Origin of the sequence: Polyangium sp. 15x6, assembly GCF_029960785.1 — a bacterium.
In the GTDB taxonomy this organism is placed as follows: domain Bacteria; phylum Myxococcota_A; class Polyangia; order Polyangiales; family Polyangiaceae; genus Polyangium.
This window is the reverse complement of sequence record NZ_JASBQE010000022.1, coordinates 1-115343: the sequence shown is the minus strand read 5'-3', so window position 1 is coordinate 115343 and position 115343 is coordinate 1. Positions and strand designations below refer to the sequence as shown.

Genomic DNA, 115343 nt, shown 5'->3' with positions numbered 1-115343 from the left:
GTTCCGCGTGCACGGGACCGCCGTCTTCATGGCCTCGAACCCGCACGGGACGCCGCCCGTCCTGCTCCACCATTTCAAGCACAACCAGGTCCTGCACGAGCAGGTCGTCTTGCTCTCGGTGACGAACGAGCGCGTCCCCGAGATCCCGCCCGAGGAGCGCATCAGCATCATCGACAAAGGGAACGGTTTTTATCGGGTGCGGGCGCGTTACGGCTTCATGCAGACGCCCCACGTGCCGAGCGTGCTGCTCGCCTGCAAGGCGCACGGGCTCGTCATCGACCTGAAACGCACGAGTTATTACCTCGGCCGCGAGACGCTCCTGCCCACGGGCCGGTCGAAGATGATGCGATGGCGAAAAGGCCTCTTCGCCTTCATTTCCCGGAACGCGCGGCCCGCGACCATGTACTTCGGGCTGCCGCCGGGGCGCGTGGTGGAGTTCGGGATGCAGATCAACCTGTGAAGCCAGGAAGGCGCGCCCCCTCCCCAGGGTCCGAGCTCTGCGCTAGAACGACGCCCCCATGCCGTCCACCCACGATTTCGTCGACACCTACCTGCGCGAGACGGCCGAGATCGCCCTCGGCACGAGCCGGGAAGACCTCACGGCCGTCATCGACATCCTCTTCGACGCCTGGAAAAACGACCGCACCATCTACACCTGCGGCAACGGCGGCAGCGCCGCGAACGCGAGCCACCTCGCCTGCGACATCGCGAAGTTCACCTGGGCGGAAGGGAAAAAGCGCTTCAAGTGCCGCTCGCTCTGCGACAACGCGGCCCTCATCAGCGCGCTCACGAACGACGTGGGCTTCAACCGGATTTTCCTCGAGCAGCTCGATGGCTCGATGGGCCCGGGCGACGTGCTCGTTTGCCTGAGCGTCCACGGCGGCTCGGGCGCGGACAAGGCCGGGCCCTGGTCGCAGAACCTGGTCGCCGCGGCCGACTTCGTGAAGAAGCACGGCGGCAAGGTGGTCGCGCTCGTCGGCTACGACGGCGGCGCGCTCAGGCAGATGGCCGACGCGTCGATCATCGTGCCGCGGACCTCCGGCGGGCACACGTCGACGCCGCACGTCGAGGGCTTCCACGAGGTCTACCACCACCTGATCTGCGAGCGGCTGCGGCAGATGGTGGCCGAGGCATGAACGGGCCCGCGCGCCCCGGCGTGATCCTCGACCGCGACGGGACGCTCATCGACTTCGTCCGCGACCCCGAGCTCGGCGCCGTGGTGAGCGCCTTCCATCCCGATCACGTCCGCCTCCTGCCCGGCGTCGTGCAAGGGCTCGCGCTCCTGCAAAACGCCGGGTTCGTCCTGGCGATCGCCACGAACCAGCCCGGCGCGGCGAAGGGCCAGATCCCCGAGAGCGCCATCACCCGGACGAACGATGCGCTCGTCGACGCGCTCGCCCGCGAGGGCATCCGCATCGAGGCGGTGCGCGCATGCCTGCATCACCCCGAAGGCGGGCCGGGCGGCGACCCGACGCTCGCCACGGACTGCGCATGCCGCAAGCCGAAGCCGGGGATGCTGCTGTCGCTCGTGGAGGCGCTCGGGCTCGATCCGGCGCGCTCGTGGATGGTCGGCGACGCGGCGGTGGACGTGCTGGCGGCGCGCGGGGCGGGCCTTCGCGCGGGGCTCCTCTTCGAGTGGGGGCGCTGCGAGATGTGCCCGGTGCGCGGGGGCTTCGACGACATCCCGCTCCTCCGGCCGGACGCGTCGGCGAGCCGCTTCGACGAGCTCGCCCGGCGCCTCCGAGATTCGCTCGCCACGGCGCCGGGCTGATCTATGCTCCGCGGCCCCCGGCGCCCGCCGGGCGCGCAGCTCGGAGTGTACATGCTCTTTCTCGACAGCTCGGATCCCAAGGAGATCAAGGACATCTTCGCCTGGGGGGTGATCGCCGGGGTCACGACGAACCCGCTCATCCTCGCGCGGGAAGCCGGGGCGGTGGACCTCGAAGAGCGCATCCGCGAGGTGGTCGCCGCCTCGAAGGGCCCGGTCTCCGTGGAGCTCGTGAGCGAGTCCGAGGGCGCGATGATGGAAGAGGCCCACCGCTACCACACGTGGGCGCCGGGCCGGATCGTCATCAAAGTGCCGTTCGGCGAGGCGGGCCTGCGCGTGACGCACGCGCTCGCGTCGCAGGGCATCGAGACGAACGTGACGTGCATCATGAGCTTCAACCAGGCCTACCTAGCGGCGCTCGCAGGCGGGACGTACGTGTCGATCTTCAGCGGCCGGGTGCGGGACATGGGCTACGACGTGCGGCCCGTCATCGCGGAAACGCGGGCGCAGCTCGACAGGGAAAAACTCGGGGCGAAGATCATCGTGGGGTCGATCCGGCACATCCTCGACGTGAACGAGTCGCTCGCGCACGGGGCGCACGTGGTGACGGTGCCGCCGGCCATCCTGCGGAAGATGCTGCACAACCCGAAGACCGACGAGACGATCCGCGAGTTCAACGCAGCCTGGGCGAGCCGTGCTAAGTAGCCCCGCCGTGACGGCAAACGGCACATCGAAGGCCGAGGGCGAGACGAACACGAAGTACGTCGTCGAGGAGCAGAACATGGCGCTCGTAGGCGCCATCGGCCGGCCGCGCCGGGTGCTCGACGTGGGCTGCGGGGTGGGCCTGAACGGCGAGGCCGCGAAGAAGCGCGGGGCGCACGTGACCGGGATCGAGATCGTCCCGGCCTCGATCGAGCGGGCCAAGTCGCGGCTCGACGAGGTGCTCGCCATCGACGTGACCAGCGACGAGGCCGTGACGAAGGGCCTCGCCGGTCGGAGTTTCGACCTCCTCTTGTTCGCCGACATGCTGGAGCACGTGGCCGATCCGATCGCGGTGATCCGGCGGCTGCTCCCGTACCTGGAGGACGGCGGGCACATGATCGTGTCCTTGCCGAACGTGGCGGCGTGGACGGTGCGGCTCGGGCTGCTCGCCGGGAAGTTCGAGTACACGCAGAGCGGGATCCTCGACGACTCGCACCTGCGCTTCTTCACGCGCGAGACGGGCCGGCAGATGCTGGAGCACGCGGGGCTCGAGGTGCTGCGGATGGAGCAGAACCCGATGCTCGTGCGCGCCGCGAAGGACGTGGTGCTCTCGACGCAGCGGGCGATCGCGCCGGGCGGGAATCCCGATCCGGAGAGCCTGCGCAAGTCGCTGCCGTACAAGCTCTACCAGGGGCTCGTGCGCCCAGTGGAGGACGTGGTGGCGGCGCGCGCGCCGGAGCTTTTGTCCTTTCAGAACGTGTACGTCGCCCGCAAGCCGCCGAAGGCACGCAAGCTCAGCTTGACCGTCGGCATGTTGACGATGAACGAGGAAGACAGCATCGAGGCGATGATGGGCGAGATCCGCAGGGTCGCGCCCGACGCCAAGATCCTCTGCGTGGACAGCTCGACGGACCGGACGCCCGAGATCGCAGCGAGGCTCGGCGCGCGCGTGCTCAGGCAGATCCCGCCGCGCGGGCACGGGCCGGCGATGGAGCTGCTCATGTACAGCGCCGCGGCCGAGAGCGATCTCCTGATCTACCTCGACTGCGACTTCACGTATCCAGCCGATTACATCCCGGTGCTGCGCAAGCTCGTCGAGGAAGAGGGCGTGGACGTGGTGAACTGCGCCCGCACGCGCACGCGGCCCGCGGCCATGCCGCTGCCGAACTACGTGGCGAACCGGTCGTTCGCGGCCCTCGCGCACGTGATGCACGGCATCCCGACCTGTGACGTGCACAGCGGCATGCGGGCGTATCGATCGAGCATGGTGCGCGCGTTCGATTTCGACGGCGAAGGCGACGCGCTGCCCATCGACACGCTGCTCTTCCCCGCGAAATGCGGCTACCGGGTGGTGGAGATGCCCATCGACTACCAGGAGCGCGTGGGGCAATCGAAGCTCCGGAAGATCGCCGGCACGGTCTGGACGATGATCCGGCTCGTGAACGCGCTCCCCGTGGGAAAACGCGGTTCGTCGCGGTACGAGATCCGGTAGGCGCAGCGTAGCGCCGGGGTTTCACCCCGGACCCCAGCAGGGGCTATCCGCCCCTGCACCCGGACCAGCGCAAGCGCTGGACCCGGGGCGACAGCGCGCGATGCGCGCTGTCGACAGGGAAGACGTCGCCAGCACGTACGGCAGCGCTGCTGTTTCAACTGGCAACGCCGCTCATGGTCTTGCCACGGCCTGTTCGATGAACTGCGCATCGCGCAGTTCATCGACCCCGAGTCCAGCGCTTGCGCTGGTCCGGGGTGCAGGGGGCGGACAGCCCCCTGCTGGGGTGCGGGGCAACGCCCCGCGCACGCGCATCCTCTCAAGGATGCGCGGTCGGCGCCGTGCGCTGGGGGGGCGTACTGTCGCCCGAGAGGAGCGACAGCCCAGCCACGATGGTCCCGATGCCGAGCAGGGCGAGCAGGACGATCAGGAACGCCGAGCTCTTGCGGGATTCGTCCGGCGTGACCGTCACCGGCAAGACCTCGGGCGGGCGCAACGCCGCGTCCCGGACCTCGGCCGGGATGCGATCGGAGATCTCCTTGAGGGAGGAGAGCTTGGGCCGGCGCATCGAGCCCGTGGACGTGGTCGCGCCGAACGACCGTGATCCCGGCGACGAGCTGCGGTTCGTGACGAGCGGGAACGAGGTGCGGCTCGTGCGCTCCTCGCCCTCGACGCCGAGCGCGCGATCGAACTCGTCGGCGAGCTCCTTGGTCGCCGAGAAGCGCGCCGTGGGGTCGCGCTGGAGGGCCTTGGCGAAGAAGGAGTCGACCGAGCTCGGGAGGCCGGGCACGAGCGTGGTGACCGGCTCGAATCGGCCCTCCTCGATGGCGTTGCCGAAGCCCTCGAGGTTCGCGCCGCTGAAGGGGACGCGGCCGGAGAGCGCGAAATACGCGAGGACTGCGAGGGCCCAGAGGTCGGCGCGGAAATCGACGTCCTTCTGGCCGAAGATCTGCTCCGGGCTCATGAACTCGGGCGAGATCATGTGCGTCGCGTCGCTCGTGGTCCGGCCCATCGAGGAGATGCCTGCGCGGACCGAGAGGCCGAGGTCCAGGACCTTGGCCTCGAAATCGCCGTTCTCGCCTTCGGTGAGGAAGATGTTGCCGGGCTTCAGGTTCCGGTGGACGAGGCCGAGGAGGTGCGCCTTGCCGAGGCCCTTGGCGAGCTGCGAGACGAGGCGCACGGCGTCCCTGGGGGACATCGGGCCGGTCCGCGCGATGCGGGTGCCGAGGTCTTCCCCTTCGAGCAGCTCCATCACGAGGTAGGGCATGCCCGTGCGCGTGAGGCCGTGCTCGAGGATCTGCGCGACGTGCGGGCTCTTGATCTGCCGCGCCGCGACGTCCGCCTCGCGCTGGAAGCGGTGGAGGGGCGAGGAGTTGCGGGACAAGGCGCGCCCCATGAGCTTGACGGCGACGTCCTTGCCGAAGCCCACGTGCTCGGCGACCCAAACCTGGGATTTGCCCTCCTGCCCGAGGTGCCTCGAGAGCCGCATCTTGGGAGTGATCTGGTCTCCTTCCAACATCTCGCTTCCGTGGCGCGGTCCCCAGGCGTCGGGCCAAGCCGACACGTGGAGAGGGCTCTCTCACTCGCCTCGACGTTACATCACGCAGCGAGCCCAAAGTAAAGAAGCGCGCCCAGGCCCCCTCGGTTTCAAGGGGCGGGCAAGGACACGTCGGCAGGTGCCACGCCGGCAGCCACCGCCGGATAATTGGCGCCCTTCGTACGGCCCGCGCGTTGCGTTGAGAAAAGCAATGTATGGCCAGGGTGCACGAGGGCGCAGGGCTCGTGGGGTCCAAGCGAGCTGCCGCTGCCGAACACGGGGCTCACGGCGCGCTCCAGGGGCTTTTCGCTACCCGGGTCGAATCGCGCGGCGAGACCGATGACGGCCCGGCCGAGCGTGTCCCGGGCGGCGTAATACACGCGCAGAATGGAGCGCCCCTCGGCCGATCGGACGAGAACAGGCGCGGGCGCGCCGACCCAGGCGCCGTCGTAGGGCGGCTCGGCCCCCTCCCCGGCCAGAGCGGGCGCGAGCGCGGGGCCGTCGCCGATGCGGGTCCAGGTGACGCCGTCGTCGGAGCGCGCCTCGCCGATGCGCGCCGTGTCGCCGGGCCCCGGGACCTCGTAAAAAAGCCGGAGCGAGCCGTCGTCGAGCACGACCACGCCCGGGCTGCGTGGCACGGCGCCGGCTTCCCAGCCGGACGCGTCGGGCCCGAGGACGGCGCCGGGGACCCGCGCGAAGACGCCGCCGTCGAGGCTCCGCGCGAGCCCGATGCCGCCGGCCGCGGCGTAGTACAGGTAGATCTCGTCGCCCACGCGGACGACCGACGGCGCGCCGACGGTCCCACCTTCCCACGGCGCTTCGGGCGTGAGCACCACGAGCGGCGCGCGATCGAAGGAGCGGCCGTCCTCGGCGCCGTAACGGACGATGGCGCCCGGCGGCGCGGTGGGATCGGGGTCCTCGCCCGGCACCTCGGGGGTCATCGAGAAGTAGCCGAAGACGGCGGGCGTCGCGGGATCACCGTCGGCGTCGAGGAGGGCGGGATCGCGGGGAAAGGTCTCGTCGTCTTCGAGGGCATTCGGCGCGGAGCGGAGGTTGCCGAGTTCGCCCGCGCGAAGGGCGCGGAACGGGCCGGCGGCGGCGTTCGGCAAATTCTCTCCGCCCGTCTCGGTGTCGGCGAGCGTGGCGCAGCCGGACAGGAGCGCGAGGGCGAGGAGGAACGAACCCGGGTGTCCCGTGCGCATCGTCATGCCCTCAGAACGAAGCGGTGAGCGTGGCTCCGCCCGCGATCATGGTGCCATCGGCTCGGTAGTCTCCGACGAAATCCGCGGGGTTCGCCTTCTGCGTGACGCGCTCGGGCAGCACGGAGAGGGCCACGTGCGTGTCGAGGCGGAGCGCGCCGCGGAGGACGGAGAACGGCGCGTTGAGGACGAGGCCCGCGCCGAGGGAGATCGTGTGCCGATCGGCGTCGACGAAGTTCGTCGGCCCTTCCTGCGGCGGCACGGGCGAGCGCTCGTAGGCGTAGCCGGCGCGCAAGGGGATCTCGACGGCCTTGGCAGGGGCGTCGCGCCCCGACACACGCCGCTCGGCGCCGAAGGCGAGGACGTACTCGACGCCGAGGCGCGGGACGAAGCGGTCCTGGAACGCGGGCGGGACGATCACGACGGGCTTGGGATCCTCGGGCAGCTCGACGCCGACGCCGGGCGGGGGCTCGGCTTCGAGGTGGGCGGAGGTCCGGGGGGTCGGGCTCTCGTAGGCCGACCAGTTCACCCAGCCGAGATCGAAGTTCGCGCGGAGGCGGGGCACGGCCTGGAAGGACAAACCGAGGACGACCTGCTGCGGCTGGAAGGCGTCGAGCGTGCGCGTCTCGAGGGTGTAGCGGAGCGGGACGTCGACGCCGGCGAAGTCGACGACGCCTTCGAGGTTCGCCTGGAGCGCGAGATCGAGCTTGGTTTGTCCACGGTAGGCGACGCCGAGGTAGCCGAAGCGGCCGAGTTTTACGCGCGCGCCGGCGATGGGGTAACGGATGGAGGTGAGATCGGCGTCGACCTCGTGGGAGAGCTGCGAGTCGTAGGGGCTCAAAACATTGGCCTCGCCGCGGATGCCGAAGCGGCCGCGCGTGGCGGCGAGGAAGGCGAGTCCGCCGCCGAGCTCGAGCCACGGGAGCGGGCGGACGGCGAGGTGGACCGAGAGGAACAGGATGGTGGGCCGGTCGTTGTAGAGCTCCCAGCGCGGCGTCTCCTGGCGGAGGGCGCGGATGCGGGAGAGGCCGTTGTCGGGGATGTACGTGGCGATGCCGAAGGCGAACGGGAGCGAGAGGATCTTGCCGGGCGCGACGATGCCCGCCATGAGGCCGTGGACGTCGGCGACGTCGTTGTCCTTGCCGTTGATGCGGAGGCGGTTGTCCGCGTAGACGTAGCCGAGCGAGAGCTCGAGCCCAGGCGCGGAGACGAGGCCGGCGGGGTTGTAGAAGCAGCCCGAGAAGTCCGGGGCGTCGGCGGTGACAGCGCCGGAGAGCGCGCCGGCGCGCGAGCCCATGCCGTAGGTGCCGGGCGCGCTCGCATGCGCCTCGGGAGCCACGAGGAGCCACGCCGCGGCGAGCGTGGGCAGGAGCGAGCGCGCGTGTTTCGTCATCAGAACCCGACCCCCACGGTGGCCGCGCCGGCGACGACGACGCCGCTCGTGCGCACGGACGGCGCGCCGGGATTCGTGGCGGGCACGTCCGCGGCCTTGTCGTGCGCGCGAGGATGGAGGACCTGCACCTGCCCGGCGAGATCGAAGCGCAGGTTCGGAAAGGGCGCGGCGAGCTCGAGCCCGTAGCCGAGGCCGAAGACGCTGCGGGTGTTGTCGTAGATGTTCGCGACGGTCGTCTGCGCCGGCGAGGGCGAGAGCTCGAGGAAGTAGCCGGCGCGGAGCATCATCGAGACGGACTTCCTCGGCGAGAGGACACGCTCGACGCCGAGGCGCGGGACGATCGTGTCCGTGTACCCGAGCGGCGCGGGCGTGAGGGCGCCACAAGGCTCCTCGGCCGGCGCGCCCGTGGACGGGTCGATCTCGGGGCAACGCACGGTGGCCTCGGCGGGGCCTGGATACGCCGACCAGCGCTTGTACGTCGCGCCAACGGTGACGCGCCACGGGCCGCGGACGCGCGCGACTTCGAGCGCGATCTGCGCGGGATCGTACTGCGCGAGGCCCGCGATGTTGAGCGGAGGCACGACGATCTGGCCGAGATCCTTCACCTCGATGACGACGTTGAAGCGCCCGACGAGCTCGCCGCGGTAGGTGAGCCCGACGCGGTAGGCGCCGCGCTCGTAGCTCGCGCCGAGGATGGGGCCGTAGCTCGCGACGAGCGTGTCCTCGACGACGGTGCCGATGCGGCCGGAGGCGTCGGTGGCCACGAGGACGGAGCCGGTGAGCGCCGCGAGCGCCGCGAAGCCGCCGCCGATCCGGACGCCGTAGCCGACGTCGACGCCGAGCCCGACCTGGACCGCGACGGAGGCCGTGCGATCCGCGAGCGGGAACTGCTTGGTCTCGGGGTAGAGGATGCGGCCGCGGACGATGAGGTCGAAGGGCGTGAAGAAGCCGAGGCCGATGGTGATGCGGTCCTTCAAAACCCCGGCGAACGGCACGGGCAAGACCGCGCCGATGAAGCCGCCCGCGAGTTTGTCGTAGTTCAGGCGCTCGGGCGCGCGGAGATCGTAGACCGAGCCGAGCAGGCCGATCGTGAGCTCGCGTCGATGCTCGAGGCTGAGGAGCGCGGGGTTCCCCCAGACGGACTCGAAGCCGCGGCCGAGCGCGGCGCCGGTGCCGCCCATCGCCATCGAGCGCGGGCCGAAGCCGTACACGTCCTCGGGGGAGCTCCACGCATCGCCGGCTGGCAGCGCCGTGAGGGCAGCCGAGGCGACGGCGAAGAAGAGGGCGCGGCAGCGGGCCATGCGGGCGCGACGGTAGACCCATGCACGGCGGGAAGGAAGAGGGCGCGGATGCTCAGCGACGAACCGGTCCGCTGTCCTCCTCGACCTCGACGAACACGTCGTCGAGCGAGCTCGCGGCGTAGGAGCGTTTCGCCCACCGGGACAAGGTCGCGCCGGTCGCGGTCGCCACGCGCGCCTGCACGGCCTCCGGGAGCTCGCCGAAGCGCTCGCGCAGGACTTCGAGGAGCATCTCGCGGCGGCCCTCCTCGCGGCCCTCCTCGCGGCCCTTTTCCTCCGCGCTTTGCTTGATCGCCAGGATCTCCGGGTTCCCCTTGCGCTCGAGCGCCCGCGCGGCTTCGCGCTCCGCGGCCGCGCCGTCGAGCAGCGCGCGCACCTGGATCGGCCGTATGAAACAGGGGTCCTCGATCATTCCGTCGAGGTCGAGCGGCACGAACGCGGCCTTCTCGCGTGACCACTCGCAGACCTCGCCGCGCTTCACGTGGATCGCGAACACGCGGCGGACGCCTCGCAGAGCGAGGTCCTCGGCCTTCTCGCGCACCACGCCCGGCGCCTGCTCGTTCACGATCTCGAACGAGACCTCTTCGAGGTGACGCCTGCCCGTCGAGGGATCCGTGCCGTCGCGACGGATCGAAAGGTCCGTGGCGAAGTTCGAGCCCTCCGAGACCCGCGTGAGCAGGTCGATCGAGGCACGATACCCCTCGCGGACGTGCAAGCGGATCACGGCGCCGAGGTTCGCGTGCACGTCACCGTGAGGCTCGAGCGCGGGCTGGGCGATGATCTTCCGGCCGCGTATCATCTCGTCGCGCGTCTTCTCGGGGACGACGAGGTGCTGATCGACCGGCGGGAACCTGCGAGGCGGATCCGAGGGAGGGAACGAGAGCGCGGCTCCCCCCCGGGCGGACGGCGCGAGCATCATCGACGGGCCATCGCGCTTCGGATCCATCATCGCCAAGCAAGGTAGCAGGATCCGCGGAGGATGGGGAGAACGAGACGGGTGCGTCCAGGGTCCCGCTCGACTAGAACGATGCCGCCGTGCCCCTCGCCCTCCAGGCCATTCTCCCCGACGAGCTCGCCCGCGCTTGCAACATCGACGTGACGGACGCGCGGCGGATCGTCTCGATCGTGCATCGAACGGGTGGTTTGCCCGAGCGCTCGCCCGCGACGATCCGGCGCGCCGCGCTCGATGCCGCCCGCGAAGCCGGGCACGTGCCGACGATCCACATCGAGAGCCGCGCCGCGAGCGCGATCGATCCGTTCGTCAAGTACGCCTTTCGCCTGCACGACGGGGCCGTCATCGAGACCGTGCGCATCCCCCTCGAGCACCCGGGTCGCTTCTCCGTCTGCGTGTCCTCGCAGGTCGGCTGCGCGCTCGCGTGCGCGTTCTGCGCGACGGGCCGCATGGGCCTCGGCCGCAACCTCGAGCCGTGGGAGATCGTCGAGCAGGTGCGGCGCGTGCGCGTGGAGCTCACAGAGGATCCGCCGGCAAACCTCGTCGCCGCCGGGATCCGCCCTCGCGTGCACGGCGTGCTCTTCCAGGGCATGGGCGAGCCCATGGCGAACATCGAGCGCGTGATCCACGCGATCCGCGTGATGAGCGAGCCGAGCGCGCTCGCCATCGACATGCGCAACATCACGGTGTGCACCTCGGGCTTGCCGACCGGGATCCGCACGCTGCTCCGCGAGGTGCCCGCGGTACGGCTCGGCGTCTCGCTCGGCTCGGCGCGGCCGGGGCAGAGGCGCGCGCTCATGCCCATCGAAGGCGCGCATCCGCTCGAAGAGGTGCTCGCGGCCGCGGGGGAGCATGCGCGGGCGACGGGCCGCTCGCCGATGTTCGCGTACACGCTGCTCGCCGGTCGAAACGACGCGGACGAGGATGCCGCCGCGCTCGCGGATCTGTGCCTCTCCTTCGCCGCGGCGCATGGGCAGAGGCCGCGGCTCAGCCTGATCCCTTACAACGCGATCACGGACGGCACCGAGCCGGATCCGTTCCAGCCTTCGACCCGCCTCGAGGCCTTCCGCGCGGTCCTGCTCGGGCGCGGGGTGGGCACGATCGTGCGGTATTCGGGCGGGGGCGACGTGGGAGCGGCGTGTGGTCAGCTCGCGCGGCCGCTCGTGCGGAAGGGAGGAGGGAGGCGTCTCCCGGTGGATTCCGAACCCACGGCGCGCTAGCTTGCTCGCGTGTTCGGATTGAGCTTCGGCGAGATGGTCATGGTCGTGCTCGTGGCCATCGTGGTGGTGGGCCCGCGGCACTTGCCGAGCATGATGCGGACGGCCGGTCAGTGGGTCACGCGCATCCGCCGCATGAGCACGGACCTCCGCGCGCAGAGCGGCATCGACCAGCTCCTCCGCGAGGAGGGCATCGACCGCAGCATCCAGGAGATCCGCGCGCTCTCGAACGTGAACGTGCTCGACGGCCTGGAGAGGCTCGCCGTCCCGACCGCCGCCAAGGCCGCCACGACCTCCCCCGCGGCCGCGACCGTGACGGCCGCCGCGGCGAGCGCGCCTCTGCCGAACGAGGAGAGGGTCGAGATCCTGCGCGAGCGCGAGTATCCGCTGGTCGGCTGCGACGCGTACGACGCGATGCCCGACGACGCGGCCCCGTACGTGGATGGACAGCCCGATCCCCTCGCCCACCATCCGCTGGGTGTCGTGGCGACCGACGATCCGACGAGCCGGGTCGTCACGAAGGAGCCGAGCGCGGCGTCATGAGTGATTCCAAGGCGAAGGCGGTCAAGGACGCGGCGCCCGCTCCGATCGAGGACGAAGAGGGCACTCCCATGACGTTCTGGGAGCACCTCGACGAGCTCCGCAAGCGCCTGGTCTACTGCTTCGTCGCGTTCCTGATCTGCTGCGTGCTCACCTGGGAGTACCGCGATCCGCTGCTCGACATCATCTCGCGGCCGTTCAAGGGCGCGTGGACGGCGCAGGGCCTGCCGAACCAGGCGACCTTGCACTTCGAGTCGCCCCAGGCCGCGTTCATCGCGTACTTCCAGCTCTCGCTGCTCGGCTCGATCGTGCTCAGCGCGCCGGTCATCTTCTACCAGCTCTGGGCCTTCGTCGCGCCCGGGCTCTACGCGCGCGAAAAACGCTTCGTGATCCCCTTCGTGCTCTCGGCGTCGGGGCTCTTCGTGGGCGGCTGTTATTTCGGCTGGCGCGTCGCCTTCCCCATCACGTTCAACTACTTCCTCGGCCTCTCCGGCACCGTCGGCGGCGGCCAGGGCGTGACGATCACGCCGACCATCATGATGGGCGAGTACATCGACTTCGTGACGCGGATGCTCCTCGCGTTCGGGATCGTCTTCGAGATCCCGCTGCTCATCCTGTTCCTGTCGCTCGCGGGCATCGTCAATTACTTGCAGCTCATAAAATTCGGCCGCTGGTTCGTCCTGCTCTCGTTCGTGATCGCCGCGGTCGTCACGCCGCCCGACATCACGAGCCAGATCGTGATGGCCGTGCCGATGCTGATCCTCTACGTGCTCTCGATCGGCCTCGCCTTCGTCTTCGGCAAGAAGCCGACGGAGGCCCAGCGCGAGGCGTACCGGAAGAGCAAACAGAAGACGGCGTAGAACATCGATCCGGTCGATACTCTAGTGCGCGCCCCTCGCGACGCGGCTTTGCATCGGCCGCATCGCGGCCGTTGCACCCGAGGTCCAGGGCTGTGCCCTGGTTCGGGTCCAGGGGCGAAGAGCCCCTGGTCGGGTCCGGGGTGAAACCCCGGCGAGACGGCTTCTCCTAATGGGCGTACGGCTCGCCGCGCAGGATCGTCATCGCGCGGTAGATCTGCTCCACGAGCACGAGCCGCGCGAGCCTGTGCGGGAACGTGAGCGTCGAGAGGCTCAGCCGATCGTGCGCGGCGCGCGACGTCTCCGGGGGGATGCCGTCGGCGCCGCCGATCAGGAACGAGACCACGCCCTTGCCGCGGGAGCCGGCGCGCTCGATCGTCCGGGCGAACGAGGGGCTGTCGAGCGCGCGTCCCATGACCTCGAGCGCGATCGTCGTCGAGCCCTCGGTCTTCTTCGCGAAGAGCTCGACGAGGCGCGCGGGCGGCGCATCTTCGAGCTCGATCTCGTCACAAGGCATGTACCGACGCACGCGACCGAGATAGTCGTCGAGCGCCGCGCGGAGCGGTTTGTCCTTCACGCGGCCCACGGCGACGACGACGATACGCATACGATCCGGCTCTACTCTTCCTCGCTCCGATCTTCCGCTTCGTCGTCACCGAACCCCTCGCCCGCGTCCGCCTGCGCGCGGTTCACCGGCGTCGAGGCAGGCCGCGCGCCCGGCTCGCCTTCGGGCACGGCCACCCGGCTCGCGTCCATCCACAGGCCCTCGATGTCGTAGAGCTGCCGCGCGTCCTCCTGGAAGACGTGCACGACGACGTCGCCGTAGTCGAGCAGCACCCACGTGGCCGCGGACATGCCCTCGACCGAGATCGGCGCGATCTTCTTCTTGCCGAGCTCCTCCTCGATCCCCTGGGCGATCGAGCCGACGTGCCGATCACTCCGGCCCGTCATGAGCACCAGGAAATCCGCGTAATCGACGCGCCCGCGCACGTCGAGGATCTCCACGCCGAGCGCCTTCTTGTCGAGGCCGGCGGTCGCCACCGCGACCGCGAGCTCGCGCGCCGGCGAGGCCGTCTCCGGAACGGGCGCCTTGCGTCCGGCCGCTCGCTTGGGCGCCGCGAGCGGCGCCTTCTTCACGCCGGGCGCGGGCTTGCCGCGGAGCTCGCCTTCCGACTTGCGCCGCGGCAGCCCCGGCCGCTTCGTGGTGGTCTTTGCAGCTCCGGACGCGCGCACGGCCTGCCCGCTCGCGTGCGAGGCGCGGAGCTTCGGCCGGGCCGACTTCTTCGCCGCCTTCACCGCCGCCTTCACCGTGGAAGGCGCCACGTGCGTGTCCCGCTCGCCCGAAGCCTCGCCCGGGTCCACGTCGCGCGCCGGACGCGCCGCGCCCGTCTTCGTCGTCTTCGTCGTCTTCGTCGCCGCTGTCTTGCTGCGAGCCGGCTTGGGCGACTCGCCCCCGCCGTCCGATCGCTTCTTCGTTGCCAAGTTTTACCTCACTCCGGGATTACCGAATTTGCCCCTCGCCGAAGACGATCCACTTCTTCGCGGTGAGGCTCTCGAGCCCCATCGCTCCATAGGCATGGAGCTTCGTCGTCGAGATGCCGATCTCCGCGCCGAGGCCGAGCTCGCCGCCGTCGTTGAAGCGCGTGGACGCGTTGACGATCACGCAGCTCGCGTCGACGCTCCGGGAGAAGCGCTGCGCCCGCTCGTAGCTCCGCGTGCAGATCGCCTCGGTGTGGTTCGAGCCGTACTGCGCGATGTGATCGAGCGCCTCGTCGAGCGAGCCGACGATCCGGACGGCGAGGATCGGGGCGAGGAACTCCTGCCCATAATCCTCGGCGGACGCGGGTTTGGCCGACGGGAGCACCGCGCGCGTGGCCTGATCGCCGCGGATCTCGAGCCCCTGCGCCGCGAGCTTTCCGACCCGCGGCAAGAAAGCGAGCGCCACGCTCTCGTGCACGAGCAAGCCCTCGAGCGCGTTGCAGACGCCGGGCCGGCTGAGCTTGCCGTTCTCCACGAGCCGGAGCGCCATGTTGAGATCGGCGCCCTCGTCGACGTAGAGGTGACAAACCCCCTTGTAGTGCTGGATGACCGGCACGCGGGCGTGCTCGGTCACGAAGCGGATGAGCCCCTCGCCGCCGCGCGGGATCACGAGATCGATCATCCCCGTGAGCCGCACGAGCTCGCGAATCCCCTCGCGATCGCCAGGCGGCACGATCTGCACGGCATCCGCAGGCAGACCGGCGGACGCGACCGCGGTCCGCACGAGCTCGCCGAGCGCCGCGTTCGATCGCGACGCTTCCTTGCCGCCGCGCAGGAGCACGGCGTTGCCGCTCTTCAAGCAGAGCGCGGCCGCGTCGACCGTGACGTTCGGACGCGCCTCGTAGATCATCGCGATGACGCCGAGCGGGATGCGCACCTGGCCCACGCTGAGGCCGTTCGGGCGCTGCTTCATGCCGAGCACCTCGCCCACGGGATCCTCGAACGAGGCGACCTGCATGACGGCCGCGGCGATGCCGAGGATGCGCTGTTCGTCGAGGATCAACCGATCGACGAGCGCAGTGGCGAGACCCGCGACGCGCGCGGCCTCGATGTCCTTGGCGTTCGCGAGGCGCAGAGGCGAGCCTTCGGCGGCCTGGGCGCGCAGCGCCTCCGCGATCGCGGCGAGCGCGCGATCCTTGGCCTCGCGCGACGCGGTCGAAAGCGTACGCGCGGCCTTTCGGGCGCGCTTTGCGAGCTCGACGAGCTCTTCGGTCTGGATTGCGGTGCTCTCCACGGCGTCGAAACCTAACGCGGCTGGCCTCACAAGGCCAAGGGCGTGCTAGCGTGGGCTCGTGTCGGCTCGCCCGCGCGGCATCCCCGCCTGGTTCCTCGTCCTGCCCTTGGCGCTGCCCATGGGGCTCGGTTGCGGCTCTCACGACGACGAGGGGCCGGCGAGCGCCGCGCCCGCAGCGACGATGATCCCGATGGGCGCGCCCGGCGCCGAGGGCGCCAAGTACGACCCGGCCCCGGAGGCGCCTCCTGCCAAACCCTCCGATCTGCGCCAGAAGATCGACGGCTCGTCGCCCGATACGCTCGCGCCCCCGAGCCCGTTCGGCCAGCCGCCCCAGAACGAGCTCGAGGGCCCCGCGACCCCGACGCCTCCGCCGCCGCCGAACATCAAGAAGAAGGGGACCAAGATATGAGGACCTGGTTCGTCCCCGCGCTCGCCTCGCTCGTCGTGTTCGCCGCGGGCGCGTGCTGCAGCCCGCCGAAGCCGAAGCCGCTGCCCGGAGGCCCGCCGCCCGAGTACGAGGCGCCGCGAAGCTTCGAGCTCCCCGGCACGCAGGCGCCGCCAGCCGAAGCGCCTGCCCCGGCCGATCCGCCGCCGCCTTGAGAGGGGGCTGTCACAGCGTAGCGCCGGGGTTTCACCCCGGACCCGACGAGGGGCTGTCCGCCCCTCGACCCGGACCAGGGCACAGCCCTGGACCTCTGGGCATCGACTGCGCGAAGCGCAGTCGATGCGGGGAAATGAGTTTGTAGCTATCCGCCCCCCTTCGCAGCGCACAGCCCTGGACCTCGGGTGCAAAGGCCGCGATGCGGTCGATGCAGAGGAGGGAGCGCTCGGGGAGCTCTTGCCAGGCGCCCTCGTGCGGGACCTCCGACGCAATGCGGACGACGTCCGCCTCGGAGGAGAGGTACAAGCTCCGGCCGAAGCGATGGGCATAAAGCACGTCCCCATCACTCAAAAGGAAATTGACGGCGCCGAACCGGGGCCTGTCCGTCGCGGCCTCGATGGCTTGGGCGATCGCGCGGTGGGTCAGGCCGCTCGGCGCGCGCCTGCTTCCGTGCGTGGCGCCGACCTCGTCGAGCGTGGTCATCAGGAATGCGAAGAACCGCTCGCTGTCCGTGTCCCCCGCGATTTCCCGCCTGCGCGATTGCGAAGTGCGCCGTTCGAGCCACGCGACGTCGGAAATGGTGCCGTTGTGCGCGAAGACCCAGGCGTCCCTGCGGAACGGATGGGTATTGTCGAGGCCGGTTTTTCCGACCGTGGCTTTGCGGACGTGGGCGAGGACGACACGCCCGCGGGCGTTCGAGGCCACGGCGCGAAAAGCCGGGTCCGCTTGGGCGCAGGTGGGGCTCTTGTGGATCGCCCAGGATTTCCCGTCATGGGCTGCGATCCCCCATCCATGCGGGTGCTCGGGCGAGAGCGCCGCGAGGCTTCTGGGGGCCGTGGCGAGGGGCTCGGGGTGAGGTTCGACGTGCCTCGAAACGACGCCGAAGAGGCGACACATCGGGGCAGGTTATAGCCGAGGGTGCGAGGACGGGCCAACTCGCACGGGAGAAACAGGTACGGACAGGCGCGCGCGGGTGGAGCGGGATCTGCTAGGATCCGCTGCGGCACCATGGACGCTGCTCGGAAGTTCGCGACGTACGAGGATCTGCTGGCTCTGCCCGAGGACCAGAAGGCCGAGATCATCGGGGGCAGCTTGGTGACGCTGCCGTCGCCGCGCCCGAGGCACTCGAATGTGCAGGGGACCCTGCGCGTGTTCATTGGGAAACCGTTCCACGACGACGACGGCTTCGGCGGCCCCGGCGGCTGGTGGATCTTCCTCGACGTAGATGTCGCGCTGGGCCGGCACGACATCGTGCGCCCGGACCTCGTCGGCGTCCGTCGCGAGCGGCTGCCCGATCCGGATGTCCTCCCGATTCCGGTCGTCCCCGACTGGATTTGCGAGGTGCTGTCGCCCTCGAACGAGCCGCACGATCGGGTGACCAAGAAAAACCTTTATGCACGCTACGGCGTGCGCTGGTACTGGATCGTGGATCCCGCGGCGCGCATTCTGGAGGTCTTCGAGCTGCGCGATGGTCTATGGGTGAACGTCGCGTCGTACGACGAGCACGCGACGGCGCGCGTCCCGCCCTTCGAGGCCGTCGAGCTGCCGATGGCGCGAATCTTCTTGCCGCGCCCGCCGAGCAGCGAAGCGACCTGACCGAGCCTCAAACGATCGTCATCGCCCCATCCGCCACGAAGCTCGCTCCGTGGCAATAACTCGAATCGTCCGACGCGAGGAACAGCGCGAGCTTCGCCATTTCTTCATTCGTAGCGACGCGCCTCGCCGGGATCATCTGCCGATAGCCCGCCCGCAACTCCTCGGCGTGGCCTGGGGCCATTTGCTCGGTGAACGACATCATCATGCGGTTGTCGACGCCGCCCGGGACCATCGCATTGACGCGGATGTTCTGGGGCGCGAGCTCCGCCGCCGCCGTGCGCACGAGCCCGAGCACCGCGGCCTTGCTCGCCGCATACGCGGCGCACCCCGGGAACGAGGTGATGGCCGCCGTCGACGACATCACCACGATGCTCCCCCCGCCCCGCTCCAGCATGCGAGGAATGACCTTTTGCATGCCGAGGAACGTCCCCCGCACGTGAATCGCATGAAGATCGTCGAGCACCGATACGTCGAGATCCACGATCGGCGCGACCTTCCCCTCGGCCCCCGCATTCGCGAAGAGGACGTCGACCCCGCCGAACGCCTGAATCGCCGCGTCGACGTACCGGTCCGTATCTTCGATCTTTCGGACGTCGGCCACGACAGCGCGCGTCCGCGCGGGATCACACCCTTCCGCGGCCTGCCGCAGCCGCTCCTCGTCGCGACCGACCAGGACGAGCTTGGCTCCCTCGCGCGAAAAAAGCGCGGCCGTCGCCGTCCCGATGCCCCCCGAAGCTCCCGTGATGATAGCAACCTTGTCTGTCAGCTTCCCCATGGCCGCGGCACGCTACCAATTCCCTCCCGGTTTTACCAGCGCGATGAGCGGCAAACCATCGCTTGTGGAGGACATCACGGCCGAGGAGCTGGGGCTTTTGCTTCGACCTCGAACCGCGCATCCCCCTCGAACACCCATTCCAGCGCGGAGCGTGTCGTCTCCGCGACCGGTCCATCGTATCGGTGCCCGACGTTCGCGCTTTTCGCAATCTTCGTCTCGACCCCAGCCTTCTCCAATCGCGATGCCGCCCACCGCGCATCCGCGGCGCACCCGCTCTGCGAGCACACGAACAGCACGCGCGCGCCCTCGATCTTCGCGAATGCGCTCACGACCTCGGGCTTCCAGGCCGCGTGTCCGCCCTCGATCAGGACGAGCCGCGGCGAACGCTCGGGGCGTCGTCCCGCGATGGCCACGCCCTGGATCGCGCCCAGCGAAAACCCCGCATGGACGACCGGTCCCGGATCGACGAAATCGGAGTATGCAGCAGAAAGCGCCGCGAGGCCGGCGTCGATCTCGCGCTCCAGCGCGGCATTGTTTTCGTACGTGAAACGCACGTCGTCGGGGGAAGGAGAATCCGGCCTGCGCACGCCGCGCGGGCAGAGGACGAAGACGTGATTCGCGCGAGCGCCGAGGAGCGAGCGCCAGACGTCGCATTGCCATTCGGGGCGGTCGTAATTGCCATGCGCCGCGATGATCACGGGCCTCTTGGATGTGGTGCCGAGGGGAAGCGAGACGACGGCAGCGGAATGGCCGGGAATGGGCAGATCGACGATGGCGGAGGCGGACGTGAGCGCGGGCGCGGGCGCGGGCGCGGACGAGGACGAGGACGCGAGCGCAGACACCGCGGCGGAAGCGGAAACGGGTACGGGCGCGGACGCGGCAGCGGGCGCGGACGCGGGTGGGCTTTCGCAAGCCGAGACCGTCGGCACACAGAAGAGCAACGCCACGAAGCCCGCGCGATCCATGCGAGCCCCAGCCTACACCGGGATGATACCCTCGCCCTCGTGATCCGGCCTGGCTCGCTCGTCCTCCCTGCCCTGCTCCTCGCCCTCCCCGCCTGCTCCCGCGGCGGCGACGCCCCGGCCGATCCCTCGCCGACCCCCGTCATCTCCTCCCGACCCGCGTCCCCACCCCGCCCCGCCAGCCCTGCCGAGCTCGCCCTCGTCGCCCCCCTCGCGCCCGGCAGCACACTCGACGGTTTTACCGTGCGCGAAATCCTCGCCGTTCAGGACGGCGTCCTCACCCTCGTTTGCGCAAAGGATCGCGCCGTCGTGCGCCTCTCCGTCGCGCTCGCCGCGGACGGCGGCCCCGCGCCGCCTGCGTTCGCCGGAAAGTACGCGGTTTTCTATTCGGCGCGCGGCAGCGATCCGGCGGACGGCGAGCGGCTCGCCAAGGCCCTCGCGGCCGTCCTGGAGAAACACCCCGACGTCCCCGTTCCGCCGGGGATGACTTCGTTCGTCCCGACGCCCATTCCCATCTAGCCGCTTCTCACCCTCTCCGGCTCGCCCCCTCCCGCGAAAAGTGCTAGCGCGGCGACCATGCTCACTGGCCGACGGGACCTCGTCCTGATCCTGGATTTCGGTTCGCAATACACCCAGCTCATCGCCCGCCGGATCCGCGAGGCCTCCGTGTACTGCGAGGTCTACCGCTACGACCTGCCGATCGAGCGCATCCGCGAGCTCGCCCCCCGCGGCATCATCCTCTCGGGCGGACCGTCGAGCGTCTACGGCGAAGGCGCCCCGCACATCTCTGCCGAGCTCTTCTCCGTCGGCATCCCGATCCTCGGCATCTGCTACGGCATGCAGCTCCTCTCGCACCTGCTCGGCGGCAAGGTCGAGCGCGGCACCGAGGGCGAGTACGGGCCGGCGCTGGTCCGCACGACCCGCGCCGCCGGCGTCTTCGGACGCTTCAACGACGGCGACGTCCTCGACGTCTGGATGAGCCACGGCGACAAGGTCGTCGAGCTCCCGCCGGGCTTCTCCACGCTCGGCACCACGGACACGACCCCGTTCGCCGCGATCGCCGACGACGAGCGCCACATCTACGGCCTGCAGTTCCACCCCGAGGTCGCGCACACGCGCCGCGGCAAGGACCTGCTCGAAGCGTTCCTCTTCGACGTCTGCGGCCTCGAGCCCACATGGACCCCGGCCTCGTTCGTCGAGGAGTCCGTCGAGGTGATCCGCCAGAAGGTCGGCCCCGACGCGAGCGCCGTGTGTGGCCTCTCGGGCGGCGTCGACTCCTCGGTCGCCGCGATCCTCTGTCACCGCGCGCTCGGCGATCGGCTCGTCTGCATCTTCGTCGACAACGGCCTGCTCCGAAAAGGCGAGGCCGAGCAGGTCGTGAAGATGTTCGGCGACCACTACCACCTCCGGCTCGTGCACGTCGACGCGCGCGCGCGCTTCCTCGACGCGCTCTCCGGCGTCACGGATCCCGAGCAGAAGCGCAAGACGATCGGCCGTGTCTTCATCGAGGTCTTCGAGGAGGAGGCGAAGAAAATCGAGGATTGCCGCTTCCTCGTGCAGGGCACGCTCTACCCGGACGTGATCGAGAGCGTCTCGGCGAAGGGCCCGAGCGCGGTGATCAAGAGCCACCACAACGTCGGCGGCTTGCCCGAGCGCATGAAGCTCGGCCTCGTCGAGCCTCTGCGTGAGCTCTTCAAGGACGAGGTACGCGCGGTCGGCGCGACGATGGGCATCCCGCACCACCTGCTCTGGCGGCATCCCTTCCCCGGCCCGGGCCTCGCGGTGCGTTGCCTCGGCCCGCTCACGGAGGAGCGCTTGCAAGTCCTGCGCGAGGCCGACGCGATCTTCGAGGAGGAGATCCGCGAGGCGGGGCTCTACGACAAGATCTGGCAGAGCTTCTGCGTGCTCTTGCCCGTGCGCACCGTCGGCGTGATGGGCGACGAGCGCACGTACGACGAGGTGATCGCGCTCCGCGCCGTGGAGTCGAAGGACGGCATGACGGCCGACTGGGCGCGGATCCCGCACGAGGTGCTCGGACGAACGAGCGCGCGGATCATCAACGAGGTCCGCGGCGTCAACCGCGTCGTGTACGATGTCTCGTCGAAGCCTCCGGCCACGATCGAATGGGAATGATGCAAACGAGCGCGAAACGCGGGGCCCTCGCGGCCCTCGTCGGGTGGTCCCTCCTCGCAGCCGCGTGCGCGCCGAGCGCGCCGGCCACGGTCTCCTTGCGGGTGAAGGGCAACGCCCCGGACGCGTCGGTCACGATCGACGACATGTACATCGGGGCGCTCGCGTTCGTGGCGAAGCGCGGCGTCGCCCTGCCCCCGGGCAAGCACCGGATCACCGTGGAGAAGCCGGGCTTTTTCCCCTGGGACAAGCTCGTCGAGGCCCGCGAGGGGGATCCGCCGATCCGCCTCGAGGTGGACCTCGTGAAAATCCCCGACTGATCCGGCTTGTCCGGGCAAGAAGGACTTGACTCTGCGGGATGTTTCGCTACCGTCCCGCGCTCCCCGAGGACAGACATGGCGAATACCCCGAAGTGGAACATCCGGTTGCGGCACGAGTGGCTCTCCACGCCGCTGAAGAAGAAGCGGATCAAGCGCGGCCAGAAGGCGCGTATTGGCCTGCTGGACGCCGAGGCGCGGAAGAAGACCAAGGCCGAGAAGGCCCCGAAGACCGAACAGGCGTCCTGACCGGACGTTCGGCCCCCTCGCCGGCACGCGCCGAAAGGCGCGTACGCTGATCCGAGACGAAAAGGCGTCAACCTCGCCCACAACGGGAGGGGTCGACGCCTTTTTCCGTCCGTAAGGCTTCGCCTTTTGGCATGCTGGCGCAGCACGACGCACCCGCGTCGGGGTTCTAGATGAACGATACCAGCGAGGCCCTGCGTGAATCCGAGGAGCGTTACCGCACGCTCTTCGAACAGGCGCCCGTCGGCGTGTTCCTGTACGACCGGGATCTCCGGCTCACCACGTGGAACGCGCGCTTCGTACAGCTCCTCCAGACGACGAACGAGCGGCTCACGTCCTTCGACATGCACGGGCTGCGCGACCGCACCGTGCTGCCCTCGATCGAGCGTGCCCTCGAAGGCGAGTCGAGCACGTACGAGGGCCGCTACCAGGCGACCACGAGCGACGCCGTCGTGTGGGTCTCGATGCGCCTTTGCCCGCTCCGGAACGCGAGCGGCGTCGTCATCGGCGGCATGGGCGTGGTCGAGGACCTCACGGGTCGAAACCAAGCCCTCGCCGCGCTGCGCGAGAGCGAGCAGCGCCACGCGCTCTACGTCAAGCGCAGCCCCCTTGGCGTGATCGTGTGGAACACGCGCTTCGAGGTGCTCGAGTGGAACCCGTCGGCGACGCGGATCTTCGGCTACACCGAGGAGGAGGCCATCGGCAAGCGCGAGCCGGGCTTCATCGTGCCCGACAGCGCCTGGCCGTTCGTCAGCGCGCTGTGGGACGGGCTCCTCCAGCAGACGGGTGTCGAGCGGAGCCGCAACGAAAACCGACGGAAGGACGGACGGATCATCTGCTGCGAGTGGTCCGCCGCGGCGCTCGTCGACGCGCAGGGCGTGGTGATCGGCGTCGCGGCCCTCGTCGAGGACGTGACCGAGAAGCAAGCCGCCGAGGAAGCGCTGAAGCGATCGGAGGCGAGGTTCCGCGCGCTGATCGAGCGCGCGCCCGACGCCATCGGCGTGGTGCGTCAAGGCCGGTGGATCTACGCGAACCCGGCGCTCGTCACGTACCTCGGCTACGAGCGCGCGGGCGAGTTCATCGGGCGCCTCGCGCGGGACTCGGTGCACCCCGACGATCGCCCCACGCAGGACCAACACCACACCGAGCTCGAGCGCGGCACGTCGGTCTCGCCGCAGGAGTACCGGCTGCTCCGTCGTGATGGATCCGTCGTGCACGCGGAGGTCGTGAGCCTGGACGTCGACTACGACGGCGCGCCGGCGATCGTCGGCATCGCGCGTGATCTGACCGAGCGCAAGCAGATGCAAGCGCGCCTCGTGCAAGCCGAGCGCATGGCCGCGGTCGGCACGCTCGCGGCCGGGGTGGCGCACGAGATCAACAGCCCCCTCGCCTACGTGCTCACGCAGCTCACGGTGGCGACCGCGGAGGCGCTGCCCGCGCTGAAGCAACGCGTCGAAGCCCTCGAGCGCGCCGCGGATCTCATGCCGGGCGACATCACGCAGCTCGCCGTCGAGATCGAAGCGACAATCGACGGCGCGCGCGAGGCGGCCGAGCGCATGCGCAGCATCGTGCGCGACTTGCGAACGTTCTCCCGCGCGGACGACGGCGAGATCGCGCCGACCGACGTGCGCCGCGTGCTCGACGCGTCGCTCAACATGGTCTTCGGCGAGATCCGCCACCGCGCGCGCCTCGTGAAGGAGTACGACGACGTGCCGCTCGTCGACGCCAACGAAGCGCGGCTCGGCCAGGTCTTCGTGAACTTGCTCGTCAACGCGGCGCAGGCGCTGCCCGAAGGAAACGCGGCGGCCAACCTGATCCGCCTGCGCACCTACGTCGGCGACGCGGGACGCGTGGTCGTCGAGGTGATGGACTCGGGGCCTGGCATCCCCGACGACGTCAAAGCGAAGATTTTCGATCCCTTCTTCACGACGAAGCCCGCGGGGGTGGGCACGGGCCTCGGGCTGTGGATCTGCCAGGGAATCGTCACGCGCCTCGGTGGCACGATCGAGCTAGCATCGAGGCCCGGCGAGACGATCTTTCGTGTCGTACTTCCGCCCGGCGCCGCGGCCGGAAAACCCGTCGACGGCGCGCGCGCGATCCGCGCCGACGAGCCGAACCTCGCCCAGAAGCCACCCATGAAGCCGAAGCCCCCCGAGGCCAAGCCCCGCCGCGGCCGCGTGCTCGTGATCGACGACGAGGCGCCGCTCGCGAACGCGCTCAAGATGTTCCTCGCCGACGAGCACGACGTCGTGGTCTCGACGAGCGGCCGTGATGCGCTCGCGCTGCTCGAAAAGGACCCGTCGTTCGACGCGATCCTCTGCGACCTGATGATGCCCGACGTCACGGGCGTGGACGTGCACGAGGCGCTACGCCAGCGCGCGCCGGACGTCGCCGCGCGCCTCGTTTTCGTGACGGGCGGCGCGTTCACGCCGCGCATGCGCGCGTTCCTCGAAGAGGTTCGAAACCCGCAGCTCGAGAAGCCGTTCGACCTCCCGAAGCTACGCGCCCTGCTACGTCAACTGGTCTCGGCGCGCTAGCTCAACGCGGCCCGCGCGACGCGAACCAGTCGCGGTAGTGCTGGTACAGCGTCGCGTACCGCACGTACGTGTCGCGATCCGCCGCGAACCGCCGCTGCCAGGCCTCGGTCTCGGTCGTGTGCGCCGTGTCCGTGAGCCCGTACTTCGCGCGGATCTCGCCGAGCGCCGCGGGATTCACCGCGATCTCCGCGGCGAACGCCGCATACCGTTCGAGGCTGAGCTGCGGGCCCGAGGCGACCGCCGGGAAGCCCGCGAGCGTCATCGGCTGCGGCACCGTCGGCGGCATGGGAACGGGCGTCGGGCGCTGCGAGTACGACGAGCTCGACACCGGCGCCCCCGTGCTCGCAGGTCCAGCCGCGGCCGGCGCTCCGGGCGCCGGCGGATATCCGTACCCCGCGGGCTGCGGCGGGGGCTGCGGCTGCGGCGGGGCCGCGCCGATCGGCTTGGGAGGCGGCGCGGGCGGCGGAAGGGCCGCGGCCATCATGCCAGGCGACGACGGCTTGGGAGGAGGCGCGGGCGGCGGAAGCGGGGCGGCCTGGAACGGCAGCGCGGGCCTGCTGGGCGTCGCCGGCACGGGCTGCGTCTGCCGCGCCGGAAGCGGATCGGGAATCGTGGCGACGCGCGGTCGCATCGGCGGCGTGTGCTCGTCCGGCGGCGCCTTCGCGCCTGGCGCGCTCTCTCGCGGCGGCGGCGGCGGCCCCTTCACGGCAGGCGCCAGCGGCGTCGCCCCCTCGCCTGCTGCTGCGGCTGCGGCGGCCCTCCGCGCGCGGAGCCTCGCGAGAAGCTGCTCCGGATCGGCCGTCGGCAACATGGGCACGGTGTCCATGAGCCCGAGCGGCACCGAGTGCGGGCGCTGCGGCGTCGGCTCGTCCTCGCCGCCACCGGCTGCGGCGCGCGCCTTTCGGGCCTCGATGGCCCGCGACCGCGCTTCGAAGGCTGCCTTGTAGCGCGCCTCGAGCGCGTTGCGTGTCGCCTCTGGCTCGCGCGACATGCGCTCCATCCAGGCGTTGCGGCTCACGCCCCATGCCTCGGCGGAGAGCGCCTCGATGCGCAAAACCTCCTCGAGGGGCGTCCCAGCCTCGACCTCCGCACATAACGCGGCGAATCGTTCGAGCTCGATTTCCGGTTCCATCACGTCGGGGCGCCCGTGAGCGCTCGGCAGACCATACGCCGGCCGCGGTCGGAGGTCGAGAGCGCCGCGCGACGTTTCAGCACGTTGCCGACGACTGGGCTTGCCCTTCGTCCGTCAAACCGTGGTACTAAGCGAGGTAGAAACGATGAACTCGAGTCTCCGCACCTTTCTCGGTCTTGCCCTCTTCGTCGCCCCCCTCTCGGCGGGCTGTGCCTCTCGCACGGCGCCCTTCGATCAGATGGACCAGGCGCAAATCACTGTGCTGCGCCTGACCGCGCCGCCGCCGCCCGTCGCCGCGACGCCGGCGACGCCGGGCGCGCTCCCGGGCATCCCGGGGCTGCCCATCCCGCCCGAGATGCAGGCTGCGGGACAGCAGCTCCTCCAGGGCCTGAGTCAGGCGGCTCCGGGCCTCATCCCGCCGGGCCTCATCCCCGGCCAGACGCAGCAGCCGGCGCCCGCGCAGCAGCAGGTCCCGCTCTGGAACGGCCTCGCGATCGTGGCCCAGACGCCCGTCACGAACGAGGACATGAAGAACGACCTCCTCGACCTCTTCGGCGACGAGGACAGCTTCCAGGCCGGCGCGAACAATTGCACGACGGCGCCCGGCATGGGCGTCTCGTTCGTTCGCCCGGGCCAGCCGAACGTCGACCTCGTGGTGTTCTTCACCTGCTCCAAGGCCGCCGGCGTCACGCCCTTCACGCTCCCCTACGGCAAGGACATGCTCACGGGCGAGTCGCACCAGAAGCTGAGCCAGATCTACCAGGCTCTCTTCGGCATGGCCGTTCCGCCCGGCTCCTGATCTCCACGCCCCCCGAGGGCCTCGATCCTGCGAGGCCCTCCGCACACGCCCCCTCGGCACGCCCTGATCGTCGGAAACGCCTCGAACGGCTCTTTCACGCGTTCGTGGCGGGGAAAGCGGCCTGGATGCTAGGATGGCGCATCGGCGCCGTGTTCACGGCGTTCGCTGGGCCTTCCGATGACCCAACAAGAGACGCTCTCCCCAGGGATGGTGCTCGGCCGCTACGAGCTGCTCCTGCCGATCGCACAGGGAGGCATGGCCACGGTCTGGGCCGCGCGGCAGAAGGGCTCGCGTGGGTTTCAGAAGACGGTGGCCATCAAGACGATGCTCCCGTCGCTCTCGGACGACCCGCAGTTCGAGCAGATGTTCCTCGACGAGGCCTCGCTCGCGGCGCGCATCCATCACCCGAACGTCGCGGAGATCCTCGACGTCGGCGAGCAGGACGAGACGATCTACATCGTCATGGAGTGGGTGGACGGCGAGGCGCTCAGCGTCATCACGAAGACCGCCAAGCGTAGCAACGTCCCCGTGCCGCAGCGCATCGCGCTCCGCATCGTCCGCCAGGCCTGCGCGGGCCTGCACGCCGCGCACGAGCTGCGCGACGACAGCGATCAGCTCCTCAACCTGGTGCACCGCGACGTCTCGCCGCAGAACATCCTCGTCTCGTACGACGGCATCGTGAAGCTCGTCGATTTCGGCGTCGCGAAAGCCCTCGGCCGCGCGGGCGGCGAGACGACGGCAGGGCAGCTCAAGGGCAAAGTGCCGTACATGTCGCCCGAGCAGGCCCTCGGGCAGAAGATCGATCGGCGCACCGACGTCTTCGCGATGGGCATCGTTCTCTACCGGCTCACGACGGGCCTGCACCCGTTCCTCGGCGAGAACGATCTCGCGACGATGAAGAACATCATCTCGCGCCCGCTGCTCCCGCCGCGCATGAAAAACCCGAGCTTCCCCGTCGAGCTCGAGCGCGTGCTGCTCACCTGCTTGAAGAAGGATCCGAACGAGCGCTACCAGACGATGCTGGAGCTCGACGCGGCCCTCGAGCGTGTCCTCGCCTTGTCCGGCGCATCGGTCGTCGATGACGACATCGGCGCGTTCACGCGCTCGGTGATGGGCGATCGGGGCCAGAAGCGACGCGCCGAGCTGCGTGACGCCGTGCGCGCCGCCGACGAGCGCGCCGCGGGCATCGCGATGTCGCCGGGCGCCGCGCAGCCGCACGTGCACGAGGCGGTCTCGGACATCGCGATCACGCGCATGAACTCGGCGCTCACGAGCTTCCCGACGAGCATGCCGCGGAACTCCTCGACCTCGATCATCCCGCCGTCGCCCGAATCGTACGCGGGCGGAGCGATGTCGGGTTCGCTCGTGCCGTCGACGCCGCCGCAAAAGAACACGCGCGCGGGGCTCTTCATGGCCGTCGGCGCGGTGGCCGCGCTCTCGCTCGCGGGCACGTTCATGTTCCTGCGCACCACGATGGGGCCACGCGCGGCGGCCGGAAACGCCGCGGGAAACGTGGCGCCCACGCCGCCGAGCCCGCCCGCCCCCACGCAAGCCGCGACGCCCGTGGCCGTGCAGACCGGCGCGGCCCCAGAGTCCTCGGCGAGCACGGGCGGAGGCACGGTCCTCGACATCAACGATCTCCCGTCCGCAGACGCGGACCCCCAAGCGACGACGAAACGCGACGACAAACCCGCGGGCACGACGAAAGGCACGGGCGCGACGAAGCCCGCAGCCACGGCGACCGCAAAGCCCACCGGGGCACCGGCGAGCACGACGTGGGTACCCAAAGTCACGGATCCCGGCTTCTGAGCAAGGGCACGACGCCCCACTGGCTCCGCGATCTCGCGGTGGTCGGCCTCTGCGCCGCCATCGTCGTGATCGGATCCGCCGCGCGCAGCGAGGACGAAGGCGCGACCGCGAAGAACACGGAGACGTCCGAGGGCGCCGAAGGCACGCTCACGATGTCGCCGCTTCCGAGCGGCGCGCCTGGCAAGCCCGCGGCGCTCGTCTCGGAGGCCGCGCCTCGTAGCGGCTGCGATTTCCCGGACAACGGCTTCGGCGACTACCTCGGCTGGCGACCGCTCCCGCTCGGCCGCATGCTCGTCCCTTCGAGCCTCACCGTCCCGCCCGACGGCGGCTTCGATCTGCTCGTCCACTTCCACGGCACCGAGCCCATCCGCAAGCAGCTCGCGCCCCTCGGCCTCGGCCTCGTGATCGCCGGCCTCGACACGGGCACGCTGTCGAGCGGCTACAAGAGCACATTCGAATCCGAAGGCACGTTCGACGCGATGCTCTCGGCGATCAGCCGCGAGGTCGCGCTCGCCACGAAAAACCCTGCCGCGCGCCCGCGCAGCATCGTCCTCTCGTCGTGGAGCGCGGGCTACGGCGCGATCTCGCGGATCCTCGCGGGAGGTCGCGACGACGTCGACGCCGTCATCCTGCTCGACTCGCTCTACGCGAGCTACACGTCCGGCGCCAAGATGCCCGATCCCACCGAGCTCGCGCCCTTCTCGTCCTTCGCGCGCGCCGCGGCGAACGGCGGCCCTCTCCTCTTCGTCACGCACACGGCCGTCCCCACGCCCGACTACGCCTCCACGCTCGAGACGGGCACGTTCCTCCTGCGCGAGATCGGCGCCGACGTCCCGGCCACGCCGCCCGCGCAGGATCCCTTCGGCCTCTCGCGCGCCCACGATCAGAACCACTTCTTCCTCCGCGGATACGCGGGCTCGGACGGCGACGCGCACTGCGGCCAGCTCCGGCTCCTGCCCGACATCCTGCGTGATCACGTCCTGCCCGCGTCTCGCCCGTAGGAGCTCCTCGGCCTTGGCCACACCTCGCTCTTCGCCGCTCTACCACGACGACTCGAAGCTCTTCTCGTTCCGCGGCGTCGTCATCGCCCACGAGACCCACGCTGGCCGCCCGAGCGTGCTGCTCGATCGCACCGCGTTTTACCCCGAGTCCGGCGGGCAGATGGCCGATCGCGGCCGCCTCGACGAAGCCGCCGTCGTCGACGTGCAGGTCGACGACGAGGGACGCATCCATCACGTGCTCGAAGGCCCACTACCCGCGATCGGCGCCGAAGTCTCGGGCTCGATCGACAAGCCGCGCCGCCTCGTCCACATGGCGCAGCACACCGGCCAGCACATGCTCTCGCGCGCGCTCGCCGACGTGGCCCGCGCCGAGACCGTCTCCTCGCGCCTCGGCGAGAGCGCGTGCACGATCGACCTCGACGTCGCCGCCCTCGACGAGCGCGCCGTCGCCGAGGCCGAGGCCCTCGTCAACGCCGTCATCGACGACGACGCGCCCATCCGCGCGTTTTTCCCTTCCGAGGACGAGCTCCGCGCGCTCCCGCTGCGACGGCAGCCCAAGGTGCACGAGAACGTGCGTGTCGTCGCGATCGGCGACTTCGACGTCTCGCCCTGCGGCGGCACGCACTGCACGAACACCGCGCAGGTCGGCTTCGTTCGCATCGACGGGCTCGAGCGGTACAAGGGCAAGATGCGCGTCACCTTCTCCGCGGGCGTGCGGGCCCGGACGAAGCTCTCCCGCGAGGCGGACGTCGTGCGCGCGCTCGCCCGCGAGCTCACCTGCGGCCCGGAGGACGTGCCCGCGGGCATCGAGAAGCTGCGCCGCGAGCTCGACGAGGCGCGTCAGGCGCTCGGGCGCGTGCGGGGACGCGTGGCCGGTGCGATCGCCGAGGCGCTCGTGAAGGAAACGCGGGCGCGTGGCGAGCGGGCGGTGATCGGCGTCATCGAGGATGCTTCGCTCGACCTCGTGCGCGCGGTGGCCGGGCGCATCACGGCCGAGGGGGATCTCGTCGCGCTGCTCGCGGGCGAGGCCGACGGAGGCACGATCGTGCTCGCGGCGCGCGGCCCCTCGAGCGACTTCGACTGCGGCGCCTTCCTGAAGCGCGCGGCGACCGCGGCGGGCGGGCGCGGCGGCGGCAGGCCCGAGCGCGCCGAGGGCCGCTTGCCCGCGGGGATCGACTGGAAGACGATCGCGGCCGCGACGCTCGCCGGCCTCGGACGCTGACCACACGCCCGTTCACAGGTTGCTGCATGCGTCGGTGATGGGATCGGTCTCCACCGGGCATCCCCCGGAGCTCGGCGGGGCCTGCAACACCGGCCCGAGCATGACCGCGTCCGCCTCGAAGTTCATGCCGAACGAGAGCGCCTCGCAGGGCGTGTCCTTGTCGGTCGCGTCGGCCAGCAGCACGTCGGCTGCGCGGCACGTGATCTGCCGCGTCGCCGGGTAGAGCGTCGCATCCGTGCAGAGCGGGTTTCCCTTCGTGTCGCGGAAGCTCGCGAGCGTCGGGAACAGCTCGGACACGGGCAGCTTCGCGCCGATCCTGCCCTCGCGCAGCTGGTACCGTCCATCCGCGGTCCGATCGATCCGCGCCACGAGCACCAGGTTCGACAGCGCCGCCCGTATCGACGTGAGCGCGCCGTCCGTGATCACCAGCGGAGCTTGGGGCAGCCGTGCGACGAGCTTGCCGCCCGTCACGTACGCCGCGCCGTCGACGAACTGCGGCGCGTACGGATCCATCGGGAGCGGCGCGAGAAACTCCTGCCGGATCGACCACGTATCCGCGCCTTGCCACTCCGGCGATGTCGACAGGCCCAGGCTCCCGTACCAGCCGACCTCCACCTGATCGTCGTCGCTCCCCCCGCTGTAGCCTCGCACGCGGAGGAGCACGCTCCACTGCCCGGACTCGGCGAGCCCGCGCAGAAAGCTCGACATGTCGTCCACCTGCATGAGGTACGCGAGCGCGCCGAAGAGCGCGTAGCTCGCCGCGTCGTGACCGCTGTCGTCGTCGCAGTACCCTTTGTCGTCCGACGGATCGACCGACTCGCACCCGCGCTTGTCCTCGGTGCACGAGCACAGCCCGTCGAGGTTCAGCCCGGGCAGCGCGTCGTTCAGGCCTTTTTCCATGTCGATCGTGCGCAGCGCGACGACGAACTCCCCCTCGCCGCCCGCGCCCGCCGCCGTCGGCGGCTCGGGGATCTCGTCGCGCACGCACATCGCCGCGCCGCCCGTGCCTCCGCCGCCTGCCCCGAGCGAGAGCTCGTCCGGGATGCCCGCCACGACCTGACACCCGGCCGCCCCGGAAAGTACGACGAAGAGCCCACGCGTAGCGCTCCTCCGAACCGCCATCGCTCCTCCTGAAAGGGCAGGACCGTGCGCGGAGAACACGGCGCGCGCCCGCGATCGAGCAGATCACGATTGGGGCGGCCCGTCCACCCGCACCCCGAGCGCCGCGGCGGACGCCCGGGGCGCGCGCGGTGGGCGCGTGTGTTTTGCCTGGCATCGAGCCGGGCCATCGGCTACGCCGGCCCCATGCGCCGCCGGCCCCTCGTGCTCGTGACGCTCGTCGCCCTCGCCCTCGCGAGCACGGCGTGCGACGAGACGTCCGATACCGACATCGATCTCGATGCCACGACGACCGTGCCGACCAGCATCCTCGTCGACCCGAGCCTCTTCCTGGGCGACGTGCCTTGCTCCGCCGCGAGCGGCGCCATGCAGAGCTACGTGGTCACCGTCCTCGACGTCACCGACGCGTCTGCGCCCTTCCCGCTCCCCTCCTCGCCGCCCGTCACCTGCACGGCGAGCGTCATCTTCCGGCAGATCCTCGTCGGCCACGCCTACCGCGTCCAGGTCGACGGCTACGACATCCCCGCTGCCGAGCTCACGCCCGTCGGCGGCAGCTCCTCCGGCAGCCGCAGCATGGTCCGCCGCGCCGCGCCGGCCGCGGGCCCCGTCGCGCCGCTCTGGTCCACCTACTGCGAGGACCTCACCGCGCAGCAGAACGTCCGCTCCACGCCGAAGACCTGCGAGGAGCTCGCGCCGCTCTCCACCAAGACCGGCGTGCTCATCAATCCCCGCGCCACGCTCGCCGGCACGAGCGCCATCCCTGGCCTCGAGCTCACGTGCACGCAGGCCGCGCTCGATCCGCAGGGCAACCCCGTGATCATCGGTGACGTCGCGAGCTTCGACGTGCGCCCGACCGATCCGGCCCTGGCCCCGCTCTTGAACCTCCCCTGCACGAGCCCCGCGCCTGCGCCGTACACGCAGAACATCAAGCCTGGCCAGAGCTACGGCTTCCGCGTCGAGGCTCGCGCCGTGACTGGCGGACCGGTCCTGTGGGGCGCCTCTTGCACGGCGCTCACCGTGGAAGGCCTCGTGGTCCATGCGCTCTGCGATCCTTTGAGCAAGGACGGCGCGCTCGACCTCTCCCTCGCGGACGTCCTCGCGGCCGCGGGCACCTCGTGCGCGAAGGAGAACGTCACGACGTACGACGCCATCCTCGGCGCGCCTGGCGATCTCGAGGCGGACGCCGTCGATTGCAACAAGTCCGTCCGCTTCGCGCCGCTCGGTCCCGGTGCCTACGCGGACATCCAGCTCGTCGGCCATGACGCTGCGGGCGCTGTGACCTTGACTGCCACGTGCACCGCCGAGATCGCCCCCGGCGCGGTCAGCACGGCCACTTGCACGCTCACGCCTTGAGCCTCTCCGCGGACGGCCCAGACGGACCGACCGAGCCAGCGCCGCGACGCACCGATTCCTGGGCACAAAACCCTCGAACCTGATTGCAGGTTCACGGGTCGTATACTACCTGAGAGCGTCCTCCGGCCGGCGTGGGACGAGGCTTTTTCCGGGCCTCCTCGTACGCCAGGCCCAGGCCCGAGCGGCGGTATGGAAGATACCTCGAACATCCAGCAGAAGATTCCCGTCAGCATCCAGGACGAGCTCAGGAACAGCTACCTCGATTACGCGATGAGCGTGATCATCGGTCGCGCCATCCCCGACGTGCGCGACGGGCTCAAGCCGGTGCACCGCCGGATCCTCTTCTCGATGCACGAGCAGAAGATCGGCCCGAGCGGGGCGCACAAGAAATGCGCGCGCGTCGTCGGCGACGTGCTCGGCAAGTATCACCCGCACGGGGATATGGCCGTGTACGACGCGCTCGTCCGCATGGCGCAGCCGTTCAGCCTCCGGTATCCGCTCATCGACGGACAAGGAAACTTCGGCTCCATCGACGGCGACTCGGCCGCGGCCATGCGCTACACGGAGTCGCGCCTCGCCCGCGTCGCGACGGAGCTGCTCACCGACATCGAAAAAGAGACCGTCGATTTCGCTCCGAACTACGACGACTCCGAGCTCGAGCCCACGGTCCTGCCGGCGAAGTTCCCCCAGCTCCTCGTCAATGGCTCGGGCGGCATCGCGGTCGGCATGGCGACGAACATCCCGCCGCACAACCTCGGCGAGATCATCGACGCCACGGTCCTGCTCATCCGGAACCCCGAGTCGACCGTCGACGACCTGATGCAGCACGTGAAGGGCCCCGATTTCCCCACGGGCGGCCTCATCTACGGCAAGAGCGGCATCGACCAGGCGTATCGCACGGGCCGCGGCACCATCGTCATGCGCGGCCGCTGCATCGTCGAGAAGACGTTGAAGGGTGATCGCGAGCAGATCGTCGTCACCGAGATCCCCTACCAGGTCAACAAGGCCAAGCTCGTCGCCAAGATCGCCGAGTGCATCAAGGAAAAGCGCATCGAGGGCATCTCCGAGGTGCGCGACGAGAGCGACCGCGAGGGCATGCGGGTCGTCGTCGAGCTCAAGAAGGACGTCTTCCCCCAGGTCGTCCAGAACCAGCTCTACCGCCTCACGGACCTGCAATCGACGTTCGGCGTCATCAACCTCTCGATCGCGAACGGCCGCCCCGCCGTCCTCGGCCTCAAGGAGACGCTCGCGCACTTCATCGAGCACCGGCGCGAGGTCGTCACGCGGCGCACGCGCTACGAGCTCCGCCAGGCCGAAGCGCAGCGCGAGCTCGTCGAGGGCCTCGGCATGGCGACGACCGACGTCGACGTCATCGTCTCGACCATCCGCACCTCGCAGGATCCCGAGGAGGCGCGAGATCGCCTGCAGAAGCTCCCCTTGCGTGGCTTCGGCGATTTCCTGCGGCGCGCGGGCCGCCCCGAGCCCGAGTGCAAGGACGCCGACGCGCGCGGCGACTACTTCCTCTCCGAGCGCCAGGCCAAGGCCATCCTCGAGATGCGCCTCTCGCGCCTCACGGGCCTCGAGCGCGAAAAGCTCGCCCGCGACTATGCCGAGCTCGTCGAGGAGATCATCCGCCTCACCGGCATCCTCGCGGACGAGCACAAGCTCATGGACGTCATCGTGGGCGAGCTCGAGGACATCAAGAGCCGCTACAACGACGTGCGCCGCACCGAGATCGTCCCGACCGAGGCCGAGATCCAGGTCGAGGACCTCATCCAGGAGGAGGACATGGTCGTCACCATCTCCCACCTGGGGTACGTCAAGCGCACACCCGTCACGACGTACCGGGCCCAGCGCCGCGGCGGCAAGGGCATGGTCGGCATGGAGGCGCGGGACGAGGACTGGGTGAGCCAGCTCTTCGTCGCCTCCACGCACAGCTACGTCTTCTTCTTCAGCGACAAGGGCAAGGTCTACGTCAAGAAGGTCTACGAGATCCCGAGCGCGGCGCGGAACGCCAAGGGCCGGGCGATCGTGAACTTCGTCGGGATGGAGCAGGGCGAGAAGATCGCCGCCATCACCCCCGTCCCGCGCATCGAGACCGGCTGGTTCGTCGTCACGCTCACGCGGCGCGGCCAGATCAAGAAGACCGCGCTCGAGGAGTACGAGAACTTCCGCGACAAGGGCATCATCGGCGTGCGCATCGAGGAGGACGATCAGCTCCTCTCCGCGGCGATCACCGACGGCAAGCGCGAGCTCCTCATCGCCACGCACAACGGCATGTCGATCCGCTTCGCCGAGGAGGAGGTCCGTCCGACGGGCCGCGCCACCATGGGCGTGAAGGGCATCGAGCTCAACGAGGGCGATTTCGTGGTCGGCCTCTGCGTCACGGACGGCGGGCGTGACCGGGTCCTCGCGGTCTGCGAGCATGGGTATGGCAAGCGCACGCCGCTCGACGAGTTCCGCCTCCAGAGCCGCGGCGGCAAGGGCGTCATCCTCATCGACGCGAGCGAGCGTAATGGTCCGGTCGTCGGCGTCGCCATGGTCTCGCCGACGGATCAGATCATGCTCGTGACGGATCGCGGCCAAACCCTGCGCACCAAGGCCAGCGAGATCCGCGAGACCGGCCGCAATGCCCAGGGCGTGCGCCTCATGAACGTCGACGGCGACGAGCGCGTCGTGGCGATCGAGGCCTTCGCCGAGGCCGAAGAAGGCACGGTCCCGCCCCCGCCGCTCGAGACGAACGGCGCGCATGACACGAACGACACGAACGGCACGAGTCACGACGGGACGAACGGCGTCGCCGAGTGACACCCCGCCCCCCTGGCACCTCGCGTGACCGGGAGCTAACGTAAGCACTGTCACACAGCATCGCCGGGGCTCACCCGGTCACCCGGGGGACCCCGGGGGTTTGGGGGCGTAGCTCGGCTTGACCGAGCGAAGCCCCCAAGCGTTGACGAGATTTGGGGGCGTAGCTCGGCTCGTCCGAGCGTACGCCCCCAAGCGTTGACGAGGGGCTTGGGGGGTGCGACGCGCAGGATCGGATGCGTGTGGGCCCTCCATTGCTGGGGGGCAACATGCTCGAGCTATTTCGGTCGCGACGCCGTGCCATCGTATGGTTCGTCGAGGCTGCCTTGCTCGTATTGCTCGTCTGCGCGGGTGCGGCGGCGATCGAGGGGTACCGTGACGTCGCCACGCTTTCCCGCGTGTTCGACGCCGCGGCGATCACGCTCGTGGCGCAGGCGTCGCTTTACTACCATGGCCTTTACGGACCATCGCCCATTCGCGATCTCCGCACCCTGGCCTGGAAAGTCGCGCGCGCCCTCGGCGTCTCGGTGTTCCTGCTCTGGCTCGTCTTCCAGGGTTTTTCGGACGACGCGGGCGAGCGCTTCGGCGCCGTGGCGCTCGGGCTCGCGGCGGGCGCGCTCGTCTTGCCCCTTTTTCGCACGGGGCTCGCGCGGGCCGCGGCGAGTGATCGTCTGTGCAAGCGGACCCTGGTCCTCGGCTCGGGGCCACTCGCGGACGCGGTGATCACGGGCGCGCGGACCCACGACACCGGCGGGATGCGTTTCGTCGGCCGGCTCGTGCAGGAGGGCGACCCGGGCCGCGCCGCCCCCGACGTCCTGGGCACCTACGACGAATTGCCGCGCATCGCGGCGGCGCACGGTGTCCGGCACATCATCGTCTGCGCGGCGGATCGCCGGGGCAAATTGCCCATCGACGCGCTCCTCGAGCTCAAATTCCGGGGCGTCGAGGTCGAGGAAGGCGTGGAGTTCTACGAGCGCATCACGGGCAAAATCTTCGTCCGCGAGCTACGCCCGAGCCAGCTCGTATTCGCGCACGGCTTCCGCGTCGCGAAGCGGACGCTGGTCGGCAAGCGTATTCTCGACGTCGTCAGCGCCACGGTCGGCCTCGTGCTCGCCTCGCCGCTGATGCTGCTCACGGCCCTCGCGATCAAGCTCGACTCGGCAGGACCGGTCCTGTATTCGCAGGTGCGGGCCGGGGTCTACGGTCGCCCCTTCACCATTTACAAGTTTCGCTCGATGCGCACGGACGCGGAGGCGGATGGAAAGGCGCGCTGGGCATCGGAGGACGATCCGCGCGTGACGCGGGTAGGCCGTTTCATTCGCAAGACGCGTCTCGACGAGCTGCCGCAACTCTGGAACGTACTCGCCGGCGACATGAGCCTGGTCGGCCCGCGGCCAGAGCGCCCGAACTTCACCGAGGAGCTCGAAAAGGCAATTCCCTTCTTCCGCCAGCGTCTCTTCGTCAAGCCAGGCCTGACGGGCTACGCGCAGGTCCGCTACCATTACGGAGCCACGACCGAGGACCAGCTCGAAAAGCTCCAGCACGACCTGTTCTACATCAAGACGCTGTCGGTGTGGTTCGATCTGTCGATTTTGCTCGATACGGTCAAGGTGGTGCTGCTCCGGATTGGGGCGCGTTGAGCGGGAGCCATGGGAGCGTTCGGGCAGTTATGCGGCATCCCCTCCGTCGTCCCGCCGTCCCCGCTCACGGCGCCCGGAGGGCACGGATCGGGCTGCCTGTGCCTGACTCCCGCGCTCCTGTCCTCCGCCGCTTTGCGAACGATGTTCCGCGGTCCTGTGCCGGAGCGCCGCCGACGCCTCCCGCGCAATCCGCCCGAACCAGGCGCCGACGATAGCTGGGGTCCACCGCGTTCCCCCTTCGCCTCCGAAAAAATGCTGAAAATCGAGGGCCATGACCGCAGGCAACCGCTGGGGCGCCCGGAGCCGCGCGACGATGTCTTCTTGTCGAGGCCCAGCGCCGGCGACCCTCTTCACGCCCTGGCGACAGAACAGCGACACGGCCGGAAGGACGTCGCCATCGATTCGCCCGTGCCCGTCCGGATGGAACCGCACTCCCATGAGGTGGCCAAACGATACGGCGTACACCGCTGCCGTCTCGACGGACGTTGCCAGATATCCCCTCCCGTCGTGCTCGGCGTTGCGCTTGGCATCCGCGAGCACGACGATCCGGTCCTCCTGCCCGTCCGCGTGTTTCTGCGCGAACGTGAGCACGATATCAGGCTGATTCCCCCGCGCCTCGATACCCATGTCCACGAGCAATGGCACGAGAGCATCCCCTTTCGGGGCATTCTTGGAGATGGTGCAAGACAGCGCGCCAGCACGTAGCAGGATCCGTGGGACGTTGCGCTCATCTCGCTCGTCGACATCCTCGATCTCCCACCGCACCCCATCAGGCAAGTCCACCGTGTCCTGCGTCTCCTGGGCCGCACGCGCAACGGCGATCGAGACCGACACTTCGAGGAGGCTATCCAGCGTCCGCCTCTGGCAACGCAAGTCTGCCTCCTCGATCTCCTTCGCGAAAGCACGCAACCGCTCCGTGTCGCCTTCCGCGCCGAACCGATCTTGCCAGAACGCGAGATAGGCTCGGATCGCCTGCGCGCTCGAACGCGTCTCCCTGTCCATCCGCAGGAGTCGCTGTTCATGCAGATGCGTATAGGCCCCATGGCGACGCCCGATGGTCCGGGCGACTTGCGCCATCACGTCACGCAAGGCCTCCCGTACGGCCCGCCGCTCCTCGCTGAGGGGCCCCAGCGTGCCCAGGTCGAGCATGGTCCTCCCGAGCGAGCATAACCCGCCGAGGAGCCCAGCATCGAGCATGGGGACGACGTCCCGCGCCCAGAAGCGAGACGGAGGCGACGTGAGTTCCTCGACGTGCGTCCGCGCCCAATCCACGTTGCGCTCCGGCATGTCGAGCCTCGAATATCGAGGGGACTGCTTTTGCCAGGGCCGGCGGAGGAGCGCGAGCAGCTCGCGTTCTGCCTGGATGTGGACCTGATGATCCACTCGAAAAAACGCGCGCAATTCGTCGCGAACTTCGGGGCGCAACGCTCGCCCGATCCAGCTCATCACGCCGAGCCGGCTCGAATCGCGCAGGTGCTTGCCGAGCCAGCTCACTTGATCGACGAAGAGGTCGATATCACGCCGCGATGCAACGCGATTCCCGAGAGGAGCCGAGACCACCGGCGGGGCGATCGACGTGACAGCGGTGCGCTTCATGGGTCACCCGCCTGCTGCGTGTCGGACCAGGCTCTCCCACTGGTCGTCCCCGAGATCCTGATATTGCAGCGACAGCTCCCCGATCAGGTATTCGGCGATGGAGATCTCGTTGTCCTTGTTGATGTCTTTCGGACGGAACGAGCGCGCCGACGGCTTGACGAGCTGGTAGGTCACTTTGCCCGTCTTGTCGTCCCGTTTCCCCTCGATGTGCACGAAAGGCGCCCCTTTGCCTTCCCGGTGGAATATCGCGACGATGTGCGCGATGGCTGCCCGGCGGCGAACCGCATCGAGCGCGTCGAGTTGCGGGAAGACGCTGAGCACGAGCCCCATGGCGAGATACGACGCCCCCGCGGCGAGCCCCGGCTCTTTTACCCCGCCCGACGCCACCCTCTCTCCCTCGCTCGGGCTCCGCAGCCCTTCTGACAAGAAGCGCAAGATATCTTCCACCGTTGCGAGCCCGATCGCTCGCTCCGCGACGAGGTCGACGAAGGGCTGTGCGCTGCTGCTCTTCGGCGCAACGTTGCTGAAAAGCGGCTCGAGATATTCGGCCCGCAGACGCTGCAGGAGGTCCTTGGTTCCCTGCCCCTCGAACTGGTAGGCCGCCTTGTCCATCGTATCGGAGATCTTCGTGATCCGATCGCTGATGAAGTCTTTGACCTTCTCCGGAGCTGGCGCCTCGACGCGCAGGATGTCGAACCGCCTGAGCAACGCAAACGAGAGCTGATGAAGCTGCGCGCGGTCCGCATCGTTCATCGTGCCGACCAGGCGGAACTCCGGGCTTACCTTGTAATCGCGATAAGCGACGCCCTCTTCCTCTGGGCGCGCGCCATGCCGCCGCGTGTACGTCGTGGGTAGGATACGTACCGTCGCGTGGCGCGGCTCTTTAGGCACCGTAATGGCGTTACCATCCGAATCTCCCGTGGCCCCTGCGCCGTCCACGGCGGCCATCCCATCGACGGTCTTCGTAGCGGGGACCGCTGCCATGGGCCCAACGGTATCCTCGAGCGCCTGCTCGAACGGGAGCTCCACGGGATCACCGGCGAACACGGCAAACAACTCGCCAAAGCATTGATCGATGTTCGCCCGGTTGAACTCGTCGATCACGAGGCACCGGTTCGATTCCACGGCGCGCAGGAAGAAGCCCGGCTTGAACTCGAGCCCCTTGCCATCGCGGCGGGGCAGATAGCGGCCCACGAGGTCGCCGGCGGTCCAGGCGGGCGACGCGGTGGCGATGACCGGCTCGGCGTTGCGAACCATCTGCGCGAGCGCGATCGCCAGCTTCGATTTGCCGCACCCCGGTGGTCCGGTGAAAATCACGTGTTTGCCCGCATTGAGCGACGCGCAGGCAGCCGCCACGAGATGCCAGGGCAAGAGCAACGTCTTCGACAGCTCCGCATACACTCGGTTGGGATCGAGGTTGACCGCACGCTGCGGCCAGTAGCTCGCCACCGGTGGTAGGCCATATGTTGTGGGATCGACCGTCGCCTCTGCGTCCCCCGATTCGGATTGCTGGAATGGCTGCACCACCATGGCCCAAATGGCGAACGCCAATACCGTCTTGCCCCAGCTCTCCGGAACCTCCTTGGCCATTGCCTCCCCCAGTGGAGCAGGCAACGGAGGCAGCTCGACGAGCCAGCCCTTCTCGCTGAAGTGCGGCCAGTAGGGCGCCAGATCCCCATAGGTTGCCTTGCCTTCGATACCGAGTTCACGAGTCACGACGGGACTCGACGGGTCCTTCGGGAACCAGACTTGACCTGCGCGCTCGACGCCGATCGCGGAGCTCGGATAAGGGAATACGACGACGTTCTTCTCTCCGGCTTCCCACTTCGGGATGCTCTCGCCTCGACCTAAATTGACCGTGCGAGTGCCATCATAGATCCGGATCTGGAGCAGCAACGCCGTCCTGCCCCGCTGGATCTGGATGGTAATCGTAGCGTTGACCTGGACCTCGACTTCCTTGCCACCCTTGGGCTGCCAAGCCAGGGTGAAAATCACGTTCGAGGCTCCCGCACGCTGGTCCTTCACCTCCTTGAGGACGACGGCGGTAGATTGGCGCTTTCCCTGACGCTCCCAAGCAAAGCTCGCCAAAGTTTTCTTTTCGAGGGCTTTGATGCCAGGGTGGATCACCGGGCGCAGCCGCTTGGCAAGCCTCTCGGCCGCTGCCGGGATCGGATCATCCGCGTCCGTGCTCGAAGGGGCGTCTTTTGCTGCTGCGGGCTCGGTCGTGCCGTTCGTGGTGGTCATCGAGGCCAGGCTCCTGGGCGCGTCCACCTATCCGCATGTACTTCACGGAGCGTTGTCCGCCCGTGTTTCGCAGACAGGCATGTGGGAACTCGAACGTACCAGTGTTGCCGGCTTCCGTACAAGTAGCCTGGGCCTGCATGAGAAACGCGTGGAACATCAAACAACGTACCGTAGATCACCAAGCAACGTTTGCGGCTGACCACGAGGGTCTGCGGCTGACCCGGAACCACCTGTGGCTGACCCCGGACCGCGTGCGGTTAACCAAGGAACGCGTGGGATTGACGCAGGAACGCGTGCAGCGTACGGGGGATCACCTGCGGCTGACCCCGGACCGCGTGGGGTTGACCAAGCAGCGCGTGTGGTTGACCGAGGACAGCGTGGACCTGAGCCCCGGCGTGCTTGCAACGGACGATGGCGCGCCTGAACCTCCCACAGCGCCGCCTGGACCTTCGCTCCGGCCCGCTTGCGGCTGACCGGGGACCACGTGGACCTCGCCCATCGGCGCCTGGATTTCCCCCGGAAACGCGTGAAGCCGCGCTCCGGCGCGCGTGCGGTCGCGTGAGGCTCGCCTGGATCTCCCGCGGAGCCGCCTGGACCTTCCGCAGCCTCGCCCGGACCTCCCGCGGCCCCGCCTGGTTCCCTCAATCCTCGTAGAACGCGTCCTCGTCCTCCTCCGTCGTCCCCTTCCGCCCTGCTGCCCCGCCCGCTGCGCGCGCCTCCTCCTCGTCAAGCACCGCCGGCCGCGCGTCCTGGTCCTGCAGGTCGGGGTCCCGTGGCACCCGCCGCATCGGATCCGTCGATCCGATCGCCGAGATCGCCACTGTCACCATCGTCCGGAACGTCGGCGCCGACGCGCCCGTCGGATCCGGCTCGAAACGCATGTTGATGAGCTCGAGATCCACCCCACCCGTCAGGATGAGCCCCGTCGCGAGTGGGATTCCGAGCGAACCCCCCGCGGCCACCGCTGTCGTCACGAATTTGCCCTCGGGAAGCGGCGTCCCCGCTGGCGATCCGAGCCTCGGCTGCGTCGCGAGCGGCGCCTCACCGTGACGGAAGCGCAGGATTCCGCGCGCGATCACGCTCCGGAACTCCCGCCCTCCCCGCGGCCGGCTCCACATCTCGAGCCCCGCCGCGTGCTGCGCCCCGAACCCGATTCGCGGACCGAGCGACGAATACGAAAAACCGTAGGTTCCAACAATCCCGTATCCGTGCCCCGCGTATCGCGCGTCGATCCGCGCGTCCGGCGCGATCACCCCCGAGGACTCGTCCTTCAGGAACGTCGGCGGGCTCGCCACCGTCATCCCGAGCGCCGCGGCGCCCCGGATCCGGCGGGAGATCTCGAACGTCGCGGATGCGAGGCCCGAGACGGTGGTGACGTCCGCGGGCCCGCGTGTGAGGTCCACGTCGAGCAGCGCGTGCTCGAAATGGGTGTAGCCTGCCCGCACGATGGGCCCGAGGCGGAATCGGCGGCCGGCGAGCCACGAAAACGACGCGCTCCCGAGGACCGCGTGGCTATCGAGCCCCACCGCCTCGGGGTGATCCGCGGCGACGGCGCCCGCCTGCGTGTATCCCGCCTCGAAACGCGCATACGACCGCGGCGTCGTGGTCGCGGTGAATCCGACACGACTCCCGAGCGCGTAAATGACCCTTCCCTGGAGAAAAGGATCCCGCGCCGTCAGATCATTCGTGGCCCGAAGCCCGAGCCGCGACGCGAGGAGGCCGTCCGCGGAGAAAGAAACGGCCGTGCGGGGCGAGGTCACGACATCGAGCCGCGTCACCGCCGTGCCCGCGATGTCCTGCGGGGACAGGGCGCCCCGCGTCGCCGCGAGAGCACGCCCGTAACGACCGGAAATGTCGAGCAAGAACGCCGCGCGCGCCCCGCGCGAGACGATCCTCGCCGCGCCGTCCACGCTCGTCAGCGCGATGCCATAACCGCCCGTGGGCGTGATGCCCGTGACCGCACTTTGCTCGACCGTGACCGCCGCCGTCGCGTCGGTGACGGCGAGCCCTCCTGCGGGGAAAAAACCCAGCATGCGCCTCCTTGTCGTTCCGAGCCGTTCGGCGCTCTATCGAGCCGTCAGCCGCTCCGGCTCCGCGTCCCGCAATGGCTCCTGCGCATACCGCGCGAGCCCGACCGCGAAGCCGAGCCCGTGCGCGAGGTGCATCACGGGAAACATCGCCGCCACGTGGAAAACCAGGCGCCCGTCGACCCGCCGGCAAGCCCACGCCGCCGCCGCAAAAATCGCCAGCACATACACGGACACGGCCGCGCCGAGGACGGGCCTCGCCGGCGGATAAAAGGCCGCGAGCGACGCGAGCACGGTGAACGTGACCAGCGTCGTGAACGGGATCAAGGGCCGGATCGACGGCGGCAACCCGCGCCGGAGGATCGTCCGCGCGCGCCCCGATCCGTAATTGAAATATTGCTGAAACAAGGTACGAAACGACGAGCGCGGATAATAATGGCCCACGATGTCGCGCGACTGGTAAATGCGCCCGCCCCGCTCGAGGATCCGCTGGTTCAGCTCCGCGTCCTCGTTCGTCCGCGCGTCCGGGTCGAAGAGGCCCGCGAGCTCGAAGGCCTCGCGACGGAATGCCCCGCACCACACGCTCTCGACGTATCCCTCGCGCTCCGGGTCGCGGGACGCCGATCCGCCCACGCCGAGCGGGCTCCCGAGCGCCGCGCAGAGCGCCTTCTGAAACGTGGTCTTCGCCCGCGGCCGCATGGCGCCGCCCACATTGAGAGCCCCCGTCCGCCGGAGCGCCGCGACGGACGCGGCCACGTAGCCGGGCTCGTAATCGGCGTGGGCGTCCATGCGCACGATCACGTCCCCGCGGGAGCGCTTGATCGCCATGTTCATCGCCGCGGCCTGGAGGCGCTGGGGATTATCGAGCAGGATGATCCGCGGATCCTCGTCGGCGAGCGCGCGCACGATGTCCCGCGTCCGGTCGAGGGAGCGTCCGTCGACGACGAAGATCTCCATTCGATCGGCCGGATATCGTTGCCCGGCCGCCGCCCGCACGACCCGCTCGATGTGTTCCTCTTCGTTGTAACAAGGAATCACGATCGAACAGAAGGGACGTTCGGCCAGCGTCCGAAGGATCACGCCGCCGCGCCCCGACTCGGGTCCCCAATCATCCATCCAAAGCCCCCCGAAAAGCCACGAAAAGAGCTCGAACCTGCCGAGCCCGGCCCCAGACCACGACGCGGGCAGCATCCCACAACGTGACTGCTTTTCAATCGGGCGAAATCCGAGTCCGATTGCAGGGTGCCCCGGGCGGGCGGATCCAGCGAATCCGTGTTCACGCACATGCGAGTTGCGAACGCGAATTCGCATGCAATGCTGGTAGGTGTTGCTCGGGACAACCCATTTTTCTCCTGGTAACGGCGGACGGCTGCGTGTCCTCGCCGTGACGCGGATCTTCCCGAATCGGGTGGAGCCGCTCGCGTGCCCATTTCAGCGCCGGCAGCTCGCCGCGCTTTCGCGCCTCGCGGACGTGAATGTGCTCGGCGTCGTGCCCTGGGTGCCCGGCGCTTCGCTGATTGGTGATCGCGCCCGGGTCGGAAAGTTATGCCGCGTGCCCGCGGAGGACACGATCGACGGCCTGCCCGTCGTGCACCCACGCGCGCCGTACCTGCCGCTCGCGGGTCCGTGGCTCTCCGCCGTGAACGGGCCGCTCTACCTCGCGGGCCTCGTGCCGCACCTCGCCGCGCTGCGCCGCCGCTTCGACGTCGTGCTCGGCGCGTTCCTCTTCCCCGACGCGTGGGCCGCGCAGCACCTCGCCCGCGCCCTCGGCCTGCCGTACGCCGTGAAGGCGCACGGCACCGACGTGAACGTGATCGCGCGCTGGCCGTCCGTGCGCGCGCTCGTGCACGCGACGCTGCGCCGCGCGGGCGCGGTGATCGGCGTGAGCCGTCCGATGCTCGACGCCCTCGCCGCGCTCGGCGCGCCGCGCGATCGTGTGACGCTCGTCCCGAACGGCGTCGATCGCGCGCTCTTCCAGCCGCGGAGCCGCGCCGAGGCGCGCGCGGCGCTCGGGCTCGATCCGCGTTCGAAGGTGCTCGTCTACGTGGGAAGGCTCGAACGAGCGAAGGGCCTGCACGAGCTCTGCGATGCGCTCGCGTCGATCGAAGCGCGCGCGCCGAAGCAGTTCACGGTCGCGCTCGTCGGCGATGGCTCGATGCGCAAAACGCTCGAAGAGAAGCGCGACGCGGGCTTGCCGCTGCTCGTCGCCGGCGCGCGTCCGGCCGAGGAGGTCGCGCGTTTCCTCGCGGCCTCCGACGCGCTCGTGCTCCCGAGCTGGAACGAGGGCACGCCGAACGTCGTGCTCGAAGCGCTCGCCGCGGGCCGACCCGTCATCGCGTCGCGCGTGGGCGGGATCCCCGATGTCGTCGCGCACGAGCGCACGGGCCTGCTCGTGCCCGCGCGTGATGCGGCCGCGCTCGCGGCGGCGATCGAGCAAGCGACGAGCCGCGCGTGGGACGAGGACGAGCTCACGCGTGCGGCTCCCCCCGGCTGGGATCGAAGCGCGGAGGCCCTGCTCGGAGCGCTCCTACGCGCGAGGTCGGTGCACGCATGAAGCGCGGGACGAGCGCCGCGTCGGCTCTCGCGCTCCTCTTCCTCGCGACCGCGGCAGCGGCCGGAGGGCCGCGCGTCGTCGTGGTGGACGACGGCGTGCGCGTGCGGCGCGAGGGGCCCGATCTCGATCGAGCGATCACGCGGGGGCAAACGCTCGGCGGAGCCGACCGCGCGATCGAGATCGCAGCGCTCCGCGGCGAGGTGGTCGCGATCCAGGTGATCGTCGAGGCCGGTGACACGCCGCTCGACGCCGTCACCGTGGAGCTGGCGCCGCCGCGCACGCCGATCCGCGTCGATCGTTTCATCGAATCCTACGTCGAGATCACCGCGCGATCCCGCAACGATCGGCACGCGGGCGAGTCGCTCGGCTGGACCCCTTCGTCACGCCCTCCGGACGAGGACGTGCTCGGCGCCGTGCCCGACGCGCTCGTCCCCGTGGAGCACGCGCCCGCGTGGCTCCCCTACCCTCTGCGGATCCAGCCTCGATCCCGCGGCGCGATCTGGATCGACGTCGAGGTCCCCACGCGCACGCCGCCCGGCCACTACACGACCGAGATCGTCGTGACCCACGCAGGCGGCGCCCTCTCGCGTTTGCCCGTGGTCCTCGACGTCGCGAGCGCCGAGCTCCCCTACCGCGCCACGAGCTTCCTCGCCTACTACGAGCCGCGAAACCTCGTCCAGCGCATCGGCGCCCTCGAACCCGCCGAGAAACAACTCTTCCAGCTCCTGCACCGGCACCACGTCGACGCGCTCGGCTCGATCCGCAGCGAGGCCGACCTCGAGCGCCTCCGCCCCGCGCTCACGGGTGCTTTGTACACGAACGAACACGGCTACGAGGGCCCGGGGGAAGGCATCCCGAAGGCGGCCGTCACGCTCGGCGCCTACGGCACGTTTGGCGACCCGCACCCCGACAAGCTGCGCACGATCGAAGCCCTCCTCCCCAAGATCCCGGACGCGATCGAGGACGTCTTCCTCTACGCGATCGACGAGCAGTGCAAGAGCCCGCGTGGCCCCACGTGGCGCTCGCTGCTCGCGCGCTCGCCCGCGCAGAAGCGCGTGCGCGTGGCGCACTCCTGCGCCGAGGATCCGCGTCAGCAGAAGGTCGACCTCGTGCTCTTGCCGTCGCAGGCCTTCCAGCAAGACGCGGCGCTCGGCACGCGCGATCAAGGCCGCGACGTGTGGGTCTACAACGGAAGACTCCCGCAGTCGGGCCCGCTCGTGCTCGACGCGCCGGCTGCGAGCTTGCTCGCGGACGCCTGGATCGCGGCCACGCGGCCCACGGGCCGCTGGTTCCTCTGGGAGAGCACCTTCTGGAACGACGGCAACCGCGGCGGCCGCGGCCCGATCGATCCCTTCGTCGTCGCCGAGACCTTCCACAACGAAGACGGCGACAGCGCGCTCGGCGACGGCGTCCTCGTCTACCCGGGCAAACAGATGGGCCGTTTCGCGCACCACTCGGCCGGCTTCGACGGCGTCTTCCCTTCGATCCGGTTGAAGCTTTTGCGCCGTGGCATCCAGGACGCGGGCTACCTCGCGCTCGCGCGGAGCGCGCATCCGGCCGAGGCCGATGGGATCACCACGCGCCTCCTTCCCCGCTCGCTCGATGAAGTCGACCTCGACGAAGCCACGCCTTTTCCCACGGACGCCGCCGCCTACACGGCCGCGCGCGAGGCGCTCCGCGCGCTGATTTCCGAGGGCGCGCACCTCGATCGTCGCCAAACCGCGGCCGTCCTCGACGCCGGTCGCGCAGCGCGTCAAATGACGCCCAAGCCTCTGTTTCGCGGCAAAATCCGGCTCGGCGTGGCCTTCGCCACCCTCGCGCTCGCCGCCACCGCGCTCGCCGGGTGGCTCGTCGGGTGCGCGCGGCGCCGTGCTTCGTGATCCGCGGACGGGCGTCCTCGGGTAAGCTCGCCCTCGCGAATGCCCCCGAAGAAACCCCCGTCCGCGTCCTCGCCTCCGCCTTCCGACGTGGGGCTCCTCGAGGAGATCGGCGGCGGTTTTCTCGGCGCGGCGGCCACCGTCGGAGGCATGGGCCTGCTCGGCTACCAGATCCTCCGCAGGCTCGTCACCTTCCGCATCGATCGCGCCGAGACGCTCCGGAACCTCTACCGGATGGGCGTGAAGTCGATCCCGATCGTGATCGTCACGGCCCTCTTCACGGGCGCGATCATGGTCATCCAGGCCGCGCCGCTCGTCGTGCGCCTCGGCGCGCAGGGCCTGCTCGGCTGGGGCGCGGGCTTCGGCATCCTGCGCGAGATCGCGCCGCTGCTCACCGCGCTCATGATCAACGGCCGCGTCGGCGCGAACAACACCGCCGAGCTCGGCACCATGGTCGTCACCGAGCAGATCGACGCGCTGCGCGTGCTCGCGATCGATCCCATCGCGTTCCTCATCGCCCCGCGCTTCGTCGCGATGGTGACCACGCTCTTCCTGTCCACGATCTTCGCCGACACGCTCGCGCTGCTCGGCGCCGCGTACGGCGGCCTCGGCCTGCTCGGCGTCGAGCCGAAGACGTTTTACAACGGCCTGACGAGCGGCCTGCTCGGCCTGAGCGACGTCACGAGTGGCCTCATCAAGAGCATCGTCTTCGGCATCGTGATCGCGCTGTCGAGCTGCCAGTACGGGCTCGGCGTGAAGGGCGGCGCGCCGGGCGTCGGGCGGGCCGTGAACGCGACCGTCGTGGCCTCGGCCGCGGGCATCTTCGTCCTCGACTACTTCGTCTCCTTCACGCTGGATTGAGGCACGTGAGCGCGGCGAAGACCCACGACGAACCCGCGCCGCCGAGTGGCATCGACCAGGCCGCCGAACCGCCGGACGAGTCGATCGCCGCGATGGTCGGCGCGCAGGCGATCCAGCTCGTGGGCATGGGCCTCGAGATCGCCTCCGTGTTCATCCGGACGCTCTACTACTGCGTCCGCGGCCGACCGGACTTCGGCGCCGTCGTCCGCCAGATGTTCGAGATCGGCAACCGCTCGGTCGTCTTCTTGACCGTGGTGATGGGCTTCATCGGGATGATCTTGGTCCTCCAGGGTGGCCTTCAGGTGAAGCGCATCCTGCCCGAGTTCAGCATGGTCGGCGCCTCGTACCTGGAGCTGCTCGTCCGGGATCTCGCGGCCACGATCAGCGCGCTCATGCTCGCCACGCGCGTCGGGGCGGGCATCGCGGCCGAGATCGGCTCGATGGTCGTCACCGAGCAGGTCGACGCGCTGCGCATGTGCGCGGCCGACCCGATCGACTACCTCATCAAGCCGCGGTTCCTCGCGAGCCTCGTCATGACCATCTGCCTCGTCATCTGGGCGGCGGGCGTCGCGATGCTGACGGGCATGCTCACCGCGTACGTCATGTTCGATGTCAACCCGCGGACGTTCTTCAACCTGCACCTCGTCGACACGGGCGATCTCGTCGTGGGCCTGGCGAAGTGCCTGGCCTACGGCGCCGCGATCCCGGTCGTGGCGGGCCACTCGGGGCTCACCACGCACGGCGGCAGCGAGGGCGTCGGCTGGGCGACCACGCGGGCCGTCGTGAACGCCTCGCTCGCGGTGATCGTGCTGGATCTGATCCTCTCCGCGGCTGGCTACGTGCTCCTCGGTCCCTAAGTTCGTTCCGACGAACCATGCCCGAGCTGCCCGAGGTCGAGCACCAGGCGCGCGCGCTCCGCCGGATCCTCGAAGCCGCGCGCATCGAGCGCGCCGAGGCCGACGCGACGCCCGTTCTGAAAGGAAAAACCACGCCGGCCACGTTCGCGGAGGCCCTCGCGGGGCGCTCGCTCGAACGCATCGAGCGCGTGGGTAAGCTGCTCCTGCTCTCGTTCGACGCGGGCACGGGCGTCGCCTGCCACCTCGGCATGACGGGCAAGTGGCGTTGCCGCGTGGGCGACGAACCTCCCCGCCACGGCCGCGCGCGCCTCTTTTTGCAGGACGGCCGCGTGCTCGACTACGTCGACATGCGGATGCTCGGACGGCTTTCGATCGTGCCTCACGACGCGTTCGCGAAGATCGTCGCGTCCCTCGGCCCCGATCCGCTGCGCGACGGCCTCGACACATCTCGCCTCGCCGCGCGGATCGCCGGCGCTTCACGACCGATCAAGAACGTCCTGCTCGATCAGAGTGTCCTCGCGGGACTCGGCAACATCCAGGCGACCGAGGCCCTCTTCCGCGCCCGCGTGCATCCTTCCCGCGCAGCCGACTCGCTCACGCCTGCCGAGCTCGAAGCGCTCGCCGACGGGATCCTCGCGACGATCATGCACACGCTCGCCGCGCACGAACGCGACGACGAGATCATTTACCTCTCCGATCGAACCGACGCGCCGAACCCGTTCCTCGTCTACGGCCGCGTCGGCGAGCCTTGCCCACGTTGCGGCGCGCCGATCCGCGCCCTCACGATCGCCGGCCGCACGAGCCCGTTCTGCCCGCGCTGCCAGCGCCTCACTCGATCGGGCCCTCGGCGCGGCCGTGGATGAACTGCTGGATGATCGCGTCGTTCGAGGCCTTGAAGTCGTCCGGACTCCCGATGAGACGCACAAAACCCTTGTAGAGCATCACGATCCGATCGGCGATCGAGAAGATGCTCACGAGGTCGTGGCTCACGACGATGCTCGTCACGCCGAGCGTGTCGCTGAGCTCGCGGATGAGTTTGTCCACGCGCCGCGCGCTCACCGGATCGAGGCTCGTCGTAGGCTCGTCGAAGAGCACGTAGCGCGGATCGAGCGTGAGCGCGCGCGCGATGGCCACGCGCTTGCGCATGCCGTCACCGAGCTCGGGCGGGAAGCGATCGGCGAACTCGCGCATGTGCACCTGATCGAGGCGCTTGCGCGCCTCGGCGAGCGCCTCCTTCGGCTTCAGGCCTTTGTGCTTGCGCAGCGGCAGCGCCACGTTCTCCACGCAGGTCATCGAGTCGAAGAGCGTCGAGTGCTGGAAGACCATCGCGCACTTCATGCGCACCGGGTACATCTGCTCCTCGTCGAAGCGGCTGATCTCCTCGCCGTCGAGCCAGATCTCGCCCGCGTCCGGGTAGAGCAGGCCCACGAGGTGCTTGATGAGCACGCTCTTGCCGACGCCCGATTGACCGATGATGAAAAAAACCTCCCCGTCTTGAACGTCGAAGCTGACGTCCTCGATGACCTTCTTCGTCCCGAAGGACTTGGCGAGGTTGCGGAAGGAAATCATGACGCAGTGAGCCGCGTGCTCGGCGCTACGCGGGTCTGGGTTTGCCCCTGAACATCGTGCATAGTGGACGCATGGCGAGCCCGCGTTCGATCGAGGTCAAGGTCGGCATCCTGATCCTGACGGCCACCGTGCTCCTCGCGGTGTTCATCCTCGTCATGGGCGGCATCAACTTCCAGCCCACGTATGGCCTCTTCGTCGACTTCGACAACCCCGGCGGCCTGCAAAGCGGTGCCCCTGTAAAGATCGCGGGAGTCAAAGTAGGAAAAATCACCGAAATACAATTTCGGGGTGGAGAGGCGCCGGGCGGTGTGGGCAAACGCGAGCCGCTCGTGCGGGTGAAGGTCGAGCTCGAGAAGCGGTATCAGCCGAGCGTGCGTGACAACGCGGTCTTTTACGTGACCTCGTCGAGCGTGCTCGGCGAGCAGTTCCTCGCGCTCGATCCGGGCTCGGGCGATCGGCCCGTGCTCGCGGAGAACGCGATCGTTCGAGGCCTCGATCCGCCCCGCCTCGACATGCTGATCGCGAAGGCCTACGACCTGCTCGACACGACGGTCAACGCGCTCTCGGGCAACAAGGACGAGATCGGCACCGCGCTGAACGGCCTCTCGCGCACGCTGAAGGGCACTGGAGATTTCTTCGAGAAGAACGGCGACCGGCTCGATCGCATCGCGGCGAACGTCGAGCAAATCACGGTGGACACGCAGGACACCGTGCGCGAGGCCAAGCAGAAGTACGTCGAGAACCCGCAGATCGATCGCATCCTCGCGAACGTGGACAAGACGACGGGCGCGCTCGCGCAGGATGCGCCGCCCCTGCTCGCGGACGCAAAGGCCACGCTCGCCAACGTCAAGCGCGTGAGCGAGACCGTCGGCGGCGAGAACGAGCAGGCGAAGATCCGGCAGGCGATCGGCGACCTCGCCGAGATCGCGAAGACCACGAAGGGCATCACCCAGGACGCGCAGGCGATCGCCTCGAGCGTGCGGCGCGGCAAGGGCACGGTGGGCGCGCTCGTGATGGACGAGCAGCTCTACGACGATCTCCAGGAGCTCGTGCGCGACCTCAAGCACAACCCCTGGAAGTTCTTCTGGAAAGAGTAGCTCCGCGCTCCGTCAGCGCACGCGAATCACTCGAACTCGAAGAGGGGCTCGCCTTCCTTCACGGCCTGCTCCTCTTTCACGAGGACCGTCGTGATCGTGCCCTCGTCCTCGGCCTCGACGGGCATCTCCATCTTCATGGACTCGAGGATCGCGACGGTCGTCCCTTCCTCGATCCTGTCGCCGACCTTGACCTCGATCTTCCACACGTTGCCCGTGATGTGCGCCTTGATGACCTTTGCCATGGGGCGGCGACGCTAGCGGAGGTCCGTCGCGATGGGAAGCGTGGACGAACCGGTCCTCGGGTGCGCCCCGCGTCCGCGGCCGCGGCTGATCCCGGAAACGGCGCGGTCGTCAAGCGGGAAAACGCAGATTGGGGCCCTCGGGCACGGAGTTCACCCGTCTTCCGGGACGAAAATCCGAGGCGGGGCGACCCCTCGGGAAAAGAATCGACTCCACCCAATTGACAGGCATCTTGAGGAGTTGATACCGACAGGCGCCGCGGTACTCTCACATTGGCGGGTGTCCTCGGAAAGGTGCGGTCGTGCTGTCGAAGCACGGCGGTCCTCCCCCGGGGCGAACGGCGAGCGCGCTGCTTTCGAAGGAGCCACGACGCATGTCCGAACAGAAGGAAAGCTCGGTCCTGTTCTCCCTCAAGGAGCTCATGAACCTCGAGGAGGACCGTATCAAGCAGGAGGAGGATGCGAAGGCCGCCGCTGCGGCCGCCGCAGAACGAGCCCGGCTCGACGAGGAACGCCGGAAGCGCGACGAAGAAGAAGCGCGCATCCGGGCCGAGGACGAGCGCAGGGCTCTCGAAGAGCGCAAGGCCCGTGAAGAGGCCGCGCGTCTCGAAGCGATCCGTCAGGCCGAGGTCGAGAAGGCCCGCGTCGAGGCCGAGCAGAAGGCCCGCCTCGAGGCGATGAACGCGCAGCAGCAGCACGAGCGCAAGCTCGCCGAGCTGCAGCACGACGAGTCGAAGAAGAAGCTGCGCAAGACGCTCTACGGCGTGGTCGCGGCGGTCGTCGTGCTCGGCGGCGCCACGGCGGGCATCATCATCAACCAGAGCCAGAAGGCCGAGCAGGAGCGCCAGGCCCTCGCCGATCAGGCGCGGCAGGCCGAGGAAGAGCGCAAGAAGGCCGAGCAGCAGGCGAAGGAGCAGCAGCAGAAGATCGACAGCCTGCTCAGCCAGCTGACGAGCGCGAAGGACGAGGCGACGCGTCTCGCCCTGCAGAAGCAGCTCGACGAAGAGAAGGCGAAGCAGGACGCGGCCAAGAAGGGCGGCGGCGGTGGTGGTCGTCCGGCAGCGGGCGGCGGCGCGGCCAAGCCCTGCAACTGCGCGCCCGGCGATCCGCTCTGCAGCTGCCTCTGAGAAAAGCGAGCGGCCCGCGCAATCGCAGGCGCGGGCCGCCGTTTGCATCACCCAGGTGCAAACGCATGAAGCGCACGGCTCCCGAGACGGCCCGGGACACCTCGTCCAGCGGCCCATCCCCCTCCCCTCATGACCCCGAAGAAGCCCCGATGAACGACGCGACGAGGCGGCTCGTCTTCCCGCTCGATTACGGCTCGCTCGACGAAGCCCGGGCCGGCGCGCGTGTCGTCGCTCCCTCCGTCGGCGTGCTCAAGGTCGGGCTCGAGCTCTTCGTGCGCGAAGGGCCAGCCGCGATCGCAGCGTGCCACGATCTCGGCCGGGACGTTTTTCTCGATCTGAAGCTGCACGACATCCCGGAGACCGTGGGCCGCGCAGTGCAAAGCGCAGCGGCGCTCGGGGTCCGGTACCTGACGGTGCACGCACATGGAGGCCACGCGATGCTCGAACGCGCAGCCGAGGAAGCCGCACGCGCAAGCGCGCCGCTCACGATCCTCGCGGTGACGGTGTTGACGTCGCTCGATGGCGCGGATCTCGCGGCGCTCGGTTTGTCCACATCGCCCGCGGAGCAAGCAGCGCGGGTCGCGCGGCTCGCGTGGGACGCAGGCGTGCGAGGGTTCGTCGCATCCGCGTCGGAGGCGGCTACGCTGAGGAACGCGCTCGGTCCAGAGGCGCTGCTCGTCACGCCGGGGATCAGGCCCGCAGGCAGCGCGGCCGGAGATCAGAAGCGGATCACGACGCCGGCGCAGGCGATCGCAGCAGGGGCGGATCTGCTCGTGGTCGGGCGGCCGATCCGCGACGCGGCAAGCCCGCTCGACGCTGCACGTTCCGTCGTGGCCGAGATCGAAGGTGCACTCGCCATGAGGGGCGCATGAGCCGACTCGTTTACGGTCTGCAACCAGTGCGCGAAGCCGTGCGCGTGCACGGCGACGCGCTCGAGCGTGTCGTCGTCGAGCAAGGCGGGAGCCCCAAGATCCAGGCCGTCGGACGTTTCGCCGAAGGCCGCGGCGTCCGCGTCGAGACCGCGCCACGCGCCGAGCTCGATCGTCGCACCGGCGGCGGCAGGCACCAGGGCGTCGTCGCAGTCGCGCCGGATCTCCGGATCCGCGGTGTGGATCAACTCGAGATCGAGCCGACGTCCATCGTCGTCGCGCTCGACGGGATCATGGATCCGCAGAACTTCGGAGCGATCGTGCGCAGCGCCGTCGCGCTCGGCGCCACGGGGATCGTCTGGCCCGAGCACAGCTCCGCGCCCCTCTCGCCGGCGATGTTCCGCGCCTCCGCAGGCGCCATCGAGCACGCCACGCTCTGTCGCGTTTCGTCCCTGCCGGAGGCGTTGCGATCCCTCGCAGATCGAGGCGTCACCGTGATCGCGCTCGACGCGCAGGGTCCAACCACGCTCGGTGCGGTCGATCTACGCGGGCCCGTGGCGATCGTGATCGGCGCCGAGGACAAGGGCGCGCGCAAGCCCGTGCTCCGCGCCTGCCAGCACATCGCGCGTCTGCCGATGGCAGGGCCGATCGGATCGCTCAACGCCTCGGTCGCAGGCGCGCTCGCGCTGTACGAGGTCCTCCGCCAGCGGCAGGTGCCCGCCTGAGAGGGGGGGCCGCAGGGACGCGCGTGCGCGGCGGGGCGTTGCCCCGCACCCCAGCAGGGGGCTGTCCGCCCCCTGCACCCCGGACCAGCGCAAGCGCTGGACCCGGGGTCGATGAACTGCGCGATGCGCAGTTCATCGAACAGGCCGTGGCAAGACCACGAGCGGCCTTGCCAGCTGAAACAGCGGCGGTGCCCTACGTGCTGGGGACGTCTTCCCTGTCGACAGCGCGCATCGCGCGCTGTCGCCCCGCGTCCAGGGCTTGCCCTGATCCGGGTCCAGGGGCGGACAGCCCCTGGTCGGGTCCGGGGTGAAACCCCGGCGCTACGCTGCGGCGCTCATCGTCCTCGCTGCCGTGCCGCTTCGGCTCGCGCTTGCGCTTGCGACGGAGCTCTCCCCCGACGAGGCGTACTACCTCGCGGCTGCGCGTGCGCCGGGACTGCTCCCGCCGCTCGTCGACCACCCGCCGCTCGTCCCGCTCCTGCTCCGGCTGGTGGATCGGCTCACGGCGTTGCCGGTCGAGTTCCGCGTCCGGCTCGTACCGATGGCGTTTTCGCTTGGGCTCTCGATCGCCACCGTGGCCCTCGCGCGCCGCCGTGGCGCGGATGCTTCTGGGCAGAACCTCGCGGCCTTCCTGTCGAGCTTTGCGCTCCTCCCGGTCGCGGGTGGCTTCGTCGCCACCCCGGATGGCCCGGCCCTCCTTGCCCTCGTCCTCGCCTTGTTCTGGGCCGACCCCGCGCCCGAGACCGCTGCCGCGCCCCTCCCACGCAGGCTCGCCTCCGCGTTCGGCCTTGGGCTCCTGGGGGCTGCGGGCGCGCTTGCCAAGGTCGTCGTCCTGCCCCTCTTTCCGCTCGTCGTCGTCCTGGCTGCGCGCCGCCGCCTCGGCGAGCGCCTCCTCGCCCTCGTGCCCCTCGCCCTCGCTGCTCCGCTCCTCGCCCCGAGCCTCGCTTTCCAGCTCCGGCATGCCTACGCACAGCAGGCGCCCTCGTTCACGCTCCTCGGTGCCCTCGGGGCCCTCGCCGCGGCTGCGCTCGCCCAGGTGCTCCTCTGGACTCCGTGGCCTATCTTCCACGGCGCCCGCGCCCTCCGCGCCTCCCCGCTTGCCGACCGGGCCGTCGTCCTGCTCATGACGGCCCTCGTCGCTGCCTCGGCCCTCGCGCGGGCCGTGCCCCCCGAGCCGAACTGGTATGCGCCTTCGGCTTTGATCCTCGTCGTCGCGTTCGCTCGGACTGGTAAGGATTTGGCCCCGCGCGCGCGACTTGCCATGCTGCTCGCCGTCCTCGTGCCCACGGCGATCGCGGCCGCGCACACGATCCATCCTTTTTTGCCGCTGCCGCTCCGAGCCGATCCCACCGCCCGCCTCCACGGCTGGCGGACCGGGGACGGGCCTGTCGACGCGCCGGGCGTCGGCCCTTATGGCGCCGCCGCGGAGCGATGTGTGTACCAGGAAACGTGTTCAGAAATAAACGACTACTTCCGGGCACTTAACGAGTAACCTTCAACGTTCTACTTCATCACCGAATTTGACTGAACGAGCGGCCAGGGAATGGCCCTGTTCGTTCGTTTCAAGCGAATGACCCTCGCGCGTCGGAAGATCGCCGAATTGTTGATCAAATTCGCATACTTGGACATGCCGCCCGGAGAAACTTCTCGCATTTCGCGGAGATAGTTCAGGCGATACGCGAAGGGAGGCCGGCCGGCCGCCAAGCGCGCGATATCGATCCGGTTCTCCCGGGAACCGGCTCGAAGCAAGATGGACCACATCGGGTTTGGGAAGACGAACCCGTTTCGCGTGCGCGAACGTGAGCCGGTCGGCAGGACGAACGTTCAGGAAGTGGGGCGGGTGCGTCCGAGGACGCGGGCGAAGCGCGCGAGGGCCTCGTCGACGTCGTCCGCGGTGGTCTCCTCGCCAAGCGAGATCCGCACCGCCGCGAGCGCACGCGCCTCGCCCACCATCGCCGCGAGCACCGGCGAAGGTTCGGCCGTGCCCGCGCTGCAAGCCGACCCGCTGGAGACGGCCACCCGCTCGAGGTCGAGCGCCGCGCAGAGCTCCTCGCCCCGCCAGCCCGGAAAAGAGAGGTTCGTCACGTGGGGCGCGCGCTCGGCCGCTCCGTTGGGCACGGGTTCGGCTCCGGACGCGCGACCCAGCCGGACGAGCTCGGCCTGGAGGCGATCCCGGAGCGGCGCGAGCTCGGCATAACGGTCGGGCGTTCGTCGGGCCCGCTCGGCCGCGACGGCGAACCCCGCGGCCGCGACCGGATCCTGCGTCCCCGGCCTGAGCCCGCGTTCCTGCGAGCCGCCGTACAAGAGACGCGACAGCCGCACCGACGGCGCCGTGAGCAACGCGCCGATGCCCTTGGGCCCCCGGATCTTGTGCGCGGCCACGCTGACGAGGTCCGCGCCCTCGAAGGTCGAGCGCGGCAGCTTGCCCACGGCCTGCACGGCGTCGACGTGGAGGAGCGCGCCTCGCGACCGGCAGAGCGAAGCGACGGCCGCGACGGGCTGGATCACGCCGGTCTCGTGGTTCACGGCCTGGAGCGCGACGAGCCGCACGGAGGCCCCGGCCGAAGCCGCGCGATCCATGGCCTCGGCCATGGCCTCGGGCGCGATCCGCCCCGAAGGCTCCGGATCCACCCACGACACGAGGACCCCACGCGCGGCGAGGTTCTCGGCGAACCGGACGACGCTCGGGTGCTCGATGCGGCCGACGACGAGCGCCGGCTGCGCCGAACCACCGCTCACCGCGGCGAACGCATGGTGGAGCGCGAGGTTGTTCGCCTCGGTCCCGCCCGACGTGAGCACGACGTCGCGCGGATCGAACCCCACGAGCGCGGCGACCGCCTCGCGCGCGTCCTCGACCCGCGACCGCGCTCGCCGCCCTGGCCCATGCACGCTCGCCGGGTTGCCCCACGACGAGGTCGCCGTCTCGACCATCGCGGCGACGACGTCCGGGTGCGGCGGCGTCGTCGCGTTCCAGTCGAGGTAGACGACCCTCACCGCTCCTTCTCCGCGTCCGGCGACGGCAGCTCGCCCGGCGCGCGCTGCGCGACCGTCAGGGAAAACGCCGCGCCGCCGAGCCGCACGCTCTCGATGATCTCGTTGCAGGGCGAAGCGAGCTTCAGCTCCCCGCCGAGGCCGCGGGCCGTGCGCCGCGCGATCGCGAGCCCCACGCCCACGCCCCCGTGCTCGCGCGTGACCGAGCCGTCGACCTGGTAAAACGGGTCGAAGATCCTCTGCTGCTGATCGGGCGGGATGCCCGGCCCGGTGTCGGCCACGCAGACCTCGTAGTGTCCCGAGGCGAGGCGCGCCACACGCACGCCCACGGTGCCGCCGGACGGCGTGAACTTCGCCGCGTTCTCCAGGAGATGGACCATCGCGCGCTGAAGCCGTCCCGCGTCGCCCCAGCCTGGGAGCGGGCCACGCGGGAGATCCTCGACGAGGTGGATCCGCGCCTCGGCGAGGTTGTCCGCGACCTGCGCGACGGCACGCCGCGTGGTGTCGAGGAAGTCGTAGTCGACGTGGATGAAGCGCATGCGCCCCGTCTCGAGCCCCGTCACGTCGAGCAGGTTGTCCATGAGCGAACGCAGCCGCCGGACGCAGTCGTCCATCGCGCGGAGCGCCTTGCCCTGCGCCCGCGTGAGCGGCCCGAGCTCCTCGTCGAGCAAGAGTTTCACGTAGCCGACGATCGGCGTCATCGGCGTCGCCAGCTCGTGCGAGATGTTCCGGTAGAACTCGGTGCGGGCGGCGTCGAGCTCACGCAGGCGCGCGTTCGCCCGGCTGAGCTCGGCGACCTTCTCTTCGAGGTGCTGCACGATGCGCTGGCTCTGCTGGCGCAGCCGTACGGCGCCCGCGGAGACGGGCATGTTCTCGCGCGTGCCTTGCTGGATGTAGCGCTCGATCACGGTCGCGAACGAGCGGGCGTCGATGGGCTTCTGCAGGAAGCCGTCGCAGCCGACGGCGAGGCTCGTCTCGCGATCACCCTCGGCCGTGATCGCCACGATGGGCACGCCCGCGAGTTGCGGCTCGCCGCGCAGGCGCAGCGTCACCTCGAACCCGTCGAGCCCGGGGATGTTGAGGTCGACCAGGATGAGGTCGGGCGCCATGCCGCTGACCGCCAGCCGGACGCCCTCGAGCCCGTCGGCAGCGTCGATCACCTCGTGGCCTGCCTTCTGAAGAAGCTTGCGCACGAGCAGGCGGTTCGCGGGATCGTCCTCGATGTGCAGGATTCGGGGCATTCTCGGGGTCATCGTACCCCGACCCGGGCGAGCTTTCGCTGCAAACGCGCAGGTTGACGGCCGGCCGGACGTCGGCAATACGTGCCGGCCATGCGCCTGCGTCTCCTCCCGAACATCGCGCTCCTCTTCGTGGCCACCGGTTGCTGCAACGCGGGCTCCGATTCGAGCCAGAACGCTTTGCCGGCCGAGAGCGCCGCGGCCCCCCAGCCCTCGGCCGCGGCGCCGAGCGCGCCGTCCGCCGCCGAAACGCCCGCGCCCGCACCCACGGCGGAGCGGCAAATCGCGGGCGCCGCGCACATCCTCGTCGCCTGGAAGGGCGCCGAGCGCGCGCCGAAGACGGTGACGCGCTCCAAGGAAGAGGCAAAGAAGCGCGCCGAGGAAGTGCACAAGCTCGTGAAGGACGGCAAGCAGACCTTCGAAGAGCTCGTCGCGAAGTACACGGACGACGAGATCTCGAAGGCCGCGAACGGCGCCATCGGCAACTTCGAACGCAACGCGATGCCGCCGGCGTTCGCAGACGCGACCTTCGCGATGGAGGTCGGCGCAATCTCGGACGTCGTCGAGACGCCCCAGGGCTTCCACATCATCAAGCGGACCAGGTGACCATGTCTGAAGGGGAGGCAACGCAGGATCCGAGCGCCGAGGATGTCGCGAAGAGCGCCGATGCCGACGAGGCGAACGCGCAAGAAGGCGAAGCCAAGGGCGTGGCCACGAAGGTGAAGGCGAAAGCCAAGGCCAAGGCCAAGGACGACGCCAAGGCGTGGAACCCCGTGGGCGCGCTGCCGGCGAAGCAGGCATACGCGCTCGCGACGCTGAGCGGCTTGCTCTACTTCCTCGGCTTCCCGGGCATCGACATCTGGCCGCTCTCGCTCGTCGCGCTCGTGCCGCTCATCGTGGCGCTGCGCGGTCAGCCCGTGCGACGCGCCGCGGGGCTCGGGTGGATGGCCGGCTTCACGATGACGATGACCGGCTTCTACTGGCTCCTGGAGATGCTGAAGGTCTTCAGCGGCTTCCCGGTGCCGCTGTGCATTCTCTTCATGGCGATCCTCTGCGCCTACCAGGGCGGCCGCATCGCGCTCGCCGGCTGGCTCTACGGACGCGCCGAGACGCGCGGCTGGCCCGCGCCGCTGGTCTTCGCGCTCGCCTTCGCCGCGAGCGAGCTCGTCTTCCCGCTGCTCTTCCCCTGGTACTTCGGCGCCTCGGTGCACAACGCGCCCGTGCTGATGCAAGTCGCCGATCTCGGCGGCCCGATCCTCGTCGGCCTCGTGCTCATCTGCGCGAACCTCGGCCTCGCCGAGATCATCCTCGCCTGGCGGAAGAAGGAGAAGGCCGACAACCGCATCGTCGCGATCGGCATCGCCGTCCCGCTACTCGCCGCCGGCTACGGATTCCTCCGGGTTCGTACGATCGGCCAGACGATGGCGGAGGCAAAGAAGGTGCGCATCGGCATCGTGCAGGGGAACATGGGCCTCTTCGATCGGAAGAACGCCTACCAGGTCTACGTGAACCGCACGAAGGAGCTCGCGAAGTCGAAGGAGGTCGATCTCGTCGTGTGGAGCGAGGGCGCCGTCCCCGCCCCGCGCACCGTGACCGAGGCGAGCTACAAGGACGAGGTCCAGAAGAGCCTCACGAAGCAGCTCGGCGTGCCGACGATCGTGGGCTCGGTGCTGCGCACGCCGCCGAGCACGCCGGGCGGCCGGATGACGTACTTCAACACGGCGCTGATGGCCGGCGACGAGGGCAAGATCCTCGGCCGCTACGACAAGCAGTACCTGCTCGCGTTCGGCGAGTACCTGCCGTTCGGCGACATCTTCCCGGTGCTCTACAAGTGGTCGCCGAACTCGGGCCACTTCACGCCAGGCACGTCGCTCGACTCGATGCCCTGGGGCGAGCACAAGATCGGCGCGCTCATCTGCTACGAGGACATCCTGCCCTCGTTCGTGCAAAAGCTCGTGAAGCACGGCGATCCGGATCTCCTCGTGAACCTCACGAACGACGCATGGTTCGGCGACTCGACCGAGCCATGGATCCACCTCGCCCTGGCAAAGCTGCGCGCCGTCGAACATCGTCGCTTCCTCGTCCGCGCGACGAACAGCGGCGTGAGCGCAATCGTCGACGCAACAGGACGCGTCGTCGTGCACGGCGGCACCTTCCGCGAGGAGACAATCCTCGGCGAGGGCCGCTTCATGCGAGCCTGGACGCTCTACGGCGCCATCGGCGACGTCCCGTGGTACCTCGCAACCGCGGCAATCGCGGCGATGGGGATCTGGAGCCGGCCGAAGCGCGCAGCGGCGAAGGCCGCTTAGGACACCGCGCTGGGGCGTTGCCCCAGACCCCACCAGGGGCTATCCGCCCCTGGACCCGGACCAGCGCAAGCGCTGGACCCGGGGTCGATGAACTGCGCGATGCGCAGTTCATCGAACAGGCCAGGTCAAGACCGGCTACGACCCTGCCAGCCAAGACCGCCGTGACCGGCAACGCTGTCTCTGGTCTTGCCACCGGCTCGTGGAAGAACCGCGCATCGCGCGGTTCTTCCAACCCGAGTCCAGGGCTTGCCCTGGTCCGGGTCGAGGGGCGGATAGCCCCCGCGGGGCCCGGGGCAGAGCCCCGGCGCGGCGCCCCCGCTCTAGCTCTTCTTGCGCGGAGCCTTCGCCGACGCAGGCTCGGGCGGCGGCGTCACCGGGCTGCTCCGGTATGGCAGCGTCGTTCGCAGCACTTCGCGCGGGATGTGTGGCACTGGCACGTGGGGTCCTGATGCGACCATCTCCTTCTCGATGGCGTCGATTGTCTCGGATCCGAGCCTTCGTGCGGGCTCGACCGAGATCTCCGGGGACGTGTCTCGTCCGCGCCGTGACCTCCTGCTCGACACGGCCGGCGCCATCTCGCCTGCTTGCGCCACCTTCTCGGCTGCGCGGTTGATCATTGGCTCGATCGCGCGGAGGCCGATTCGAAGCGCGTTCACCACTCGCCGCGCCTCCGTGCCGCCTCGCACGACGAGACAGAGCACCGCCCGGTTGGCTGCCACGCCCACGTGACAGTCGAGCCCCAGCGTCCCTGCGCGTGACACGAGCTCGCCGTGTGCGAGCTTGACCAGGACCACGCGATCCGTGCCTGCCACGACGTCTGCGGCTGACGAGAGCGTCTTCCGCGCTCCCTCGGGGATCTCCCGCGGCCCTCCCTTCGTGACGAGCTCGCCACGACGGGAGAGCACGAACGCATAGAGCGCGTCCGCGTCGACCCGGACACGCTCCACGACGTCATCGAGTTGCGACATTGCCGCCCAGTCTACCAGGGGCGGCCACTGCCGCGTCGAACAACCTCAGTACGACTTTGCGAACACCACCCGCTGCCGGCTCGGCTTCCCGGACACGATGCAGCGCCCCTCTTCCTGCAGGTCCTTCGCGTCCGCGACCCCGTCGATCCCTGCGAGCGGGATGCAGCGGATCGTCACCTTGAACTTGTCCTTCAGATGCGCCTCCACCTCCGGCTCGCCCGACCAGTGCGCCAGCGCGAAGCCGCCGTGGATCTCGGGCTTGTCCTCGTTCTTCGCCGTGAAGAACTTCTCGAACTCCTTCATGTCGTCGATGCGCTTCGTGTTCGCGGCGCGGTGCTGCTTCGCCTTCGCGAGCAGACCGTTCTGGATGTCGGCGAGGATCTCGGGGATCTTCGTGACGAGCTCGGCGCGCCCGAGCGTCGCCTTGTCCTTCGTCCCGCGATCGCGGCGCGCCACCATCACCACGTTCCCGTCGACGTCGCGCGGACCGATCTCGATGCGGATCGGCGCGCCCTTCTTGATCCACTCCCACTGCTTGTCGCCGCCGCGGATGTCGCGCTTGTCGACCTCGACCTCGATCGGCCGACCTGCGTAGCTCGTATTGCGAAGCTCTGCTGCGACCGCGTCGACGTACTCCATCACCTTCGCCTTCGTATCGTCGCCGCGCAGCACGGGCAGGATCACCACGTGCGCCGGCGCGAGCCGCGGCGGCAGGATCAGCCCGTCGTCATCTGCGTGCGTCATCAAGAGACCGCCGATGAGCCGCGTCGACACGCCCCACGACGTCGTCCACGCGTACTCCTCGGTCTCCTTCGCCGTCTGGAACTTGATCCCGCTCGCCTTGGCGAAGTTTTGCCCGAGGAAGTGCGACGTCCCGGCTTGCAGCGCCTTGCGGTCCTGCATCATCGCCTCGATCGCGTACGTATCGACCGCGCCGGGGAACCGCTCGCTCGCCGTCTTCGGCCCCTTGATCACGGGCATCGCCATGAACTCCTCGGCGAACGTCCCGTACACGTCGAGCATCTGCATCGTCTCGGCGCGCGCCTCCTCCTCCGTCGCGTGCGCCGTGTGCCCCTCTTGCCAGAGGAACTCCGCCGTCCGCAAAAAGAGCCTCGTCCGAAGCTCCCAGCGCACCACGTTCGCCCACTGGTTGATGAGCAGCGGCAGATCCCGGTAGCTCTGCACCCAGCTCGCGAACGCCGCGCCGATGATCGTCTCCGACGTCGGACGCACGATGAGCGGCTCTTCGAGCTTCGCCTCGGGATCCGGCACGAGCCCGCCCTCGGGCCCGGCGACGAGGCGGTGGTGCGTCACGATCGCGCACTCCTTCGCGAACCCCTCGACGTGCTCCGCTTCCTTCTCGAGGAAGGACTTCGGGATGAAGAGCGGGAAGTACGCGTTCTTGTGGCCCGTGGCCTTGAACATCCGGTCGAGCTCGCGCTGGATGTTCTCCCAGAGCGCGTAGCCCCACGGCTTGATCACCATGCAGCCGCGCACCGGCGAGTTCTCGGCGAGATCGGCGGCGCGCACGACCTGCTGGTACCACTCGGCGTAGTCCTCGGCGCGGGTCGGGGTGATGGCAGTCTTCGGGGCGTCATTCTTGGCCACAGCGCGTTCCTCCGCGGCCGCCTCTATCACTTTTCCGGCGAGAGGGCGAACAAGCGAACGTGGGCCGCCTGCAAAGTTGCCCCAAACCCCTCTCCGAAAAACGGGAACCGTGATAACCGTGGCGCGCCTTGGCCCACGACAAGCCCGAAGCGAGCGCGCACGGCGCGCACGGAAAAGACGGCCATCTCCAGCGCGGACCCCTCATCGCCATCGGCGGTGCGGAGGACAAGGTCGGCGCGCGGAACGTCCTGCGTGAAGTCGTCCGTCACGCGGGCGGCCCCAAACAAGCCCGGATCGCCGTCTTCCCCACGGCCTCCAGCATCCCCACCGAGCTCGCGGGGACCTACGAGGCGATCTTCCGCGAGCTCGGCGCCGACGTGCACGTCGTCCGCATCGAGACCCGCGCCGACGGCGAGGCTCCGCGCACCCTCGCCCTCATCCAGGAGATGACCGGCATCTTCTTCACGGGCGGCGATCAGGGCCGCATCGTGACGATGCTCGGCGGCACCGAGCTCGCGCGCACCATCCGCCGCGCGCATCGGGGCGGCTGCGTCGTCGCCGGCACCTCCGCGGGCGCGAGCGTCCTCTGCGACCACATGATCGCGCAGGGCAAGAAGGGGTACGCCCCGCGCCGCGAGCTCGTCATGCTCGCGCCGGGCCTCGGGCTCACGCGCAAGCTCGTCATCGACCAGCACTTCGCGCAGCGCCACCGCATCGGCCGGCTCTTCTCCGCCGTCGCGATGAACCCCTTCTTGATCGGCGTCGGCATCGACGAGGACACGGCGATCGTCCTGCGCGCCGACAAGAAGATGGACGTCATCGGCCGCGGCACGGTCACCGTCATCGACGGCTCGAAGATCCAGCACACCGACATCCACGAGGTCCCGCGCAACTCGTCCGCGGCGCTGCTCGGTTTGTCCGTCCACGTCCTCACGCAGGGCTGCGGCTACGACATCGACGGCCGCCAGCCCTCGTGGCCATCCCGCAGCAAAGAGGCACCGTGAAACTGCTCGAAACGCGCGTCTACCGCGGCCCCAACCTCTACGGCTACCGCCCCGTCATTCGCCTGACCCTCGACCTCGAGGAGCTCGAGCAGTACCCGAGCAACAAGATCCCCGGCTTCGTGGATCGCCTGCTCGCCGACGTGCCCACGCTGCACGAGCACGGCTGCTCCTACGGCGAGCCCGGCGGCTTCATCCGCAGGCTCCACGACGGCACGTGGTTCGGACACATCACCGAGCACATCGCGCTCGAGCTCCAGTGCCTCGCGGGCACGCCCGTCACGTACGGCAAGACGCGCACGGCCTACCGCGAGGGCGTCTACCACGTCGTCTACAGCTTCGAAGAGGAGTCGGTCGGCCGGAAGGCGGGCGAGCTCGCGCTGCGGTACCTGCAGGGCCTCCTGCCCGCTCACTTCCCCGATCACCTCACGCCGCTCGCCGACCTGAACGCCGAGATCGAGGACCTCGCGCGGCTCGCGGAGCGCATGGCGCTCGGCCCCTCGACGCGCAGCCTCGTCGACGAAGCGAAGCGCCGCGGCATCCCGACGATGCGCCTCAACAAGCACAGCCTCGTGCAGTTCGGCTGGGGCACGCACCAGAAGCGCATCCAGGCCACGGTCACGAGCGAGACGCGCCACATCGCCGTCGAGATCGCGCAGGACAAGGAGCTCACGAACTCGCTGCTCGAGCGCGCCGGCCTGCCCGTACCGCACCAGGACCGCGTCTACTCCGCGGACGAGGCCGTCGAGGCGGCCGAGCGCATCGGCTACCCCGTCGTCGTCAAGCCCATGGATCTCTCGCACGGACGCGGCGTCGCGCTGAACCTCACGACGCCCGAGGCCGTTCGCGACGCGTACACCAAGGCCTACGACCTCTCGAGCTACGTCCTCGTCGAGACCTACCAGCCCGGCAAGGATCATCGCGTGCTCGTGGTGAACGGCGAGGTCGTCGCCGTCTCCGAGCGCGTGCCCGGCCATGTCGTCGGCGACGGCAAGAGCACCATCAAGGAGCTCGTCGACGTCGTGAACAGCGACCCGCGCCGCGGCGTCGGCCATGAAAAAGTCCTCACGCGGATCGAGATCGACGATCAGGCGAGCCGTCTCATGAGCCTGGCCGGCGTCACGCTGGAGACCGTGCTCCCCGCGGGCCAGGTCTTCGCGCTCCGCTCGACGGGCAACCTCTCCACGGGCGGCACCGCGATCGATCGCACCGACGTGATCCACCCGGACAACATCGACGTCAGCGTGCGCGCCGCGAAGGTCGTCGGCCTCGACGTCGCGGGCATCGATCTCATCTGCCCCGACATCTCGAAGAGCGTGCGCGAGCACGGCGGCGTCATCGTCGAGGTCAACGCCGCGCCCGGCTTCCGCATGCACGTCTCACCGACCGTGGGCACGCCGCGCAACGTCGCCGCGCCCGTGCTCGACATGCTCTTCCCGAACGGCGCGCCGGCGCGCATCCCGCTCGCCGCGATCACCGGCACGAACGGCAAGACCACGACGAGCCGCATGGTCGCGCACATCCTCAAGATGAGCGGCAAGCGCACGGGCCTCACCACGACGGACGGCATCTACATCGACGGCGAGCGCATCCTGAAGGGCGACATGACGGGCCCGTGGAGCGCGCGCGTCGTGCTCACGGATCCCACCGTCGAGGCCGCGGTGCTCGAGACCGCGCGCGGCGGCATTCTGCGCGAGGGGCTCGGCTGGGATCGGTGCGACGTCGGCGCGGTGCTCAACGTCTCGGCGGATCACCTCGGCCTCGCGGGCATCGAGACCGTCGAGGATCTCGCGTTCGTGAAGCGGCTCGTGGTCGAGGTCGTGCGCGACGGCGGCACGAGCGTGCTCAACGCCGACGACGAGCTCGTGCGCGAGATGGCGGACAAGGCGGGCGGCCGCATCATGTGGTTCACGCGCTCGCCTTCGAACGAGACCGTGCGCAAGCACGTGCGCGCGGGCGGCCGCGCGGTCGTGCTCGAGCAAGGCGTCAACGGCGACATGATCACGATCTACGACGGCGACAGGCACGTGCCTGTCACGTGGACGCACCTCGTCCCGGCGACGTTCGAGGGCAAGGCGAAGTTCAACGTCGAGAACGCGCTCGCGGCGGCGGCGATCGCCTTCTCGATGGGCGTCTCGCTCGAGCACATCCGCCAGGGCCTGCGCACGTTCACGACCTCGTTCTTCCAGGCGCCCGGCCGCTGCAACGTCTTCGACGAGCACCCGTTCCGCGTGATCGTCGACTACGGCCACAACGCGGCGGCGATGGCGAAGATGGCCGAGCTCGTCCTCGGCCTGCGCCGCGAGCGCTCGATCGGCGTGCTCATGGCCGCGGGGGATCGGCGCGACGACGACATCCGCGCGGTCGGCCGCGAGGCGGCGCGCGCGTTCGACGTGGTCATCGCGAAGGAGGACGCGGCGCGCAGGGGCCGAAAGCCCGGCGAGATCGCGTCGCTGCTCGCGGAGGGCGCGCGGGAGGCGGGCAAGAGCGAGGAGCACATCCTGAGGAAGCTCGACGAGAAGGAGGCCGTGGAGACGGCGCTCTCGATGGCGCGGCCGGGCGATCTCGTGGTGGTGTTCGCGGACGACGTCACGGCCTGCTGGAAGCAGGTCATTTACTGGGGGAAGGAGCGCACCTCGCACCTGCCTTCCCTGCCGGACGAGGCCTGAACGTGAAATACGCCATTCTGACGCACGGGGGCGCGGCCTCGCCGCACGTCCATTCGGACGGCTGCGTGAAGGCCGCGGAGTCGGCGCGCTCGGTGCTGGAGCGCGGCGGCGACGCGCTCGAAGCGGCGCTCGCGGCGACGGTCATCCTGGAGGACGATCCGCGCTTCAATGCGGGGACGGGCTCGAACCTGCGTTTCGATGGGAACACCATCGAAATGGACGCGTCCGTGATGACGAGCGACGCGAGGTTTGGCGCGGTCGCCTGCATTCAACGCGTGAAGAACCCGATTCTGGTGGCGGCGAAGGTGATGGAGACGCCGCATTTGCTGATCGTGGGGGACGGCGCCACGCAGTTCGCCCGGGCGCATCGGTTCCCCGATTACGATCCGCTCACGGAGAAGGCGCAAGCCAAGCATGCGCGGGCGATGGCGGAGCTGCGGGGCCAGGGCGACGGCGATTATGCGGCGGACGCGGCGCCGTGGCTCTCGATCGACTGGAAGTCGCTGTGGAACTTCGGCGCGGAGGCGCCCTTCCAGGACACGGTGGGCGCGGTCGTGCGGGACAGCCAAGGGAGGTTCGCGGCGACCGCGTCGACAGGCGGGACGGTGTACATGCTGAAAGGCCGCGTGGGCGATTCGCCGCTCATGGGCTGCGGCGTGTACGCGGGCCCGGCAGGCGCGGTGGCCGCGACGGGCGTGGGCGAGGAGATCGTGCGGCGGTTCCTGTCGAAGACGGTCTACGATTGGCTGGAGGAAGGCATCCCTGCCGCGCGCGCGGCCCAGCGAGGCATTGCGAAGTTCCCGGAGATCGTGGACGTCGGCTTGCTCGTGGCCTCGCGCGACGGGCAGGCAATTGCTTCCAATCGAAACATGGCGAGCGCCCTGCTCGTGGGATAAGCGATGCGCAATCAGCCTCCGTTCTCCTGTCCGCAATGCGGTGACACGGGCCTGGGCGGGGACAAATGCCTCCGCTGCAAGCTCGAGCTCGTGGACAAGGCCGGCGTCCCGGCCCTCTCCCCGCCCGCGGTGTTCCTGGGGCACCCGACATTCGCGGGATTCACGGAACCGTGGGCGCGGTGGGTCGCGACCATCGCGTTCGTGCTGACGTTCATCACGTCGTTCCAATACGGGGCCGCCACCATCGAATTGGTCGTGCTCCTGCTCGGCGTGGAGGTCGTGATCTGGGGCGGGATTTACGCGGCGTATCGATTCTTCATCGCCGCGCGCATCAAGAGCCTTCGCGCGCGCCTCCGCGCCCTGCAAGCGCGCATTGCTTCTGCGCCCGCGGTGGCCCCGATCGGGTCGGCGAGCGGGGTTTGCCGGGTGCGGGGTCGGGTCCGGGTCCTCGAGCCGGTGAAGGGCCCGCTCGGCCAGCCGGTGGCGGCGTTCCTGGAGCGCCGCAAGCGGCAGACGGTCGGGCTCGTCTCGGCGAAGCGCGGGACGCAGGTCGAAGCGGTGACAGCCGTGACCGTGGAGGAAATGAGCGCAGCGGGCGTGTTCCTGGTGGAGGACGAGTCCGGCGCAGCGCTCGTGGACGACGATGCGTTCGTGGTCGCCCAGCTCGGCGGCGCGAGCAAGGACTGGAACGAACCGTTATCCATCGTGGTGAACGACGGCGACGAGATCGAGGTCTTCGGGCCAGCAGAGTGGAGGTCGGGGGCGGGGTTGCCGGGGCACGCGAGCCAGGGCGGGTATCGCGACGGGGGGAACGTGCTCGCGTTCGACGGGAAGCCGACGGAGCGCGTGGTGATCCTGGCGAAGCGTGCGGCGGTGTTCGTGAATGCTTGAGTTCGGCGATCGATCGTATTTCCCCTTGCCCTCCCCGCCCCTTCTTCCGTAACCTCCCACCCCATGCGAAAACTCAGCCGCGCCGCCTCCGGCGCCCGCCATGTCCGCTGGAGCAGCGAGATCCTCCGGACGATGTGCGCCCATCTGGACATCAACGATCGCCTCTCCGAGACCCAGAAAAAGGCCCTCGCGGCGGAGGTCGAAACGCTGAAGCCGCGGGTCGAGGGGCTCGAAAGCGCCGTCGCTCCTTATCGCGCGTTCGTCGAGCGCGCGCACCTCGACATTCGCGCGCGCCAGCGCGTCGCGAACTTCCTCTGCGACGAGGCCCAGCGCGCGGCCGACGGCGCCATGCGCCCCCATCGCAAAGACATCGACACCATCCTCCCCGGCGGATTCGGCGCCATTCTCGCGAAAACCTCCCTCTCGCGTGTCCTCCGCGCCGGTCACGCGAAGACCGTCGAGCACGCCGAGCGCGCGGCCAGCGCGCTTCGCTCGCTCCCCGCGAAGATCCCGGGCACGGGGCCGCTCGCCGATACCCTCGATCAGGCCGCGAACCTGCTGCGCACCTTCAACAAGGCCGCCGACGCGCTCGAGGAACAACGAACGCCCCTCCGCGCCGCCGTGAACAAGGGCATCTTCGACCTGCGCGAGGCGCTCGATCAAATCGATGGCCGCCTCCGCACGCACTTCTCGCAGGACTTCATCGACAGCCTGTATCCGGAGCTCAACAAGTCAGGCTCGGCCGTCGCCGACGAGGACGACGAGGACGACGACGCCTCCGCGCCCCCCGAGGGCTGACCCGTCACGAGCCCCGCCCATCCAAGCGGACGGACGCCCCGCTCCCACCCCGCGCCCCACCCGTCCAAACAGAACGCGTGATCTGCGCCACCACAAGATCCACCCGTCCAAACGGAACGCGTGATCTGCGCCACCACAAGATCCACCCGTCCGAACGGACGGGCGCCCCTCGCCGCCTCGCAGATCAGCCCGTCACGCCGGACGAGCGCTCCGTCGACCGGCGCGCATGCCACGGTCAGCTTTACCGGTCGATACCCTGCTCCCTGCCGCACCCCCTCCCCGAGGCGCGCGCGTTCCTCGAAGCCGACCGCGCGCGCCGGGCGACGTAGCGCCGGGGCGCCGCCCCGGACCCCGCGGGGGCTGTCCGCCCCTCGACCCGGACCAGCGCAAGCGCTGGACCTTTTGTGGAAGAACTGCGCGATGCGCAGTTCTTCCAGCGGACGGTGGCAAGACCAGCCGCCGAATGGCAGCGCAGCTGTCCCGGTTGGCAGGATCGCTACGGGTCTCGACTCGGCCTGTTCGATGAACTGCGCATCGCGCAGTTCATCGCCACGAGTCCAGCGCTTGCGCTGGTCCGGGTGCAGGGGCGGATAGCCCCTGCTCGGGTCCGGGGTGAAACCCCGGCGCTACGCTTTGGAGCAACACCCCCGCCGCGGGCCCTACGACCTCCTCCAGCGCCCGCGCCGTCGCCTCCGCGAGCGCTGCCCCTGCGAGCCGCCCGTGCGCCGCGAGCCGCGGATCCGCTGCGCCGCCTGCATCCAGCATGGCGCCCTGCGCCAGGCCTACGAAGACTTCCTCCACGGCTGACCGCACCTGCTCGCCGCCCACGCGGATTGCCCAGGCCACCGTGCGCCATGCGAGCTCCGCGTGCCGTGCCTCGTCTGCTGCGATGCCGGCGAGCACCTCGGCGACTGCGGGATCCTCGGCCCTCGCGCATTGCTCTGCCGCGATCACGGCTGCGATCGTCTCGTTGATGCACCCTTCTTTTGCCGTGCGCGCTGCAATCGACGCGAGATCCGCCACCACCTCCGCAGCGCCTCCGAAGGGGAACGCCCCTGGCGCCACGGGCTCGCCTGCGTAAGCGCTCGCCAATGCAAAGCAGAGACGCGCGTGCCGCACTTCATCGAGCGCTGCCCTGTGCGCTTCCTCCACGAGCTCGGCCGGCGCGCCCACGGCGAGCAGCTCCATCGCGAAGCGCCCGAACGACGCCACCGACGCGTGCTCGAAGAGCGCGTCGCGCGTCCATTCCGCCGCGAGCACCGCCCGGAGGTCGGGCGCGATTTCCGCGACGGCAGGACGGCTCGAAGTCCCGGCGCCCCACCCGGCGTCTCCGCGGCCGCGGATCGCGGGCGCCGTGCGGGCCACTTCGTCGACCAGGTACGGCCGCCCCTCGCAATAGGGAATGAACTCGGTGGCATAGCAGCACTGGCCGTCCTTCAGCGTCCCGTCGCTCTTGACCGTGTGAGACGCAAAGAACTGATCATTGAGCCGAGTCGTCGCATCGTCCCGCGAGGGGCATACGAGCGGATCGACGCTCCCGCCGCCGCCGCCGCCTGCGCCTGCGTCCTCCGGCGGCCAGGTGAGGCATCGCTCGGCGGTGATGGGCTCGTCATTGTCGGGGCAGCTCGTGCTGAAGAGGCATCCGGAGACGACGGCGCCCGCGGCCGGGAGCGCGAGCAAGGCGAAAAGACGATGGGCAAGGGAGCGGCGGAAAACGTGCGCAGGATTCATCGAGGCCTCCGTGGGGGGTTTCCCGGTGGTGGCCCGGCCCAATGCACGGCGCGTGCCTTCGGCATGGGAGCCCGTATTCGAGGCGCCGCCGTCCGCCGCCCCCTGACAATCACGTCACGGGCGGGCCAAAAGCAACCCCTCCGCCGTCTTCCGTGCCAAACCCACCGTCTTCTCCCACGACGCCTCGATCTCGTGCTGCCCGATCCTCCCATGGGCGCGCCACGCGGCCGGCTCCGCCTCTGGCACATCCTCCCGCGCCGGCCCCTCCGGCGACGCCGCCACGGCCTCGCCCAGCGCCTCCCGCACCGGCTTCCCACCCTCGGACAGGCACCATTCCACGACCCGCCATCCGAGCTCCGCGTGCCGCGCCTCGTCCTCCGCGATCGCCCCGAGCGCCGCGCCGATGCCCGGATCCTTCGCTCCCCTCGCCTGCCTCCGCGCCCGCTCCGCCGCCGCCCCCTCGCCGAGGCAGCCGTCTTCCCAGGACTCCACGCACAGACGCGAAAGCTCCCGCCTTCGATCGAGCCCCGACCGCCGCGGCGCCGGCAAGAGCTCCGGCGCCAGCGTCATCGACGCGAGATCCCCTGCAATCGAAGAACAAAGCTCCGTGTGCCGCACCTCGTCCGCCGCCGCGACGAGCGCCCGGTCCACGAGCTCCCGCGGCGCGCCCACCTCCGCGAGATCCCGCGCCAATGCAAGAAACGCCGGAATCGAGGCGCATTCCGCGCGCGCGTCGTCCTGGAAGGACCGCGCGAGCGCGGCCCGCGTGGTCTCGTCGATCCTCGCCCGGCGCCCGCTCCCGCGGCGCGGTTTTCCGGTGACGCCCGGCAAAACGTATCGGCCGTTCGCGCGCAAAGGCCGCCCGAGGACGCACATGCCCGGTTCCCCGTACATGGGCGGGAAATGGGCGCCCAAGGCGACCGTGAACTCCGGCTTCCTCTCGTCACCGGCCCAGGGAATCGTGCCGCGGAAGGCCAGGTCGAAGATCTCGGCGCCGATGCCTCCGAGGCCCACGTGAACCCCGTGGCCGCCCGGGTGCTGGTCCGAGAGCGCCGTGCGATACGTCCAGCCGACCTCGGCGTTCGCGCCGATCGGAGGCCGCCCCCGGAGGTCCAGTCCGCCATGAACGCCCGCGGCGAACCGGCCCGCGGCCGAGAAGTTGAGCCAGGACGCCTGCGCGAATGCGCCGACGGCGCCGCGGGGGCTGGAGAAGCAGGTGGTATCTCCGACGAAGAGAAGCGAATACCGGGCGTCGAGGCCGAGGCCGAAGTTGATCTTGTCGCCGAAGCTCAGCGAGAGCATGAGCCCGGGCGAGAACCAGTGGATGTCGTCGTCCGCGCGCGCCTCGCCGGGGGCCATGAGAATGGCGGCCGCGCCGAGCGCGCAAAGCGTGGGACCGAGACGAGAAGACAAGGATACCATTGAAGACCTCCGAGGGCTCATCGGCCGGGGTGCGGTGGTGGCACGGCCGAATGCACGACGCGTGCCTTCCCCATGGGAGCCCGTATTCGAGGCGCAGCCGTCCGCCGCCCCCTGACAATCACGTCACGGGCGAGCCCAAAGCAACCCCTCCGCCGTCTTCCGTGCCAAACCCACCGTCTTCTCCCACGACGCCTCGATTTCGTGCTGCCCGATCCTTCCATGGGCGCGCCACGCGGCCGGCTCCGCCTCTGGCACATCCTCCCGCGCCGGCCCCTCCGGCGACGCCGCCACGGCCTCGCCCAGCGCCTCCCGCACCGGCTTCCCGCCCTCGGACAGGCACCATTCCACGACCCGCCATCCGAGCTCCGCGTGCCGCGCCTCGTCCTCCGCAATCACACCGAGCGCCGCGCCGATGCCCGCTTCCTTCGCTCCCCTCGCCTGCCTCCGCGCACGCTCCGCCGCCGCCCCCTCGCCGAGGCAGCCGTCTTCCCAGGACTCCACGCACAGACGCGAAAGCTCCCGCCTTCGATCGAGCCCCGACCGCCGCGGCGCCGGCAAGAGCTCCGGCGCCAGCGTCATCGACGCGAGATCCCCTGCAATCGAAGAACAAAGCTCCGTGTGCCGCACCTCGTCCGCCGCCGCGACGAGCGCCCGGTCCACGAGCTCCCGCGGCGCGCCCACCGCCGCGAGATCCCGCGCCAGGGCGAGAAACGCTGGAATCGAGGCGCATTCCGCGCGCGCGTCGTCCTGGAAGGACCGCGCGAGCGCGGCCCGCGTGGTCTCGTCGATCCTCGCCCGGCGCCCGCTCCCGCGGCGCGGTTTTCCGGTGACGCCCGGCAAAACGTATCGACCGTTCACGCGCAAAGGCCGCCCCATGATGCACCTGCCCGGATTCCCGTACATGGGCGGGAAATGGGCGCCCATGGCGATCGTGAACTCCGGCTTCCTATCGTCCCCCGCCCAGGGAATCGTGCCGCGAAAGGCCAGGTCGACGATCTGGGCGCCGATGCCTCCGAGGCCCACGTGAACCCCGTGGCCGCCCGGGTGCTGGTCCGAGAGCGCCGTGCGATACGTCCAGCCGACCTCGGCGTTCGCGCCGAACGGAAGTCGCCGGAGGTCCACTCCGCCATGAATGCCCGCGGCGAACCGGCCCGCGGCCGAGAAGTTGAGCCAGGACGCCTGCGCGAATGCGCCGACGGCGCCGCGGGGGCTGGAGAAGCAGGTGGTATCTCCGACGAAGAGAAGCGAATACCGGGCGTCGAGGCCGAGGCCGAAGTTGATCTTGTCGCCGAAGCTCAGCGAGAGCATGAGCCCGGGCGAGAACCAGTGCATGTCGTCGGCGGCGCGCGCCTCGCCGGGGGCCATGAGGACGGCGGCCGCGCCGAGCGCGCAAAGCGTGGGACCGAGACGAGAAGACAAGGACACCATGAAGACCTCCAAGGGGGCCCATGGTAACGGAGGCTGCCTACCTTTCCCAGTTGAGGGCGTGCGGCCCCTTGACGCCGCCCGGAATGCGCGATTCCATCGAGGGTCTCGATGCCGGGGTGGAATGCCCCTGCGTTCGGGAAAACCCTTGCCTTGGATTGGAATCGACATGCATCGACGAACATCGTTCGCGGGAAAGATCCGTCCCTCGTTTCGTCCCCTCGCCCTCGTGCTCGCCCTTGCCGCGCCTGCGGGGTGCGGCGGCGGGTATTCGGCCGGGGGCGATTTTCTCGGGGCCACGCCCGGCGGCGCCCAGGACATCGGGCTCGCGCGCAGCATCATCGAATCGGGCGGCGTCCCCACGCTCGACGATTTCACCCCGGAGGGCCTCTATTCCGAGCACGACCTCGCCCTCGCGGCCCCCGTGCCCTGCGCAAAACCCCTTTGCATCGATACGGCGGCGGGGCTCGACGTAGGCCTCGACGACGACGCGCGCGACATCTTCGTGCAGCTCGGCATGCAATCGAACATCCGCGAGGACGAATTCGTCCGCAAGCCCTTGAACCTCGGCGTCGTGATCGACACGAGCGGCTCGATGGAGGGCAACCTCCCGCACGTGCGGGAGGCGCTGCACGCGCTCGTCGACCACCTCCGGCCCGACGATCGCGTGGCCATCGTGGAGTTCGCTTCGAGCGCGAGCACGATCCAGGAATCGACGCCCGTCTCCGACAAGGAATCGCTGCACGCCGCGATCGACGAGATCGAGACCGGCGGCTCGACCTCGATGGAGGAGGGCATGATGCTCGGATATGCCGTGATCGACGAGCACGTGCGGAGTGACACGCTCTCGCGGCTGATGGTGTTCACCGACGCGATGCCGAACGTCGGCGCGACCGACGCCGCGAGCTTCCAGTCGATGGTCGAGGCGGCCTCGGCCCTCGACATCGGCTTCACGTTCTTCGGCTTCGGCTCGAACTTCGACGCCTCGTTCGTCGACCAGATCGCGCACCTGCGGGGCGGAAACCATCGATTCGTGGGCGCCGAGGACGTGAAGCCGATTTTCGAGGAGGAGCTCGATTTCCTGGTGACGCCCATCGCGTACAACCTACGGGTCTCGACGGCGGCGGCCGAGGGGACGGAGGTCTCCGACGTCTACGGCGTGCCGCAGATCGGCGAGCACGGCAGCGGCAAGCTCTTCGACGTGAGCACGGTGTTCCTGAGCAAACGCAAAGGAGGGATCGTGCTCCGGCTCGATGGGTCGAACCTCGAGCCGCTCGTCTCCGGCGAGGCGATCGAGGCGGGCTCGGTGACGATCGAATACGAGACGCCCGAGGGCGTCCTCGAAAAGGACACGCTCTCGATGCGCTTGCCCTTCCAGACGCTGCCGGGGCCGACGGACGCGCTCTTGCCGACCCCGCACATCGCGCGGACGCTCGCCGTGACGAACGAATACCTCGTGATGAAGCGGCTCTGCGGCGATTACCACACGGGGAGCCTCGACGCCGAGGACGCGGCCGCGCGGCTCGAAGGAGCGATCGCGCGGCTCACGAGCGCCGATGCGGCCCTGTCCGACGAGAACCTGAAGCGGGAGATCACGCTGCTCCAGAAGCTCGGGCAAAACCTCGGCCTCGCCGTGGAGACACCATGAAGGCGCGCGTGTTTCGGGGGCTCTTCGGCGCGCTCGTGCTCGCGTGCTCGACATTGGCGGGCTGCTCCGACGAGGGGCAAAGGTCCTGCCCGAGCGATTTCACCTGCGCGGATCTCGTGACGAACACGTGCGGCGAGAGCGGCGCTTGCGCGAGCTCGCAGAGCTGCGTGGCCGCGAAGAAGCTGGAGCAGAGCGGCGATCAGGCCTCCTGCGAGGCGGCCTGGTGCTCGCTCGGCGAGTCGTACAAGGAATGCGAGTGACTCACGCCTTCCGCGGGCGGAACGTCGGGACGAGACAGACCGCCGAGAACACCGCCAGGGCGACGAAGACGTAAAACAGTTTGTCCCACCCGTAGCGCTCGCTCACGCCCCGCGTGACGTACTCCTGAAGAATCGCCCCGATCGAGCCGACCCCATTCACCACGCCGAGCGCGGTGGCGGCCGCGTACTTTCCGCCCGCGTCCTGCGCCGCGGCGCCGCTGATGAGCGAATCCGGCCCGAAGAGGAGCGCGCCGACGAGCGCCATCACGACGAAATTCGTGACGGTGCCCGTGGCGCCGAGCTGCGCATACAGGAAAATCGCGCCGGCGAGCAGCACGAGCCACGCGGCGGCGAAGCGGGAGCGCGGGATATGGCGATATCGATCGGAGATCGCCCCCATGGTGATCGTGCCGAGCACGCCGCCGACCTCGAACGAGATCGACATGTATCCGGCGCCCGTCTTCGTATAATGCAGCGCGGTCGTCAGGTAAAACGGCAGCCAGAACAGGATGCTGTAGCGGATGAGCTTCATCCCGAAGTACGAGGCGCCATAAAACCAGACCGTGGGGTTCCGGAGCACGCGGCTCCGCTCCGCCCGCTGGGTCGCCGCCACCTCCGCTTCCGCGCCCGTAGCCACGCCCGCGACCGGGACCGCCACCGCGCCCGGGCCGGGCTTCAAAAACAGGAGCACGAGCACGCCGACGAGCGCGACGACGACCGCCGGGCCCCAGAAGCTCGCGCGCCAGCCATAGAGGCTCAGCATCAACGTGGCGAACCACGTCGCGATGATGCCGCCGGCCTGATAACACGTCGCCCACACGCCCATCACGCGGCCGCGATTCTGGGGCGTGGTCCACTCGGCCATCGCCTTCGCGTTGCCAGGCCAGCCCGACGATTGCGCGAAGCCGTTCACCAGGAACGCGACGAGGAACGCGATCCCCACGCTCGACGCCCCGAACACGAGGCACGCGGCCGCCGAGACGAGCATGCCGACGCCCACGAGCCGGCGCGCGCCCACGCGATCGCCGAGCATGCCGTTCACGTACTGCCCGACCATGTACGCCGCGAGGTACGCCGTCTCGACGTTGCGGAGCACGTCCTTGCCGAGGCTCTCCATGATGGGCGCCTTCGCGACGCTGATCCCTTTGCGCCCCAAGTAATACGTCGCGTACGACACCCACGTGAGCACCCACGCGGTCCATCGTCCGCGACGCGCCCTTGCGTCCTCGACGAGGGCAGAAGGCTCACCTCGCTCGAGCGGAAGGGTCGTGGAGGACGCACCAGGGCCTTGGCTCATCGTTCGCCGAGGGTACGCGTTGTGACGCCCCGGCCGCTACGGGAACACGACCGGACGAACACCGAGCGCTTCTCACCGTGCTACACAAAACTCCATGATCACCCCCGACGCGATCGTGATCGGCGCAGGTCCGAACGGGCTCGTGGCCGCCAACTACCTCGCCCAGGCCGGGTGGTCCGTGCTCGTGCTGGAGGCCCAGCGCCGGCCCGGCGGCGCGGCCTGGACCGAGGAGAGCACCCTGCCCGGCTTCCTGCACGACGTGGGCGCCGCCTTCTTCCCCTTCGGCCCCACGAGCCCCGCCCTGATGCCCCTCGACCTGCCCGAAGCCGGTCTCGTGTGGCGTCACGCGCCCCTCGACAGCGCCCACCCCGCCAAGGACGGCACGTGCGCGGCGATCGGGCGCGACCTCGAGGCGAGCAAGCGGAGCCTCGGCGAGGACGGTGCCGCCTGGGAGGAGCTCGCGCGCTGGCACGGGAAGACACGAGAGAAGCTGCTCGACGCGTTGCTCTCGACGCTGCCGGCCGTGGGGCCGATGCTCCGCTTCGGGCCGGCGAACCTGCTGCGGCTCGCAGCCGTGGCCGCGTCGAGCGGTCGCGGCTACGCGGAGAGGACGTTCCGGACCGAACCGGCGCGCCGGATCATTCCGGCGCTCGCGCTGCACACGGACGTCGGCCCGGACGATCCCTTCGGCGCGATCGTGGGCTTCATGCTGGCCATGCTCGCGTCGAGCGGGGGATTCGCGATTCCCGAGGGCGGAGCGATCTCGATCACGCGGGCCTTGATCAAGCGGCTCGAAGAGCTCGGCGGCGTGGTGCGGACAGGCACGCGCGTGAAACGTATCGTGGTGCGCGAGGGGCGCGCCTCGGCCGTCGTGACGGAGCAAGGCGAGGAGATCGAGGCCGATCGCGCGATCATCGCAGACACGTCGGCGCCCGCGCTCTACCTGCGATTGCTCGATCCGGGTCTCGTGCCGACGCCGATCGCGGAGTCGATGCGGCACTTCAAGCACGGCTTCGGGACGTTCAAGATGGACTGGGCGCTCTCGGGCCCGGTGCCGTGGTCATGCGAGGACGCAGCGCGCTCGGCCGTCGTGCACACAGGCGACAGCCTCGACGATCTCGCGCGCTTCACGGCGGAGGTGCGCCGCGGCGAGCTGCCACAGGATCCATACCTCGTCATCGGTCAGCAAACGCTCGCAGATCCAACGCGCGCGCCCGCCGGCAAGCACACGCTCTGGGCTTACTCGCGCGTCCCTCCCACGGTGCCCGGCGGCTGGGAGGCCGCAAAGCAATCGTTCGCCGATCGAATCGAGGCGCGCATCGAGGAGCTCGCGCCAGGCTTCAAGAAGCGGATCCTCGCGCGCGTGATCGTCACGCCGCGGGATCTCGAAGCGATGGACGAGAACCTCATCGGCGGCGATCTCGGCGGCGGCTCGGCGCAGATCCAGCACCAGCTCTTCTTCCGCCCCGTGTTCCCATACTTCCGCTATCGCACGCCGATCCGCGCGCTGTACCTCGGCTCCTCGTACACGCACCCAGGCGCCGGCGTGCACGGCGCCTGCGGCAAGAATGCAGCAGAGGCGGCGCTGCGCGACGAAGGGTAAAACCTTCATTTCTGGGGCCGCTGCGCCGGGGCTCTGCCCCGGACCCCGCGGGGGCTGTTCGCCCCTCGACCCGAACCAGCGCAAGCGCTGGACCCGGGGTGGAAGAACTGCGCGATGCGCAGTTCTTCCAACGAGCCGGTGGGACGGCGTTGCCGATCGAAAGGTCAGCGCAGCTGTCTTGATTGGCAGGGTCGTGGCTGGTCTTGCCTCGGCCTGTGCGATGAACTGCGCATCGCGCAGTTCATCGTCCCGGGTCCAGCGCTTGCGCTGGTCCGGGTCCAGGGGCGGATAGCCCCGGTGGGGCCTGGGGCAACGCCCCAGCGCAGCGGCTCCCAGATGAGACGCATGCTCGGCCCTGCTGGCGCTTCCAGTACTCGACGAGCGAAGGCAGCACGGTCGACGACATTTGCGCGAGGTGCGCGATGTGGTCGTCCTCCTTGAACCCGCGATAGCCGGCGATACGCAGATCGCCGCGCCGTGCTTCGCTGCGTTGCTCGAGCCAGCGCTCGGTCGACATGACGGCGCGCGCCAGGGGAAAACTCGGGCGATCGGGCCAGTTGATCGTACGGGATCGTTCGATCCCGATCACGCGGAGGATCGCGTCCGAGGTCTCGGTCGTGGTTGCGTAGCGGAACTCGCCGATCTCCGAGTGCGTCATCACGAAGAGCTTCTCGCCGGCTGCGGCTTTCTCGGCGAAACGCACGAACGGCGCGATGCGCTCCATGTCGACCTCGCGACTGCCCTTGTCGACGAAGTTCGAGTGGAGCGCATCGCAGAGCAGCACCGCCGACACCCGCGAAAACGCCTCGTCCCGCGCGAGGATGCGCCCGATCGCCCCGTATCCGGCGCTCCACGCTGCGAGCGCGAGCCGGCCGAGCCGTGCCCCGCGGAGCCCGCGCGCGGCCGCCGTCTCGATGACGCGCGCCACGTCGAAATCGAGCATCCCGGGCGCCGCGTACCGCGTGTCGTATGCGCCCGAGCCCACGCCGACGTTCACCACGAGTACGAGCGCGGACAGCCCCGCCGCGGCCACGCTCTCCGCGACGAGCTCGGCGTTGCCGTTGAAATGAATCAGCAGATCGAACGTGCCGTCGGCCGACGCGAACGATGACGGGACGAAAAGCGCGCCCGCCGAGACGAGCGTGTAGCCCTCGCGCGAGACATTGCGATCGGCCCGCTCTTGCGGCTCCCGAGGAGCCTCCGGCGTGGCTTTCGGCGGCACCGGAGGCCGGACCGACGGGAGCGCGGGGAGATGCGCTGCGGCCGTGATCGCGGGCGCGTTGAAATCGCGGAGGGCCACGAACGACATCGCCCCGATGGAGAGCACGCCAAACACGGCGAGCGAAAGCCGGCCGACGATCGTCTCAGCTCGCTTGCTCAGCCGTCGGTGCTTCACGCAGGGATCGAATGTACTCCGCCGGCGACTTCACGCAGACCAGGATCGCCGTGATGTTGTCATGCCCGCCCTTCTCGTTGGCGCGGGCGATCAGCTTGTCGATGGCCTGCTGCGGATGCTTGGTTTCGACCAGGATTTGCCGCAGTTCCTCGTCGGGCACCATCTTCGAAAGACCATCCGAGCACAGCAGGTAGGCATCGTCGGGGCGCGGGCGCCCGATGATGAGATCGATCTCCACGGATGGCTGCGTGCCCACCGCGCGGTTCAGGCGATGTGCAAAAGCGGGGCCGGTGAAGCCGAGCGCGGCCATCGTGTGATCCGTGGTGATCTGCTCGAGCTTACCTTCACGCAGCCGATAGCAGCGGCTGTCACCCACGTGCCCAAGGTAGAGGCGCTGCTTGTTCAGTGAGAAGCGCGCGGCCACCACCGTCGTGCCCATGCCCTTCAGCATCGGGTCCCCGGCGGCCTTCTCGAAGACGGCCTTGTTCGCCATCTGGATGCTGCGCGCGAGCTCCTGGCCCCGGCGCGGCACGTTCTCGTAGGCCGGACCCTCGAATTTCTGCGTCTTGAACGCCTTCTCGATCACCTCGACCGTGAGCGCGCTGGCGATCTCGCCGCCGGCGTACCCGCCCATGCCGTCGGCCACCACGAACAGGCCGTGCTCGTCGACGACGACGTAGCTGTCCTCGTTGTTCTTGCGCTTCTGCCCCTTGTCCGTCTGCCCCGCGGCGCTCACGAGGATGAACGGCGAGGCGCGCGTCGGCTCGTCCGCGGCCGCGTCGTCGTCCACGACGATGGCCTTCGCCGGCGCGTCCGGGTGCTCCTCGACCTCGCGCTCGTCGTCGTTGAGGTCCGAGAGGCGCGGCATTTTCGGGCTCAACGTGATGACCGTCAGCTCGCTGTCGTCCTCGTCCTCGTTCGGCTCGGCGATCTTCGGCAGGAGTTTGTCCGAGGACGTTCGTTCCGGCGCGGGCCTGCTCGTTCGTTCCGGCGCGGGCTTGCTCGAGCGCTCCGGCGCGGGCTTGCTCACGCGCTCGGGCGCGGGCTTGCTTGCGCGTGCGCTCGCGAGGACGTCGGGCGCGTCGTCCGCCTTGCCCCCTTCCCCTTTGCGTTCTCCTTTGCCGCCCGAAGGCAGGGCTTTCGGCCTCGCGAGCTGGAAACCGGCGGCTCCGACGAGGACGACACCGAGGGCGAGTGCGATCGCGGTCCAAAGCTGCATGGGCGGAGATCCCCGGGCGGCGCGCGACGTACCGGACGCCCCCCTCGGTTTTTCTACTACGAACCGCCCGCGGCTTGGGTGGAAAAACCGGCCCCGCGATCGCGGCGCTAGTCGCGCATCGCCTCGGCGAGGTGCCGCGCCAGCCGCTTGCCGATCACGTTCGGGATCTGCCGCGACAGGGCGAGCGCGCGTTCGAGGTGACGCGCCGCCTCGCGCCGCCTCCCCCGCCGCAATGCGGACAGGCCTCGCGTCTCGACCACCTCGATGCGCTCCTGCCCGATCGAGTACCGCTCCGAGCGAGCCTCGAGCGCTTCCCACGCCTCGTCGCCCGCGTCCTCGGTCGCGAGCTCGATCATCGAGCAAAGCACGTCGTCCGAGGGCACCGTCAGCGGCGCGGACGTACCGCCGCGGGCCCGTGAGGCGAGCGCGCGCGCGTTCTCGATGTCGCCGCGGTAGAGCAGCATCCGCGCCTGGAGCAGGATGCTCGCCGGGCGCGGCTCGCCGCCCACGGGCCGCTCGTCGATGGCGCGCGCCTGGGCCACGTGCGGCTCGGCCGCTTCGAGCTCGGCCATCAGGTACAGGCATTCGCCCAGGTTGAAGTGGCCGGTCCACTCGATGTAGTCCTGCCCGAGCTCGCGGCCGAGCGAGATGACCCGCTCGAGGTCCGAGATCATCCGCTGCCGATCCCCCTGGAACCCGCGCAAAACGCCGCGCGTGTTGATCGACGCCGCGAGGTGCAGCGCGTCGCCGTGGGCGTCGCACAAGGTCACGGCCCGATCGAGCGCGCGCTCGGCCTCCGCGTGCCGGCCGATGCCCTGCTCCAGGTAGCCCAGCATGAGCAGCGCGATCACCTGCGTCTCGTAGCCCGCCTCGCCGAGCGCCGCCGCCTCGGTCGCCGCGCGCGTGAGCGCGTCGAGCGCCTCTTCCTTGAGCGAAAAGCGATAATGCGAACGCCCGATCCCGAGCAGGAGCCGCGCCGAGAGCAGCGGCGTCGCCCGACCCGCAACCCGCGCCTGCGCCTCGTGCACCTTGTCGCGCGAGGCCACGTGTTCGCCCATCCAGTCGAGCGCCGTCGCCTCGTCGAGCAGGATCTCGACGATCTCCATCTCGTCGCCCGCCGCGCTCGCCGCCGCGCGCGCCTCGGCGAAGTCCGCGAGCGCGTCGTGGTAGCGGCCCACGCGGTAGCGCATGAGCCCGCGGCCGCGGTACGCGTTGCCGCGCCGCATCCCCGTGCTCGCCTGCTGCTCCAGGGCCAGCGTGTAGAAGCGTTCCGCGTCGACGTACGCGTGCCTCGCCCGCGCCGCCTCGGCGAGCGCCATGTAGGCCGCCTCCGCCACGTCGAAGAGCCCCGCGCAGGCCGCGTGGTAGGCGAGCTGCGGCAGCCGTTGCTCCTCGGGCGGCCCCTCGGGCGGCCCGGGGGCGTCGCGGTAGTACTCGGCACACGTGAGGTGAATCTTGCGGCGCAGCGCCTCGGGCACGCCGCGGGCGATCGCCTCGCGGACGAGCGCGTGCCGGAAGCCGACGCGGCCGTGGCGCTGCCGGCGCAAGACGCCCGTGTTGAGCAACCGCTCGATGCCGATCCGCGCGTCGAGCGGGAACTCGCTCGACTCGCCGCTCTGATCGAGGCGGCGCAAGATCCCGCGCAGGATGCCGGAAATCTCCTCCGGCGTGACCTCGGCCCCGACGGTCGCCACGAGCCTCGCGTGCGCCCGTTCCGCCGGCGACAACGCGTCGATCTCGCGGTGCGCGAGCCACTCGATGAGCGGCAGATCGGGCACCCGATCGAGCTCGTCCGTCGCCACGTAAAACCCGCGGCCGCCCTCGTGCCGGCGCACGATTCCGGCGCCCTTGAGCCCACGCACGAGCTCGACGAGCAGGAGCGGAATGCCCTGCGTCCGCTCCACGAGCCTGCGAACCGCGAGCTCCGGCACGTTCTCGGCGGGCGCGAGCAGCGCGCGCACCAGCGAGGCCGCGCTCTGCGGATCGAGCGGGCCGAGATCGAAGACGTCCCGGTGCGCGGCACGCTCGGCCCAGGACGGGTGGTTCTCGCGGAACACGGGCCGGCCGAGGGCGCACACGAAGATCGGCGCCCGCGCCTCCGCGAGCGTCGCGTGCTCCAGGATGCCGAGCGTCGCTTCGTCCGCGAACTGCGCGTCGTCGAGCACCACGCAGAGCGGCGTCCGTTCCGCGCGCCTGCGCAGCGCCTCGCCCCCGGCCACGCGCAGGGTCGCGCCGAGCGCGAAGGGCGCGGCCTCGAGGGCGCGCAGGCCCGGGAAGTCCGTGGTCTCGTCGCCGCGCGGCGGCCCCACCCACCCGAGCGCGAGCGCGAGCGCCGCCTCCGCCTCGGGGCTGCTCGCCGGCCCGAGGCGCTCGCGCAGCGCGGCCTTGCGCCCCTCCACGGGCATCGACGCGGGCAGACCGAGCGCCGCGGAGAGCAGATCGCGCACGCTGTCACCGCCGCCGACGATCGGCTCCGGCGCGCGAAGATCCACCGCCGCCCCGAGCGGCACGAGCGTGCGCAGGCGCTCGACCAGGAGCCTGCGCAGATGGCTCTTGCCGTGCCCCGGATCCCCGACGATCACCGCGACCGACGGCACGCCTTCGCGGACCGACCGCAGCGCCGAGAGCGTGAGCGTCTCCAGCAGATCGTCCCGACCGACGAGCGGCGGCCCCACGTGACCGAGCCGCGTCGTCGGATCCTCCGCGCCGGAGAGCTCGCTCTCCTCGACGGTCTTCGCCCCGAACAGCGAGAGCAGCTCCGAGAGATCGGCCTCGGTCAGCACCGCGCGCGCCGCCGGTGAGAGCAGGATGGGCGCGGTCGACGCCGGCAGCGGCGCTTGCCCGATCCGCGCGAGGTGCGGCGAGAGCAGCCGCTTCGACCCGTCGGGCCGCGTCGTCACGGACACGTTCGCCAGATCGATCCACACCCGCTCGCAGATTCCGCGCGCGACGAGATCCTGCGCTGCGCGGATCGCCAGGCGCACCGGGTTCTCGTCCGCCTCGTGCCCGAACGCCACCACGTACCGGCCGCTCGAGGCGCGCATCACGTGCCCGCCGATCGGCTCGATGCGTCCCTGCAGCGCGATCGGATCGAGCTGCGACGTGAAGTGCAGCAAGGCCACCGTGCGCCGCTCGGAGGCCGACGCATCGGACGACCTCGCTCGAGCGTCGGCCGACGCGCCCCGATCCGGGGGCTGGGTTTTTCCAATCCCGTTCGTCGCGGGGTCCCCGGCGACATCAGGGGTCTCCTGCACCCCGGCCTCCGTCCCGAGGGAGATCGCCGCGAGCGCCTCGTCGAGCGCCGCTGCATTCGCGTATCGCGCGGCTGGATCCTTCTCCAGGCACCGGAGCACGATGTCTTCCAGCGCCGCCGGGATCGACGCCCCGGCCGCACGTTCGAGCCGCGCGGGCCTGCGGGAGAGATGTCCCTCTCGCACCGCTGCCGGCGGCCCCCAGAACGGCGGATGCCCGGCGAGCATCTCGTACAGGATCACGCCCACCGCGTACACGTCGGCGCGCGCGTCGAGCTCCGCGCGCCCCTCGCATTGCTCGGGCGCCATGTACTCGATCGTGCCGACCATCGCGCCCTCCTCGGGCGGGGTCACGCGCGCCGGCATCACGCCTTCGCGCCGCGCGAGCCCCAGATCGAGCACGATCGCGCGCCCCGGCGGCTCCGTCACGAGGACGTTCTCCGGCTTGATGTCGCGGTGAACCAGCCCCTCGTCGTGCACCGCGTGCAGCGATCCGAGCAAGGCGCGGGTGAACGCGCAGGCCTCGGCCGGGGGCAGAGGCCCGCCGCGGGCGACGAGGATCTCGGCGAGCGTCCTCGCCTCGATGAGCTCCATCACGATGTAGGGCGAACCCGCGGCGAGCACGCCCGCGTCGAGCACTTCGGGCACGTACGGCGGGCCCACGAGGCGCAGCGCCACGAGCTCGTGCGCGAGCCGTTGCGCGGCGCCGGCCCGATCGTCTCGGGCCAGCTTGATCGCCACGCGGCGCCCGGCGCTCGGCAGCGGCGCCTTCGACACGGCCGCGTACACCATGCCAAACCCGCCCCGGCCGAGCATGCGTTCGGTGCGGTAGCCGCGGAACTCGGGCAGCGGCGCCTCGGGCTCGGACGCGAGCTCGGGCGCCGTGTCCCCTTCGAGTGGACGACCGTGCTCCGGGCACCCGGAGGCGCCCACCCGCCTCCCGCACGAAGCACAACGCGATACTTTCCGTCCCTGACGGGTGGTTGCGTCGTGCTCCGGCGGCGGCGGTGGTGCGATCATCTCTACGGCAGGAAAACGGTGATCACATACTCCGTTTTCCCTCCAGAAGGAACCCCAGATTGGGGTGCGGTGCAGCCTGCATGGTACAGGCCTTCTCCGAGCGCTTCGCATTGGCTCGCGCAAGGTCCCATGATCTCCATGATACCGCAGTCCTCGTCGCCCTCGCCTGCGAGGCCTGCCGCGCAATCACGCAGCTTGCTCCGCGCCTGCTCCGCGTTCGCCGGGTTGTAACAGGTGCGCAGATAGGGCTCGGGCTGGAAGACGTTTCCCCAGAACGCCCCCTCCTCGTACGGGAACCCCTTGATCTCGACGTCATGCAGCTCCGCAAGCGCATCGGCGGAGCCATGCATCGAGATCTCCACGGCCCTGCCGTAACGATTCGTGCGCGCGCCGAGGCACGCCGACACCCACGGCTGGCCCACCTCGTCGAGCGGCGCTTGCTCCCACGACGGGGCGAGCCCTGCGATGCCCCGATACGCTTCGTCGTGGACATCGCCGTGCAGGTCGGTCCAGGAGAACGAGAGCTCCTGGTCCGGCCCGAGGGCGCAGCCCACGGCATAGCGCAGGAACATCCGCGCGAGCCGCCCCTTCTCCGAAGAGGCCTCGATAGCCGCGCGGGCCTCGGGCACCATCGCGTCCACCGAAAGAGGCGCCTTGGCGAAGTCCCTCCCCGCCGTCAGCGCCTCGGGAACGAGCGCGTTCAGAATGTTGATGCCGAAGGCCGCCTCGCCCACGACCTCGGTGCTGTCCTCCTCGCTGAGCCCCGGCGCCCCCATGCAACCGATGACCGGCACGACCGCTACGAGCACGAACGGAAAAAACGCGACCATTGATTTCCGAGACATGTACCCCCCCCGTCTCAGAGATTCCCCTCACGATAGCGCGAAACACGGAGCCGGCACAGGACACGACGAACTTGGAGTACGGGCGTCCCGCGAACGGGAGACCCTCGACGAAGCCATCGGGAATTGCCCTGATGGCGTTCTAGGGTCGAAGGATCGGGAGCGGCCCCATCAGGCCCGTGCGTACCCTGATTCGATCGCGCGTCGCGGCGATCATTGGGCTTCTGGACAAGCACGGATACCGCGGAAATCGGTTGCCGACGCGGCGCATTTCGGGTCATACCCGTGGCGTAGGATCGCGATCGCACCGGGGGGAGGGCATGATGGGTCGATCTGGGCTTCTTGGCGGAGGCGGGATGGGCGGCGGCGAGGATCACGACGTCCCTCTTGCCGTCGGGACGTCCGTAGGTGGGTACGTCATTGACCGGCTCGTCGCGCGCGGCGGGTGTGGCTCGGTGTACCGCGCGCATCCCGCGGGCCGCGCGGAGCCCGTGGCGATCAAGGTCCTGCATCCGACGCTCGCGCCGCTGCCGAAGATGATCGAGCGGTTTGTCCGGGAGGTCGAGCTCCTCCGGCGCATCCGCCACCCGAACATCGTCGAGATCAAGGAAGTCGGCGCGCTCTCCTGCGGAACGCCGTTCTTCGTGATGGAATATCTCCCCGGCGTCACGCTCGACGTGCTCCTCTCGATGCGTGGTCGCCTCGGCCCGGAGGAGGCGCTCGAGATCCTCGAGCCCGTGTGTGCGGCGCTCGGCGCGGCGCACGCGGCGGGCATCGTCCATCGCGACGTCAAGGCGAGCAACGTGATGGCGACGGGCGGGCTCGGCGGCGTGAAGCTCCTCGATTTCGGCATCGCGAAGCTCGTCGATCCGGGCACGTCGAGCGCGGGCCTGACCTCGGTGAACCGGCAGATCGGCACGCTCACGATCATGGCGCCCGAGCAGCTCCTCTGCGCGCCGGTCGACGCGCGCACCGACGTCTACGCGCTCGGCGCGCTCCTCTATCGCCTGCTCACGGGCCGTTTGCCGTTCGAGTCCTCGTTCCCCGGCGAGCTCGTGCGCAAGCACCTGGAAGAGCCTGCGCCGCGCCCGAGCGAGCGTGTCCCCGTCTCGCGCGAGATCGACGCGGTGGTCTTGAAGTGCCTGGAAAAACGGCCCGAGCGTCGTTACGAGTCGGTGCACGCGCTCGTGCGGGCGCTGCGCCACGCGACCTCGGCGGGCACGCTGCGCTCGTCCTCGCACCAGCTCCCGCGCTTCGCGGTGGGCATCTTCATCGAGATCCGGCTGCGTGCCGACGCCGAGGACGCGCCGGATCTCTTCGCGGCCGAGATCGAGCGGATCCTCGCGAGCGCCGAGGAGCGGATGCGGAGCGCGGGCTACACGTTGTGTACGAGCACGAGCGCGGAGGTGCTCGGCCTCCGGCTGCTGCCGCGGGATCCTGCGACCTGGCAGGACGAGCGGCAGGTGGCGCTCAATTTCGCGCTCGAGCTGCACGCGGCGCTCGCGTCGCGTTCTGGATCCGATCCACGCGTGCACGTGAACGTCTCGGCGCACGCGGGCGAGGTCGTGGTGCGCGAGCGAATCGACGCCGATCCGGAGATCGTCGGCGGCCCGCTCGCGCGTACGGGCGACTGGGCGTCCTCCGAAGAAACACCGAATCTCTGCGCGACGTGGGAGCTGCTCGACGGCCTCGGCGGCTTCGAGGCGGCGCCCGGCCCGGATCCGCTCGTCCTCGTGAGCCGCAGCGCGGCCTGAAAAAGCAATCCGAGGGGCGCCCTGCCCCTCGTTGATTCGATTCCCCCGCACATTTCATTCCCGCCCATCCGCGGTCATTGCGCCAGCCTGGCACAATGGCCGCGCCTGCCATTCCATTCGCACACAACAATTTTCAAGACAAACCATTAAACAGCACACACTCCTACACATTAAGTTTTACAAGAAACACGTTTTACAAGCCAATAATATTATTTGCGACCATTAAACAAATACACAACTACGCGTCGCGTCAAAATTCACGAGGGTTCATGACGCAAAACCAGACAAAAACGGCCCAAAAACGCCCGGAAGACCGGAGAAAGCACCGGAGGCCCCCGAGAGCCCCGTGCAGGCCCCTCACCGATAAGGAAAAAACGGCCCCAAAGTACTGGTAGCAAGATGTTTGGGTGGCAACAACTCACAAATTCCACTGTCGACGTAAGTACGGAACAGAGTCATGTGGTACAAACTTCAGTTTGTCTTAGCAAACCCGCCCCCAAAGGACTGGCAGCAACATGTTAAAACTAAAACAAACACAGTGAATTGTTGCATAATAAACAACTAAAAGTGAATGTGACGCAGTTATCAGTTCATCGAGACAAACCCACCCACGCACCCCCCGCCGTCGTTGCCGGACGCGAGGGCCGGGGGATACGATGGGCGCTGGTCGACACCCCCGGGAGCCCCCTACATGGCCGGACTCGGCTGGCTGCACCTCACGGATCTGCACGTCCGAACCACCGGCACCCTGTGGCAGCGGCCCGCCTTCCGCGACGAGCTGGAGCGGGACCTCGGCTCGCTGCACGATCGGATCGGGCCCATCGACCTCCTCCTCGTGACCGGCGACCTCGCCTCGACCGGGACCGAGACCGAATACGCGATCGTCTCGGAGGGGCTCGCCTCGCTCCGGGACTTCCTCGCTCGGCTCGGCTCGCGCCCCGCGCTCCTCACGGTTCCCGGCAACCACGACCTCGTCCGAACCGCCGCGAGCGTCGCACCAAACCCGGCAACCTGGGAGCTTCACCCGCAAGCACGCGAGGCGTTCTTCGACGAGGCCTCTCACCCCTTCCGGCAAGCCGTGACCGCCGCGTTCGCCCCGTACGTCTCATGGACGGAGGAATGGCGCGAGGTGCGGCTCGGCCCGTTCGACGACGCCCTCCGAGAGGGCCTCCTGCCCGGCGATTTCGCGGCGACCCTCACGAAGAACGGGGAGCGATTCGGCATCGCGGGCCTCAACACCGCGTTCCTCGCGCTCACCACGCAGGCGCATGGCCTCCTCGACGTGGATCCACGGCAGCTCGAAGCAGCCACGGGAGACCTCGACGCCTGGGCCCGCGCGCACGACGCGTGCCTGCTGCTCACGCACCATTCGCCCTCCGCGCTCTCGCCGCGTGCGTTCGAACGATTCTCGACCACCATCGCGCCCCCCGGCCGTTTCGCGCTTCACCTCACAGGCAGCCTGCGCGGCGGAGAGCCCCTGGTCGATGCGCCTCACGCGCCCGTCTTTTCGGCGTTTCCGTTCTCGGGCGCACTCGATACGGACAAACGGCGCGGGTATGCCGCCGGGCGCCTGGAGCCGGACGCGGGCACGATGACGTTCTGGCCCCGGATCCTCGGCACTTCGCCGACCAACGACCCCATCTTTCGTTCCTATCCATCCCTCCCGGATCCCGTCCGGCGTACGTTCGTCCTTTCGCGCCCCTCCGAGGCTGCAGAACTCGACGATCTGGCCGAAGACGAGGCCCTCCCATTACCGATCGCCGCGGAATCCTCCCCCGAGCTCGAGCTCGAAGCACCACCCAGCGCATTCGCCGCACCCGAGCCGCTGGAATTCAAAAAAGAAGCGGCTCCCCCGGCTCCCCCGCCGCCTCGCGCCGCGCCCGTCGCCGCATTCGCCCCCTCCCCCGTCCCCGCGCGCGCCCCCGGAGCCACGCGCGGCCTCCATCTCGGTCCCGCATCCGCGCCCGCTTCCGCCTCCGCGCGCGCTGCCGCTCCCGCGCCCGCGTCCGCGCCCGCCTCCGCGGACGTACCCTCCGAATTCACCCTCCTCCGCTCGTTGCCGATCGACCGCGGTCCCCTCGCCCGCGTCCGGTTCTCGCCCACCGGCGACACCCTCGCTGCCATTTCGTTCTGGGGCAAGATCCACGTCTGGGACGCGGACACGCAATCGAACCGCTGGCTCGCGCGCGCCGGCTCCGACGCGATGGACCTCTGCTACGCGCCCGATGGCCGCCGCATGGCCACGCGTGCCGGGACGAACCTTTCCATCTGGGATACCTCGAACGGCGAATGCCTCCGCACGCTGCACGAGGTCTCCGGCACGAGCCTCGCCTGGTCGCCCGAAAACATCCTCGCCGTGGGCCAGCCCGACGGGAGGATTCTCTTCCTCGACGCCGACGAGCTCTCGCCCCTCGGCCACCTCGATCACGGCTTCTGCCCCGAAGGAATCTTCGCCGTCGCGTTCTCCCCCGACGGCGAGTTCCTCGTCTCCGGCGGCAAGGGCGACGGGTTCGTCGCCATTTCGACGATCCCGGCGGGCACCTTGCCGCAAAATGGCTTCACCCGCGCCGCCCATTTCCACCGCGGCTCCGTCCTCGATTTCGCGTTCCGGCCCCGCACGCCCCACGTCGCCTCCGCCGCCGACGACGGCACCATTGCGGTCTGGAGCCTCCAGGACGGCGCCTTCCTCGCCAAGCTCGAAGGCCATTCCACTGCCGTCACGAGCCTCTCCTTCTCGCACGACGGCCGCCTCCTCGCCTCCCGCTCCCGCGACGGCCTCGTCCTGCTCTGGCGCACCGATACCTGGGAGCCCGTCGCTCGATTGCGATCCACCACGAATTACCTCGCAGGCTCCGTCTTCTCCCCCACCGAGCCCACGCTCGCCATTCCCTCACCGACCGGCGCCCTCGCCCTCTTCTCCGTCGATATCGACGCCCTCCGCGGCCGCGCCCCCTCCTCCAGCACGCTCCACACCACCACGGCAAAGGTCGTCCTCCTCGGCGAGGGCCGCGCCGGAAAGAGCTGCCTCGCCCTCCGCCTCGCCGAGGAACGTTACGAGGAGCAACCTTCCACCCACGGCATGCGCTTCTGGTCGATCTCGGGCCCACGCCTGCCGCGTGATACGCCTGTCCCGAAAAACCACCGCCGCGAGCTCGTCGTCTGGGATCTCGGCGGCCAGGACGAATACCGCCTCGTCCATCCGCTCTTCTTGCGGGACACCTCCCTCGCCTTGCTCGTCTTCGAGCCCGGCCGCGGCAAGGCCGCCGAGAATGAAATCGCCTCCTGGAACGATCACCTCGGCGACGGAGGCGAGCACGACGGCGCGCCCCGCCGATTGCTCGTCGGCACGAAGCTCGACGACGCCGAGCGGGCCCCCGAGGATCGCGCCGCGAGCGAGCGCCTCCGCGCCCGCGTCGGCGCCCTCGCGTACGTGCCCACGAGCGCCCGCACGGGCCGCGGCATCTCCGAATTGAAGAGCACGATCCTCGGCGCCATCGATTGGTCCTTGCTCGGTCCGACGAGCCGCCCCGTCCTCTTCGAACGCATTCGCGCGCACGTCGAGCGCGCCCGCAAGGCCGGCCGCGCCGTGCTCACGCTGCTCGAGCTCGAGGCCAGCGTGGCCGAGGACGAGACCGACGCCGAGCTCGCGGTCGCGATCCCCGCCGTCGCCTCCCAGCTCGCCCGCCAGGGCCTCGTCGCCGACATACGTTTGTCCGATGGAACGCGCGCCCTCGTCCTCGAAGTCGAGCAGATCGCCCGGTATGCTGGCTCCTTGATCCTGCTCGCCCGCGACAACCCCCACGGCGTCCCCGCGCTCGACATCGCCACGCTGCTCGGCCCCGCCGCGCGATTCCCGCGCATCCCGCCCGGCGAGCGCTTGCGCAAGGATCAGGAGCTCGGCGTCCTCGACGGCGTCATCGCGCTCCTGCTCGCACAAGGCACGTGTTTCCTCCACGAGGGATTGCTCGTCTTCCCCGCCCTCTTCCCGGCCCCCGCGCCCGTCGCCGATCCGGCCGATCCCGTCGCCCCCAGCCTGCCGGCCGCCATTCGGTACGAAATGAGCCGCCCCGCTTCCGAGGTTTATGCCTCCGTCGTCGCGGCCCTCGCCCTCGGCCGACGCTTCGGCCCGGCGCGCCTCGGCCCCGGCCGCGCGGATTTCGGCCTCCCGGGCGAAGGTCTGTCGCGGCTATCCATGACACGAGCCCCGGCCGGGAAGGCGCGCGGCGGGCTCGAAGTCGCCTTCTCCCCGGACACGCCCGACGAGGTCCGGCGGCTCTTCGCGGGCTTTCTCGAGGATCACCTGAAGCAGCGCGGCGTCCATTTCGTCGAGCGCGCCTCCGTCCGCTGCGTGTGCGGGTACGTCTTGCCCGAGGACACCGTCAAGAGCCGCCTCGTCGGCGGCCATTCCGACATCGGCTGCCCCGAATGCGACGCCCGCACCCCGCTCGTCCCGCGGGCCGAAGGGAAAGACGCGCTCGCCGCCCCCATCTTCGCCTTGCGGCGCGAGGCCGAGCGCAGGCGCGAGGAGAGCGTCGAGGCCGCGCGGATGGCCATGGCCGTCGCGCGCGTCACCTCGGACAAACCCCCCGCGCCCATTCGAATCCTCCACCTCAGCGACCTGCACCTCCACGAGGGCGACGATCCCGAGACCCTGCTCCAGCCCTTGCTCACGGACCTGCGCGACCGCGTGGAGGGGCTCGCCCTGGAAAAACTCGATTTCGTGGTCGTCTCCGGCGACCTCTCGAACCGCGCGAGCCCCGGCGAGCTCGAGGCCGCGCGCCATTTCCTCTCGCGCCTCGCCGAGGCGATGAGCCTCACCGCCGAGCGCTGCATCGTCGTGCCCGGCAACCACGATCTCGACTGGGACACCGAGGTCTACGATTTCAAGAAGCGGCGCGCCGTCGACCCGAGGCGCCTCGCGCCCGGCAGCTTCGTCGAGCAGGAGAGCGGCTACCTCGTGCGCGACGAGACGCGTTATCCCGAGCGATTCCGCAATTTTTCCCGCCATCTCTACCACCCGCTCTGCCTGCGCGAATATCCGCTCACGCCCGAGGAGCAAGGGCTCGCCTTGCTCTTCCCGGCCGAGCGGATCCAGTTCGTCGCGCTGAACTCGGCGTTCGAGATCGACGAATACCACCGCGGCCGCTCGGCCATTCACCCCGGCGCGCTCTCCCGCGCCCTCGCCGAGGCGGAGCGGCAGATCGAGGAGGCGCGGCGGCGCGGGGACCTCGACGCGAACGCCCCCGTCCTCAGGCTCGCCGTCTTCCACCACCCGGTGACGGGCAATGAAAAGATGACGGACGACGCCTTCCTCGAACGATTGCGCCGCGGCGACGTCCGGGCCGTCCTTCATGGGCACGTCCACGAGGACCGCGCCGATCTCGTGGGATACCTGCATCCCGCGCGGCGAATCCACGTCGTCGGCGCGGGCAGCTTCGGCGCGCCCGCGGACCACCGCCCCGCGTCCGTGCCGCGGCTCTACAACCTGATCACGATTCCGCGGGATCTCGGGCGCATGCGCGTGGATACGCGCTCGCTCCGCAAAGACGAAGGCATCTGGGAGCCCTGGTGCACGTGGCCGGGCGACAACCCCGGCGAGCGCCGCGCCCATTACGAGGTGAGGTGGGGCTGATCAGAGCTCGTCCGCGCCGATGTCGACCGGACCGTTTTTCCTGTTCTCCCCGTCGATGTCCACCGCGCCCACGTCGACCGCGCCGCTCCCCTCGTCCTTCGCGGGAGAGCCGGGCGAGAGGTGCAGATCGCCGTTCAGCGGATTCACGAGCTTCGGATCCACGGTGAGCGAATTCGCGCCGCCCGAGGCGCCGTCGAGCCCCCCGTTGAAGTAGATGTTGAAATCGAACACGTTTCCCGTGTTGCCGCTGCCCGCGATGACGACCGCGCTCGTGCCCATCGTCGCGACCACGATGTTGTTCTGATACACGTTGCCCTCGTTGCGGTTCTGCAAGAGGATCGCCGCGTCCGCCCAGCCATCGCGCGAGCAATTGAACAGCGTATTGTTGACGATCACGTTGTTCTTCGCGGCCCCGCCCCCACCACCGTTACCGCTGCTGTACCCGCCGGTCGCGATGCACGTGACATCGTTATCGTGAAGGAAATTGTTCCGCACCACGATGGCGCGCGTCGACTTGCCGAACCACTCGCTCGCGAGCTCCACGCCGAGATCACAATCGTGCGCGGTGTTCCGCTCGATCACGAGATCCGCCCCGCCGTCCACGTAGAAGCAGCCCGCGGCCTTCTCGTTGCCATAGGCGGGGTTGCCGGCGCTCGTGACGTCGTGCGCCAGGTTGCCCACGATGAGGCCTTTGCGGACGCGGTTCACGTCGGGCGCGTCGATCTCGTCGTCCTGGGAGCAGGAGCCGCAGACGTCGCCCTCGAAGCCGATGAAATCGAACGCGATGTTGTTCACGTGGTGGACGTGGTTGTCGCGCACCTCGAAATCACGCACGTTCCCGTTGATCACGAGCGCCTCGCTCCAGCCGAGGACGAGATCGTGGAGCTCGTTGCCGATGACCGAGATTCGCTCGGCCGGCGTGGTCTCGGTCCCGTACACCGCGATGCCGTGCGCGCCCGTGCCGTCGCCGCCGTTCTCGGCCAGGATGTCGTGAATGACGTTGTCGCGAATCACGATGTCGTGCGCGGCGCCGCGGACCCAGATGCCCGCGGGGAAATTGCCATCCACGCCCGCGAGGTTCCGGATCTCGAACCCTTCGACGACGATATGCGCCTGATCGAAGATGTTGAACATCCCCACCTCGCCCGTGCCAATGAGGTTCGTTCCATCGAGGATCGGCCGCGCGCCGCAGGCCGCGCGCACCGTGATCGGCGCCCCGGGCGCGCCCGAGCGCGGGAACGTGATGCGCTCGTCGTACGTGCCCTGGCGGACGACCACGGTGTCCCCCGGCTGGGCGGCCTCCAAGGCGACGGCGATGTGCCGGAACGGCTCGGCCGAGGTGCCCGGACCATCGTCGTTGCCCGTATTCTCGACGAAATAGGTCCCTGCCGCCGGATCACATGCACCGCCGCTCCCGCCTCCGCCGCTGCCTCCACCACCGCTTCCGCCGCCGCTTCCGCTTCCGCCTCCGCCGCCGCTTCCGCCTTCGCCTCCGCTCCCGCCTCCACTTCCGCCGCTTCCGCTCGCGCCCGTTTCATTCGACGAGCACGCGAGGAGCCCGATCCCGAGGAGCGCCACCAAGAAACCTCGATGCATCACACCACCCTGCCTTTCCGCATTACGCAGGCCGGAGCATACGCATTTTGTGGACGCGCGTCGCTCCCTCGTGGTTCAGTGCATCCCCGTACAACGAGCGCGCGGCGCCACGTCGCGCCACGGAGGCATTCATGTCCGAATCCCGTGTGACGAGCCGTGGAGGGTCCGCCTGCGGCCGGGAGCACTTCCCGCTCGCCTCGCCCATGCTCGACGATCCGCGGCCCTTTTATGCCCGCGCGCGCCGCGACGAGCCCGTCTTCTGGAGTGATTCGCTCGGCCTCTGGGTCGTGACCCGGTACGAGGACGTCTGCGCCGTCGCGAAGGACGCGACGCGCTTCTCGTCCCTCGATTCGATCACGCCCAAGGCCGCGACAGCGCCTCCCCCGCCGGAGCTCGTCGCCGAGCTCATGAAGGGATATCCGCTCCTCCCGAGCCTCGTCGACAGCGATCCCCCGATCCACACACGCGGGCGCGCCCTCGTCACGAAGGCCCTCTCGCTCCGCCGCCTCGCCGCGTTCGAGCCGATCCTCCGCGACATCGCCGAAAGGCTCGTGGATGGATTCATCAAGAAGGGCCACGTCGAGCTCGTGCATGCCTTCGCGATCGCATTACCGGGCAACTTCATCGTCGACCTGCTCGGGCTGCCCCGCGAGCACCTCGATCAGGTCGATCGCTGGACCACGAACAGCACCGCGATCTTCGCCGGGCAAGATCCGCTCCCGTCGCTCCTCGAGCACGCGAAGGGCTTCGTCGCGTTCCAGCATTACCTCGCCGATGCGATCGAGGATCGCCGGAAGAATCCCCGCGACGACGCCCTCTCCGACATCGTCACCGGCGCCGCGGCCCTGGACCCGCCGTTCGGCGTGGCCGAGCTCGTCAACATGCTCCTGCAGATCCTCTTCGCCGGTTACGAGACCACGGCCGGCCTCATCGCGGCCGCGGCGCTCGAGCTCGCGCGGGATCCGGAGCTCTTCGCCGCGGCCCGGAAGGACCCGGCCATCATCCCCTCCATCGTCGAGGAGGTCTTGCGGACGGCCTCACCCATCCACGCGATGTATCGCACGGCGCTCGAGGGCGTGGAGATCGGCGGCGTGCACATCAAGAAAGGCGAGCGCTTGCAGATCGCGTACATCTCGGCGAACCACGACGAGCAGCGCTTCGAGGAGCCGCTCCGGTTCGACATCCGCCGGACGGCGCCGAACCTCGCGTTCGGGCACGGAATTCATTATTGCATCGGCGCGCCGCTCGCGCGCCTGGAAGGCCGCATCGCGCTGGAGGTCTTGACCCAGCGCTTGCCGAGCCTGCGCCTCGTTCCGGAGCAGAAGCTCACCTATTTCCCGAGCGCCACCGCCCGCCGCCTCGAATCGCTGGAGCTCGCCTGGGACTGAAGCCGCTGCGCTGGGGCGTTGCCCCAGGCCCCACCGGGGCTATCCGCCCCTGGACCCGGACCAGCGCAAGCGCTGGACCCGGGGTCGATGAACTGCGCTCCGCGCAGTTCATCGAACAGGCCGAGGCAAGACCGGCGACGACCCTGCCAATCAAGACAGCCGCGCTGACCTTTCGACGGGCAACGCGGTCCCACCGGCTCGTTGGAAGAACTGCGCGATGCGCAGTTCTTCCACCCCGGGTCCAGCGCTTGCGCTGGTTCGGGTCGAGGGGCGAACAGCCCCCGCGGGGTCCGGGGCAGAGCCCCGGCGCAGCGGCCCAAAGAAGAGCGTGTACGTCAGAGCATCCCTTCGCTCTTCAGGATGTCGTAGGTGATCTTCGCGGCCTCCGGGCCGATCTTCTTCTCGTCGTTCGATCGAATGCGGCACGCGAACACCCACGTGCGGCCTTCCTTCTCCAGCGCGCCGACGAACCATCCGATCGCGCCGAGCGGCCCCGGCGGGCCATCGCCGGGGAGCGCGCTGCCGGTCTTCCCGCTGAAAACCACGGTCGCGGGAATCTGGTCGATGAACGGATGCCGATCGCGCACGTGCTCCACGGCGTCGCCGCGCAATTCGAGGGTCTTCTTCACGACGGTCGTCGCGCGCGGCGAGACGGGCAGCTTGTTTTCGTAGAGCGCGGCGAGGAAACGGCGCTCCTCGCGGGGCGAGATCTTGAGCGTGTCGTTCAGCCAGAACATGGTCACGTCGCCCGAGGGATCGGCATTGCCGTATCGGAATGCCGAGAGATACGCGCGATAACGAGGCTCGCCGACCTGCTCGGCGATGCGCTGGAAATACCAGACCGTCGAGTGCCACATCGCGGTGGCGAGCGAATGATCGCGGTTCCACGTGGCGCGCCATCGCTCCTTGCCGTCCCAGCGAAACACCGTGGTCTCGTCCTGCACCACGCCCGTGTCGACCGCGATGAGCGCGTTCGGAATCTTGAACGTCGAGGCGGGCGAGGTGCGCACGTCGCACTCGTCGCCGCCGTACTCGACCGTCTCGCCGGTGCCGAGCTCGACCATGGTGAAGCAGCCGACGAGCCCGGAAAACCGGGACGCGGCCGCCTTGGGAGTCCGGGGCACGCTCGGGTCCGGGACCGTGGCGGCGCCGTGCGTGCAGCCCGCGGCAAGGAGGAGCAAAGGCGCGGCGAGGAGGCCCGCGGCGGCGGCGAGGGGGCGCATGCGTGGGGTCATGACGCGCGAACGCTCGTCCGGACCGACGCATTTCCAGCCGGGGCACGTTTCGTGGAGCCGCATCGATGGTTGACACGAAGCGACGGTCGCGGCTAGGAGAAGCCCGATGGTCGATTCCGGACGGCTCGACGTCGCCGTGCTCGGCGCCGGCGTGATGGGGCTCGTCGCCGCCGTCACGCTCGTGCGCGCAGGGCTCCGGGTCGCGGTCCACGAGCGCGCCGCCGATATCACGGCGAGCGCCGCGTGGCGCTCCGGCGGCATGCTCGCGCCCGACTGCGAGGCCGAGATCGCCGACCCGCTCGTGGTCGCCCTCGGCCGGCGGTCGCTCGCGCTCTGGCCGTCGCTCGTCCCGGGCGTCGAGACGAACGGGACCCTGGTCGTCGCGCCCCCCCGCGAGCCGGGCGTGCTCACCCGATTCGAGCGGCTGACCCGGAATCACCGGAGCCTCGACGAAGAGGCCCTCGGCGCGCTCGAGCCGGCCCTCGCCGGCCGCTACCGGCGCGGGCTCTTTTTCCCGCACGAAGGGCACCTCGACCCGCGGCGCACGCTGCAAGCGCTGAAGACGTGGCTCCACGAGGCCGGCGTGCCGATCGAATTCGGTTTTTCCGGGGATCTCGGGCCCGTCCATGCCGATCACATCGTCGACGCGCGGGGCCTCGGCGCCCGGGACAGGTTTCCCACGTTGCGCGGCGTCAAAGGCGAAATGGCCCTCGTCCGGAGCCGGGACGTTTCGCTCTCGCGGCCCGTGCGCCTGCTCCACCACCGCCATCCGCTGTACGTGGTGCCGCGCGAGGGCGGCGTCTTCATGATCGGCGCGACGACGATCGAATCGGAGTCGCCCGATCCGAGCGAGGAGACGCGCGTCACGTTGCGCTCGGCCGGCGAGCTCCTCACGCAGGCGTATGCGCTCCACCCCGCGTTCGCCGAGGCGGAGATCCTGGAGCTCAATGCGGGGCAAAGGCCCGCCTTCCCCGACAACGCGCCGCGGATCGAGGTCTCCGGGCGCACGATCGCCGTGAATGGATTGTATCGCCACGGCTGGCTCCTCGCGCCGGCGCTCGCCGCGCGGGTCCTCGACGTTCTCCGCGGAAAGATCACCCCGAACGAGGTCATGCATGCGGATCCGGCTGAATGGTGAACTGATCGATACGACGGCGGAGGATCTCGCCGCGCTGATCGAGGACCGAGGGTTCGACGTCTCGGTGGTCGCGACCGCGCTCAACGGCGAGTTCGTGCCGCGCACCCTCCGGGCCGAGACGAAGCTCGCCGAGGGCGACGCCGTCGAGGTGCTCCGGCCCATGCAGGGAGGATGAGCATGGTCGATTTTTATGGGCGCACGTTCGAAAGCAGGCTGCTCCTCGGGACGGCGCGATATCCCTCGCCCGAGGCGCTCGGCCAGGCGGTGGCGCGCTCGGGCGCGCAGATCGTGACCGTGTCCCTGCGGCGTGAATCCGCAGCCGGCGCGAAGGCGGGTCAGGCCTTCTGGGAGCTCGTGAAGGCGCTCTCCGTGACGGTCTTGCCGAACACGGCCGGCTGCCATTCCGTGCGAGAGGCCGTGACCACGGCGCGGATGGCGCGCGAGGTCTTCGGGACGCCGTGGATCAAGCTCGAGGTCATCGGCGACGACGTGACGCTCCAGCCCGATCCGTTCGCGCTCGTGGAAGCGACACGCGCGCTCGTGGCGGAGGGGTTCGAGGTTTTTCCTTACATGACGGATGATCTCGTGCTCGCCGAGAAGCTCGTCGAGGCGGGCTGCCGCGTGCTCATGCCGTGGGGCGCGCCGATCGGGACGGGCCGGGGGCTCAACAATCCCTACGCGCTCCGGCTGCTCCGGAAACATTTCCCGGGGATCACGCTGGTCGTGGACGCGGGCATCGGCGCGCCGAGCCACGCGGCGGCGGCGATGGAAATGGGATACGACGCCATTCTGATCAACACGGCCGTCGCGACCGCGGGCGATCCGCCGACCATGGCGGAGGCGTTCGCCGAGGCCATTCGCGCGGGGCGAAGGGCGCACGAGGCGGGGCTCATGGAGCCCACGGACCTCGCCACGGCGTCGACGCCGACGTTCGGCGCGCCGTTCTCGCCTTTTGCAGGCTGATTCGAGGAGCGGACGATGCTCGTGCTGGATCGTTTCTATCTGATCGTGGACAGTGCCCGGTGGCTCGATCGCCTGCTTCCGCTGGGTTTGCGATTCGTACAGCTCCGCATGAAGGGGCTCGAGCCTTTGGCGCGGCGGGCGGAGATCGCGGCGTCGATCGAAGCATGCCGGGCGCGCGGGGCGATGCTCGTGGTGAACGATTTCTGGCAGGACGCGATCGACCTCGGCGCGGAATGGGTGCACCTCGGGCAGGAGGATCTCGCGGAGGCCGACGTCGCGGCGATCCGGCGGGCGGGTCTCAAGCTCGGCGTCTCGACGCACAGCCACGAGGAGCTCGACACGGCGCTCGCGGTCGATCCCGATTACGTGGCCCTCGGCCCGGTGTATCCGACGACGCTCAAGGTGATGCCCTGGGCGGCGCAGGGGCTCGATCGCATCGGCGAATGGAAGCGCATCGCGCGGCGGCCGCTCGTCGCGATCGGAGGAATCACGCTGGAGCGCGCCGAGGGTGTGGCGCGGGCGGGCGCGGATTCGATCGCGGTCATCTCGGACGTCCTCTCGAATCCCGATCCCGAGGCCCGCTGCAAGGCCTGGCTCGACGCGCGGGCGACGTGGCCACGCGCCCCGGAATGACCGACGTTTCCCGCGGCGCGGTTCCGCGCTACGCTGGCGGCGAGAGGAGCCGATCATGAAGGAGCTCAGCTACGAGGTCACGGTGAACGAGCCGGGCGAGCTGCCGCTTTCGCGGGCCGAGGTATGGCGGGGGCTCGAAATGAAGGCGGAGGACGCGCTGCCGTTCGTGCCGGGAATGAGGCGATGCGAGGTCCTGGAGAAGGGCGACGGCTGGCTCTTGCGCGAGATCGAATTCGGAGGCCAGCCCATCCGGGAGCGCGTGACGTTCGAGCCCGAGACGCGCGTGCATTTCGAGCGCGTCGCGGGGGCGCCGGGGTGGGTCGACAACGTGATCGACGAGCAGCCCGACGGCGCGCTCGTGCTCCGCTTCGTCTTCGGCGTGCCCGAGGAAGACGAGGCGAAGGCGCGGGAGCTCGAGCCCGTGTATCGGAAGGCCGTGGCAGCGACGCTCGCGACGGTGCGGCGAATGGTGACGGAAGGGACGATTCCGCGGCGCTGACGTTCACCCGCGCCGCTTCGACGCGACGTACGCGAGCCCCTGCGCGTTGAGCGCGATATCCAGCTCCAGAAGCGCGCGATCCTCGGCGTCGAGCGAGAAGCCCGCCTCCTCGGCCGCGCGATCCATCTCCTTTTCGAGCGCCCCACGAATCATGGCCTCGGCCTCGGCCGGCGCGAGCGGCACGGCCGCCTCGACGAGCGAAGCGGACAGGTCGATCCACCGGTGGAGCTGCGTGGCCACGACGTCGAGGTCCTCGATCTCGCCGAAATGCGTGAGCGCCGCGCGCCGCGCCCCCGACGTCCGGACCACCTCGATGCTCGCATGCGCCGCGTCCGCGTCGAAATCCGTCGGGCTCGTGGAAGGGAACGCGAGGCGGCGGCCGCGCTGGAGCCGCGGATAGACGAGGCCAAACGTGTCGCCGGTGAACACAGCCTCCCGGGCCGGATCGAGCACGACGAAATGGTGGTTCGCATGCCCGCGCGTGTGCACGAACGTGAGCGTCGCGCCGCCAAGCGGGGCCGTCTCCCGATCGTCGAGCGACCGCACGCGCGCCGCGTCAATCGGCAAGATCGTCCCGTAGAGCTCGGCAAACCGCGCAACGCCATAAACAGCCTCGGCGCTCTTGACGAGCTTCGACGGATCGACGAGGTGTCGCGCCGCCCGCGGATGCGCGAGCACGGTCGCATTCGGCAGCGCAGCGAGCAACGCCGAAGCGCCCCCAGCATGGTCGAGGTGGACGTGCGTGACGATGACCCACCGCACAGCCTCCCGCGCAATCCCCTCACGATCGAGCGCCTCGAGCAGCCGGGGGACCGCATGCGTGGTGTTCGTCTCCACGAATGCCGCTTCGTCGCCCTCCACACGGAGATAAGCGGCGGCAACGCCGGGGCCAAGGTAATCGCAGTCGATCGTGACGAGGCGCGAGGAGCTCATGCGTCGAGCTTAGCAGACCTGGTGGCCGCTGCGCTGGGGCTTCGCCCCAGGCCCCACCAGGGGCTGTCCGCCCCTGGACCCGGACCAGCGCAAGCGCTGGACCCGGGGTCGATGAACTGCGCGATGCGCAGTTCATCGAACGGGCCGAGGGAAGACCGGCGCGGCGGTCTGGCCAACTGGCACAGTGCCAGTGAAATGACTCCGACAAACCCGGGCAAACACGCGTCGGCGTTTCTCGTTGACGCGTCCCGAGAGGCTCGTGTAAGGCATGCTTGGTGCGCGCGGGGGTGGGTCTTCCGTCCTCGAACACGAAAACGCAGGTAGGGAGGAAAGAGACGATGAGCAACGTCGACGGGCACGACGCGGGTACACCCACGTGGTTCGACCTCATGACGCCGGACCTCGCGGGGGCGCAGAAGTTTTACGGGGACCTCTTCGGCTGGACCTTCATCCAGGGTACCGCCGAGACGATGTACTACACGATGTGCCAGAAGAACGGCCGTAATGCCGCCGGCATGGGCAAGCGCCCCGAAGACGCGCCCTACCCCACGTCGTGGAGCGTCTATTTCGACACCAGGGACGCCGACGCCACCGCCGCCAAGGTCCGCGAGTTCGGCGGCCAGCTGATGATGGAGCCGATGGACGTGATGGATCAGGGCCGGATGCTCGTCTGCGTCGACCCGACGGGCGCCGTCTTCGGCTTCTGGCAGGGCCGCGTCCACAAGGGCGCGCAGATCATCGACGAGCACGGCGCCATGACCTGGTGCGAGGTCGCCACGCGCGAGAGCGAGAAGGCCGCGGCGTTCTACAGCAAGGTCCTCGACGTCGAGGCCCGGAAGATGCCGATGGAGATGCCCGGCATGACGTACTACACGCTCCACAAGGGCGACAAAGCCGTCTCCGGCATCATGCAAATGAACGAGCAGTGGGATGCCTCGATCCCGCCGCACTGGATGCCGTACTTCGCCGTCGATAGCGCCGAGGACGCGTGTAAGAAGATCGAGGAGCTCGGCGGCAAGGTGATGCACGGCCCGTTCGATACGCCCTACGGCCGCATCGCCGTGGTCGCGGACCCCTACGGCGCGACCTTCTCCATCATCAAGCTCTCCGCCGCCGCCATGGCCGCCTGATTCGGTCCCGCCCCCGCCCCCATCGGGCTTGCCCCGATTTCTGATTCGATTGTGCGCCGCCCGTGCCGGCGGCGCACACGCACGTCAGGTCCCCGCCGAACGTCACCACGATCAGACCCAGAACGGCGATCAGCGCGACCGTCGAGGGCTGCATCCATCAGAACCGAAGGTGACCTCTGTAGAGGAATCTTATCGGGACGGCGTCGACGTCGTCCTTGAAGTCGAGTCTTCCTCTGACCCCCTCGAAAACACCCGTGCCGCTGCCCAGCACCGGGGAGGGAGGCATCACGAAGGCACTGACAATTGCCACCACCGATATCGTCCCGATGATGTAACCTCGCCTCATGGCCAGCCTCCTTTCATGAAGTGATCGGAGAAAAGATACTCGTCGAAGACGACGGGTAAATGGGAGAATGCCCCGATCTCCACCCGGAGAAGGATGTAGATGTCGTGTAAGTCCTACGGGTGGAAGCGATCGAGTCGCGTTTTCCCGCGAGCGACTTGGATTTCTTGGATTTCTGCCCGCCATGCCTCGGACGCCGGATGCCGCCCATCCCGCAAGCGGGGAGTCAGGGGCGCATGCCGAAGCGCGGAGGAACGTGCCGGCGCCCCTCCGCCATTGCCGACACGCGCGGCCACGGGGTCGAAATCCGAGGCGGATGAGCAGGCATGGCCGCCCGGGCGGTGCGCTCCGGGCAAAACGAATCGTCCGGCTTACCGCGCCTGCCCTGATTTCTGATTCGATTGCTCATCCGCGTCCGCGCCGGCGATGCATACACATGTCATGCATCCGCCGAACGTCACCATGATCAGCCCCAGAACGGCGATGAGCGCGATCGTCGAAGGGTGCATCTTGCCCTTGTTCGGATCCGCCGGCGCCATCGGCTGCACGCCATACGCCGTCCCGTAAGGCTGCTGCGGCTGCGCATGGTATCCCGGCGGTGTCGGGCCCTGCGGACCATACCCCTGCTGCGGCTGCGCGTGGTATCCCGGCGGCGTCGGGCCCTGCGGACCATACCCCTGCTGCGGCGGCTGCGCGTGATATCCCGGCGGCGTCGCCCCCTGCGGGCCATATCCCGGCGGCGTCGGCCCCTGCACGCCGTAGCCCGAATGCGCAGGCCCCAGCGTCGGGCCCGTCGCATAGCCCGTCCCCGCGATCGTCGGCGCCACGCCGCCCTGCTGCACGGACGGCCCCGGGGCCGGCGGCGCCACCGAGATGCCCGATCGAGGCGCCAGCGTCGCCCCCGTCGGCGGGACCGCGACGCCCGTGATCCGGCCAATCCGCTCGGCGGACAGACGCGCCCGCTGCGGCGCGAACGGGACGAGCGCCGCCGCGAGCTCGCCGACGCTCGCGAACCTCCGCGCGGCGTCCTTTTCGAGGCAACGCAGGATCACCGCTTCGAGCGCGGGCGGCGCGTCCGGGCGCAGCGTCCGCAAAGGCGCCGGGGGCTCTCCGAGAATGGCGGCGTAGACCTCCGGCACGGTCGAGCCCTGGAATGCGAGCTTGCCCGTCAGGAGCTCCTGCAGGATGACCCCGAGCGCCCAGATGTCGGTGCGCGGATCGACGTGCTTCGACGAGCGGAGCTGCTCCGGCGCCATGTACCCCGGCGTGCCGAGCACGCTCTGGGTCTGCGTCATGTGCTGTGCATCGGGCGACGCGCCCACGAGCGCCGCCTTGGAGATGCCGAAATCGAGCACCTTCACGCACGCCGAGCCGTCCGCCCGCCGCGTCAAATACAGGTTCGCCGGCTTCAGGTCGCGATGCACGATCCCCGCGACGTGCGCCTCGGCGAGCGCCTCGCACGCCTGCAGCAGATACTCGACCGCGTCCTCGATCGCGAGCGGGCCGTTTCGCTTTACGTGCTTCGAGAGGTCCGACCCCTCGAGGTACTCCATGACCATGTACGGCTCGCCCGTGTCGAGCGTGCCGACGTCGAGCACGCGCGCCACGTGCTCGCTCTGAATGCGGCTCGCGCTCCGCGCCTCGTTGGCGAAGCGCGCGACGATCTCCTGGTGCTTCAGGGCCTCGGGCTGCAAGAGCTTGATGGCCACGGTGCGGCCGAGGTGCAGGTGGTGCGCGGCGAGCACGACGCCCATGCCGCCTTCCCCGAGCACCCGCTCGATCCGGAATTTTCCCGAGAGGACATCACCGGGGCTCGGCGTGCTCATCGGGCCTCGGACGAGCGATAGAGGCAAACGGTCGCGATCATCGGCGTGCATTCTTCCATGCGAAGGGCCTCCGAGCCAAGCGCCTTCGCGCGCCTCGTCGGCCCTCTCGAGGCTTGTGCCACGCCGAGGGCCCATGCGATCCTCGCTTCCATGCTCTTCCCAAAGCCGCTCTCCCGACTTCTCTTGACGCTCCCCACCCTCGCCGCGACGTTCGTCCTCGGCCTCGCCGCCTGCGGCGACGACTCCGACGGCACGACGCCTCCGCCGAAGTACACGCTCGAGAACGTCTGCGCGCAAATCGCGCCCCAGCTCTGCGGGGTGCGCAAGACGTGTTGCGAAAAAGGCGAAGGCTACGACGAAGCCGCGTGCATCACGTACGAGACCGAAGTTTGCGAGAAGAACGTGGCCGACGTCCAAGCAGGCCTCATGACCTTCGACGGGAACAGCGTCGACGCCTGTCTCGTGGCGATGAAGCCCTACGCGGACAAGTGTTTCCTGACGATCCCCGACTACTACGACGCGCCCGAGGACCTCGAGCCATGCACGAAGGTCTTCGCAGGCAAGCTGACGGAGGGCTCGACCTGTGACCGCGACGCGCAATGCGCATCCTCGGTCGAGAAACGAGAGATCGTCGAGTGCAACGACGATACGAACAAATGCTCGGCGACGCGCTTCCTGCCACTCGACGCGGTCTGCGTGGTCGAGGCGGACGCGAAGGAGCTCTGCGATCAGGGCCTCTACTGCGATTACGATTTCCTGGCGCAAGAAGGTCTGTGCAAGCCGGCGAGGAAGCTCGGCGAGGCCTGCACGCCGAGCCCCATCCAGCTCTCGTGCGGCCTCAACGCCTATTGCGACGCAGACACGAAGGTCTGCACCGAGGCAAAGGTCGAGGGCTCCACCTGCCAGAGCCCACTCGAATGCCAGTCGCTGAAATGCGAGTTGATGGCCTGCGGCCCGATCGATCCCCTCTTCGAAGGCGAGCAATGCAAGGGGAGCAACACGCCCTGAGCGCGCCCCCCGTCCCCTGAACCAAAAATCCCGCCGATCGGATCGAAAAACACGCCCTGCCAGCGGCTCTCGACCGGAGCTACGGTCAGCCCATGGCGAACGAATCCGACGGCCCGCGTTTCACACGACGCGCGTGGCTGAAGGCAAGCACCGTGCTCGGCGCCATCGCCCTCCCAGGCTGCGCGTCGGTACGCGGAGCCTCGGGGTCGAGGGCGAGATCCTCGAGGAGACCCGATATGCCCTACGACGTCGTGATTGTGGGAGGCGGCCCCGCAGGCCTCTCCGCTGCCCTTGCTCTCGGTCGGGCGCGCAAGCGCGTCCTCCTCTGCGATTCGGGACCGCGGCGAAACACGGCTGCGGAGCACATCCACAACTTCGTCACGCGCGACGGCACGCCCCCGAACGAGTTTCGCAACGTGGGGCGCCGGCAGCTCACGCCGTACCCGAGCGTGGAGGTCCGAGACGCAGGGGTTCAGGCCATCACGGGAGCGCGCGGCGCCTTTCAGGTCGCGCTTTCGACCGGCGCCGTCGAGGCGCGCCGAATCCTGCTCTGCACCGGGATGATCGACGAGATGCTCCCTCTCGACGGATTTCGCGAGCTTTGGGGGCGATCGATCTTCCAGTGCCCCTACTGCCACGGCTGGGAAGTGCGAGAGCAGCGATGGGGCTACCTGGCACGCGGGGTGGAAGGTCTCCATTTCGCTCTCCTGCTCCGAAGCTGGACGCGAGACGTCGTCGTCTTCACGAGCGGCGCTTTCGACGTCCCGGAAGACATGCGAGACCGGTTCCGCGCAGCAGGGATTCAGCTCGAGACGCGGCCGGTCGTGCGTCTCGTCGCGCGAGCGGACCGACTCGAAGGCGTCGCCCTCTCGGACGGAGCCAGCATTCCATGCGAGGTTCTGTTCGCCCATCCGCCGCAGCGCCAAGTCGCATTGGTCGACACACTCGGCCTGTCGCTCGACGACGGCGGGTACGTCCGTGTCGACCCGATGACGCGCGAGACATCCATTCCCGGGGTCTACGCAGCGGGGGACCTGGCGACGCGAATGCAGGGCGCGATCATCGCCGCAGCGGCCGGCGTACAAGCAGGGGCCATGCTCAACCACGAGCTCACCGCGGAGCTCGCAGCCAGCGGTGGTTTGTGATGGAAATCGAAGCAAGCAAAGCGGTCCAAGACCGCGTAGCGCAGACGGCCGAGCGGCTCCTTCGCGACGCAGGCATCTCCACGGGCATGCGTGTCCTCGACGTCGGCTGCGGACGAGGCGACGTATCCCTCATGGCGGCACGCCTGGTGGGCGAAAGCGGCCTCGTCATCGGCCTCGACCGCGACGAACGAGCAACATCGGCCGCCACCGAGCGCGCGCATGGCCTCGGGATCAAGAACGTGAAATTCATCCCGGGAGACCTCCACGCACCCCCCATCGTCGACGCGCCCTACGACGCAGTCATCGGGCGGCGCGTCCTGATGTACCAGCCCGATCGCGTCGCCGCCCTTCGTCCCCTCGTCGACGCACTCCAGCCCGGAGGCCTCGTCGCATTCCAAGAAGTCGACGCGACCATGGTGCCCGCATCGACGAAACCACACCCACTTCACGAGCGGGTCACGCGTTGGATCTGGCAAACCGTCGAGCGAGAGGGAGCGACGACCGCCATGGGATTCGAGCTACCCGTCGTGCTCGAAGCCGCCGGGCTCGAAGTCGAGGGGCTACGCGCCGAAGCAATCATCCAAACCAAGCACCATCGTCACCTCACCGCCTGGATCGTGCGAGCCATGATTCCCCGCATCGTCGAGCGCGGAGTCGCGTCGGAAGCAGAAATCGACATCGAAACGCTGGATACACGCCTCGCCGAGGAACTCGACCGCGTGAACAGCGCATTCATCGGCGACATGGTCTTCAGCGCGTGGGCACGGAAGCCGTTGCGCTCGGTGGCGTAGCGCCGGGGTTTCACCCCGGACCCGACCAGGGGCGGATGGTCGTCCAGACGGTGAATAGCCCCTGGCCTTCACTCGCGTAGTGCTCGAAGCACAGCTGCGATCACGTCGTCTAGCGTCCCCTCACAGAGTACTCGATTGTCAGCACTTCTCGCTTCATAGCGACCGTCATCGAGTCCCTCCGCAGCAATATATGGCAACATGTCGAACGGATAGGACACCTTTCGGCTGAACCGCAGGAAGTTCAGGCTCTGAAACGGGTAGAACCGGCGCAGTTCCGGTTCCTTGGCAGCGCGTTCAGCGACCACGCGAACGCGACCGTGTGCCCGCTCCAAAAGGAATTTCCATTGCCCTGCGATCACGTCGTCGTTGGTTCCCATGTCATTGTCCCAATTCGTCCAACCTCCTATTGGTGCACCCCGTCGGTGTCACGACGGGGGTGGGCGAGGTGGAACGAAGCCCTGGACCGGTGGGCGACGACTGCGCTTCGCGCAGTCGTCGCGGGGAAATTTTTGGTAGCTATCCGCCCCCCTTTGCAGGGCGCAGCCCTGGACCTCTGATGCAAAGGCCGCGATGCGGTCGATGCAAGGGATCAGGATGGAGGCGCCGTCTCCGCCACCTCCAACGTCACCGGCACCCCATTCAGAATGGCCGTCCCCGTGAGCGGCTCGACGTCGAGATCGTCGGTGATCGCATTCGCGTTCGCGCCCGGCACGCCCGCCGCAACGCGCAGGGTATCGGCCGCCGCAGCATGTCCGTGCCCGTGCGGCAGGCTCACGACGCCCGGCATCACGTCCTCCGTCACGGCCATTCCCACGACGACCTCGCCCACGCGGCTCCGCACGCGCACGCGCGCCCCCGAAGAAAGCCCGAGCCGCTCCGCATCCGTCGGGTGCACGAGCAGCATCGAGCGATCCGGACCCTTCACGAGCGACGGGACGTTGTGCATCCAGGAGTTGTTGTTCCGCATGTGCCGGCGCCCGATGAGCACGAGGCCCGCGGCGGCCACCTCGTCGAGGAATCGTTCGAGACGCGGGACATCCGCCAGGATCTCGGGCGGCGCGAGACGCACCTTCCCGGTCTTCGTCCGCACGCGCTCCCGGAACATCGGCCGGAGCGGGCCGAGATCCAGGCCATGCTCGGCTTTTTTGAGTTTTTCGAGGTTGAGCCCCTTCCCGAACGGGAGGAATCGATCCCCATACGGCCCCATGCGGAGCAGGACGTCGAGCAGGCCGTCGGCGCCGAGCTTGTTCAGCAGCGCGACCATTCGCTCGGCCGCGGCGCCGAGCGGCGACGGCGTGAGGCGTTTTCCAAGGATACGCCCCACCAGATCCACGAGGATCTCCGCGTCGTCTTTCGTGTCCGGCGGGGCCTCGATCACGGGCGCGGACCATTTTGCCGTGTTCCGGACCGCGAGCGTGTGGAAGAGCAGATCGTAATGGCTGCGCTCGAGCGCGTAACGCGGCGGCAGGACGAGGTGCGCGTGGCGGGTCGTCTCGTTCAGGTAGATGTCCACCGCGACCATGAAATCGAGGTTCGCGAAGGCTCGTCCGATGCGCTCGCCATTCGGGACCGAGAGCACGGGATTGCCCGCGATGACGACGAAGCCGCGAATCTGCCCGGGCCCAGGCGTCTCCATTTCCTCGGCCATGGTGGTGGCGGGAAGGTTTCCGCCGACCTCGGGCAAGCCTCGGACCCGGGAGCGGAAGCGGCCGTGGCCGCCGAGGCCCATCATCCGCGCGACCCGCACGACGTCGGCCGCGGGCGTCGGGAACATCGCGCAGCCGGGGCGATCGAAATGGCCCGTGACGATGTTCAGCGCGTCGACGAGGTAACTCGACAGCGGGCCGAACGCGCTCGTGGAGAGGCCCATACGGCCATACGCGACGGCGCGCCGCGCCCGGGCGAATTCGCGGGCGATGCGGCGGATGACGAGCGCCGGGACGCCCGTCGGCTCGGAGACGCGCTCCGGCGAGAAGCGCGCGGCAATGGCACGGAGCTCGGGGACGCCGTCGGCGATGTCGGAGAGGGCGCCGGCGTCGTAGAGGTTTTCCTCGAACACGACGTGGAGCATGCCGAGGAGGAGGGCCGCATCGGAGCCGGGGCGAATGAAATGGTGCTCGTCGGCGAAGCCGGCGGTCTCGGTCTTGCGCGGGTCGAAGAGGATGAACTTGCCGCCGCGCTCGCGGACGCCGGAGAGCCTGCCGCGGACGTCGCCGAGGGTCATGATGCTGCCGCCGGACGCCGCGGGGTTCGCGCCGAAGACGAGGAAATAATCGGTGTGGTCGATGTCGGGGATGGTCAGGCTCGTGGCCGCGCCGAACATCTGGAGGGCGGCGTAAATGCGGGGATTCGCGTCCTGGGAGTTCGAATCGAAGCGGTTCTTCGTGCCGAGCGCCATTCCGAGGAGGACCGCGCCGAGGAGCGCGCCGTGCCCGTGCGCCGAGGGATTGCCGAGGTACATGGCGACGGAATCGGGGCCGTGCTCGCGCTGGAGGGCGGCGAGGCGCTCGGCGGCCTCACTGAGGGCCTCGTCCCAGCTCACGCGGACGAAGCCCGAGGCGGTGCGGCGCATGGGGAAGCGGAGGCGGTCGGGATCCTCCTGGAGCTCCCGCATGGCCGGGCCCTTGGGGCAGATGTGGCCCCGCGAGAAGACGTCGTCCCGGTCGCCGCGGATGTCGACGACGCGGTTGTCCTCCACGGCGACACGCATGCCGCACATGGCCTCGCAGACGTTGCACGTGCGGAAATGAACCGTGGCCGCCATGGTGCGCTCCTTGGTCCGGGTCCGTCCGGATGGGGAGGCATCCTACCAAAAAAGGGCGGAGAAGCGGCAAAGGGTGGTGGGCACGTCCGGGGAGACGCTTGGCGCAGGTGCAAGCCTGGGTCCGGACGTCCGGAGGGACGCTTGGCGCAGGTGCTAGCGCAGGTCCGGACGCCCGGAGGGATGCTTGACGCAGGTGCAGGCCAGGGTCCGGACGCCCGGAGGGATGCTTGACGCAGGTGCAGGCCAGGGTCCGGGCGTCCGGAGGGACGCTTGGCGCAGGTGCGGGCCAGGGTCCGGGCGTCCGGAGGGACGCTTGGCGCAGGTGCTAGCGCAGGTCCGGGCGTCCGGAGGGACGCTTGGCGCAGGTGCTAGCGCAGGTCCGGGCGTCCGGAGGGACGCTTGGCGCGGGTGCTAGCGCAGGTCCGGACGTCCGGAGAGGCTTTGGCGCGGGTGCGAAGAGGTGTCGGCGCGCGGGGACCGTCAGGAACGCCGCATCGCCCGGATCTTCCCGGCGACGACGTCCGCCGTGAAGCCGAACGCCTTGGCGAGGTCCTTGTCCGGCGCGGACGCGCCGAAGTTATCGCGGCCGATGACGAGGCCACGGTCGCCCGCGAGCGCGCGCCACGGCAGCGTCGAGCCCGCCTCGATGACCACGCGCGGCGTGCCCGGAGGCAGGACCTCCTCGCGGTATGCCTGATCCTGCCGCTGGAACTGCTCGAGGCAGGGCATCGAGACGACACGCACGCGGTCGCCCTCGGCGTCGAGGATCTTCTTCGCCTCCATCGCGAGCGAGACCTCCGAGCCCGTGGCGATGACCACGACGGCCGGCGGGTTCGTGGCGGAGTCGGCGAGCACGTAGCCGCCTCTCAACATGACCTTCGGATCAAAACCCTCGGGCCGCGGGAGCTCGGGGACCTTCTGGCGCGTGAGCGCGAGGGCCGTGGGGCCCGAGCGGCGAAGGAGCGCGTGCGCCCAGGCGGCTGCGCATTCGAGGCTGTCGGCGGGGCGGACGACGTCGACGTTCGGGATGAGGCGGAGCGACCAGAGGGTCTCGATCGGCTGGTGCGTGGGGCCGTCCTCGCCGAGGAAGATGCTGTCGTGCGTGAAGACGAAGACGCTGTGCAGCTCGGAGAGGGCCGCCATGCGGATCGCCGGGCGCATGTAGTCGGCGAAGACCAGGAAGGTGGAGCCGAACGGGATGAAGCCGCCCGCGAGGGCGAGGCCGTTGACGAAGGCGCCCATCGCGTGCTCGCGGACGCCGAAGTGGATGTTGCGGCCGGAGAAGTCGCCCTTCTGGATGGCGGGCGAGCCCTCGATGTAGGTCTTCGTGGAGGGGTTCAGATCGGCCGAGCCGCCGACGAGCGAGGGCACGAGGGCGGCGGCGCGTTGCTCGACGATGCCGGCGCTCTGGCGCGTGGCGGCGTCCTTGCGAGGCGCGGCCTTGACGAGCTCGTCGAAGAGGTTTTCCGGGATCTCGCGGCGGATGAGGCCCTGGTAGAGGGACGCGGCCGCGGGGTCGCTCTGCTCGAGGGCGCGCAGAGCGGTCTTCCAGGCGTCGTGCGCCTTGCGGCCTTCTTCGGCGCGCGTCTTGAAGATCGCGCGGACGTCGTCCGGGATGAGGAAGGTGGGCTCAATGGGCCAGCCGATGGCCTTCTTCGTGGCCTCGACTTCCTTGGCGCCGAGGGGCTCGCCGTGGGCCTTGGAGCTGCCCGCCTTGCCGGGCGAGCCATACGCGATGACCGTGCGCGCGACGATGAGCGAGGGGCGCGAAGGCTCGGCGACAGCGGCGTCGAGGGCGGCGCGGATCTGCGCATGGTCGTGGCCGTCGATCTTCTGGACGAACCAGCCGTAGGCCTCGTACCGCTTGCCCACGTCTTCGCTGAAGGCGAGGTCGGTCTTGCCGTCGATGGTGATGTGGTTGTCGTCGTAGAAGAAGACGAGGTTCGAGAGGCCGAGGTGCCCGGCGAGGCTCGAAGCCTCGGCAGAGACGCCCTCCATGAGGTCGCCGTCGGAGGCGATGCCGAAGACGCGCGCACTGGCGACGCCGGTCTTCGCGCCGAAGCGGGCCTCCATCATCTTGAGCGCAGCAGCCATGCCGACGGCGGTGGAGATGCCCTGGCCAAGGGGTCCGGTGGTGACCTCGACCCCGGGCGTCAGGTGCACCTCGGGGTGGCCGGGCGTGCGCGAGCCGAGCTGGCGGAAGCGCTCGAGCTCGGCGAGGGAGAGGTCATACCCCGCAAGGTGAAGCAGGCCGTAGAGGAGCATCGAAGCGTGGCCGGCCGAGAGGACGAAGCGATCCCGATCAGGCCAGCTCGGGTCCCGAGGGTCGTACCGCAGGTGCCGCGTGAAGATCTCGAACGCGATCGAGGCGAGCCCCATGGGCGCGCCCGGATGGCCCGAATTCGCCTTCTCGACGGCGTCGACCGCGAGCATCTGGATCGTGTGGACGGCCTTCTTTACTGTCGACTCGTCGATGTGCATCGGATCCTCCGGCCGCGTCTCTAGGCGAGATCGGTCCCGAAGGAAAGCGAGCCAGCTAGCAGGGCGCTATCTCGACCAGGGCGTAGCGCCGGGGTTTCACCCCGGACCCCGACCAGGGGTTGTCCACCCCTGGACCCGGACCAGCGCAAGCGCTGGACTCGGGTTGGAAGAACCGCGCGATGCGCGGTTC

Annotated in this window: 94 protein-coding genes (1 of these 94 running past the window's edge); 55 read left to right on the top strand and 39 right to left on the bottom strand. The window is 69.4% G+C overall.

The window, feature by feature from the left end; translation table 11 throughout:
* The 5 genes in view from QHF83_RS18535 to QHF83_RS18515 are tightly spaced (at most 58 nt apart) and all read left to right on the top strand, a layout consistent with a single transcriptional unit that may run on beyond the window.
* A protein-coding gene (locus QHF83_RS18535; protein WP_282419193.1) for a potassium transporter Kup crosses the window boundary here: on the top strand, positions 1 to 460 show its 3' end. It extends 1445 nt beyond the left edge of the window; the window shows 460 of its 1905 coding nt (coding positions 1446–1905); its start codon lies off the left edge, out of view; it ends in the stop codon at positions 458 to 460.
* A 58-nt stretch (positions 461 to 518) separates the two neighbouring features.
* On the top strand, positions 519 to 1136 hold the full coding sequence (locus QHF83_RS18530; RefSeq protein WP_282419192.1) for an SIS domain-containing protein: 618 nt from the start codon (positions 519 to 521) through the stop codon (positions 1134 to 1136).
* Entirely contained in the window at positions 1133 to 1771 is a 639-nt protein-coding gene (locus QHF83_RS18525; protein WP_282419191.1) for an HAD-IIIA family hydrolase, read from the top strand. The genes QHF83_RS18530 and QHF83_RS18525 overlap by 4 nt, the downstream gene beginning before the upstream one ends.
* Before the next feature lie 51 nt (positions 1772 to 1822).
* Complete coding sequence (locus QHF83_RS18520) at positions 1823 to 2473, top strand: transaldolase family protein (protein WP_282419190.1); 651 nt, start codon at positions 1823 to 1825, stop codon at positions 2471 to 2473.
* 7 nt (positions 2474 to 2480) lie between these two features.
* Positions 2481 to 3962 (top strand): methyltransferase domain-containing protein, encoded by a 1482-nt coding sequence (locus tag QHF83_RS18515; protein ID WP_282419189.1) that lies wholly within the window; start codon positions 2481 to 2483, stop codon positions 3960 to 3962.
* A 316-nt stretch (positions 3963 to 4278) separates the two neighbouring features.
* Here QHF83_RS18515 and QHF83_RS18510 read toward each other — a convergent pair whose 3' ends face one another.
* From QHF83_RS18510 to QHF83_RS18490, 5 genes are all read right to left on the bottom strand, one after another.
* A complete protein-coding gene (locus tag QHF83_RS18510; protein ID WP_282419188.1) occupies positions 4279 to 5478 on the bottom strand; it encodes a serine/threonine-protein kinase in 1200 nt (399 codons plus the stop codon).
* 128 nt (positions 5479 to 5606) lie between these two features.
* On the bottom strand, positions 5607 to 6698 hold the full coding sequence (locus QHF83_RS18505) for a hypothetical protein (protein ID WP_282419187.1): 1092 nt from the start codon (positions 6696 to 6698) through the stop codon (positions 5607 to 5609).
* Positions 6699 to 6708: 10 nt separating this feature from the next.
* Complete coding sequence (locus QHF83_RS18500; RefSeq protein WP_282419186.1) at positions 6709 to 8088, bottom strand: hypothetical protein; 1380 nt, start codon at positions 8086 to 8088, stop codon at positions 6709 to 6711.
* Positions 8088 to 9389: a hypothetical protein gene (locus QHF83_RS18495; protein WP_282419185.1), complete on the bottom strand. Its 1302-nt coding sequence runs from the start codon at positions 9387 to 9389 to the stop codon at positions 8088 to 8090. Before QHF83_RS18495 ends, QHF83_RS18500 begins: the two co-directional genes overlap by 1 nt.
* Before the next feature lie 52 nt (positions 9390 to 9441).
* On the bottom strand, positions 9442 to 10335 hold the full coding sequence (locus tag QHF83_RS18490) for a hypothetical protein (protein ID WP_282419184.1): 894 nt from the start codon (positions 10333 to 10335) through the stop codon (positions 9442 to 9444).
* An 86-nt stretch (positions 10336 to 10421) separates the two neighbouring features.
* Between QHF83_RS18490 and QHF83_RS18485 the strand changes: the two genes are divergently transcribed.
* From QHF83_RS18485 to tatC, 3 genes are read left to right on the top strand one after another with little or no spacing between them, the layout of a single operon-like run.
* Positions 10422 to 11558 carry a radical SAM protein gene (locus tag QHF83_RS18485; protein WP_282419183.1) on the top strand — a complete coding sequence of 379 codons (1137 nt, stop codon included), beginning with the start codon at positions 10422 to 10424 and terminating at the stop codon, positions 11556 to 11558.
* 9 nt (positions 11559 to 11567) lie between these two features.
* On the top strand, positions 11568 to 12098 hold the full coding sequence (gene tatB / locus QHF83_RS18480; protein WP_282419182.1) for a Sec-independent protein translocase protein TatB: 531 nt from the start codon (positions 11568 to 11570) through the stop codon (positions 12096 to 12098).
* Complete coding sequence (gene tatC / locus QHF83_RS18475) at positions 12095 to 12955, top strand: twin-arginine translocase subunit TatC (protein ID WP_282419181.1); 861 nt, start codon at positions 12095 to 12097, stop codon at positions 12953 to 12955. Before tatB ends, tatC begins: the two co-directional genes overlap by 4 nt.
* 166 nt (positions 12956 to 13121) lie before the next feature.
* Here tatC and QHF83_RS18470 read toward each other — a convergent pair whose 3' ends face one another.
* The 3 genes from QHF83_RS18470 to QHF83_RS18460 are packed head-to-tail and all read right to left on the bottom strand — an operon-like array spanning position 13122 to position 15725.
* Complete coding sequence (locus tag QHF83_RS18470) at positions 13122 to 13559, bottom strand: 23S rRNA (pseudouridine(1915)-N(3))-methyltransferase RlmH (protein ID WP_282419180.1); 438 nt, start codon at positions 13557 to 13559, stop codon at positions 13122 to 13124.
* Positions 13560 to 13570: 11 nt separating this feature from the next.
* Positions 13571 to 14434, bottom strand: a complete 864-nt coding sequence (gene rsfS / locus QHF83_RS18465) for a ribosome silencing factor (RefSeq protein ID WP_282419179.1) — start codon at positions 14432 to 14434, stop codon at positions 13571 to 13573.
* A 19-nt stretch (positions 14435 to 14453) separates the two neighbouring features.
* Positions 14454 to 15725 (bottom strand): glutamate-5-semialdehyde dehydrogenase, encoded by a 1272-nt coding sequence (locus QHF83_RS18460; RefSeq protein ID WP_282419178.1) that lies wholly within the window; start codon positions 15723 to 15725, stop codon positions 14454 to 14456.
* Positions 15726 to 15783: 58 nt separating this feature from the next.
* Here QHF83_RS18460 and QHF83_RS18455 point away from each other — a divergent pair, with 58 nt between their 5' ends.
* Positions 15784 to 16134, top strand: coding sequence for a hypothetical protein (locus QHF83_RS18455; RefSeq protein WP_282419177.1), 351 nt, complete (start codon positions 15784 to 15786; stop codon positions 16132 to 16134).
* Positions 16131 to 16325: a hypothetical protein gene (locus QHF83_RS18450; protein ID WP_282419176.1), complete on the top strand. Its 195-nt coding sequence runs from the start codon at positions 16131 to 16133 to the stop codon at positions 16323 to 16325. Before QHF83_RS18455 ends, QHF83_RS18450 begins: the two co-directional genes overlap by 4 nt.
* A gap of 31 nt (positions 16326 to 16356) precedes the next feature.
* Here the strand turns inward: QHF83_RS18450 and QHF83_RS18445 are convergent, their stop codons facing one another.
* Positions 16357 to 17223, bottom strand: coding sequence for a class II glutamine amidotransferase (locus QHF83_RS18445; protein WP_282419175.1), 867 nt, complete (start codon positions 17221 to 17223; stop codon positions 16357 to 16359).
* A gap of 111 nt (positions 17224 to 17334) precedes the next feature.
* Here QHF83_RS18445 and QHF83_RS18440 point away from each other — a divergent pair, with 111 nt between their 5' ends.
* Positions 17335 to 17922 (top strand): Uma2 family endonuclease, encoded by a 588-nt coding sequence (locus QHF83_RS18440; protein ID WP_282419174.1) that lies wholly within the window; start codon positions 17335 to 17337, stop codon positions 17920 to 17922.
* Positions 17923 to 17929: 7 nt separating this feature from the next.
* On the opposite strand, the gene QHF83_RS18435 is transcribed toward QHF83_RS18440, so the two are convergent.
* Together QHF83_RS18435 and QHF83_RS18430 are read right to left on the bottom strand one after the other, a co-directional pair.
* Positions 17930 to 18697, bottom strand: coding sequence for a glucose 1-dehydrogenase (locus QHF83_RS18435; protein WP_282419173.1), 768 nt, complete (start codon positions 18695 to 18697; stop codon positions 17930 to 17932).
* 74 nt (positions 18698 to 18771) lie between these two features.
* Entirely contained in the window at positions 18772 to 19662 is an 891-nt protein-coding gene (locus QHF83_RS18430; protein WP_282419172.1) for a hypothetical protein, read from the bottom strand.
* A gap of 39 nt (positions 19663 to 19701) precedes the next feature.
* On the opposite strand from QHF83_RS18430, the gene QHF83_RS18425 reads away from it, so the two are divergent.
* The 5 genes from QHF83_RS18425 (at position 19702) to QHF83_RS18405 (ending at position 24889) form a co-directional block, all read left to right on the top strand.
* Positions 19702 to 20178 carry a hypothetical protein gene (locus QHF83_RS18425; protein ID WP_282419171.1) on the top strand — a complete coding sequence of 159 codons (477 nt, stop codon included), beginning with the start codon at positions 19702 to 19704 and terminating at the stop codon, positions 20176 to 20178.
* A gap of 57 nt (positions 20179 to 20235) precedes the next feature.
* Positions 20236 to 21792, top strand: a complete 1557-nt coding sequence (gene guaA / locus QHF83_RS18420; protein ID WP_282419170.1) for a glutamine-hydrolyzing GMP synthase — start codon at positions 20236 to 20238, stop codon at positions 21790 to 21792.
* Entirely contained in the window at positions 21792 to 22109 is a 318-nt protein-coding gene (locus QHF83_RS18415) for a PEGA domain-containing protein (RefSeq protein WP_282419169.1), read from the top strand. Before guaA ends, QHF83_RS18415 begins: the two co-directional genes overlap by 1 nt.
* 75 nt (positions 22110 to 22184) lie before the next feature.
* Positions 22185 to 22355 (top strand): hypothetical protein, encoded by a 171-nt coding sequence (locus tag QHF83_RS18410; RefSeq protein ID WP_272424098.1) that lies wholly within the window; start codon positions 22185 to 22187, stop codon positions 22353 to 22355.
* A gap of 170 nt (positions 22356 to 22525) precedes the next feature.
* Positions 22526 to 24889, top strand: coding sequence for a PAS domain S-box protein (locus QHF83_RS18405; protein WP_282419168.1), 2364 nt, complete (start codon positions 22526 to 22528; stop codon positions 24887 to 24889).
* 1 nt (position 24890) lies between these two features.
* On the opposite strand, the gene QHF83_RS18400 is transcribed toward QHF83_RS18405, so the two are convergent.
* Positions 24891 to 26024 (bottom strand): hypothetical protein, encoded by a 1134-nt coding sequence (locus QHF83_RS18400; protein ID WP_282419167.1) that lies wholly within the window; start codon positions 26022 to 26024, stop codon positions 24891 to 24893.
* 142 nt (positions 26025 to 26166) lie between these two features.
* Here QHF83_RS18400 and QHF83_RS18395 point away from each other — a divergent pair, with 142 nt between their 5' ends.
* From QHF83_RS18395 to QHF83_RS18380, 4 genes are all read left to right on the top strand, one after another.
* Positions 26167 to 26820: a hypothetical protein gene (locus tag QHF83_RS18395; RefSeq protein ID WP_282419166.1), complete on the top strand. Its 654-nt coding sequence runs from the start codon at positions 26167 to 26169 to the stop codon at positions 26818 to 26820.
* A 177-nt stretch (positions 26821 to 26997) separates the two neighbouring features.
* Positions 26998 to 28629, top strand: a complete 1632-nt coding sequence (locus tag QHF83_RS18390; RefSeq protein WP_282419165.1) for a serine/threonine-protein kinase — start codon at positions 26998 to 27000, stop codon at positions 28627 to 28629.
* Positions 28596 to 29630 (top strand): hypothetical protein, encoded by a 1035-nt coding sequence (locus QHF83_RS18385; RefSeq protein ID WP_282419164.1) that lies wholly within the window; start codon positions 28596 to 28598, stop codon positions 29628 to 29630. Before QHF83_RS18390 ends, QHF83_RS18385 begins: the two co-directional genes overlap by 34 nt.
* A gap of 13 nt (positions 29631 to 29643) precedes the next feature.
* Positions 29644 to 30852 (top strand): alanyl-tRNA editing protein, encoded by a 1209-nt coding sequence (locus QHF83_RS18380; protein ID WP_282419163.1) that lies wholly within the window; start codon positions 29644 to 29646, stop codon positions 30850 to 30852.
* A 12-nt stretch (positions 30853 to 30864) separates the two neighbouring features.
* Here QHF83_RS18380 and QHF83_RS18375 read toward each other — a convergent pair whose 3' ends face one another.
* Entirely contained in the window at positions 30865 to 31974 is a 1110-nt protein-coding gene (locus QHF83_RS18375) for a hypothetical protein (protein ID WP_282419162.1), read from the bottom strand.
* 183 nt (positions 31975 to 32157) lie between these two features.
* Here QHF83_RS18375 and QHF83_RS18370 point away from each other — a divergent pair, with 183 nt between their 5' ends.
* From QHF83_RS18370 to QHF83_RS18360, 3 genes are all read left to right on the top strand, one after another.
* Entirely contained in the window at positions 32158 to 33324 is a 1167-nt protein-coding gene (locus QHF83_RS18370; RefSeq protein ID WP_282419161.1) for a hypothetical protein, read from the top strand.
* Positions 33325 to 33513: 189 nt separating this feature from the next.
* Positions 33514 to 36132, top strand: coding sequence for a DNA gyrase subunit A (gene gyrA / locus QHF83_RS18365; protein WP_282419160.1), 2619 nt, complete (start codon positions 33514 to 33516; stop codon positions 36130 to 36132).
* 266 nt (positions 36133 to 36398) lie between these two features.
* Positions 36399 to 37769: a TIGR03013 family XrtA/PEP-CTERM system glycosyltransferase gene (locus QHF83_RS18360; RefSeq protein ID WP_282419159.1), complete on the top strand. Its 1371-nt coding sequence runs from the start codon at positions 36399 to 36401 to the stop codon at positions 37767 to 37769.
* A 27-nt stretch (positions 37770 to 37796) separates the two neighbouring features.
* Here QHF83_RS18360 and QHF83_RS18355 read toward each other — a convergent pair whose 3' ends face one another.
* The 4 genes from QHF83_RS18355 to QHF83_RS18340 form a co-directional block, all read right to left on the bottom strand.
* Positions 37797 to 39365, bottom strand: a complete 1569-nt coding sequence (locus QHF83_RS18355) for a hypothetical protein (RefSeq protein WP_282419158.1) — start codon at positions 39363 to 39365, stop codon at positions 37797 to 37799.
* A 3-nt stretch (positions 39366 to 39368) separates the two neighbouring features.
* Entirely contained in the window at positions 39369 to 41609 is a 2241-nt protein-coding gene (locus tag QHF83_RS18350) for an AAA family ATPase (RefSeq protein WP_282419157.1), read from the bottom strand.
* A gap of 641 nt (positions 41610 to 42250) precedes the next feature.
* Entirely contained in the window at positions 42251 to 43642 is a 1392-nt protein-coding gene (locus QHF83_RS18345; RefSeq protein ID WP_282419156.1) for a hypothetical protein, read from the bottom strand.
* A gap of 33 nt (positions 43643 to 43675) precedes the next feature.
* Positions 43676 to 44752: a glycosyltransferase family 2 protein gene (locus tag QHF83_RS18340; protein ID WP_282419155.1), complete on the bottom strand. Its 1077-nt coding sequence runs from the start codon at positions 44750 to 44752 to the stop codon at positions 43676 to 43678.
* A 268-nt stretch (positions 44753 to 45020) separates the two neighbouring features.
* Between QHF83_RS18340 and QHF83_RS18335 the strand changes: the two genes are divergently transcribed.
* From QHF83_RS18335 to QHF83_RS18315, 5 genes are read left to right on the top strand one after another with little or no spacing between them, the layout of a single operon-like run.
* Positions 45021 to 46190, top strand: a complete 1170-nt coding sequence (locus QHF83_RS18335; RefSeq protein ID WP_282419154.1) for a glycosyltransferase — start codon at positions 45021 to 45023, stop codon at positions 46188 to 46190.
* Positions 46187 to 48070 (top strand): DUF4091 domain-containing protein, encoded by a 1884-nt coding sequence (locus QHF83_RS18330; RefSeq protein ID WP_282419153.1) that lies wholly within the window; start codon positions 46187 to 46189, stop codon positions 48068 to 48070. Before QHF83_RS18335 ends, QHF83_RS18330 begins: the two co-directional genes overlap by 4 nt.
* 39 nt (positions 48071 to 48109) lie before the next feature.
* Positions 48110 to 48928, top strand: a complete 819-nt coding sequence (locus QHF83_RS18325; protein ID WP_282419152.1) for an ABC transporter permease — start codon at positions 48110 to 48112, stop codon at positions 48926 to 48928.
* Positions 48929 to 48933: 5 nt separating this feature from the next.
* Positions 48934 to 49785, top strand: a complete 852-nt coding sequence (locus QHF83_RS18320; RefSeq protein ID WP_282419151.1) for an ABC transporter permease — start codon at positions 48934 to 48936, stop codon at positions 49783 to 49785.
* Positions 49786 to 49802: 17 nt separating this feature from the next.
* On the top strand, positions 49803 to 50648 hold the full coding sequence (locus QHF83_RS18315; protein ID WP_282419150.1) for a DNA-formamidopyrimidine glycosylase family protein: 846 nt from the start codon (positions 49803 to 49805) through the stop codon (positions 50646 to 50648).
* Here QHF83_RS18315 and QHF83_RS18310 read toward each other — a convergent pair.
* A complete protein-coding gene (locus QHF83_RS18310; protein ID WP_282419149.1) occupies positions 50614 to 51354 on the bottom strand; it encodes an ATP-binding cassette domain-containing protein in 741 nt (246 codons plus the stop codon). The two genes, QHF83_RS18315 and QHF83_RS18310, sit on opposite strands and share 35 nt — an antisense overlap.
* Before the next feature lie 71 nt (positions 51355 to 51425).
* On the opposite strand from QHF83_RS18310, the gene QHF83_RS18305 reads away from it, so the two are divergent.
* Positions 51426 to 52451: an MlaD family protein gene (locus QHF83_RS18305; RefSeq protein WP_282419148.1), complete on the top strand. Its 1026-nt coding sequence runs from the start codon at positions 51426 to 51428 to the stop codon at positions 52449 to 52451.
* Positions 52452 to 52477: 26 nt separating this feature from the next.
* Here QHF83_RS18305 and QHF83_RS18300 read toward each other — a convergent pair whose 3' ends face one another.
* Positions 52478 to 52693: a biotin/lipoyl-binding carrier protein gene (locus QHF83_RS18300; protein ID WP_282419147.1), complete on the bottom strand. Its 216-nt coding sequence runs from the start codon at positions 52691 to 52693 to the stop codon at positions 52478 to 52480.
* Positions 52694 to 53064: 371 nt separating this feature from the next.
* Between QHF83_RS18300 and QHF83_RS18295 the strand changes: the two genes are divergently transcribed.
* From QHF83_RS18295 to QHF83_RS18280, 4 genes are all read left to right on the top strand, one after another.
* Positions 53065 to 53817, top strand: coding sequence for a hypothetical protein (locus tag QHF83_RS18295; RefSeq protein WP_282419146.1), 753 nt, complete (start codon positions 53065 to 53067; stop codon positions 53815 to 53817).
* Between the two features lie 149 nt (positions 53818 to 53966).
* Positions 53967 to 54689, top strand: a complete 723-nt coding sequence (pyrF, locus tag QHF83_RS18290) for an orotidine-5'-phosphate decarboxylase (protein WP_282419145.1) — start codon at positions 53967 to 53969, stop codon at positions 54687 to 54689.
* Positions 54686 to 55411 carry a 23S rRNA (guanosine(2251)-2'-O)-methyltransferase RlmB gene (gene rlmB, locus QHF83_RS18285; protein WP_282419144.1) on the top strand — a complete coding sequence of 242 codons (726 nt, stop codon included), beginning with the start codon at positions 54686 to 54688 and terminating at the stop codon, positions 55409 to 55411. The genes pyrF and rlmB overlap by 4 nt, the downstream gene beginning before the upstream one ends.
* Before the next feature lie 307 nt (positions 55412 to 55718).
* Positions 55719 to 56903, top strand: coding sequence for a hypothetical protein (locus QHF83_RS18280; RefSeq protein ID WP_282419143.1), 1185 nt, complete (start codon positions 55719 to 55721; stop codon positions 56901 to 56903).
* Positions 56904 to 57235: 332 nt separating this feature from the next.
* Here QHF83_RS18280 and QHF83_RS18275 read toward each other — a convergent pair whose 3' ends face one another.
* Entirely contained in the window at positions 57236 to 58405 is a 1170-nt protein-coding gene (locus tag QHF83_RS18275; RefSeq protein ID WP_282419142.1) for a cysteine desulfurase family protein, read from the bottom strand.
* Complete coding sequence (locus QHF83_RS18270) at positions 58402 to 59643, bottom strand: hybrid sensor histidine kinase/response regulator (RefSeq protein WP_282419141.1); 1242 nt, start codon at positions 59641 to 59643, stop codon at positions 58402 to 58404. The genes QHF83_RS18275 and QHF83_RS18270 overlap by 4 nt, the downstream gene beginning before the upstream one ends.
* 90 nt (positions 59644 to 59733) lie before the next feature.
* On the opposite strand from QHF83_RS18270, the gene QHF83_RS18265 reads away from it, so the two are divergent.
* Together QHF83_RS18265 and lnt are read left to right on the top strand one after the other, a co-directional pair.
* Complete coding sequence (locus tag QHF83_RS18265; RefSeq protein ID WP_282419140.1) at positions 59734 to 60246, top strand: peptidylprolyl isomerase; 513 nt, start codon at positions 59734 to 59736, stop codon at positions 60244 to 60246.
* Positions 60247 to 60248: 2 nt separating this feature from the next.
* Positions 60249 to 61949 carry an apolipoprotein N-acyltransferase gene (lnt, locus tag QHF83_RS18260; protein WP_282419139.1) on the top strand — a complete coding sequence of 567 codons (1701 nt, stop codon included), beginning with the start codon at positions 60249 to 60251 and terminating at the stop codon, positions 61947 to 61949.
* Between the two features lie 320 nt (positions 61950 to 62269).
* Here lnt and QHF83_RS18255 read toward each other — a convergent pair whose 3' ends face one another.
* Positions 62270 to 62917 carry a hypothetical protein gene (locus tag QHF83_RS18255; protein WP_282419138.1) on the bottom strand — a complete coding sequence of 216 codons (648 nt, stop codon included), beginning with the start codon at positions 62915 to 62917 and terminating at the stop codon, positions 62270 to 62272.
* Between the two features lie 45 nt (positions 62918 to 62962).
* Positions 62963 to 64525 carry a proline--tRNA ligase gene (gene proS, locus QHF83_RS18250; protein ID WP_282419137.1) on the bottom strand — a complete coding sequence of 521 codons (1563 nt, stop codon included), beginning with the start codon at positions 64523 to 64525 and terminating at the stop codon, positions 62963 to 62965.
* A gap of 128 nt (positions 64526 to 64653) precedes the next feature.
* On the opposite strand from proS, the gene QHF83_RS18245 reads away from it, so the two are divergent.
* The 5 genes from QHF83_RS18245 (at position 64654) to QHF83_RS18225 (ending at position 70780) form a co-directional block, all read left to right on the top strand.
* Positions 64654 to 65529: a cyanophycinase gene (locus QHF83_RS18245; RefSeq protein ID WP_282419136.1), complete on the top strand. Its 876-nt coding sequence runs from the start codon at positions 64654 to 64656 to the stop codon at positions 65527 to 65529.
* On the top strand, positions 65526 to 68195 hold the full coding sequence (gene cphA / locus QHF83_RS18240; RefSeq protein WP_282419135.1) for a cyanophycin synthetase: 2670 nt from the start codon (positions 65526 to 65528) through the stop codon (positions 68193 to 68195). The genes QHF83_RS18245 and cphA overlap by 4 nt, the downstream gene beginning before the upstream one ends.
* A 2-nt stretch (positions 68196 to 68197) precedes the next feature.
* Positions 68198 to 69091 carry an isoaspartyl peptidase/L-asparaginase gene (locus tag QHF83_RS18235; RefSeq protein ID WP_282419134.1) on the top strand — a complete coding sequence of 298 codons (894 nt, stop codon included), beginning with the start codon at positions 68198 to 68200 and terminating at the stop codon, positions 69089 to 69091.
* A gap of 3 nt (positions 69092 to 69094) precedes the next feature.
* Positions 69095 to 69982, top strand: coding sequence for a hypothetical protein (locus QHF83_RS18230; RefSeq protein ID WP_282419133.1), 888 nt, complete (start codon positions 69095 to 69097; stop codon positions 69980 to 69982).
* A gap of 63 nt (positions 69983 to 70045) precedes the next feature.
* Complete coding sequence (locus QHF83_RS18225; protein WP_282419132.1) at positions 70046 to 70780, top strand: hypothetical protein; 735 nt, start codon at positions 70046 to 70048, stop codon at positions 70778 to 70780.
* A 543-nt stretch (positions 70781 to 71323) separates the two neighbouring features.
* On the opposite strand, the gene QHF83_RS18220 is transcribed toward QHF83_RS18225, so the two are convergent.
* The 3 genes from QHF83_RS18220 to QHF83_RS18210 form a co-directional block, all read right to left on the bottom strand.
* Positions 71324 to 72511 (bottom strand): ferritin-like domain-containing protein, encoded by a 1188-nt coding sequence (locus QHF83_RS18220; protein ID WP_282419131.1) that lies wholly within the window; start codon positions 72509 to 72511, stop codon positions 71324 to 71326.
* 114 nt (positions 72512 to 72625) lie between these two features.
* The gene (locus QHF83_RS18215; RefSeq protein ID WP_282419130.1) at positions 72626 to 73924 is read right to left on the bottom strand and encodes a hypothetical protein; all 1299 of its coding nucleotides are present in this window, start codon (positions 73922 to 73924) and stop codon (positions 72626 to 72628) included.
* Positions 73925 to 74056: 132 nt separating this feature from the next.
* Positions 74057 to 75361, bottom strand: a complete 1305-nt coding sequence (locus tag QHF83_RS18210) for a hypothetical protein (RefSeq protein WP_282419129.1) — start codon at positions 75359 to 75361, stop codon at positions 74057 to 74059.
* Between the two features lie 166 nt (positions 75362 to 75527).
* Here QHF83_RS18210 and QHF83_RS18205 point away from each other — a divergent pair, with 166 nt between their 5' ends.
* The gene (locus QHF83_RS18205) at positions 75528 to 77006 is read left to right on the top strand and encodes a VWA domain-containing protein (protein ID WP_282419128.1); all 1479 of its coding nucleotides are present in this window, start codon (positions 75528 to 75530) and stop codon (positions 77004 to 77006) included.
* Positions 77003 to 77266, top strand: coding sequence for a hypothetical protein (locus QHF83_RS18200; protein WP_282419127.1), 264 nt, complete (start codon positions 77003 to 77005; stop codon positions 77264 to 77266). Before QHF83_RS18205 ends, QHF83_RS18200 begins: the two co-directional genes overlap by 4 nt.
* A gap of 1 nt (position 77267) precedes the next feature.
* On the opposite strand, the gene QHF83_RS18195 is transcribed toward QHF83_RS18200, so the two are convergent.
* Entirely contained in the window at positions 77268 to 78563 is a 1296-nt protein-coding gene (locus QHF83_RS18195) for an MFS transporter (RefSeq protein ID WP_282419126.1), read from the bottom strand.
* 94 nt (positions 78564 to 78657) lie between these two features.
* Between QHF83_RS18195 and QHF83_RS18190 the strand changes: the two genes are divergently transcribed.
* A complete protein-coding gene (locus tag QHF83_RS18190) occupies positions 78658 to 80166 on the top strand; it encodes an NAD(P)/FAD-dependent oxidoreductase (protein ID WP_282419125.1) in 1509 nt (502 codons plus the stop codon).
* Between the two features lie 241 nt (positions 80167 to 80407).
* Here QHF83_RS18190 and QHF83_RS18185 read toward each other — a convergent pair whose 3' ends face one another.
* The 4 genes from QHF83_RS18185 to QHF83_RS18170 form a co-directional block, all read right to left on the bottom strand.
* Positions 80408 to 81562 (bottom strand): hypothetical protein, encoded by a 1155-nt coding sequence (locus QHF83_RS18185; protein WP_282419124.1) that lies wholly within the window; start codon positions 81560 to 81562, stop codon positions 80408 to 80410.
* Positions 81531 to 82781 carry a protein phosphatase 2C domain-containing protein gene (locus tag QHF83_RS18180; protein WP_282419123.1) on the bottom strand — a complete coding sequence of 417 codons (1251 nt, stop codon included), beginning with the start codon at positions 82779 to 82781 and terminating at the stop codon, positions 81531 to 81533. Before QHF83_RS18180 ends, QHF83_RS18185 begins: the two co-directional genes overlap by 32 nt.
* A gap of 107 nt (positions 82782 to 82888) precedes the next feature.
* On the bottom strand, positions 82889 to 86965 hold the full coding sequence (locus tag QHF83_RS18175; RefSeq protein WP_282419122.1) for a serine/threonine-protein kinase: 4077 nt from the start codon (positions 86963 to 86965) through the stop codon (positions 82889 to 82891).
* A gap of 89 nt (positions 86966 to 87054) precedes the next feature.
* On the bottom strand, positions 87055 to 87897 hold the full coding sequence (locus QHF83_RS18170; protein ID WP_282419121.1) for a hypothetical protein: 843 nt from the start codon (positions 87895 to 87897) through the stop codon (positions 87055 to 87057).
* A gap of 317 nt (positions 87898 to 88214) precedes the next feature.
* On the opposite strand from QHF83_RS18170, the gene QHF83_RS18165 reads away from it, so the two are divergent.
* Together QHF83_RS18165 and QHF83_RS18160 are read left to right on the top strand one after the other, a co-directional pair.
* Positions 88215 to 89648 (top strand): serine/threonine-protein kinase, encoded by a 1434-nt coding sequence (locus tag QHF83_RS18165; protein WP_282419120.1) that lies wholly within the window; start codon positions 88215 to 88217, stop codon positions 89646 to 89648.
* 691 nt (positions 89649 to 90339) lie between these two features.
* A complete protein-coding gene (locus QHF83_RS18160) occupies positions 90340 to 95280 on the top strand; it encodes a metallophosphoesterase (RefSeq protein WP_282419119.1) in 4941 nt (1646 codons plus the stop codon).
* On the opposite strand, the gene QHF83_RS18155 is transcribed toward QHF83_RS18160, so the two are convergent.
* Complete coding sequence (locus tag QHF83_RS18155) at positions 95281 to 96876, bottom strand: DUF1565 domain-containing protein (RefSeq protein ID WP_282419118.1); 1596 nt, start codon at positions 96874 to 96876, stop codon at positions 95281 to 95283. It lies immediately after the preceding gene.
* A 131-nt stretch (positions 96877 to 97007) separates the two neighbouring features.
* Between QHF83_RS18155 and QHF83_RS18150 the strand changes: the two genes are divergently transcribed.
* A complete protein-coding gene (locus QHF83_RS18150; protein WP_282419117.1) occupies positions 97008 to 98264 on the top strand; it encodes a cytochrome P450 in 1257 nt (418 codons plus the stop codon).
* A gap of 335 nt (positions 98265 to 98599) precedes the next feature.
* On the opposite strand, the gene QHF83_RS18145 is transcribed toward QHF83_RS18150, so the two are convergent.
* Entirely contained in the window at positions 98600 to 99487 is an 888-nt protein-coding gene (locus tag QHF83_RS18145) for a penicillin-binding transpeptidase domain-containing protein (RefSeq protein ID WP_282419116.1), read from the bottom strand.
* Positions 99488 to 99605: 118 nt separating this feature from the next.
* Between QHF83_RS18145 and QHF83_RS18140 the strand changes: the two genes are divergently transcribed.
* The 5 genes from QHF83_RS18140 to QHF83_RS18120 are packed head-to-tail and all read left to right on the top strand — an operon-like array spanning position 99606 to position 102732.
* On the top strand, positions 99606 to 100637 hold the full coding sequence (locus tag QHF83_RS18140) for an FAD-dependent oxidoreductase (protein ID WP_282419115.1): 1032 nt from the start codon (positions 99606 to 99608) through the stop codon (positions 100635 to 100637).
* Positions 100615 to 100812, top strand: a complete 198-nt coding sequence (thiS, locus tag QHF83_RS18135) for a sulfur carrier protein ThiS (protein WP_281317428.1) — start codon at positions 100615 to 100617, stop codon at positions 100810 to 100812. Before QHF83_RS18140 ends, thiS begins: the two co-directional genes overlap by 23 nt.
* Before the next feature lie 2 nt (positions 100813 to 100814).
* Positions 100815 to 101600, top strand: coding sequence for a thiazole synthase (locus QHF83_RS18130; protein WP_282419114.1), 786 nt, complete (start codon positions 100815 to 100817; stop codon positions 101598 to 101600).
* Between the two features lie 15 nt (positions 101601 to 101615).
* Positions 101616 to 102233, top strand: coding sequence for a thiamine phosphate synthase (locus QHF83_RS18125; protein WP_282419113.1), 618 nt, complete (start codon positions 101616 to 101618; stop codon positions 102231 to 102233).
* A 55-nt stretch (positions 102234 to 102288) separates the two neighbouring features.
* Complete coding sequence (locus QHF83_RS18120; RefSeq protein WP_282419112.1) at positions 102289 to 102732, top strand: AtaL-like protein; 444 nt, start codon at positions 102289 to 102291, stop codon at positions 102730 to 102732.
* A 3-nt stretch (positions 102733 to 102735) separates the two neighbouring features.
* Here QHF83_RS18120 and QHF83_RS18115 read toward each other — a convergent pair whose 3' ends face one another.
* Positions 102736 to 103665, bottom strand: coding sequence for an MBL fold metallo-hydrolase (locus tag QHF83_RS18115; protein ID WP_282419111.1), 930 nt, complete (start codon positions 103663 to 103665; stop codon positions 102736 to 102738).
* A gap of 338 nt (positions 103666 to 104003) precedes the next feature.
* On the opposite strand from QHF83_RS18115, the gene QHF83_RS18110 reads away from it, so the two are divergent.
* Entirely contained in the window at positions 104004 to 104795 is a 792-nt protein-coding gene (locus QHF83_RS18110; RefSeq protein ID WP_282419110.1) for a VOC family protein, read from the top strand.
* Between the two features lie 157 nt (positions 104796 to 104952).
* Here QHF83_RS18110 and QHF83_RS18105 read toward each other — a convergent pair whose 3' ends face one another.
* Positions 104953 to 105141 (bottom strand): hypothetical protein, encoded by a 189-nt coding sequence (locus QHF83_RS18105; RefSeq protein ID WP_282419109.1) that lies wholly within the window; start codon positions 105139 to 105141, stop codon positions 104953 to 104955.
* Between the two features lie 368 nt (positions 105142 to 105509).
* The gene (locus tag QHF83_RS18100; RefSeq protein WP_282419108.1) at positions 105510 to 106964 is read right to left on the bottom strand and encodes a serine/threonine protein kinase; all 1455 of its coding nucleotides are present in this window, start codon (positions 106962 to 106964) and stop codon (positions 105510 to 105512) included.
* A 150-nt stretch (positions 106965 to 107114) separates the two neighbouring features.
* Between QHF83_RS18100 and QHF83_RS18095 the strand changes: the two genes are divergently transcribed.
* The 3 genes from QHF83_RS18095 to QHF83_RS18085 all read left to right on the top strand — a co-directional run bounded on the left by QHF83_RS18095 (position 107115) and on the right by QHF83_RS18085 (position 109908).
* On the top strand, positions 107115 to 107972 hold the full coding sequence (locus QHF83_RS18095) for a hypothetical protein (protein WP_282419107.1): 858 nt from the start codon (positions 107115 to 107117) through the stop codon (positions 107970 to 107972).
* A gap of 236 nt (positions 107973 to 108208) precedes the next feature.
* Complete coding sequence (locus QHF83_RS18090; protein WP_282419106.1) at positions 108209 to 109117, top strand: NAD(P)/FAD-dependent oxidoreductase; 909 nt, start codon at positions 108209 to 108211, stop codon at positions 109115 to 109117.
* Entirely contained in the window at positions 109117 to 109908 is a 792-nt protein-coding gene (locus QHF83_RS18085) for a methyltransferase domain-containing protein (RefSeq protein WP_282419105.1), read from the top strand. Before QHF83_RS18090 ends, QHF83_RS18085 begins: the two co-directional genes overlap by 1 nt.
* A 68-nt stretch (positions 109909 to 109976) precedes the next feature.
* On the opposite strand, the gene QHF83_RS18080 is transcribed toward QHF83_RS18085, so the two are convergent.
* The 3 genes from QHF83_RS18080 to tkt all read right to left on the bottom strand — a co-directional run bounded on the left by QHF83_RS18080 (position 109977) and on the right by tkt (position 115153).
* The gene (locus QHF83_RS18080; RefSeq protein WP_282419104.1) at positions 109977 to 110285 is read right to left on the bottom strand and encodes a DUF6193 family natural product biosynthesis protein; all 309 of its coding nucleotides are present in this window, start codon (positions 110283 to 110285) and stop codon (positions 109977 to 109979) included.
* A 212-nt stretch (positions 110286 to 110497) separates the two neighbouring features.
* Entirely contained in the window at positions 110498 to 112672 is a 2175-nt protein-coding gene (locus tag QHF83_RS18075; RefSeq protein ID WP_282419103.1) for a molybdopterin-dependent oxidoreductase, read from the bottom strand.
* 480 nt (positions 112673 to 113152) lie between these two features.
* Entirely contained in the window at positions 113153 to 115153 is a 2001-nt protein-coding gene (tkt, locus tag QHF83_RS18070) for a transketolase (protein WP_282419102.1), read from the bottom strand.
* Positions 115154 to 115343 lie beyond the last annotated feature (190 nt).

What these genes read in the sequence shown, in the direction of transcription:
- thiS (WP_281317428.1), top strand. Translation starts at nt 100,615, where the DNA reads ATGCGGATCCGGCTGAATGGTGAACTGATCGATACGACGGCGGAGGAT.
- QHF83_RS18150 (WP_282419117.1), top strand. Translation starts at nt 97,008, where the DNA reads ATGTCCGAATCCCGTGTGACGAGCCGTGGAGGGTCCGCCTGCGGCCGG.
- QHF83_RS18415 (WP_282419169.1), top strand. Translation starts at nt 21,792, where the DNA reads ATGCAAACGAGCGCGAAACGCGGGGCCCTCGCGGCCCTCGTCGGGTGG.
- QHF83_RS18390 (WP_282419165.1), top strand. Translation starts at nt 26,998, where the DNA reads ATGACCCAACAAGAGACGCTCTCCCCAGGGATGGTGCTCGGCCGCTAC.
- QHF83_RS18345 (WP_282419156.1), bottom strand. Translation starts at nt 43,642, where the DNA reads ATGCTGGGTTTTTTCCCCGCAGGAGGGCTCGCCGTCACCGACGCGACG.
- rlmB (WP_282419144.1), top strand. Translation starts at nt 54,686, where the DNA reads ATGAGCCGACTCGTTTACGGTCTGCAACCAGTGCGCGAAGCCGTGCGC.
- QHF83_RS18085 (WP_282419105.1), top strand. Translation starts at nt 109,117, where the DNA reads ATGGAAATCGAAGCAAGCAAAGCGGTCCAAGACCGCGTAGCGCAGACG.
- QHF83_RS18490 (WP_282419184.1), bottom strand. Translation starts at nt 10,335, where the DNA reads ATGATGGATCCGAAGCGCGATGGCCCGTCGATGATGCTCGCGCCGTCC.
- QHF83_RS18230 (WP_282419133.1), top strand. Translation starts at nt 69,095, where the DNA reads ATGCGCAATCAGCCTCCGTTCTCCTGTCCGCAATGCGGTGACACGGGC.
- QHF83_RS18295 (WP_282419146.1), top strand. Translation starts at nt 53,065, where the DNA reads ATGTCCGAACAGAAGGAAAGCTCGGTCCTGTTCTCCCTCAAGGAGCTC.
- QHF83_RS18220 (WP_282419131.1), bottom strand. Translation starts at nt 72,511, where the DNA reads ATGAATCCTGCGCACGTTTTCCGCCGCTCCCTTGCCCATCGTCTTTTC.
- QHF83_RS18080 (WP_282419104.1), bottom strand. Translation starts at nt 110,285, where the DNA reads ATGGGAACCAACGACGACGTGATCGCAGGGCAATGGAAATTCCTTTTG.
- QHF83_RS18405 (WP_282419168.1), top strand. Translation starts at nt 22,526, where the DNA reads ATGAACGATACCAGCGAGGCCCTGCGTGAATCCGAGGAGCGTTACCGC.
- QHF83_RS18505 (WP_282419187.1), bottom strand. Translation starts at nt 6,698, where the DNA reads ATGCGCACGGGACACCCGGGTTCGTTCCTCCTCGCCCTCGCGCTCCTG.
- QHF83_RS18410 (WP_272424098.1), top strand. Translation starts at nt 22,185, where the DNA reads ATGGCGAATACCCCGAAGTGGAACATCCGGTTGCGGCACGAGTGGCTC.
- QHF83_RS18145 (WP_282419116.1), bottom strand. Translation starts at nt 99,487, where the DNA reads ATGCGCCCCCTCGCCGCCGCCGCGGGCCTCCTCGCCGCGCCTTTGCTC.
- QHF83_RS18205 (WP_282419128.1), top strand. Translation starts at nt 75,528, where the DNA reads ATGCATCGACGAACATCGTTCGCGGGAAAGATCCGTCCCTCGTTTCGT.
- QHF83_RS18090 (WP_282419106.1), top strand. Translation starts at nt 108,209, where the DNA reads ATGCCCTACGACGTCGTGATTGTGGGAGGCGGCCCCGCAGGCCTCTCC.
- pyrF (WP_282419145.1), top strand. Translation starts at nt 53,967, where the DNA reads ATGAACGACGCGACGAGGCGGCTCGTCTTCCCGCTCGATTACGGCTCG.
- QHF83_RS18430 (WP_282419172.1), bottom strand. Translation starts at nt 19,662, where the DNA reads ATGGATCGCGCGGGCTTCGTGGCGTTGCTCTTCTGTGTGCCGACGGTC.
- QHF83_RS18115 (WP_282419111.1), bottom strand. Translation starts at nt 103,665, where the DNA reads ATGAGCTCCTCGCGCCTCGTCACGATCGACTGCGATTACCTTGGCCCC.
- QHF83_RS18130 (WP_282419114.1), top strand. Translation starts at nt 100,815, where the DNA reads ATGGTCGATTTTTATGGGCGCACGTTCGAAAGCAGGCTGCTCCTCGGG.
- QHF83_RS18355 (WP_282419158.1), bottom strand. Translation starts at nt 39,365, where the DNA reads ATGAAGCGCACCGCTGTCACGTCGATCGCCCCGCCGGTGGTCTCGGCT.
- QHF83_RS18375 (WP_282419162.1), bottom strand. Translation starts at nt 31,974, where the DNA reads ATGGCGGTTCGGAGGAGCGCTACGCGTGGGCTCTTCGTCGTACTTTCC.
- QHF83_RS18190 (WP_282419125.1), top strand. Translation starts at nt 78,658, where the DNA reads ATGATCACCCCCGACGCGATCGTGATCGGCGCAGGTCCGAACGGGCTC.
- QHF83_RS18105 (WP_282419109.1), bottom strand. Translation starts at nt 105,141, where the DNA reads ATGAGGCGAGGTTACATCATCGGGACGATATCGGTGGTGGCAATTGTC.
- QHF83_RS18310 (WP_282419149.1), bottom strand. Translation starts at nt 51,354, where the DNA reads ATGATTTCCTTCCGCAACCTCGCCAAGTCCTTCGGGACGAAGAAGGTC.
- QHF83_RS18265 (WP_282419140.1), top strand. Translation starts at nt 59,734, where the DNA reads ATGCGCCTGCGTCTCCTCCCGAACATCGCGCTCCTCTTCGTGGCCACC.
- QHF83_RS18350 (WP_282419157.1), bottom strand. Translation starts at nt 41,609, where the DNA reads ATGACCACCACGAACGGCACGACCGAGCCCGCAGCAGCAAAAGACGCC.
- QHF83_RS18140 (WP_282419115.1), top strand. Translation starts at nt 99,606, where the DNA reads ATGGTCGATTCCGGACGGCTCGACGTCGCCGTGCTCGGCGCCGGCGTG.
- QHF83_RS18170 (WP_282419121.1), bottom strand. Translation starts at nt 87,897, where the DNA reads ATGTCTCGGAAATCAATGGTCGCGTTTTTTCCGTTCGTGCTCGTAGCG.
- tkt (WP_282419102.1), bottom strand. Translation starts at nt 115,153, where the DNA reads ATGCACATCGACGAGTCGACAGTAAAGAAGGCCGTCCACACGATCCAG.
- lnt (WP_282419139.1), top strand. Translation starts at nt 60,249, where the DNA reads ATGTCTGAAGGGGAGGCAACGCAGGATCCGAGCGCCGAGGATGTCGCG.
- QHF83_RS18270 (WP_282419141.1), bottom strand. Translation starts at nt 59,643, where the DNA reads ATGCCCCGAATCCTGCACATCGAGGACGATCCCGCGAACCGCCTGCTC.
- QHF83_RS18470 (WP_282419180.1), bottom strand. Translation starts at nt 13,559, where the DNA reads ATGCGTATCGTCGTCGTCGCCGTGGGCCGCGTGAAGGACAAACCGCTC.
- QHF83_RS18300 (WP_282419147.1), bottom strand. Translation starts at nt 52,693, where the DNA reads ATGGCAAAGGTCATCAAGGCGCACATCACGGGCAACGTGTGGAAGATC.
- QHF83_RS18155 (WP_282419118.1), bottom strand. Translation starts at nt 96,876, where the DNA reads ATGCATCGAGGTTTCTTGGTGGCGCTCCTCGGGATCGGGCTCCTCGCG.
- QHF83_RS18330 (WP_282419153.1), top strand. Translation starts at nt 46,187, where the DNA reads ATGAAGCGCGGGACGAGCGCCGCGTCGGCTCTCGCGCTCCTCTTCCTC.
- QHF83_RS18445 (WP_282419175.1), bottom strand. Translation starts at nt 17,223, where the DNA reads ATGTGTCGCCTCTTCGGCGTCGTTTCGAGGCACGTCGAACCTCACCCC.
- QHF83_RS18340 (WP_282419155.1), bottom strand. Translation starts at nt 44,752, where the DNA reads ATGGATGATTGGGGACCCGAGTCGGGGCGCGGCGGCGTGATCCTTCGG.
- QHF83_RS18305 (WP_282419148.1), top strand. Translation starts at nt 51,426, where the DNA reads ATGGCGAGCCCGCGTTCGATCGAGGTCAAGGTCGGCATCCTGATCCTG.
- QHF83_RS18180 (WP_282419123.1), bottom strand. Translation starts at nt 82,781, where the DNA reads ATGCAGCTTTGGACCGCGATCGCACTCGCCCTCGGTGTCGTCCTCGTC.
- QHF83_RS18510 (WP_282419188.1), bottom strand. Translation starts at nt 5,478, where the DNA reads ATGTTGGAAGGAGACCAGATCACTCCCAAGATGCGGCTCTCGAGGCAC.
- QHF83_RS18495 (WP_282419185.1), bottom strand. Translation starts at nt 9,389, where the DNA reads ATGGCCCGCTGCCGCGCCCTCTTCTTCGCCGTCGCCTCGGCTGCCCTC.
- QHF83_RS18450 (WP_282419176.1), top strand. Translation starts at nt 16,131, where the DNA reads ATGAGGACCTGGTTCGTCCCCGCGCTCGCCTCGCTCGTCGTGTTCGCC.
- QHF83_RS18255 (WP_282419138.1), bottom strand. Translation starts at nt 62,917, where the DNA reads ATGTCGCAACTCGATGACGTCGTGGAGCGTGTCCGGGTCGACGCGGAC.
- QHF83_RS18315 (WP_282419150.1), top strand. Translation starts at nt 49,803, where the DNA reads ATGCCCGAGCTGCCCGAGGTCGAGCACCAGGCGCGCGCGCTCCGCCGG.
- QHF83_RS18530 (WP_282419192.1), top strand. Translation starts at nt 519, where the DNA reads ATGCCGTCCACCCACGATTTCGTCGACACCTACCTGCGCGAGACGGCC.
- QHF83_RS18120 (WP_282419112.1), top strand. Translation starts at nt 102,289, where the DNA reads ATGAAGGAGCTCAGCTACGAGGTCACGGTGAACGAGCCGGGCGAGCTG.
- QHF83_RS18195 (WP_282419126.1), bottom strand. Translation starts at nt 78,563, where the DNA reads ATGAGCCAAGGCCCTGGTGCGTCCTCCACGACCCTTCCGCTCGAGCGA.
- guaA (WP_282419170.1), top strand. Translation starts at nt 20,236, where the DNA reads ATGCTCACTGGCCGACGGGACCTCGTCCTGATCCTGGATTTCGGTTCG.
- QHF83_RS18075 (WP_282419103.1), bottom strand. Translation starts at nt 112,672, where the DNA reads ATGGCGGCCACGGTTCATTTCCGCACGTGCAACGTCTGCGAGGCCATG.
- QHF83_RS18160 (WP_282419119.1), top strand. Translation starts at nt 90,340, where the DNA reads ATGGCCGGACTCGGCTGGCTGCACCTCACGGATCTGCACGTCCGAACC.
- QHF83_RS18360 (WP_282419159.1), top strand. Translation starts at nt 36,399, where the DNA reads ATGCTCGAGCTATTTCGGTCGCGACGCCGTGCCATCGTATGGTTCGTC.
- QHF83_RS18395 (WP_282419166.1), top strand. Translation starts at nt 26,167, where the DNA reads ATGAACTCGAGTCTCCGCACCTTTCTCGGTCTTGCCCTCTTCGTCGCC.
- QHF83_RS18210 (WP_282419129.1), bottom strand. Translation starts at nt 75,361, where the DNA reads ATGGTGTCCTTGTCTTCTCGTCTCGGTCCCACGCTTTGCGCGCTCGGC.
- QHF83_RS18325 (WP_282419152.1), top strand. Translation starts at nt 48,110, where the DNA reads ATGCCCCCGAAGAAACCCCCGTCCGCGTCCTCGCCTCCGCCTTCCGAC.
- QHF83_RS18525 (WP_282419191.1), top strand. Translation starts at nt 1,133, where the DNA reads ATGAACGGGCCCGCGCGCCCCGGCGTGATCCTCGACCGCGACGGGACG.
- QHF83_RS18200 (WP_282419127.1), top strand. Translation starts at nt 77,003, where the DNA reads ATGAAGGCGCGCGTGTTTCGGGGGCTCTTCGGCGCGCTCGTGCTCGCG.
- QHF83_RS18370 (WP_282419161.1), top strand. Translation starts at nt 32,158, where the DNA reads ATGCGCCGCCGGCCCCTCGTGCTCGTGACGCTCGTCGCCCTCGCCCTC.
- tatC (WP_282419181.1), top strand. Translation starts at nt 12,095, where the DNA reads ATGAGTGATTCCAAGGCGAAGGCGGTCAAGGACGCGGCGCCCGCTCCG.
- QHF83_RS18440 (WP_282419174.1), top strand. Translation starts at nt 17,335, where the DNA reads ATGGACGCTGCTCGGAAGTTCGCGACGTACGAGGATCTGCTGGCTCTG.
- QHF83_RS18435 (WP_282419173.1), bottom strand. Translation starts at nt 18,697, where the DNA reads ATGGGGAAGCTGACAGACAAGGTTGCTATCATCACGGGAGCTTCGGGG.
- QHF83_RS18500 (WP_282419186.1), bottom strand. Translation starts at nt 8,088, where the DNA reads ATGACGAAACACGCGCGCTCGCTCCTGCCCACGCTCGCCGCGGCGTGG.
- QHF83_RS18100 (WP_282419108.1), bottom strand. Translation starts at nt 106,964, where the DNA reads ATGAGCACGCCGAGCCCCGGTGATGTCCTCTCGGGAAAATTCCGGATC.
- QHF83_RS18520 (WP_282419190.1), top strand. Translation starts at nt 1,823, where the DNA reads ATGCTCTTTCTCGACAGCTCGGATCCCAAGGAGATCAAGGACATCTTC.
- gyrA (WP_282419160.1), top strand. Translation starts at nt 33,514, where the DNA reads ATGGAAGATACCTCGAACATCCAGCAGAAGATTCCCGTCAGCATCCAG.
- QHF83_RS18225 (WP_282419132.1), top strand. Translation starts at nt 70,046, where the DNA reads ATGCGAAAACTCAGCCGCGCCGCCTCCGGCGCCCGCCATGTCCGCTGG.
- QHF83_RS18110 (WP_282419110.1), top strand. Translation starts at nt 104,004, where the DNA reads ATGAGCAACGTCGACGGGCACGACGCGGGTACACCCACGTGGTTCGAC.
- QHF83_RS18125 (WP_282419113.1), top strand. Translation starts at nt 101,616, where the DNA reads ATGCTCGTGCTGGATCGTTTCTATCTGATCGTGGACAGTGCCCGGTGG.
- QHF83_RS18165 (WP_282419120.1), top strand. Translation starts at nt 88,215, where the DNA reads ATGATGGGTCGATCTGGGCTTCTTGGCGGAGGCGGGATGGGCGGCGGC.
- QHF83_RS18095 (WP_282419107.1), top strand. Translation starts at nt 107,115, where the DNA reads ATGCTCTTCCCAAAGCCGCTCTCCCGACTTCTCTTGACGCTCCCCACC.